The sequence below is a fragment of the Streptomyces sp. NPDC027672 genome (assembly GCF_055566335.1).
The window spans coordinates 225,292-337,493 of sequence record NZ_JBVHSO010000008.1; the positions used below are offsets into that span (position 1 = coordinate 225,292).

Consider the following 112,202-nt stretch of genomic DNA (forward strand, 5'->3'; position numbering starts at 1 on the left):
GTCAACCTGATGAGCGCCGCCGCCGTGAAGCTGGGGCTGAGCGAGGAGGGCGAGAAGTACAAGGACCTGGACGAGGCCCGCAAGCTGATCACCGCCCTCGCCGGTCTGCTGGACGCGAGCGCGACCGAGGTCAGCTCCTTCCACGCGGCGCCGCTGCGCGACGGCCTGAAGTCGCTCCAGCTCGCGTTCCGCGAGGCGTCGGTCGTCCCGGACGAGCCGGGCCAGGGACCGGGCGAGAAGTACACCGGCCCCATTTACGGCTGACCCCCGCCCCGCCGCTTCCCGTACGAGGCCCTCTTCCCTTACGGACGAGGGCCTCGTTCGTTTACGGAGGGAGGCCCGTTCCTTCACGGACGGGAGCCGCGTCCCTTCACGGACGGCGGCCCGTTCCTTCACGGACGGGGGCCGCGTCCCTTCACGGACGGCGGCCTGTTCCTTCACGGACGAGGGCCGCGTTCCTTTACGTACAGGGGCTCGCCCGGAGGCGTGGTCCCGGCCGGCAGCAGTGCCAGGTCGAGGCCGCGCACCAGGCGGGCCCGCAGCGTCTCGTCGGCGGCGAGCCGCTCGGCGACCGCGCGGGCGGACTCGGCGGGCGGCGCGGCCGGGTCGAGGACCAGGGCCAGGGTGCCGTCGGCCCGTCCGGGCCCGAGATGGGCGCGCAGGACGGCGGGCTCCGCCGCCACCGCGGCCCGGACGGCCTCCACCACGGCCGGGTCGGCGAGCGGATCGGTGCTGGTGCGGCCCTCGGCGAGGGCGAGCAGCGCCGGTCCGGTCAGCTCGAACGGCACCGGTCCGGCGAGGTCGAGCACGACCGTGTCGGCCTTCTCGTGCGCGGCGGCCTGGAGCGCCTGGTGCAGCGGTACGGCGACCGGGCGGGCCGCGGGGTCCCAGCGGGCCAGGGCGTCGGTGGAGGTGAAGGCGGGCAGCGCGGTGCGGTCGCCGGCCTTCAGGGTGGGCACGGCCATGTCGCTGGTCTTCTCGCGGCGCAGCCCCTTCTCGTCCTCCTCCACCTCGCCGAGCACGGCGACGACCGGCACGAGCAGACGGGCGCCCTTGAGCGCCTCCAGGACGGGCCCCAGCGCGCCGCGGTCCTCGGCCCAGGCGGCGAGCGCCGCGCTCAGCCGGGGGTCGGCGGAGCCGTCGTCGTCGGAGAAGCCGGAGTCGGGAATGTTCTTGTTCGCCACGGTCACCGACCCTATCGGGGGCGGACCGCCCGCCCGGTGCGGGGCCGGTCGCCCCGGCGTCCCGGCACCGGGACGCGTCGGGCGGGCCGGCGGGGCCGGGCTCAGCGCGGCTGTCTGCGGCCGCGCCAGAGGATCACCCCGGCCACCAGCAGGACGCCGCCCGCACCGCCGGCGAGCGGGGCCGCCCAGCCGGAGGTGCCGCCGGCCGGCCCTGCGGGGTCCGGGCCGGTGCCGAAGTACTTCCCGCCGTACGACGCGGCGCGCAGGCTCTGCGGTCTGAGGCGGGCGGCCGCCGTGAGGGCCGCCGCCGGGTCGATCATGCCGAAGCCCCGGGAGTCGTCCCGGCCGCCGACCGGGGCGTCCCGCGCGGTGTCCTCCAGCAGCTTCTTGATCTGGGCCGGGGCCAGTGCGGGGTAGGCCGACCTGATCAGGGCCGCGGCCCCGGAGACGAACGCGGAGGCGGCGCTCGTGCCCCAGCCCGCGTAGTACTTGTGGTCGGGGTCGGCGATGACGACGTCCACGCCGGGCGCGCTGACGGCGGCGTACCAGCGGCGGGTGGAGAAGGCCGCGCGGGTGCCGTACCTGTCCACGGCGGCGGCGGCGATGACGCCCGGATAGGCGGCCGGGTAGGAGACGTGGTCGCCCTTGTCGCCGCCGTTGCCCGCGGAGGCGACGACGACCACGCCCTTCTTCAGGGCGTACTGCACGGCCTCGTCCTCGCCGGGCTCCGGATGGGCGGAGTTCGAGTCGTCGCCGAGGGAGAGGTTGATGACGTCGGCGCCGTGGTCGGCGGCCCAGCGGATGCCGTCGGCGAGGGCGTTGCCGCGGGTGGTGCGGGCCTTGGCGCGGGCGGGGTCGCCGTCCTCCAGGATCACGCGCACCGGCAGGATCCTCGCCTGCGGGGCCACGCCCTCGACGCCATCGGCGCCGCCGGGTCCGTGACCGTGCCCGGCGATGATGCCGGCCATGGCGGTGCCGTGCCGGGCCCAGGCGCGGTCACCGGGTCCGGCACCGAAGCCGATCATGTCCTTGGCGGGCAGCACGTTGCCGGCCAGGTCCGGGTGGCCGGCCTCCACACCGGTGTCCAGGACGGCGACGGTGACGCCCTGCCCCTTGGTGGTGCGCCACGCCTCGTCCAGGTGGAGCGCGGACAGGGCCCACTGCTGGGCGCGGAGTTCGTCGGCGCGGGCGGCGGTGGCCGGCAGCACCGCGAGGGAGCCGGCGAGCAGCAGGCTCACCGCCGCGGACAGGGCGGCGCGGCGGTGGCGGCGCGGCGGTCGGGTCATGCGGGCTTCTCCGTGGCCCGGCCGATGCTTCTGCTCAGCCGGGTCCCGATGCGGTCGGCGAGGCCCATGGCCTCGTGGCCGAGGCCGGCCTGGGCCGGTGCGGTGGCGGCGCCGGAGCGGACGGCGTCCGCGGCGGGCTGGGGCGCGTCGACGGTGCGGGCGTCGGCCCAGCCGGAGACGGCGTAGGCGACGACGGGGGCGTCGGTGCGGACGGAGAGGGTCCAGGCGGCGCGCTGCCGGTCGCCGAAGCCGGCGGCGGCCGTGCCGGCGGCGGCGTACGGCCGGGGCATCAGGTCGGCGCGGCGGTCCAGGTGTTCGGCGCGGAAGCGGGCGGCGAGCGCGGACATGGCGGCGGGGTCGGCCTTGGTGAAGAGCAGGCCGACGGTGGTGACATGGCTCTGGGTGGCGTCGGTGTAGGTGGCGCGCAGCAGCCGCCGGCAGCCGACCGGGGCGAGGATCCGGCGCAGCAGCGGGTCGAAGCCCTGGGCGCAGCCGCTGTCGGGGGCCACGGCGATCCGGGTCCAGGTGCGGTCGGCACCGCCGGGGCCGGCGTCCTTGCCCTGGACGGTGGGCGGGAACAGGTCGTCCACGGGCAGGCTGTGCCAGAGCGTGCCGGCGGTGGTGTAGGCGGTCCGCACGCCGTCGTCGCCGCCGTCCCCGGTGAGCCAGCTCCCGGTGAGGGCACCGCCGACGAGCCCGAGACCGAGCACGAGGCAGGCCGCGGCGGCGACGGTGCGCGCTCCCACGTGGAGCCGCCGCGGCGCACCGGAGACGTCCGGTTCCGCGAACGACACGACGGGCCGGGCGGCCGGCGCGCTGCTCCAGGACCGCGCCGGATCGGGCGCGGCGGGCCGCTCGGGACGGGCGGACCCGGCCGGGCTCCAGGCCCACGCCCGCCCGGGCACCGGGCCGGTCCCGGAGGGAACGGGCCGCAGCCGGGTGGTCGTCTCGGACGGATCCTCGCCGGGCACCTCACGCCTTGGCGTCCCGCCCGGACCGCTCCCGGCCGCCGCCCCGAACGCACCCGCGCCGCCACCCGGCGAACCGGACGCGACCCCGGCCGCCGCCCCGAACGCGCCGCCAACGGGCAGACCCTCGCGGGCACTTGCGCCGGGCGGGGTGTCGGCCGGCGGGGTCCGGCGAGGCGGCTCGGTGCGGGGGCCGGGGTCCGCGGCCGGCCGCGCGGCGGTGTCCCCGGCCGCTGCGGCGACCGGCCGGGCCGGTGCCGCCGGCCGGCCGGGCAGGGTGCCGGGGCGCCCGCCGGTGCCCGCGCTCGGCGGGGCGTCGGGGAACCGGGCCGAGGCGGGCGGCGGTGGCGGGCTCACGGGTGCGGTGGCCTCGGGTACGGCCGAGGAGCGCGGGCCGTGGAGACGGGCGGCGCGCGGGGTGAAGACCGACGGCTCGTCGTCGAGGTCGGCGGCCGGGTGCGGGACCGTGCCGTGCGCCGGTTCGCCGGTGCCGGCGGGTGCGGGGGGCGGAGCCGGGGGGCGGGGCGGAACCGGGACGTGCCGCGCTTCCGTGCTCATGCACCCCCCGTTTCCTCGTGCCCGGGCCGTCTCCTCGTACGCGGGCCGTCCTGCCGTCCGGCGGTGCCCGGTGCGGATGCTCGTCCGGGCACGCATACCCGTACGGCCGGACGGGCATCCCGGTTCACCTCTCCCACCGGGTGCGGTCCGCCGCACGTGCGCGTCACTCTACGGCTTGCCGGGCACCGGAACGGAACCGGTCCACGGGGCCGGGGCATCTGCCCGGAACGTCCCCCTACCCTGCGGTAATCCTCTCTGGCAGGCTTCCGTCATGACTGCGCCTGCCGCCGCCCGGGCCCGTTACGACCGGGCCACCGCCCATCTCGACGCCCCTCTCGCGATCGTGGACCTGGACGCGTTCGACGCCAACGCGGACGATCTGGTCCGGCGCGCGGCGGGCAAGCCCGTGCGGGTCGCCAGCAAGTCGGTGCGCTGCCGGGCCCTGCTGGAACGCGTCCTGGCCAAGGAGGGCTTCCGGGGCGTCATGTCGTTCACGCTCGCCGAGTCGCTGTGGCTCGCCCGCTCCGGCTTCGAGGACGTCCTGCTGGCGTATCCGTCCGCCGACCGGTCCGGTTTCGCGGAGCTGGCCGCCGATCCCAAGCTGGCCGGTGCCGTCACCGTGACGGTGGACGATCCCGCGCAGCTCGATCTCATCGACGCCGCCCGCGACGGCGGACGCGAAGAGGTGCGGGTCTGCCTGGAGTTGGACACCTCGCTGAGGCTGCTGGGCGGCCGGGTGCGGGTCGGCGCCCGGCGCTCGCCCCTGCACTCCCCCGACCGGCTCGCCGGGCTGGCCCGGGCGGTGGACCGGCGGCCGGGTTTCCGGCTGGTGGGGATCATGGCGTACGAGGGGCATGTCGCCGGGGTCGGGGACGCGGTCGCGGGGCGGCCGGTGCGCTCCCGGGCGGTGCGGCTGATGCAGGCCGCCGCCCGGCGGGAGCTGGCCGGGCGGCGGGCCGAGGCCGTCCGCGCGGTGCGGGCCGTCGTGCCCGGCCTGGAGTTCGTGAACGGCGGCGGCACCGGCAGCGTGCAGCACACCGCCGCCGAGGACGCGGTGACCGAGATCGCCGCCGGCTCGGGGCTGTACGTGCCGCGTCTGTTCGACAACTACACCTCGTTCACCGGCCGTCCGGCCGCCCTGTTCGCCCAGCCGGTGGTCCGCCGGCCCGGCGTGGGCGTCGTCACCGTGCTGGGCGGCGGCTATCCGGCCTCCGGCGCCGCCGGCCCCGACCGGCTGCCCGTGCCGTACCTGCCCGAGGGGCTGGCGTACGACCCGCAGGAGGGCGCCGGGGAGGTGCAGACCCCGCTGCTCGGCTCGCCCGCCGACGATCTGCTCATCGGCGACAAGGTGTGGTTCCGGCACGCCAAGGCGGGCGAGCTGTGCGAGCGGTTCGACGCGCTGCACCTGGTCGAGGGGGAGACGGTCACCGCGACGGTGCCGACCTACCGCGGTGAGGGGCGCACGTACCTGTGAGGCTCCCTACAGGGGGGTGACGTAGGCGCCCGCGATGCCGCCGTCCACCAGGAAGTCGGTGGCGTTGACGAAGGAGGAGTCGTCGCTGGCCAGGAAGGCGACGGCGGCGGCGATCTCCTCGGCCTCGGCGAACCGGCCGGCCGGGATGTGCACCAGGCGGCGCGCGGCCCGCTCCGGGTCCTCGGCGAACAGCTCCCGCAGCAGCGGGGTGTTCACCGGTCCGGGGCACAGGGCGTTGACGCGGATGCCCTCCCGGGCGAACTGCACGCCCAGTTCGCGGGACATGGCGAGGACACCGCCCTTGGAGGCCGTGTAGGAGATCTGGGAGGTGGCCGCGCCCATCCGGGCCACGAAGGACGCGGTGTTGATGATGGAGCCCTTGCCCTGCCGGCGCATGTACGGGATGACGGCCTTGCAGCACAGGTAGACGGAGGTGAGGTTGACCTCCTGGACGCGTTTCCAGGCCTCCAGGCCGGTCTCCAGGATGGAGTCGTCGTCGGGCGGGGAGATACCGGCGTTGTTGAAGGCGACGTCGACGCTGCCGTAGGTGTCGTACGCCGCCTTGAACAGCGCCTCGACCTCCTCGGGGTCGGTGACGTCGGTCCTGACGAACAGTCCGCCGGTCTCGTCGGCGGCGGCCTTGCCGCGGATCTCGTCGACGTCCGCGCACACGACGCGGGCGCCCTCGGCGGCGAGCCGGCGGGCGGCGGCGAGCCCGATGCCGCTGCCGGCTCCGGTCACCACGGCGGTACGGCCGGCCAGGCGGCGGCAGACACTGGTGTCGGTCACTGTGCGAGGCCCTCCGTGCTGATGAAGACGTTCTTGGTCTCGGTGAAGGCGGTCAGGGCGTCGGGGCCGAGTTCGCGGCCGAGGCCGGACTGCTTGAAGCCGCCGAACGGCGTCCAGTAGCGGACGCTGGAGTGGGAGTTGACGGACAGGTTGCCCGCGCGGACCGCCTGGGAGACGCGCAGGGCGCGGCCCAGGTCCCGGGTCCAGACGGAGCCGGACAGGCCGTAAGGCGTGTCGTTGGCGAGGCGGATCGCGTCCTGCTCGTCGGTGAAGGGGAGCAGGACGGCGACGGGGCCGAAGATCTCCTCGGTGGCCGCGGGGCTGTCGTGCCGTTCCCCGGTGAGGACGGTGGGCGGGAACCAGAAGCCGGGCCCCTCGGGTGCGGTGCCGCGCAGGGCCGGGGCGCCGGCCGGGACATAGGACTGCACGCGGTCCCGCTGCCGTCCGGAGATCAGCGGGCCCATCTGCGTCTTCTCGTCGGCCGGGTCGCCCACCACCACGGCGGCCAGCGCGTCGGCGAGGACGGCGCGGGCCTCCTCCAGCACGGTGTCCTGGACCAGGATGCGGGTGCGGGCACAGCAGTCCTGTCCGCAGTTGTCCAGGAAGGAGAAGGGATCGAGGGCGGCGGTGAGGTCGGCGTCGGCGAAGACGACGTTGGGGCTCTTGCCGCCGAGTTCCAGGGTGACCGGTTTGACCAGGCGGGCGCAGCGTTCCATGATCTCGCGGCCGGTGCGGGTGGAGCCGGTGAACACGATCTTGGCGACGTCCGGGTGGTCCACGAGGGCGCGTCCGGCGGTGGGGCCGTAGCCGGGCACCACCTGGAGGACGTGTTCGGGCAGGCCCGCCTCCAGGGCGAGCCGGGCGAGGCGGAGCGCGGTGAGCGGGGTGGCCTCGGCGGGTTTGAGGACGACCGCGTTGCCCGCGGCGAGCGCCGGGAAGGCGCCCCAGGCGGCGACCGGCATCGGGAAGTTCCAGGGGGCGATCACCCCGACCACGCCCAGGGGTTCCTGGAAGGTGACGTTCCAGCCGCCGGGTGCCGGGATCTGCCGGCCGAGCAGGCGTTCGGCGCCGCCGGCCGCGTAGAGCAGCAGGTCGCGGGCGTTGCCCGCCTCCCAGCGGGCGTTGGCGAGGGTGTGCCCGGCCTCCTGGACCTCCAGCCGGGCGAGTTCCTCGCCGTGGGCGTCGACCGCGTCCGCGAAGCGGCGCAGCAGCCGGGCCCGGTCGGCGGCGGCGAGGGCGGCCCAGGTCCGCTGGGCCCGTACCGCCCGTACGACGGCGGCGGCGACGTCCTCCTCGCTCGCGGCGGGGACGGTGGCGACGGTCTCTTCCGTGGCGGGGTTGCGGACGGTCAGCTCGTTCGGGTCGGACACGTGGTGACCTCTCACAGGCGTTCGAAGGAGCGGCGCAGCTCCCAGTCGGTGACCGCGGCGTCGAAGGCGTCCAGTTCGACGCGGGCCATGGTGTGGTAGTGCGCGACGACCTCGTCGCCGAAGGCGTCGCGCGCGAGGGGGCTGTCCGCCCAGCGGGCGGCGGCCTCGCGGAGGGTGGCCGGGACGTGCGCGTACCCGGCTGTGTAGGCGTTGCCGGGGCACGGGTCGGGCGGTTCGAGCCGCCGCTCGATGCCGTGCAGACCGGCCGCGATCATGGCGGCGACGGCCAGGTACGGGTTGACGTCGCCGCCGGGGAGCCGGTTCTCGAAGCGCAGGGAGCGGCCGTGGCCGACCACCCGCAGGGCGCAGGTGCGGTTGTCGTGGCCCCAGGCGACGGCGGTGGGCGCGAAGGAGCCCGGCTGGAACCGCTTGTAGGAGTTGATGTTCGGGGCGTAGAGGAGGGCGAAGTCGCGCAGGGCGGCGAGCTGTCCGGCGAGGAAGTGCCGCATCACGTCCGACATGCCGCCGGGCCCGTCCCCGGCCATGACGTTGGTGCCGTCGGCGTCGGCGAGCGAGAGGTGGATGTGGCAGGAGTTGCCCTCGCGCTCGTTGTACTTGGCCATGAAGGTGAGCGAGACGCCTTCCTGGGCGGCGATCTCCTTGGCGCCGGTCTTGTACAGGGCGTGCTGGTCGCAGGTGACGAGGGCCTCGTCGTAGCGGAAGACGATCTCGTGCTGGCCGGGGTTGCACTCGCCCTTGGCGGACTCCACGGTGAGTCCGGCGCCGGCCATGTCGTTGCGCAGCCGGCGCAGCAGCGGTTCGATGCGGCCGGTGCCGAGGACGGAGTAGTCGATGTTGTACTGGTTGGCCGGGGTCAGGCCGCGGTAGCCCGCGTCCCAGGCCTGTTCGTAGGTGTCCTTGAAGACGATGAACTCCAGCTCGGTGCCGGCCTGGGCGGTGTAGCCGAGGCCGGCGAGCCGGTCGAGCTGGCGGCGCAGGATCTGGCGGGGCGCGGCGGTGACCGGGGTGCCGTCGTGCCAGGCGAGGTCGGCGAGGAGCAGGGCGGTGCCGGGGTGCCAGGGGACGCGGCGCAGGGTGGACACGTCGGGACGCATCGCGAAGTCGCCGTAGCCGCGGTCCCAGGAGGACATCGCGTAGCCGTCGACGGTGTTCATCTCGGTGTCGACGGCGAGCAGGTAGGCGCAGCCCTCGGTGCCGTGGTGCAGGACCTCGTCGAGGAAGAAGCGGGCGGCGAACCGCTTGCCCTGGAGCCGGCCTTGCATGTCGGGGAAGGCCAGGACGACAGTGTCGGTCTCGCCGCTCGCGACGAGGGCGTGCAGTTCCTCGACACCGAGCGGGGGCCTGCGGTCTGCCACGGGACGGTCTCCTTCGGCGTCAACGCGCTCGATCGGCCGGAGCCGGGAGCCATAAGGTATTGCGGAGGACCATTGCTTGGGAAGGGGGAACGGCGGATGTCGCGGGACGCGGGTCCGGACGGACCGGAGGACCGGCTCACCGCGGTGCTGCGGCCGGTGCGGGCGGGCAACGGCTTCGAGGAGGCGCTGGAGCAGATACTCCAGGTCGTCCGGCTGGGCCTGGTGCCGGACGGCGGGCGGCTGCCGGCCGAACGCGAGCTGGCGGAGCGGCTGGGGATCAGCCGGGTGACGCTGCGCGAGGTGCTGAAGGTGCTCCAGGACCAGGGCCTGGTGGAGGCGCGGCGCGGGCGGTACGGCGGAACGTTCGTGCGGCACCGCGCGGACCTGGGCGGCGAGGACGAGCTGCGGCGCCGGATCAGCGAGGTCGACATAGAGGACGTGCTGCGCTTCCGCGAGGTGCTGGAGGTGGGCGCGGCCGGGCTGTGCGCGGCGGACGGGCTGGACGAGGAGCGGGCCGAGCGGCTGCGGCGGGCGCTGGAGGGCACCCATGAGGCCCCGCTCGCCCAGTACCGGCGGGCCGACACGCTGCTGCACCTCACCCTGGCCGAGCTGTGCGGCTCGCCGTCGCTGACCGCGCGGTACGCGGCGGTCCGGGCCACGGTGAACGACCTGCTGGACTGCATCCCGCTGCTGGTGCGCAACCTGGAGCGGTCCCAGCGGCAGCACACCGCGCTGGTGGAGGCGGTGCTGGACGGGGACGCGGACGGAGCCCGGGAGATCGCGCGCGAGCACTGCGCGGGCACGGCGGCGCTGCTGCGCGGCTTCCTGGCCTGACCGGCGCCGCACGGGACACGCACGGGACACGCATGGGACGCACACTGGCCTCGAAAAGGTATGCGTGGGTACCTTTGCACGACTGTGGAGGGCAGCATGACCGCACGGCCGCTGATCGGCGTGAGCACGTACCTGGAGTCCGGCGCGCGCTGGGGAGTCTGGGAGCTGGAGGCGGCGCTGCTGCCGGCCGGCTATCCGCGGCTGGTGCAGCGGGCCGGCGGGCTCGCGGCGATGCTGCCGCCGGACGCGCCGGCGCACGCGGCCGCGGCCGTGGCCCGGCTCGACGGGCTGGTCGTCGCGGGCGGCCCGGACGTCGACCCGGCCCGCTACGGCGCCGAGCGCTCCCCGCGCACGGGACCGCCCGCGCCGCGGCGGGACGCCTGGGAGCTGGCGCTGATCGACGCGGCACTGGCCGCGGGCCTGCCCCTGCTCGGCATCTGCCGGGGCATGCAGCTGCTGAACGTGGCCCTGGGCGGCACGCTGGTCCAGCACCTGGACGGGCACGCGGAGGCGGTCGGCGTGTTCGGCGGGCACCCGGTGAAGCCGGTGCCGGGCACGCGGTACGGCGGCATCGTCCCGGAGGAGCTGACCGTGCCGACGTACCACCACCAGGCCGTGGAGCGGCTGGGCGAGGGACTGGTGCCGTCCGCCTACGCCGCGGACGGCACCGTGGAGGCCGTGGAGCTGCCGGCGGACCGGGGCTGGGCGCTGGGCGTCCAGTGGCATCCGGAGATGGGCGAGGACACGCGGGTCATGCGGGCCCTGGTCGCCGCGGCCGCTGCCTGAGCCGTCCCCGGGGACGGCCCCGCCCCGGGGACGCCGGAACGGGCGCGGGAGGGGCTTCCTGAGCTGTCACGACCGGCGCGGTGAATGTACGCCGTGGGGCCGGCCGGTGGGGGCGGTCGTCAGCCGCGTGTCAGGGACAGCAGTTCGCGGGCCGGGCCCGTCGGGCGGTGGCCCGTCGGCCAGACCGCGCGCAGGTCGCGGCGGAGCGAGACGCCGTCCACCGGGATGCTGACCAGGCGGCGCATCGCCAGCTCCTCCCCCACCGCCAGTTCGCTGAGGACCGAGGGGCCCGCGCCGCTGACCGCGGACGCCTTCACCGCCGTGGTCGAGGACAGCTCGATCAGCGGCCGGGCCAGGCCGCCGAGCGCCGCGTCCAGGACCTGGCGGGTGCCGGAGCCGCGCTCCCGGAGGATGAGCGGGGTCGCGGCCAGCTCCGCCGCCGTCAGGGGCCGCCGGCGGCGGGCCCAGGGATGGCCGGGCGCGGTGACGACGATCAGCCGGTCGCGCGCGATGACCGTGGAGTCCAGTCCCGTGGGCACGTTCAGCCCCTCCACGAAACCGAGGTCCGCCTCGCCGGCCAGCAGCAGTTCCGCGACCTTCGCCGAGTTGCCCGCGAGCAGCGACACGGCCGTGTCGGGGCGCGCGGCGTGCAGGGCGAGCAGCCAGCCGGGCAGCAGGTACTCGGCGATGGTCATGCTGGCCGCGACCCGGAGCCGCGAGTCCCGCCGGTCCCGCAGCGCCCGCGCGCCCGCGTCGAAGGCCGCCGCCGCCTCCACCACCCGGCGCGCCCAGTCCGTGACCAGGGCGCCCGCGTCGGTGAGCCGGGAGCCGCGCGGTGAGCGGTCGACCAGGGCGACGCCGAGCTGCCGTTCCATGGAGCGCAGCCGGCTGCTGGCGGCCGGCTGCGTGATGCCGACCTCGCGCGCCGCCGCGCCGAGACTGCCCAGCCGCGCCACCGCGAGCAGCAGTTCCAGCGCGGCGAGGTCCGGCACCCGGTGCGCCAGCGTTCCGTTGCGTCCCTGCTCTCCCTCGACCCCGGTCATAAGACCAGCTTATGCCCTCATAGACGCGAACTCCCTGGTCAGGGGTGCCCGGCCGGGAGACCGTGAGGGTCATGGTCACCGCAGTCCAGCCCCTGCCCCGCCGCCGCGCCGCCCGGCTGCGGCACCTCGGCCCGAACTGGTACGCCTCCGTGATGGGCACCGCCGTCCTCGGCTCGGCCGGCGTCGCGCTGCCCGCGCCGGCACACGCGCCGCGCGCCGTGTTCGCGGCCGTCTGGGCGCTGTCCCTGCTGCTGCTCGTGGCCCTGCTGGCGGCGCGGGCCGGGCACTGGATCCACCACCGCGACCAGGCCCGCGCCCATCTCCTGGACCCGGCGATGGCGCCCTTCCAGGGCTGTCTCGCGATGGCCCTGCTGGCGGTGGGCGGCGGCGCGCTGACGGCCGGCCGGGACCTGCTGGGCGTCCGGGCGGCCGTCGCCCTGGACACCGTGCTGTTCACCGTCGGTACGGCGGTGGGACTCGGGGCCGCCGTGGCCGTGCCGTACCTGATGGCCGTGCGGCATCGGGTCGAGCCCGGCCAGGCCACCCCGGTGTGGCTGCTGCCGCTGGTCGCGCCCATGGTGTCGGCCGCGCTCGGCCCGCTGCTGGTGCCGCACCTGCCGCCGGGCGAGTCCCGGGAGACCCTGCTGCTGGGGTGCCTGGCGCTGTTCGGGCTGAGCCTCGTGGCCGTGCTGCTGATGCTGCCGCTGGTGTTCGCCCGGCTGGTCACCACCGGGCCGCTGCCGCTCGCGCTCGCCCCGACCCTGTTCCTGGTGCTCGGCCCGCTCGGCCAGTCCGTCACCGCCGTCGGCCTGATCGCGGACGCCGCGCCCGGTGTCGTACCGGCCCCGTACGACCGCGGCCTGGCGGTCTTCGCCCTGCTGTACGGCGTGCCCGTGATGGGGTTCGCGCTGCTGTGGCTGGCGCTGGCGACGGCGCACGTGGTGCGGGCCCGGCGGCGGGGCATGGGGTTCACGCTGACCTGGTGGGCGTTCACCTTCCCGGTGGGCACCTGTGTCACCGGCGCCGCGGCCCTCGCCCGGCACACCGGTCTCGCCGTCTACGACGCGCTGACGGTGGCTCTGTACGGCGTCCTGGTGGCGGCCTGGCTCGCGGCGGCCCGCGGCACCGTGCGCGGCCTGCTCAGCGGCGAGCTGCCCGCAGGGCCGCGCCCAGCACGCGTGGCGCCTCGGCCAGCGACGGCCCGTACCACGTCAGGTGCCGGCCGCTGACCAGCGCGCAGGGCAGGCCCGGGAAGGCCTCGGGGCCGTCGTCGGCGGTGAACCGGTAGGGCTCGTCGGGCAGGACGACCAGGCCGGGGGCGCGGGCGCACAGCTCGGCCGGCGGGACGCGCGGATAGCGCTCGGGATGGCCGGCGTACACGTGGTGCACGCCGAGGCGGGCCAGGACGTCGCCGGCGAAGGTGTCCCGGCCGAGGACCATCCAGGGGCGACGCCAGACGGGCACGACCGCCGTCGTACGCTCCGCGGGCGCGGGCAGGGCCGCCCAGGCCGCCTCGGCCCCGGCCAGCCAGTCCGGCCGGTCCGGCGCGCCGCAGGCGGTGAGCACCCGGTCCAGCTCGGTCACGGCCTGCGGCACCGTCCGCACCTCGGTGACCAGCACCTCGACGCCCGCCGTCCGCAGGGCGCCCAGGTCGGCGGCGCGGTTCTCCTCCTCGTTGGCGATCACCAGATCGGGGCGGAGGGAGACGATCGAGCCGACCCGGGGGTTCTTCGTCCCGCCGATCCGGGTGACGTCCAGGTCCGCCGGGTGACTGCACCAGTCGGTGGCCCCGACCAGCACCCCGGGCAGGGTCGCGGCCACGGCTTCGGTGAGCGACGGGACGATCGAGACGACGCGCATGGCCCGGTCAGCGGGAGCGGTCCTGGACGGCCTCGATGTGCTCGGCGACCGCCACCACGATGACCCGGGTGTCCGGGACCGTGGCCCGCCAGCGGTGCCGGACGCCGCCGGTCAGATACAGGGTGTCGCCGCGGCCGAGGCGGTAGGCGCGGCCCTCCGCCTCGATCTCCACCGCGCCGTCGGCGACGTACATCAGCTCGTCGTTGCGGTGCTGGAACTCGCGGCCGGCGTCGTGGTCGCCGGTGTACTCGGACGCGTGGAGCTGGTGGTGGCCGCGCACCAGGGTGCGCGTGCGCGGGTCGAAGTCGTCCTCGGCGACCGCCTCCGCGCGGACCACGTCGACGCTGGCCGCCGGATCGGCGGCGGCGAGGAGTTCGACGGCGGTGGTGCGCAGCGCGTCGGCCACCTTCTCCAGGGAGGTGCGGCTGGGCCGGGCCCGGTCGTTCTCGACCTGGCTGAGGAAGGGCACCGACAGGCCGCTGCGCTCGGCCACGACGGCGAGGGTCAGCTCCAGCGCACGCCGGCGCCGCCGGACGGCCGCGCCCACCCGCACGGGCTGCTGCTCTTTGTGGTCGCCCATCGCTCCGGCTCCCTCCCTCGCTCGTCGTACCGCCGTACGGGTGCCCGCCCGGGGCCACCCCTCTTCTGATGACTTCTCTGCACCCTACGCATGTTCGGCAAACCGTTTCACGTGGGTGTCACATCCCTGACACTCCCGTGATCCTTCACCGTCACGGTTCTCGCCACCGTCCCGGGGACGGGACCGGTCGTACACCGGGTCCCCCGCGAGGAGGAAGATGTGCCCGGCCGGGTCCCGGGCCCGGGTGCGGGCCAGAAATCGTCACGCCGGGTGATTGGCCGGAAGTGTGCCGTGAACGGCCGGCCGGCCGCGTCGCTCCGGGTGCCGGTCCTGGGCCACGGGGTCCGGGAGCCCCGGCCGCGTGCCACCGGGCGGTGCGGCGGCGCGCGGGGCGCTGTCGGTGCCGTGCGGCATGATGCGGACGTGACCGGACGACTCATGCTTCTCGACACCGCCTCGCTGTACTTCCGCGCCTACTTCGGCGTCCCGGACTCGGTGAAGGCGCCCGACGGCACCCCCGTCAACGCGGTGCGCGGGCTGCTGGACTTCATCGACCGGCTGGTCAAGGACCACCGGCCGGACCACCTGGTGGCCTGCATGGACGCCGACTGGCGCCCGGCCTGGCGGGTGGACCTCATCCCGGGCTACAAGGCGCACCGGGTCGCCGAGGAGCACCCGGACGCGCCGGACGCCGAGGAGGTGCCGGACACGCTCGCCCCGCAGGTGCCGGTGATCGAACGGGTGCTGGACGCGGTCGGCATCGCGCGCGTCGGGGTCGCGGGGTACGAGGCGGACGACGTGATCGGCACGTTCACCGCGCGGGCCGGCGGCCCGGTCGACATCGTCACCGGCGACCGCGACCTGTACCAGCTCGTGGACGACGGCCGCGGCATCCGGGTGCTGTATCCGCTGAAGGGCGTGGGCACGCTCCAGCTCACCGACGAGGCGGTACTGCGCGAGAAGTATGGCGTCGACGGGCGCGGGTACGCGGACCTGGCGCTGCTGCGCGGCGACCCGAGCGACGGCCTGCCGGGCGTGCCCGGCATCGGCGAGAAGACGGCCGCGAAGCTGCTCGCCGAGTTCGGCGACCTGGCCGGGATCATGGCGGCGGTCGACGACCCGCGGGCGAAGCTCACCCCGTCGCAGCGCAAGCGGCTCACCGAGGCCCGGCCGTACGTGGCGGTCGCGCCGAAGGTGGTGCGGGTGGCCGACGACGTGCCGCTGCCGGACGTCGACACCGCCCTGCCGCGCGCTCCCCGCGATCCCGCGGCCCTGGAGGAGCTGGCGCGCCGCTGGGGACTGGGCGGCTCGCTGGAGCGTCTGCTGGCCACGCTGACGCGCTGACGCGGACGACCTTGCCCAAATAATCGGCAAAAGCTCTCAGGCCGGTACCGGGAGAGGGGTGTTGACCGGAAGGGAATGTTAACTTAGGTAATCCTAACCAACATGCAGGAGGCCGTCATGGCAGAGCGCCCGGGACGAAAGCCGCGCAAGCCCCACACCGCCCAGGTCGTGCGCACCGAACGGCTGACCCCGCACATGCGGCGCGTGGTGCTCGGCGGTCCGGGACTCGCCGGATTCGCCGCGGACACCTGCACCGACCACTACGTCAAGCTGCTGTTCGGCCCCGCCGGTGTCACCTACCCGGAACCCTTCGACCTGGAGCGGATCCGCGAGGAGTTCCCGCGCGAGCAGTGGCCGGTGACCCGGACGTACACCGTGCGCGGCTGGGACCCGGAGCGGGGCGAGCTGGCCCTGGACTTCGTGATCCACGGCGACGAGGGCCTGGCCGGGCCGTGGGCCGCCCGTGTGCAGCCCGGCGAGACCGTGCGCTTCCTGGGTCCCGGCGGCGCGTACACGCCCGACCCGGCGGCCGACTGGCATCTGCTCGCCGGTGACGAGAGCGCCCTGCCGGCGATCGCCCGCGCCCTGGAGACGCTGACCGCCGGCGCCCGCGCGCACGCCTTCGTCGAGGTGTCCGGCCCCGAGGAGGAGCAGAAGATCGACACCGGGGTGCCGGTCGTCTGGCTGCACCGCGGCGACCGCCCGGTCGGCGAGGCCCTGCTGGAGGCGGTACGCGGGCTGGACTTCCCGCAGGGTCGGGTGCAGGCGTTCGTCCACGGCGAGGCGGGCTTCGTGAAGGAACTGCGCCGCCTGCTGCGCGTCGAGCACCAGATCCCGCGCGAGGACCTGTCGGTCTCCGGCTACTGGCGCCTCGGCCACAACGAGGACGGCTGGCAGGCGTCCAAGCGGGAGTGGAACGCCCGCGTCGAGGCGGAGCAGGAGGGCGACGGGGCGGCCGTGGCGGCCTAGGGCCTCTCGTTTGGATCATGCCGGGCTCGCGGGCCCTGGCGCCCCGGCCCCGCCACCGCTGTCGCGCACCCACGAAAGCGGGGCCCTTCCACCGGGCCGAGGGGCGTCGTCGGGACGGGTCAGCCGGCTTGGAGGCCCGGTGGGTCAGTCGGCTTGCAGGCGGGCGTGCAGGTGCATGTCGTGCCAGCCGTCCGGGTGGAGGAGCGCGCTGCGCTTGGTGCCCTCCAGGGCGAAGCCGGCCTTTCCGGCGACCCGGCAGGACGCCTCGTTGGCGGTGGCGTGGAAGAGTTCCAGGCGGTGGAAGCCGATCTCCTCGAAGGCCCACCGGCTCAGCGTGCCGGCGGCCCGGGCCGCGACACCCTGGCCGCGCGCCCGCGCCACCGTCCAGTACGCGACCTCGGCGACCCCCTCGCCGAGCAGGATCTGGCGCAGCGCGACCCGGCCGCGCAGTGCGTCCGTCCGCTCGTCCACGACCGCCCACTGGGCCTCCCTCTCGCCCGCCCAGGACGCCTGCCACAGCGCGATCCAGCCGGCGGCCTCCTCCTCTGAGTCACAGGCCCTCAGGTGCCACTGGTGCATCGCCGGGTCCTGGAAGGCGGCGTACACGGCGGGCGCGTCCCCGGCCCGCCAGGGGCGCAGGACCAGGCCGTCGCCGGTGGGCAGGGCGGGCTGCGGGACTCGGGCGAGGGCACCGGGGGCGAGGACCGGGCGGGTGAGATACGGCATGATCCACATCCTGCCCGGTGCACGGCACGCCGGCCCACCTGTTTCCGGCCGTCACCGGGTGACCGCGCCGCCGCCCCGTTGACCGTCACCGGGTGACCGCGCCGCCGCCCCGTTGACCCCGCCGCCGTACCCTGGACGCCGATGAGACGCCGTACGCCGCCCCCGCCCGCCCCGCTCCCCCAACGCGACGGGGTCGATCCGGTACGGGTCCGGCTGCCCGTCGGCGGCACGTGGGCCACCGTGCGGGAGCATCTGGTGGAGCGGCTCACCGGGGCCGGTCCCGGGATGGTGGAGTCGATGTTCGCCGCGGGCCGGGTGGTCGGCGCCGACGGGCGGGCCGTGCCGCCGGACGCGCCCTACCGGCCGGGCATGTTCGTGTGGTTCCACCGCGAGCCGCCCGCCGAGGTGCCGGTGCCGTTCCCGGTGGAGGTGGTGTACCGGGACGAGCACATCGTGGTGGCCGACAAGCCGCACTTCCTGGCCACCACACCGCGCGGCAGCCATGTCGCCCAGACCGCGCTGGCCCGGCTCCGGCACGAGCTGGGCATCCCGGCGCTGACGGCGGCCCACCGCCTGGACCGGCTCACCGCGGGACTGGTGCTGTTCACGGTCCGGCCCGAGGAGCGCGGCGCCTACCAGACGCTGTTCCGGGACCGGCGGGTGCACAAGGAGTACGAGGCCGTCGCGCCGTACGATCCCGCGCTCGCCCTGCCCCGGACCGTCCGCAGCCGGATCGTGAAGGAACGCGGGGTGCCGGCCGCGCGGGAGGTGGCGGGCGAGCCGAACGCCGAGACCTACGTCGAGCTGGCCGGGCACCGGGCGGGACTGGGCCGGTACCGGCTGGTCCCGGCGACCGGCCAGACCCACCAGCTCCGGGTGCACCTGAGCGCGCTCGGTGTGCCCATCCTCGGCGACCCGCTGTATCCCGAGGTGACCGCCCCGGTGCCGGCCGGCGACTTCCGGCGACCGCTGCAACTGCTCGCGCGGCGGCTGGAGTTCACCGACCCGGTCACCGGAACGCACCACACCTTCACCAGCGGCCGCCGACTGCGCGCCTGGACCTCCCACACCGACTGGTCCGCGCCGGACCGCCCCCATAGCTGACCCCACCGGCACTCACTCCGCGCGCCACCAGCGCAGCAGCCGCCGCCACAGCCCACATCGGCACGTCGTCGTGGAGCAGGACGGGCGCCACCGGGCCGTACTGCTCGCGCAGCCGTTCGCACAGGGCGCCGAGGTCTTCGGCGTCGGGGCCGTGGAGCCGGTGCACTCCGCCGGGGCCGAGGCCGTGCGCCGGGCAGCCCGGTGGCGGGGTCAGGGGGTCTGTGCCGGTCAGGGAGGGGGTTTCGGACGTCACGGGGTCGCTCCGGAACGGATGGGTGGGCCGGTCGGCGGCGGGTCAGGTGAGGGCGCCGGACAGGGCGAGCGAGTGCAGGAAGCGGGTGAGGGTCATCAGCACGTCCTTGCCGGAGGCCCGGCGGCGCGCGTCGCACTCGACGATCGGGATCTCCGGGCCCAGGTCCAGGGCGGTGCGCAGCTCCTCGACCGGGTAGCGGGGCGCGTCCGGGAAGGAGTTGACGGCGACGACGAAGGGCACGCCGCGCTCCTCCAGCCGGCCCATCACGTCGAAGCCGGCCTCCAGGCGGCGGGTGTCGACCAGGACGACCGCGCCGAGGGCGCCTTCGAACAGGCCGTTCCACAGGAACCGGAACCGCTCCTGGCCGGGCGTGCCGAACAGGTGGAGCGCGAGTGTGTCGGTGATGCTGATGCGGCCGAAGTCCATGGCCACGGTGGTGGCCGTCTTGGTGTCGGAGCCGTAGCCGCCGTCCACGCCGATGCCGGCCTGGGTCATGGTCTCCTCGGTGGTCAGCGGTCTGATCTCGCTGACGGAGCCGACCAGGGTGGTCTTGCCGACACCGCAGCCGCCCACGATCACGATCTTCGCCGCCGCCTGGGCCGTGTGCGGCAGGTGATCCTCGGTGCGCGGGCCGGGAATCGTGTCAGAGCCGTTGAAGTCCATGCATCACCGCTTCGAGGAGTGATCGGTCGAAAGCCGCCTGGCGGACGATCGGCGCGCGCGCCTGCACCAGTTCCGCCGCGATCAGCTCGGTGATCAGGACGGTCATCGCGCTGAACGGGAGTCGGAGGCAGGCCGAGAGCTCGGCCATGGACAAGGGGGCGGCGCAGAGCCGGAGCACCGCCGCCGTCTCCGGCGAGGCGGCCGGCGGGGGCGTGGCACGGGCCACGATCAGCGTGACCAGGTCGAGTTCGGCGCGCGCGCCGTCCGCCGAGCCCGTGATCGCGTAGAGCCGCTCGGGGGCGGCGGCCGCGGCCGCCGCGGCCATCAGCGCGGTCGGCGGCAACAGCACCCGCGCAGAGGAATGTTCACGGCCGCGGGGAGGCTTCTGCACACTCACCATGGATGCCTTCTGGGACGAATCGGCTGGGTGTCGGGGGAGCTTGCGGGGGGAAGGTTCATGGAACTGTCGGGATCTACCGCATGTTCCGGAACAGACGCGCGAATTACCTCAACTCGGTGCGCCGCGGGCGAGCTTAGCCCGACCGGGCCAACCCCGTGTCACCTTCGGTAAGCACCTGAAATCGGTCCGGCGACCGCACTAGGCTCGATTCTTTTCGCACGCTGCGTCGCTGTTCGCACACATTCAGTATCGACGCATGGGCGTGCGAGTGTCACTCACCGTAACGAGTGACATAGGAAAACGAGGCCGCACCGGACAGGTGCGGCCTCGGTTCCCCGGCGCGGCTCAGCCCACGGACGAGTAGGCCACCACACCGCGCAGCAACTGGTCGACGGCCTTGCGCGCGCTCTTGGCCACGGTCGAGCCGTCCGCGGGAGCGGCCGCGGAGATCTGCCCGAGCACGTCGATGACCTGCTTGCACCACCGCACGAAGTCGCCGGCCGGCATCTCCGCCTCGCGCAGCACCTCGTCCAGACCCTTGCCGGAGGCCCACATATAGGCGGCCCAGGCGAAGCCGAGGTCGGGTTCGCGCTGGCCCACACCCTCCGCCTGCCGGATCCGGAACTCCTCCTCCAGGGCGTCCAGCCGGCCCCAGATCCGCACCATCTCGCCCAGCGCAGCCTTGGCCTTGCCGGACGGCAGCTTGGGCGCCATGGCGTCGTCGGCGGCCCGCGCCTCGTACACCAGCGCCGAGACACAGGCCGCCAGTTCGGCCGGGCCGAGTCCCTCCCAGACCCGCTCGCGCAGGCACTCGCTGGCCAGCAGGTCGAGTTCGCCGTAGAGCCGCGCGAGCCGCTTGCCGTGCTCGGTGACCTCGTCACCGCGCAGGTAGTCCAGTTCGGTCAGCAGCGCCACGATCCGGTCGAAGGTGCGCGCGATGGTGTTCGTCCGCCCCTCGATGCGCCGCTCCAACTGCGAGGTGTCCCGCATCAGCCGGTGGTAGCGCTCGGCCCAGCGGGCGTGGTCCTCACGGTCGTTGCAGCCGTGGCAGGGATGCGCCCGGATCGCCGTGCGCAGCCGCGCGATCTCCCGGTCGTCGGCGGCCTGCGACCGCTTCTTGCGCGCCCGCTCCGGCGGGATGTGCCCGGCCTTGGTGCGCAGCGCGGAGGCGAGGTCCCGGCGGGACTGCGGCGAGCGCGCGTTGAAGGTCTTGGGGATCCGCATCCGGTCCAGCGGCTCCACCGGCACCGGGAAGTCCATCGACGCCAGCCGCTTGACCTGCCGTTCGGCGGTCAGCACCAGCGGGCGCGGCCCGTCGTACTGGTCGAAGCCGCGGTGGCCGTTGGAACGGCCCGCGGGCAGCCCCGGGTCCAGGACCAGCGCGAGCCCCGCGTACTTGCCCGTGGGCACGTGGATGACATCGCCCGGCTTGAGCTTCTCCAGGGAGACGGCGGCCTCGGCCCGGCGCTGGCTGGCACCCTGCCGGGCCAGTTCGGTCTCCCGGTCCGTCAGCTCCCGGCGCAGCCGCGCGTACTCCTCGAAGTCGCCGAGGTGGCAGGTCATGGAGGCCTTGTAGCCGGCCAGGCCCTCCTCGTTGCGCTGCACCTGGCGGGAGATCCCGACGACCGACTTGTCGGCCTGGAACTGCGCGAAGGAGGTCTCCAGCAGCTCGCGCGAGCGGTGCCGGCCGAACTGCTCGACCAGGTTGACCGCCATGTTGTACGACGGCTTGAAGCTGGAGCGCAGCGGGTAGGTGCGGGTGCCCGCGAGACCGGCCAGGTGCTCGGGGCTCATGCCCCGCTGCCACAGCACCACGGCGTGGCCCTCGACGTCGATGCCCCGGCGGCCGGCACGGCCCGTCAGCTGGGTGTACTCGCCGGGCGTGATGTCGGCGTGCTGCTCGCCGTTCCACTTGACCAGCTTCTCCAGCACCACCGAGCGGGCGGGCATGTTGATGCCGAGCGCCAGGGTCTCGGTGGCGAAGACGGCCTTGACCAGACCGCGTACGAACAGCTCCTCGACGACCTCCTTGAAGGTCGGCAGCATGCCCGCGTGGTGGGCGGCGATGCCCCGCTCCAGGCCCTCCAGCCATTCGTAGTAGCCGAGGACGTGCAGGTCCTCCGAGGGGATGGCGGCGGTGCGCTCCTCGACCAGGGCGCGGACCTGCTCGCGCGCCTCCTCGTCGTTGAGCCGGAGGCCCGCGTACAGGCACTGCTGGACGGCGGCCTCACAGGCGGCGCGGCTGAAGATGAAGGTGATGGCCGGGAGCAGGCCCTCGGAGTCCAGCCGCTCGATGACCTCGGGGCGGCCCGGCGTCCAGATGCGCGAGCGCTGTCTGCGCTCGCGCTCCCGGTCGGCCTCGCGCATCGCCCGGCCGCGCCTGCGGTCCTGGTACGACGGGCGGCTGGCCTCCATACGGGCCAGCCGGGCCAGATCGGGGTTGACGGCCTTCTTGTGGCCCTCGCCCTCCTCGAACAGGTCGTACATCCGGCGCCCGGCGAGCACGTGCTGGAACAGCGGCACGGGCCGGTGCTCGGAGACGATCACCTCGGTGTCGCCGCGGACGGTGTCCAGCCAGTCACCGAACTCCTCGGCGTTGGACACGGTCGCGGAGAGCGAGACCAGGGTCACCGACTCGGGGAGGTGGATGATCACTTCCTCCCAGACGGCGCCGCGGAAGCGGTCGGAGAGGTAGTGCACCTCGTCCATGACCACGTAGCCGAGGCCGAGGAGGGTCTGCGAACCGGCGTAGAGCATGTTCCGCAGCACCTCGGTGGTCATCACGACCACCGGGGCGTCGGAGTTCACGCTGTTGTCGCCGGTGAGCAGGCCCACCTTCGCGGCGCCGTAGCGCCGGCACAGGTCGGCGTACTTCTGGTTCGACAGCGCCTTGATGGGTGTCGTGTAGAAGCACTTCCTGCCCTCCGCGAGGGCGAGGTGGACGGCGAACTCGCCCACGATCGTCTTGCCCGAGCCGGTGGGGGCGGCCACCAGCACGCCCTTCCCCGCCTCGAGTGCCTGGCAGGCCTCGATCTGGAAGGGGTCGAGGCCGAAGTCGTACATCTCGCGGAAGGAAGCGAGCGCGGTGGCCTGCTCGGCGGCCCGCCTGCGGGCTGCCGCATACCGCTCGGCCGGTGAGAGATCCTCTGTCATCGTACTTTCGAGCGTACCGGGCCGCGCTGACAACAGGACGATCATTATCCCGACGGCCGTCCCTGCGGCAGCGCGATGCCCCCGTCCAGGCAGGGGACGGGGGCATCGCGCACGGCGGCTCGGCGAGGGCCGGATCAGCCCCGGCCGGTCACGACGGTCCGGTCACGTCACGTCGTCGTAGCCGTTGACCCGCTCGGTGCTCGCCTGCTCGGGGAGCGCGCGGCTGGCCGGGACCGGCTCCACCTCGCCGATGTCCTCGGGGGTGAGATCCAGCTCGCTGGCCTCGTCGTCGCCGGGGCCTTCGGCCTCGCGGCGGGCCCGGCGCCGGTCGTTGAGCAGGGCGATGGCCACGGCCACGAAGTAGAGCGCCCAGATCGGCGCCGCCAGCGCCAGCATCGTCATCGGGTCGGGGCTGGGGGTGGCGACGGCCGCGAAGACCGTGATGCCGATGACCATGCCGCGCCACCAGCCCAGCATGCGCCGCCCCGACAGCACACCGGTGAGATTGAGCATGACCAGCAGCAACGGCATCTCGAAGGCGAGGCCGAAGACGACGATCATGCGGGTGACCAGGTCCAGCAGATCGTCCAGCGGCAGCAGGTTCTCGGCGCCGTCGGGCGTGAGGCCGATCATGACCTTGGCCGTGGTGGGCAGCACGTGGAACGCCAGGTAGCCGCCGCCGAGGAAGAGCGGGAAACCGAAGCCGACGAAGGCGTAGGCGTACTTCTTCTCGTTGCGGTGCAGGCCGGGGGCGACGAACGCCCACAGTTGGTAGAGCCAGACCGGCGCCGCGAGCACGACACCGGTCATCAGGGCCACCTTCAGGGCCAGGGTGAACGGCGCCAGCAGGCCGCTGACGGTGATGTGCGCGCAGTGGGCGCTCTCCGTCTTGGCCAGTTCCCCGAAGGACTGGCCGCAGCCGATCTCGTCGAGCATCGGCCGGGTGATGACATCGATGATGTCGCGGTAGAAGAAGGCCGCGATGATCGTGACGGCGAGGATCGCCAGGACACCCTTCGCGAGCCGGTTGCGCAGCTCACGCAAGTGATCCGCGAGCGGCATCCGCCCCTCGGGATCTCTCTCCTTTTTGCGGGCGGACTTGAGCAACCCACATCCTCATCTCGTGCAGCGGACCGGATGCCCCCGGTCCTCGCGTCAGCGCTGGGTCGTGTCCGTCGGCTCGGTGACCGGGCGGGAGCTGGTCACGTCACCGGGGGCGGCCTGGATCGTACGCTGAGCGGGTGCGGGCTCCTCGGCGGAGGGGGCGGTGTCGGCGGGCTGCTTGCCCTCCTCCTTCATCGCCTTCGCCTCGCTCTTCAGGATCCGGGCGGACTTGCCGAGCGAGCGCGCCATGTCCGGCAGCTTCTTGGAACCGAACACGAGGAGGATCACCACAACGAGGATCAGCAGGTGCCACGGCTCAAGTCCGTTGCGGAACATAAATCTTCACCTTCTCATCGAGGCGGGCATGTCCGACAGGCCGGACAGGTGTCCGAAGTCATGCTGGCTGCGATCGTAACGCCTGGGGGTGAACGCGGGACAATCCCCTGGCGTACTCCTGCTCTGCGGACCGTGCCTCGTTATCCGGGCCGCGACCAGCAGCGTACCTGGCCGCCTGGGGCGGGTGACAGAGCGAAGTGACGCAAACCGCTGATATCACCGGACACAGGGACACCGCCCGGCACGGCTCACAGGGTGTCGACGGCGCGGGCCGCGCTCACGGCCGCCCGCTCCAGGTCCTCGGCGGCCCGGTCGATGCGGCGCGCGGAGTCCGCCACCTGCTGTCCGAGGCGCCGGGCCTCCAGGAACACCCGGACGGCGAGCACCCCCAGGACGGCGAGACCCACGAAACCCATGGCTACCGCGAACATCGGCCAGAACATGACGACGAGACTAGACGGTCCGCCGGCGCCCGCCGAAATCCAGCCCGGCCCGGGGGCGGGCGGCTACACCGTGGAGTGCAGCCGCAGGGTCCGCACGCCGCCGCCGGTGAGCAGTTCCACGATCCGTTCGCCGGCCGGCTTGCGGACCGCGGCGCCGCAGTCGGGACAGGTGAAGGAGTAGAACGTCGTCCGGCTGCTGGCGCCGATGGCGAGGCGCAGCGCGCTGGCGGCGAGTTCGAAGCGGCCCCGGCAGTCCGGGCAGCCGGCCCGGAACACCACGGGGGCCACTCTCCTCATCCCCGCGAAGGCGGTGGCCGCCGTCATCTCACCCGCGCCCGGCTCCGGAGACTCGCTCACAGCCCTCGCTCCTCTTCCTCTGGTCGCAGCAGGTCGTCCGCCGCCCGGGCGGCACGGCACCGGCGCCGGCCGGCCTCACGCGGACCCCTCACCCCGGTCGCCCGGGACTGCGGGCACCGCGCCGGCCGGGGCGCCGGGGCCCTCGCCGTACGCCGCGAGGGCCGCGCGGGCCGCGCGGCGGGCGCTGTCGGCCAGCTCGGGCGGCGAGACGATCCGGCCGTCGCCGCCGAGCCGCAGCGCCAGCCGGCGCAGCGAAGTCGGGTCGGGCGTGCGCAGCGTGATGCGCAGCCCGCCGTCGGCAAGCTCCTCGGCGCTGTCGTGCGGGTAGTACTCGGCGACCCAGCGGCCGCCGGGGCCGACCTCGACCACGACCTCCGGGTCCTCCGCGGCCGGCTGCACCAGGGCCTCGGAGAGGTCGCGCAGTTCCAGCTCGGGCGGTGCGGAGGGCGCGTCGAGGACCTTGATCTCGGCGACCCGGTCGAGCCGGAAGGTGCGCCGGGCCTCGGAGCGGCGGCACCACGCCTCCACATAGGTGTGGCCCACGCTGACCAGGCGGATGGGGTCGATCTCGCGCTCGGTGACCTCGTCGCGGGCCGGGGAGTAGTACCGGATCCACAGCCGGCGGCGCTCGGAGATGGCCCGGTCGACGTCGGCGAAGACACCGCCCTCGGACTCGAAGGTCACCGACAGCCGGGCGCTGGCGCCGGCGGCCTCGCCGGCCGCGGTCTCCACCTTGGCGGTGGCCCGCAGCAGGGCCTGGCGGTCGCTCTCCCGCAGGCCGGGCAGCGTGGCCACCGCGCGGGCGGCGACCAGCAGGGCGGTGGCCTCGTCGGCGGCGAGCCGCAGCGGTTCGGCCGCCTCCTCGCCGAGCGCGGCCGGGTTGTGCCACCAGATGCGCTCGCCGTCGGTGTCGATGTCGAGCAGGTCGCCGCCGCGGAAGCTGGTGCCGCACATGGGCAGCAGATCGAGGTCGGCGACGAGTTCGTCCTCGCTGATGCCGAAGGCGCGCGCGACGTCGGCGATCCGGGCGCCGGGGCGCTCGCGGAGATAGGTCACCAGGGAGAGCATCCGCCGGGTCTGGTCGATCGCGTTGACGGTCCTGGCCGGTTTGCCTGCCACAGTCCGCTCCCCCTCAGCCCTTGGCCACGGCGCGCAGCCGGTCCACCACGTCGGCCCGCAGCTCGGCCGGCTCCACGACCACCACGTCCGGTCCGAACTCCACCAGCCAGGCGTCCAGGCCGTGCCCGTACGGGATCTCCAACTCGTCCCAGCCGTCGCCGAGTTCCCGGACCTTGGCGGCCTTCGCCCGAAGGGGGTAACCGGAGCCGGACCGCAGCCGGATCAGCGCCGAGCGGTCGGCGATCTCTCCGGCCCAGCCCGCGACGGTCTCGCGCACGGTGACGACGTCGGGCACGGGCGCGGTGAAGCCGGTGCCCCGGGAGCGGACCTTGCCGGTGATCCGGGACAGCCGGAAGACGCGTTCGGCACCCCGGTCGCGGTCGAAGCCGGCCAGGTACCAGTGGCCGCGCCAGCACTCCAGCGCCCACGGCTCGACGTGCCGGGGCTCGGGGCGGGCGGCGTTGGCCTTGCGGTAGTCGAAGAGGACCGGGCGGCGGTCGCGGCAGGCCAGCATCAGCGGTTCGAAGGCGGCCTCGTGCACCGGGATGCGCGGCTCCAGGGCGCCGTGCGCCTCGTACGGGTCGACGTCCTCGGGCAGGCCGGCGGCGCGCAGCTTCTGCAGGGCGCCGCTGGCGGCCCCGGCCAGCCTGGCCTGCTGCCAGACCTTGGCGGCGAGGCCGAGGGCGGCGGCCTCCTCGGCGTCCAGGGTGATGGGGGGCAGCCGGTTGCTGTCGCGGCGGGCGAGGTAGCCGATCTCGCCGTCGAGGTTCTCCACGGTCGCGATGACCAGGCCCAGCTCGCGCAGGTCGTCCTTGTCCCGCTCGAACATGCGGTTGAAGGAGTCGTCGGAGCCCGCTTCCAGGTAGGCCTCGATGGACTCGCGCAGCTCGCGCTTGCTGAGCGGCCGGCGCGCGCCGAGCAGACACAGCGCGAGGTTCATCAGCCGCTCGGCCTTGGCAATGGCCATCGACGCCCTTCGCCTTCCCTATGGTGCTTCCGACCGATGACCGTACCGCTCCGCGGGCCGGTGGCAAAAGCCGAGGGCCCATGCCCGCACGGGCATGGGCCCCGGATGACCGGGTCCGGCCGGACCCGGCGGGTGGCCGGGTGCGGCCGGACCGCGGCTCGGGCGGATCAGACGCCGAGGAGGTCCACCACGAAGATGAGGGTCTCGCCGGGCTTGATCGCCGGGGTCGGGCTCTGGTCGCCGTAGGCGAGGTGGGCGGGGATGGTCAGCTGGCGGCGGCCGCCGACCTTCATGCCCTGCACGCCCCGGTCCCAGCCCTGGATGACCCGGCCCTCGCCCAGCGGGAAGCGGAACGGGGTGCCGCGGTTCCAGCTGGCGTCGAACTCCTCGCCGGTGCTGAAGGCGACGCCCACGTAGTGGACGGTGACCGTCTGGCCCGCCTGCGCGACCGGTCCGTCGCCCTCCCAGATGTCCTTGATCTCAAGGTCCGCCGGGGGGTTGCCCTCAGGGAAGTCGATCTCGGGCTTCTCGATGCTCACGTCAAAAGCTCCTGCTTGTGTACGACACGAATCGCGGACAGTCTTTCATCTCCGCGGCGCTCCCACCCGCCGGGTGCGGGACTACATCGCCGCGAGGATGTCCACCGTGAACACCAGTGTGGAGCCCTTCTTGACGGCGCCGCCGCTCGGCGGGCGGTCGCCGTAGCCCAGCTCCGGCGGGATGACGAGCAGGACCCTGCTGCCCACCTTCTTGCCGGTCAGGCCCTGGGCGAGGCCCTTGACGGCCTGCTGCATCTGCTCCAGCGAGAACTGGCTGAGCCGGCCGGAGCCGTAGGTGCGCTGGAAGGTCTTGCCGCCGTCCCAGACCAGGCCCTGGAACTGGCACAGGATGGTCTGGTCGGACTTCAGCTCGGGGCCGTCACCCTCCAGGACGTACTGCGCCACCAGCTTCTTCGGCGGGTCCGTCTTGGGCACGGTGACCTCGGGCACCTCGCCGTCGGTGTTGGTGCCGACCGTCGGCAGGGCCGCGTCGCTCTGCGGGACCTTGGTGCCCTTGGCGGAGCTCTTGGAGTTGTAGGACTCGATGAGGTCGATGACGAAGACCAGGGTGTCGGTGCCCTTGATGCCCGCCTGCGGGTTGCCGCCCTTGCCGTACCCCCAGGTGGGCGGGACGGCGATCTCGATGCGGCTGCCGGTCTTCTTGCCCTGGAGGGCGTAGCGCCAGCCGTCGATGATGCTGCCCTGGGCGAGCTGCATGACCAGCGGGCGCCCGCGGTCGAAGGAGTTGTCGAAGACCTTGCCGGTGTCCCAGATCTGGCCGAGGTAGTCGGCCCGGATGAAGTCGTTCTCCGCGACCGTCCGGCCGCCGCCCGCGATCAGCGTCTTGACGGCGAGGTTCTTCGACGGATCGCCCTGCCCCTTGGCGACGGTCGGTTTCTGGCCGAACTTCGTGCCCGCCGTGACCGCCGGCAGCGGTCCGTCCACGATCTTGGGCGGGGGCGGGGAGGACGCCGAGGCCGACGGCGAGGCGCCGGAGGTGCGGGCGTCGGACGAGTCGTCACCGCATCCGGCGAGCGTGACCAGTCCTGCGGGTACGGCGGCGAGGAGGAGTGAGCGTCGGCGCACGGGAAAAGCCTCGTAATCGGTCGGTCCTGCGGGTGGCGTGCGCGCAACTCTACGACCTGATACGGGCGCCGTACGGAAAACGTACGGCGCCCGTGTGGCGTTCCGGTTCTGCCGGTGACCGGGCTCGCGGGCCGCCCGGTTCCGGTCACATTCCGGCGATCAGCTTCTCCACCCGGTCGTCCACCGAACGGAACGGGTCCTTGCACAGGACGGTGCGCTGGGCCTGGTCGTTGAGCTTGAGGTGCACCCAGTCGACCGTGAAGTCCCGGCGCTGTTCCTGGGCCCGCCGGATGAAGTCGCCGCGCAGCCGGGCCCGAGTGGTCTGCGGCGGGACCGACTTGCCCTCGAAGATCTTCAAGTCGTTGCAGATCCGGGCGGCTTGGCCCTTCTTCTCCAGCAGGTAGTACAGCCCACGGCGGCGGTGGATGTCGTGGTAGGCGAGGTCTATCTGGGCGACCCGCGGGTGCGACATCGTCATGTTGTGCTTGGCCCGGTACCGCTCGATGAGCTTGTACTTCATGACCCAGTCGATCTCGGTCTCGATGCGGTCCAGTTCCTCGTTCTCGATCGCTTCGAGCGTACGGCCCCACAGCTCCAGGACCTGCGCGACCGTGCCGGTGCGGATGCCCCGGCGGTCGCAGAAGTCCACGGCCTTGTCGAAGTACTCGCGCTGCACCTCCAGCGCGGAGGCCTCCCGGCCGCTGGCCAGGCGCACCTTGCGCCGGCCGGTGATGTCGTGGCTGACCTCGCGGATCGCCCGGATCGGGTTCTCCAGGGTGAGGTCGCGCATCACGGTGCCGGCCTCGATCATGCGCAGCACCAGGTCGGTGGCGCCGACCTTGAGCAGCATCGTCGTCTCGGACATGTTCGAATCGCCGACGATGACGTGCAGCCGGCGGTAGCGCTCGGCGTCCGCGTGGGGTTCGTCGCGGGTGTTGATGATGGGCCGGGAACGGGTCGTCGCCGAGGAGACGCCCTCCCAGATGTGCTCCGCGCGCTGGCTGACGCAGTAGACGGCGCCGCGCGGGGTCTGCAGTACCTTGCCGGCGCCGCACAGCAGCTGCCGGGTGACCAGGAAGGGGATGAGGATGTCCGCGAGCCGGGAGAACTCCCCGTGCCGCGCCACCAGGTAGTTCTCGTGGCAGCCGTAGGAGTTGCCCGCCGAGTCGGTGTTGTTCTTGAAGAGGTAGACGTCGCCCGCGATTCCCTCCTCGTGCAGGCGTCGTTCCGCGTCCACCAGGAGTCCTTCGAGAATGCGCTCGCCGGCCTTGTCGTGGGTGACCAGTTCGGTCACGTTGTCACATTCGGGGGTCGCGTATTCCGGATGTGAGCCCACGTCGAGATAGAGCCGGGCGCCGTTTCGCAGAAAGACGTTGCTGCTGCGGCCCCATGACACGACACGGCGGAAGAGGTACCGCGCCACCTCGTCAGGAGACAGGCGGCGCTGTCCCCTGAACGTGCACGTGACGCCGTACTCGTTCTCCAGCCCGAAAATGCGGCGGTCCATGAGGGAACATTACGCCCGATCCCCCGAGCTGAAACGGGGTTCGACGGCACGATTTGGATCATTTTCCGATGAAGCCGCAACGACCCCGCCGTGCGCGGGAGCTGCGAGGACCCCTCCGGTGGCCAGCAGGACCAGCAACGACACGGCTCCGGCCACGCTCGGCAGGGCGAAGCCCCACAGCGTGCCGCCGGTCTGGACCACCGGTCCGGCCAGGCCCGTTCCGACCGAGGCGCCCACGGTGAACGTGGTCACGAGCCAGGAGAACGCCTCGGTGACCGTGCCCCTCGGCGCGTGCCGGTCCACGATGATGAAGGCGCACGCGATGCAGGGCGCCAGGAAGACCCCGGAGACCACGCTGAGCAGCACCATGGGGACGGTGCCCGGCATCAGCGTGAGCGGCAGGTAGCACACCGCCAGCAGGGCCACGAGGACCCTCAGCCGCCGCTCGGGCGCACCGGCCCACCGGCGGGCGCCGTAGACGGAGCCGCCGGCCAGGGCGCCCAGGCCGAGGCCGGCCATCAGCCAGCCGTAGACCGCGTCGCCGCCGTGGGCGTCGGCGTACGACACCGCGGCGACCGTGATGGAGCCCAACGCGATGCCGACGAACAGGAAGGCGGCGAGCAGGACGAGCAGGCCGGGCGAGCGCAGGGCGCCCAGCCAGTGGGCCTCGCGGGGAGCCGAGCGCCAGGCGCGCGAGGGCGGCGAGAGGACCACGGAGAGGGCGCCGAGCACGCCCAGGACGTTCAGCACGAGCAGGGCGGCGCGCTCGTCCCACAGGGTGACGCAGAGGGTCACCAGCAGCGGGCCGGCGGTGAACATGACCTCCTGCGCGATGGCGTCCATGGCGTACGCGGTGTGCACCTGCTCCTCGCGGCGCAGCACGGAGGGCCACAGCGCGCGCAGGCCGCCCTCCAGGGGCGGGGTGAACAGGCCGGCCGCCGCGACCGCAGCGTAGGCGAGCGGCAGCGGATCGGTGCCGCGGAACGCGAACAGGGTCATGGCGAGGGCGGCGAGGACCGCGGCGGGCAACTGGACGCGCGGCTGCCCGTACAGGTCCACGAGCCGGCCCAGGACCGGCTGGCCGATGGCATTGGCGACGCCGTACACGGCCGCGAGCGCGCCGGCGAGGCTGTACGTGCCGCCCTCGGCGCGGACGAAGAGCACCAGGGCGATGGCCGCGGTCGCGTTCGGCAGCCGGCCCACCAGGGTGCCGGCGAGCAGCCGTAGCGCATGCCTCGCCTTCAGGATCTCCAGGTATCCCGTGGCCATGCCCAGCCTCCAAGTTTTACGTATAACGTCGCGCTCCATACGTACCATGTGCGCTGTTCACCCGTCCACATGAAGGAGCAGGCCCACGGTGGCACGCAGCAGCACGCGCCCGACCAGCCGGGACGTCGCCCACGCGGCCGGGGTCTCCCAGGCCGCCGTCTCCCTCGTGCTGGGCGACAAGTGGCGCGGCCGGGTGTCGCAGGCCACCGCCGAGCGGGTGCGCGAGGCCGCGCGCGAGCTGGGCTACCGGCCGAACCTCGCCGCCCGCAACCTCCGGCTGGGCCGCACCCGCACGGTGCTGCTCGTGGTGCCCGCGCTGACCACGGAGTTCTTCGCCGGCGTCTACACCGGCGCCGCCCGTGTGGCCGCCGAGCACGGCTTCGGCATGGTGCTCTACCCCTCACCCGAGGGCGTCGGCCCGGCCCGGGACCCCTTCGCCTCCGCGCAGGCCGCCCTGGACGGCGTCATCGCCTCCTCCATGGCCGCCGACGCCCTCACCGCGATCCGCGGCGAGGCGCTGCCGCTGGTCATGCTCGACAGCGACCCGGCCGGCAGCCTGGGCGCCGCGACCGTGAACCTGGACATCGCCGACGGCGTCCGCCAGGTCGCCGGGCACCTGCTGGGCCTCGGCCACCGCCGGATCCTGCATCTGGCCGCGGACGTGCCGTCCTGGACCTTCGAGATCCGCGCGGCCGAGCTGGCCGCGCGGCTGGCCGCCGTGCCCGGCACGGAGATCCGCACGGCCCGGGCCCCGATCTCCATCGAGGGGGCGCTGGCCGCCACCGAGGCCGCGCTGACCGCGCCCGGCCCCCGGCCGACGGCGGTGGTCTGCGACGACGACAAGCTGGCCGCCGGCGCCTACAAGGCGCTGCGCCGGCTCGGCCTGCGCGTGCCGGACGACGTCTCGGTCACCGGCCTGGACGACCTGGCCCTGGCCACGGCGCTCGACCCCGAGCTGACGACCGTGCGGCTGGACGCCGAGCTGTTCGGCGAGCGCGGTATGCGGGCCCTGCTGGCGGTCCTGGAGGGCCGGGAGCCGGAGAGCGGGGACATCCCGGTCCACCTCGTCGTCCGGGGCTCCACGGCCCCGCCGCGCGTGAGCGGATAAGCCGGTGCCCCGGCCGGGAACCGGCCGGGGCACCGCTGGGCCCGGTGAGCGCGGGCGGGTCACTCCTGCTCGGAGTTCTCCTCCGCGGAACTCTCCGCCTCCGTGCTCGCGCCGCCCGTCTCCAGCAGACGGTCGAGCTGGCGGCCGACGATGCGCTTGAACTTGCGCTTCTGCGGGCGCGTGCGGTCGAGTACGGCCACCTCCAGGCGCTCGGCGGGGATCTCCCGCTCGCTGCCGTTGGTGTCCCGGGACAGCGCCTGCACGGCCAGCTTCAGGGCTTCGGCGAGGCTCATCCCGTCGCGGTGGCGCTGGTCCAGGAAGCTGCTGATCTGCTCGGCGTTGCCGCCCACCGCGACCGAGCCGTGCTCGTCCACGATGGAGCCGTCGTGCGGCAGCCGGTAGATCTGGTCGCCCTCGGGGGTCTCCCCGACCTCGGCGACCACCAGTTCCACCTCGTACGGCTTCTCGGCCGCCGAGGAGAAGATCGTGCCCAGCGTCTGGGCGTAGACGTTGGCCAGGCCGCGGGCGGTGACGTCGTCCCGGTCGTAGGTGTAGCCGCGCAGGTCGGCGTAGCGGACGCCGCCGATGCGCAGGTTCTCGTACTCGTTGTACTTCCCGGCCGCCGCGAAGCCGATCCGGTCGTAGATCTCGCTGAACTTGTGCAGCGCGCGGGACGGGTTCTCGCCGACGAACACGATGCCGTCGGCGTACTGCAGCACGACCAGGCTGCGGCCGCGGGCGATGCCCTTGCGGGCGTACTCCGCGCGGTCGGCCATGGCCTGCTGGGGTGAGACATAGAACGGCGTCGACACCGGTTATCCGTCCCTTTCTGTCATGGTCACTGGATCACCTTGGATAAAAGAACCGGGCCCGCGCTCAGAGCAGGGCGGCCTTGGGGCCGTCCGGCTCCTCCAGGCGCCGCTGGAGCACCGCGCGGGCGAGTTCGGCTCCCTCGTCCTCGGTGAGCCGGCGGAAGCCGTCCTCGGTGATCACGGTGATGATCGGGTAGATCCGGCGGGCGACATCGGGACCACCGGTCGCCGAGTCGTCGTCAGCCGCGTCGTACAGGGCCTGCACCACCAGCGTGGTGGCCTGCTCCTCGGTCAGGTCGCCGCGGAACAGCTTCTTCAGCGCGCCGCGCGCGAAGATCGAGCCGGAGCCGGTCGCCGCGAAGTGGTGCTCCTCGGAGCGGCCGCCCGTGACGTCGTAGGAGAAGATGCGTCCCCGCCCGCGGTCCAGGTCGTACCCGGCGAAGAGGGGCACCACGGCCAGGCCCTGCATGGCCATGCCGAGGTTGGAACGGATCATGGTCGACAGGCGGTTCGCCTTGCCCTCCAGGGAAAGCTGGGCGCCCTCGACCTTCTCGAAGTGCTCCAGCTCGAGCTGGAACAGCTTGACCATCTCGACGGCCAGGCCGGCCGTGCCGGCGATGCCGACGGCCGAGTACTCGTCGGCGGGGAAGACCTTCTCGATGTCCCGCTGGGCGATCACGTTGCCCATCGTGGCCCGGCGGTCACCCGCGAGCACGACCCCTCCGGCGAACGTCACGGCCACGATGGTCGTGCCGTGCGGCGCCTCGAGCACGCCCTGGACGGGCGGCAGCTGCCGGCTGCCGGGCAGCAGCTCGGGCTGGTGCTCGGCGAGGAAATCCATGAACGAAGAGGATCCTGGCGTCAGGAAGGCAGCTGGTAGACGCCCGGTGCCACGGGTATTGGCTCCCACGAGTTTCCTTCCACATAGCGGCAGTCCGGCCGGCAAGTCCAGGGCGTCTCTCCCCGCTTGCCGATGGCCGAATTGCGGTTGAAGCACGGTATGCCACGGACCTTACCCGGCTGGTGGCGGTGATCCACATGCCCTGTGGGAGCCGTCCCGGGCGGCAAAGACCGCCCGCGGCCCGGACTCCTCCGGCCGCGAGCAGTGCTTCGTCGTCCGCTCACCGGCCCCTCACGGCGCGCCCGCCCTCGAACCCCCGATCCGAAGGCGCGGGCGGCCTACTGCCCGCCCTTCTGCACGAAGGAACGCACGAAGTCCTCCGCGTTCTCCTCCAGGACGTCGTCGATCTCGTCCAGGACGGAGTCCACGTCGTCGGACAGCTTCTCCTGCCGCTCCTTGAGGTCCTCCGACGCCTGCGCGTCCTGCGCCTGCTCCTCGACCTCCTCGGTGGAGCGCGTGGCCTTCTGCTGGCCGCCGCCCGTGTCCTTGGTCGCCATAACCCTCACCCCGCTCAGTTCGCCTGCCGATCGGTGATGATCAGACCCTACAAGCCGGGTCCGACATCGGCCCCGCACTTTCCACAACGTGCGGGGGCCACCTCGATGATTCCCGGGCGGTGGGGTTTCCACCCCGCCCGCCCGGGGCGGTACGGGTACCCGCGGGCCGCGCTCAGTTGCCCGACAGGACCCTGACCAGGTCTTCCGCCGTGCGACAGCGGTCCAGCAGCTCCTTGACGTGATTTCGCGTTCCGCGTAGCGGTTCCAGGGTTGGGACCCGCTGGAGGGAGTCGCGGCCCGGCAGGTCGAAGATGACCGAGTCCCAGGAGGCCGCGGCGACGTCGTCGGCGTACTGCTCCAGACACCGGCCGCGGAAGTACGCCCGGGTGTCCTCCGGCGGCTTCGTACGGGCCCGGTCGACCTCGGACTCGTCCAGCAGCCGTTTCATGCGCCCACGGGCCGCCAGACGGTTGTAGAGGCCCTTCTCGGCCCGTACGTCGGCGTACTGGAGGTCGACCAGGTGCAGCCGGGGGGCGTCCCAGTCGAGGCCGTCGCGGCGGCGGTAGCCCTCCATCAGCTCCCGCTTGGCGACCCAGTCCAGCTCGCCGGCCAGGCTCATGGGGTCGTTCTCCAGCCGGGTGAGGGTGTCCTCCCAGCGGCTGAGGACGTCCTTGGTCTGGTCGTCGGCGTCGGCGCCGAAGCGCTCCTCGACGTACTTGCGGGCCAGCTCGAAGTACTCCATCTGCAACTGGACCGCGGTGAGGGTGCGCCCGCTGCGCAGCGTGACCAGGCGCTTAAGGGACGGGTCGTGCGAGACCTGGTGCAGGGTGCGCACCGGCTGCTCGACGGCCAGGTCCACGGCGATGAAGCCGTCCTCGATCATGGACAGGACCAGGGCGGTCGTGCCCAGTTTGAGGTAGGTGGAGATCTCCGAGAGGTTGGCGTCGCCGATGATCACGTGCAGCCGGCGGTACTTCTCGGCGTCCGCGTGCGGTTCGTCGCGGGTGTTGATGATGGGCCGCTTGAGCGTGGTCTCCAGGCCGACCTCGACCTCGAAGTAGTCGGCGCGCTGGCTGAGCTGGAAGCCGTGCTCGTGCCCGTCCTGGCCGACGCCGACCCGGCCGGCGCCGGCGAAGACCTGCCGGGAGACGAAGAAGGGCGTCAGATGGCGCACGATGTCCGAGAAGGGCGTCTCCCGCTTCATCAGGTAGTTCTCGTGCGTGCCGTAGGAGGCGCCCTTGTTGTCGGTGTTGTTCTTGTACAGGTGGATCGGCTGAGCGCCGGGCAACTGCGCGGCCCGCTCGGCGGCCTCGGCCATGATCCGCTCGCCGGCCTTGTCCCACAGGACGGCGTCGCGGGGGTTGGTGACCTCCGGAGCGCTGTATTCGGGATGGGCGTGGTCGACGTACAGGCGCGCGCCGTTGGTGAGGATCACATTGGCCAGGCCGATGTCCTCGTCGGTGAGCTGGCTGGAGTCGGCGGCTTCCCGGGCGAGGTCGAAGCCTCGCGCGTCCCGCAGCGGATTCTCCTCCTCGAAGTCCCAGCGGGCCCGGCGGGCCCGGTGCATCGCCGCCGCGTAGGCGTTGACGATCTGGGACGAGGTGAGCATGGCATTGGCGTTCGGGTGGCCGGGGACGGAGATCCCGTACTCCGTCTCGATGCCCATTACTCGCCGTACGGTCATGCGGCCCTCCTTGCCCGGCGGCGCCCTCGGTCGTGGGCGCCGCTCAAGTACCGCCGGCGCTCCGGTGCCTGTGCGGTGCCCGTCCCCGCACGGCGCGACTCGGCGGCAGAAACGAGCCTAGAACGCCTTTGCGCTGGTGGGGAGATCATTTGCGTCATTGGCTGCTCCGGTCGTGGCCCGGAAAACAGTCGGCTGCGGGTACCCGCCGAGGGCACCCGCAGCCGCCCTGCCGTTACAGGTACTGACCGGTGTTCGCCACCGTGTCGATGGAGCGTCCGGTGTCCGCGCCCTGCTTTCCGGTGATGAGCGTACGGATGTACACGATCCGCTCGCCCTTCTTTCCGGAGATCCGGGCCCAGTCGTCCGGGTTGGTGGTGTTGGGCAGGTCCTCGTTCTCCTTGAACTCGTCCACACAGGCCTGGAGCAGGTGGGAGACGCGGAGGCCCTTCTGGGTCTTCTCCAGGAAGTCCTTGATCGCCATCTTCTTGGCGCGGCCCACGATGTTCTCGATCATGGCGCCGGAGTTGAAGTCCTTGAAGTACAGGACTTCCTTGTCGCCGTTGGCGTAGGTGACCTCCAGGAAGCGGTTCTCCTCGGATTCGGCGTACATGTGCTCGACCGCGGTCTGGATCATGCCCTGGACCGTGGCGCCCCGGTCGCCGCCGTGCTCCGTGAGGTCGTCCGCGTGCAGCGGCAGACGCTCGGTGAGGTACTTGCCGAAGATGTCCTTCGCCGCCTCGGCGTCCGGACGCTCGATCTTGATCTTCACGTCGAGCCGGCCGGGCCGCAGGATGGCGGGGTCGATCATGTCCTCGCGGTTGGAGGCGCCGATCACGACCACGTTCTGCAGGCCCTCCACACCGTCGATCTCGGCGAGGAGCTGCGGGACGATGGTGTTCTCCACGTCCGAGCTGACACCGGAGCCGCGGGTGCGGAAGAGGGACTCCATCTCGTCGAAGAAGACGATGACGGGGGTGCCCTCGCTGGCCTTCTCCCGCGCACGCTGGAAGACCAGGCGGATCTGCCGCTCGGTCTCGCCGACGTACTTGTTGAGCAGCTCGGGACCCTTGATGTTCAGGAAGAAGCTCTTGCCGGCGGCCTGGCCGGTGACCTCGGCGACCTTCTTGGCCAGCGAGTTCGCGACGGCCTTGGCGATGAGCGTCTTGCCGCAGCCGGGCGGGCCGTAGAGCAGGACGCCCTTGGGCGGGCGCAGCTCGTGCTCCTTGAACAGGTCCGGGTAGAGGTACGGCAGCTCCACCGCGTCGCGGATGGCCTCGATCTGGTTGCCGAGGCCGCCGATCTGCTCGTACCCGATGTCGGGGACCTCTTCGAGGACCAGTTCCTCGACCTCGCTCTTGGGCACGACCTCGTAGACGTAGCCGGAGCGGGGTTCGAGCAGGAGGGCGTCACCGGCGCGGATCGTGATGCCGCGCAGCGGCTCGGCGAGCCGCACCACCCTCTCCTCGTCGGTGTGCCCCAGTACGAGGGCGCGCTCGCCGTCCTCCAGGATCTCCTTGAGGGTGACGATGTCACCGACGCTCTCGAACTCCATGGCCTCGACCACGTTGAGCGCCTCGTTGAGCATGACCTCCTGGCCGCGCCGCAGGTCGTCGAGTTCGACGCTGGGGCTGACGTTCACCCGGAGCTTGCGGCCGCCGGTGAAGATGTCGGCGGTGCCGTCCTCGTTCGCCTGCAGGAAGACACCGAAGCCGGCCGGCGGCTGGGCGAGCCGGTCGACCTCCTCCTTGAGGGCCACGATCTGGTCGCGGGCCTCGCGCAGGGTGTTGGCCAGCCGCTCGTTCTGGGCGGACACGCCGGCCAGGTTGGTCTGCAGCTCGACGATCCGCTCTTCGAGAATCCTCGTGTGGCGCGGAGAGTCGGCGAGCTTGCGGCGCAGGACGGCGATCTCCTGCTCAAGATAGGCAATCTGCCCGTCCGGGTCCTCGGACCCGCGTCCCGGGCGGATGCCGCGGTTCATGTCGTCGTCGTGGGCTGCCACGGTCCTCACCTCCTCCAAGGGGAGCTGGACGCTTCCAGACCCTACCTGGGTGGGTGTCGATTGAAACCCCTAGATCACAAAGACTGTCAAGGTGTGTCGTCGGTCACCCGCTGCACACTCCCTCGCACGGAGGGGATACCCACTCAACGTGAGGGGAAAGCAGCTTGTTCCTTGCATGGCGTGCTCGAATCCCTCCGTGGCTGACCGGAGTTGTCCGCCGGGGACCGATCGGCCCGGTTGCGGGCAGCCCTCATGGCGCTCGCGCGTTCCTCACGCAGAGCGACGGTACGAACGGACGGTGTCACCGTGTGGCGGCCGGAAACGATCGGCCCCGGCCGCCGGGCCTCCCTCTCCCGGTCCGGCGCTGGTACCCGACCGGGCGGTGCCGGAAACCCTCTGCCCGGTGCCCCGCGGGCGCGCGCCGGGCGGAGGTAGGGTCGGGGGTGTTCCCCCACCGCTGGAGCGGACCCGGCCGGCCCCCGTGGCGTCCGGCCCGCCCGGCGCACCGACGGCAGGAGAGATGACCGTGCAGCAGGAGGCCCCGGGCGGCGAGGCACTGGAGGTCTGGATCGACCAGGACCTGTGTACCGGCGACGGGATCTGCGCCCAGTACGCCCCGGAGGTGTTCGAGCTGGACATCGACGGGCTGGCCTATGTGAAGGGCGCGGACGAGGAGCTGCTCACGCAGCCGGGCGCCACCACGCCGGTGCCGTTGCCGCTGCTGACGGACGTGGTGGACTCGGTGAAGGAGTGTCCCGGCGAGTGCATCCACGTCCGCCGGGTCTCGGACAAGGCCGAGGTGTACGGCCCCGACGCGGGGTGAGTCCGGTTCAGACGCGGTGGGCCCCGGCCGGCGTGGAGCGGAGGAAGGCCTTGCCGTTCCACCGCCAGCCCGCCGGGGTCCGCGTGTCGGGACAGCAACTGGGCACGGCGTCCGAGGAGTAGCCGAGCAGCGTGGCGGAGACCGTGCCCGCGCGGATGCCGAAGCCGGTGACCGTGAGCCGTTCCCGCGGCGCGACCAGGGTGGCCACCAGACGCGGCTTGCCGTCGGCGGCGCGGGTGAGGACGTAGAGCCCGTCGGGCGGGGTGCCCATGGGGGCGTCGCAGTGGACCACCGCGACGGTTTCCGGCCTGCCGTCGCCGTCCAGGTCCCCGGTGGCCTTCTTGACGACCACCGCCTTCACCGGTCCGCACTCCAGCGGGAAGTCCACACCGGCCGGGTCCGGCGGGGCGACGGCCGCGGGGAGGGGCTTCGCCCCGGAGCCGGGGGCGGGCTGGGCGGCCGTGGCCGAGCCGGGCCGGATTACGGCGGAGAGGGCCACGACGCCCGCGAGGGCCGTGGCGGTGGCGACCCAGTGGATGGGCCGGGTCCGGGTGTGCGCCAGCTCCGGAACGGCGGATTGCTGCACGAGGAGCGTCTCCTGTGAGGGCTGTGCCGGTGGGATGGCCTGCATGGTGCCACACGTCACAGTGCGGCGGAACGGCGGGTCCGGGATTTGCCCTGGCCGGCGGGTCCGTGCGCGGGAGCGGGCGCCGGGTCAACGTGAGGGCGCCGTGGCCGAGTTCCCGTCGTCCGTGGGGAAACCTGTCACGGGGACCCCCCGGTGTGGTCAAGGGGGGGACGGGCGGAGGGCGGCAGGAGGGGGGGTGGGTTTCTGTGGGGGGGTGGGCGTGGTGCGAGATTGCACGTTGGGGCAGAGTGGGGGGGCCGGGGTTGGTTCCTGTTCGTCGGCGGGAAACTCGGCCACGGCGCCCTCACGTTGTGCGCGCGGGGCGGCCGGTCGGCGGCCGCCGCGCGGGCGGGTGGCTGGGGCGCGCGGACCGGTCGGCGGTCGCGCGCGCATGGCGGTCAGCGGCCGGAGCCGCCGTCGGCGTTCGGTCCGGCGTAGTCCTCGCCGTACGCGCCCTTGGCGGGGCGGCGGCGGCGCATGGGCGGCTCGACGCCGTCCGCGAGGCGGCGGGCGGTGAGCAGGAAGCCGGTGTGGCCGATCATCCGGTGGTCCGGGCGGACGGCCAGGCCCTCGATGTGCCAGTTGCGGATCATGCTCTCCCAGGCGGTCGGCTCGTTGAAGCAGCCGATCTCCCGGATGGACTCCACGGTCCGGGCGAGCTGGGTGGTGGTGGCCACGTAGCAGCACAGGATGCCGCCCGGGACGAGCGCCTTGGAGACGGCCTCCAGGCACTCCCAGGGAGCGAGCATGTCCAGGATGACGCGGTCCACGTCGGCGTCGGACAGGTTGTCCTGGAGGTCGCCCACGGTGAGCTGCCAGGCGGGGTGCGGGCCGCCGAAGTAGCGCTCGACGTTCTGCCGGGCGATCTCGGCGAAGTCCTCGCGGCGCTCGTAGGAGTGGAGCATGCCCTGGTCGCCGATGGCCCGCAGCAGGAAGCTGCTGAGCGAGCCGGAGCCCACACCGGCCTCCACGACGCGGGCGCCGGGGAAGATGTCGGCGAAGGCGAGGATCTGCCCCGCGTCCTTCGGGTAGACGACGGCTGCCCCGCGGGGCATGGACAGGACGTAGTCGGGGAGCAGGGGGCGCAGCGCGAGGTAGGCCACGTTGCCGGTGGTCCGGACAACGCTGCCCTCGGGAGCGCCGATCAGTTCGTCGTGCGGGAAGGAACCCTTGTGGGTGTGGAAGTTCTTCCCGGCTTCGAGCGTGAACGTGTAGTGGCGACCCTTGGGGTCGGTCAGCTGTACCTGGTCCCCGACCTTGAAGGGCCCGCGCCTGCGGGCGGCACCGGTCGGTTCGGACATGTGACCAGCCTACCGGTTCCCCACGGGGGTCCCGGCCCGCGGCGGGCGTCCGGGCCGGCGCCGCGGGCGTGCGACCGGTGTACGGCGGGTCAGGCGGGCCGCGCCATCGCCCGGACGAAGGCGCGTTCCACGTCGGCGGCGGAGAGGACGCCATAGATCTCGCCGGTCTCCTCGACCACCAGGTACTCGGTGGCCGGGGTGGCGCGCAGCACGTCCAGCAGCTCCTCGCCGGCCAGCTCGGCGGAGACCCGCATGCCGTCGGTGAGGTCCTGGGCGAGCCCGCCGACCGCCACCCAGGGACGGCGGTGTTCGGGTACGCCGACGATGGCGGCCTCGCGGACCAGGGACAGCGGGGTGCCGTCGCCGTCGACCACGACCAGGGCGCGGGCCCCGGCGGCGTTGGCGCGGCGCAGCGCCTCGGAGAGCGGGGTGTCGCTCTCGACCGGCACGGCCCGCCGGGTGAGGGTGCGGGCGCGCAGCTCGGGGAGGTGTTCGCGCAGCCGGGCCATGCGCAGGCTGTTGCCGGCGCCGGTCCAGATGATCGCGGCGAGGATGGCGGCGAGCAGGGCGTCGGTGACGGTGTCCATGCCGCCCGCGTCCTCTCCGCCGCCGCCGAGGGCACCGGAGGAGTTGAGCAGCGGCAGGCCGATCAGGACGGCGACGGCGAGGGCGCGGCCCACCCAGGCGGCGGCGACGGTCCCGCTCATCGGCTTGCCGGTGATCTTCCAGACGACGGCGCGGAGCATGCGGCCGCCGTCGAGGGGCAGGCCCGGGAGGAAGTTGAAGATCGCCACGATGAGGTTGGAGACCATCAGTCCGGCCAGCAGGACTCCCGGTACGGTGCCGGGCTCCACGGGCTTCAGGGCGAGGTAGAACAGGCCGGCCAGGACCAGGGAGAGCAGCGGGCCGACGAAGGCCAGCACGAACTCGCGGCCCGGGGTCTCCGCCTCCTTCTCGATCTCCGAGACACCGCCGAAGAACTGGAGCTGGATGCGGCGGACCGGCAGCTTGAAGCGGATCGCGGCGACCGTGTGGGCCAGCTCGTGGACCAGGACGGAGGCGTAGAAGGCGACCGCGAAGAACAGGGAGACCAGATAGCGGGCGGCGCCCAGCTCGGGCAGCACGCGGTCGAGCTGGCCGCCGAAGACCCAGGTGATCAGGGCGGCGACGAGGAACCAGCTCGGCGCGACGTAGACGGGCACGCCGAAGGGACGGCCCATGAGGATGCCGCCGCCGGGGCCGGGCTCCTTCGGCCGCGGTCCGGGCGGCCGGCCCTTGGCGATGCCGGAGTGGGCGAGGGAACGGTGGTCGGGGGCGGGGTCCGGGCCGGGGCCGGCGGGCGTCCGCGCGCCGTCGTCCGCCGGGGCCGGGGTGGTGGTGCCGTCGTCTTCGCGCTTGCCCGCGGGAGCGCTCCCGGTGTCGTCCGCGCTCGTGCCGGGTCCGTCCTCGCCGCCTTCCGGGGACGACGGGTCGTCTTCCGGGGACGACGCGTCCGGCCGGTTACGTGCCGTGGGCTCGGGGCGGGAGGGGTCGGTGGGTCCGGTCGCCGGGGCCGTAGGCTCCGCGGAGTGTCCGGCCGGCTCGTCGTTGCCGGACCGCGGCTGCCCGCTCCCGCCGCTCACGTCCACGGTGTCCCCTCGTTCGAAGCGTCTTCCGCGCCTGCCGGACGGAAGGTCTCTGGTCGATGGTATGCGGCCTTGGTGGCGTGTTCCGCCCCGGCACCCTTTGTGTTTGCCCCGAGGACGCCGGGGTGAACGCGGCCGGCGAATGGGTCACTGTCAGTGGCGGGCCGTAAGGTCGGGGGCATGGAAAGCAGCATCGACGAGGCAGCGGCCCCGCCGGGCGGCGCCGCCCAGACGCCACCGGCCACACCGCCCCGGACGCCGGGCCCCGCGATGCCCACGGCGACGGAACGGACCGCCGAGGCGGAGTCGTCCGCGGCCACGGCAGCGGCCACCGAGGCGGAACCAGCGGCGCCGGCAGCGGAGGCGCAGCCGGCCGCGCCCACGGGGCCGACTGCCGAAGCGCGACCAGTGACCGGAGCGGGACCGGTCGGTGCCGGCCCCGGACCGGCCGGCGCGTCCGGACCGGCCGCCGACGCGGAGCCGGTCGCGGCCACGGAACCGGCCGCCGAGGCGAACCCGGCCGCGTCCGTGGGTACGGCCGCCGACGCACGACCAGTAACCGGAGCGGAACCGGTCGTTCCCGAACCGGGGCCCGCTGACGCGTCCGGGGCCGCCGGCGCCACCGGACCGGCCGGCGCGTCCGGACCGGTCGGCGCGTCCGGACCGGTCGGCGAAGCCGAGACGGACGCCGGGGCCACGGCGCACGCCGAGCCCGGTGCGAGTGCCGTGCCCGGCGGCGATACGCCCGCCGCCGGTGACGAAGCCACCGCCAGCGCGGGACCCGACGCGGCTGCCGCATCCGGCGGTAAGGCCGGTGTCACCGTCGAGGCTGCCTCACCCGGTGACCACGGACCCGCCGCCGGCGGGGAACCGCCCGCCGGTGAGGAACCCCCCGCCAGTGCGGGACTCGACGCGGCTGCCGCATCCAGCGATGGGCCCGGTGCCACCGCCAGCGCTGCCTCCCCCGGCGGCCACGGAGCCGCCGCCGCTCAGAATCCGCCCGCCGGTGAGGAACTCCTTGCCAGTGCGGGACCCGACGCGCGTGCCGTATCCGGCGATGAGGCCGGTGCCGCCAGCGTTGCCTCCCCCGGCGGCCACGAAGCCGCCGCCGGTGAGGGACCCGGCGCGGGCGCCGTATCCGGTGGTGGGGCCGGTGCCATTGCCAGCGCTGCTTCCCCCGGTGGCCACGGACCCGTCGCCGGTGAGGGACCCGGCGCGGGCGCCGTATCCGGTGGTGGGGCCGGTGCCGCCAGCGCTGCCTCCCCCGGCGGCCAAGGAGTCGTCACCGGGAGGGAACCGCTCGCCGGTGAGGAACCCGCCGCCAGCGAGGGACCCGGCTCGCGTGCCGTATCCGGCGATGCGGCCGGTGCCACCGCCAGCGCTGCCTCCTCCAGCGGCCGCGGAGCCGTTGCCGGTGGGGAATCCGGTGTCGGTGGTGGCCCTCGGGGAGTTGGTGGAGGGCGTGGTGCGCTCGCGCCGCGTTCGTTGTCGCCCTCTCGGGCCAGTGACTTCATGCAGTGCCCGTTGCTGTACCGGTTCCGGGTGATCGACCGGCTGCCGGAGAAGCCCAGCGCGGCGGCGACGCGGGGCACGCTGGTGCACGCGGTGCTGGAGCGGCTGTTCGACGCGCCGGCCGGGGAGCGGACGGCACCCCGGGCGAAGGCGCTGATCCCGGGCCAGTGGGACCGGCTGCGGGAGAGCCGCCCGGAGGTGACCGAGCTGTTCGCCGACGATCCGGAGGGCGAGCGGCTGGCCGGATGGCTCGCCGAGGCGGAGCGGCTCGTGGAGCGCTGGTTCACGCTGGAGGACCCCACTCGGCTGGAGCCGGCCGAGCGGGAGCTGTTCGTGGAGGCCGAGCTGGAGTCGGGGCTGCGGCTGCGCGGGATCATCGACCGGGTGGACGTGGCGCCGACCGGCGAGGTCAGGATCGTCGACTACAAGACGGGCAAGGCCCCGCGCCCGGAGTACGCCGAGGGCGCGCTGTTCCAGATGAAGTTCTACGCCCTGGTCGTCTGGCGGCTGAAGCGGGTCGTGCCGCGCCGGCTCCAGCTCGTCTACCTCGGCAGCGGGGACGTGCTGACGTACGACCCGGTCCTCGCCGACCTGGAGCGGGTGGAGCGCAAGCTGCACGCGCTGTGGGAGGCCATCAGGCAGGCCACGGAGACCGGGAACTGGCGGCCCCGGCCGACCAAGCTGTGCGGCTGGTGCGACCACCAGGCGCACTGCCCGGAGTTCGGCGGCACTCCCCCGCCCTACCCGCTGCCGGTCGGGGCGCCCGGGACCGGGTGAGGCGGTGGACGGGGGCAGGGCAGAATGGGGCCGGACTAGCGAAGGAGTGTCACGTGGCCATCCGCGTCCTACTGGTCGACGACCAGCCCCTGCTGCGTACCGGTTTCCGGATGATCCTGGAGGCCGAGCAGGACATCGCCGTCGTCGGCGAGGCCGGTGACGGTCTGCAGGCCCTCGACCAGGTGCGCGCCCTGCAACCGGATGTGGTGCTCATGGACATCCGGATGCCGCGGATGGACGGGGTGGAGGCCACCCGGCAGATCACCGGTCCGGAGCGGGACGGCCCGGCCAAGGTGCTGGTGCTGACCACCTTCGACCTGGACGAGTACGTGGTGGAGGCGCTGCGGGCCGGCGCGAGCGGCTTCCTGCTGAAGGACGCGCCCGCCAACGAACTGGTGCAGGCGATCCGGGTGGTGGCGGCCGGCGAGGCCATGCTGGCGCCGAGCATCACCCGGCGGCTGCTGGACAAGTACGCCACGCATCTGCCGTCCGGCGAGGATCCGGTGCCGGACACCCTGCACACCCTCACCGACCGTGAGGTGGAGGTGCTGAAGCTGGTGGCGCGCGGGCTGTCCAACGCGGAGATCGCGGCCGATCTGTTCGTCAGCGAGACGACGGTGAAGACGCACGTGGGTCATGTGCTGACGAAGCTGCGGCTCAGGGACCGGGTGCAGGCGGCGGTGTACGCCTACGAGAGCGGTCTGGTGCGCCCCGGCGCCCAGTAAGCAGACGGCGAAGGGCGCCCGCTCCCCGTGGGGAGCGGGCGCCCTTCGCCGTGTCCGGTGTCAGCCGCTCTTGCTGAGTTCCCAGAACCGGAACACCGTGGAGGCGTCCAGGCAGTACTCCAGGCCGTACACGCCGTCGCGGACGACCGCGTACTGCTTGGCCTGCCAGACCGGCAGGACGGGCAGTTCGTCGGCGACTATGTCCTGCAGCTTGCCGAAGTCCTTGTCGGTCGCCGCGCGGTCGCTCTGCGCGGCGGTGCCGGGCAGGAGCGTCCCGGTGATCGTGCGGTTGCTGTAGTTGCTGTCCAGCACGTTGCCCTTGCCGAAGAACGGGGCGGTGAAGTTGTCGGCGTCCGGGTAGTCCGGCACCCAGCCCTTCACGTACACGCCGTACTTGCCGGCGGCGATGTCCTTCTCGTACTGGTCGAAGGCGACGGACTGGACGTCGGCGTCGAACAGCCCGCTGGCGTTGAGCTGGCCGGCGATGGCCTTCAGCTCCTCGTCGGTGGCGGGGCCGTAGCGGGACGGCGTGGACCACAGGGTGAGCTTGACCTTGCCGGTGATGCCGTCGGCGCGCAGCGCGTCGGCGGCCTTGGCCTGGGAGGGCCGGGCGCCGTAGGTGTCGAAGAAGGCGGTGTTGTGGCCCACGATGCCCGCCGGGATGATCGAGTACAGCGGGGTGGCGGTGTCCTGGTACACGTCCTTGATCAGGGCGTCCCGGTCCAGGAGGTAGGCGATGGCCTTGCGGACGCCCAGCTTGCCGGCCACCGGGTCCTTCATGTTGAAGACCAGATGCTGCACCTCGGCGCTGGTGCCCTCGATGACGTCGACGCCCTTGCTGTCGTTCTGCTCGTCCAGCTGGGCGATGTCGGAGGCGGTCAGACCGCGGTAGGCGAGGTCGATGCCGCCGTCGAGGAGGGCCTTCTTCAGGGCGGTGCGGTCGCCGTGGAAGAACTTCACGGTGACGCCCGAGTTGTTGACCTCGGCGGTGCCCCGGTAGTTGCCGTTGACGGAGAAGACGGCCTGGTCCTTGTCGAAGGAGTCCAGCTTGTACGGGCCGGAGCCGACCGCCTGGTGGTCGGTGCGCAGACCGTTCGCGTCGTACTGGCGGTGGTCCACGATGGAGCCGGCACCGGAGGCGATCTTGCTGGGGAAGGTGGCGTCGGGCACCTTCAGGTGGAAGACGGCCGTGCTGGCGTCCGGTGTCTCGACCTTGTCGAGCATCGGGAACATGATCGCGGGACCTGCGGGGTCGGCGATCTTCAGCATGCGGTCGAAGGAGAACTTCACGTCCTCGGAGGTGAGGGCGTCACCGTTGCTGAACTTCAGGCCGTCCTTCAGCTTGCACTGGTAGACCATGGCCCGGGCGTCGGTGAAGCCGCACCGCTCCGCCAGTTCGGGCTGGGGTTCGGTCGCGCCCTTGGGGAAGCCGAGCAGCGACTGGAAGACGTTGTTGAACAACAGCCAGGAGCCGGGGTCGTAGCCGGATGCCGGGTCCGTGGTGAGGATGTCGTCGGACATCCCCATCACCACGGAGGAGCCGGTGTCCCCGGAGTCACCGGTCTCGGTCCCGCAGCCGGTCAGCAGGCCGGAGGCCAGCCCCGCCACGAGGGGCAGGACCGGCCACTGGTTGCGCATGTTCACTCGGAATGCCTTGTCGTCGGTTCGTCAGCCCGGCTCCGGCCGTCCCTGGAACCGGGCGCCGGGGCCACACCGTGCCGGGCCCCGGCTGCAAGGAGCCGTCAGCCGCTCACACCGCGGCCCAGCTCCCAGAGCTGAAGCGTCGAGGAGGAGTTGAGGGTGTAGGCCACGCCCGTGATGTCGTCCCGCGCGGCGACGTACTGCTTGCCCTGCCACAGCGGCAGCACCGGGACGTCCTCGGCGACGGTGTTCTGGATCTCGGTCAGGCTCTTGGTGGCGCCGAGGCGGTCGGCCTCGCGGCGGGACTGCGGGATCAGCGAGCGCTGGATGGTGGTGTTGTCGTACGGCGAGCCGAGGAAGTTGTCCTTGTCCAGGAAGGGCGCGAGGAAGTTGTCGGCGTCCGGGAAGTCGGGGAACCAGCCCATGCCGTAGACGTCGTACTGGCCCTTCTGCTCGGCGGGCCGGAAGGACGACCACGGGTGGCCCTCGATGGAGACGTCGAACAGCCCGCTGTCGTCGAGCTGCTTCTTCAGGACCTCGAACTCCTGCCGGGTGGCCGAGCCGTAGTGGTCGGTGGTGTAGTGCAGGGTCAGCTTCACCGGAGTGGTGATGCCGGCCTTGGACAGCAGCAGCTTGGCCTTGTCGACGCTGGGGTTGCCGTACCTGTTGAAGAACGCGTTGGAGTGGCCGGTGACGGTGGCCGGGACCAGCGAGTACAGCGGCTCGGCCTGGGTGCCGTAGACCTTGGAGACCAGTTCGCCGCGGTTGATGACCTGGGCCATGGCCTGGCGTACGGCCTTGGACTTGACGCTGGGGGCGTCGGTGTTGAAGGCCAGGTAACGGATCTCCAGGCCCGACATGTCCACCAGGTCGACGTTCGCGTCGTCGCCGGCGTCCAGCTTCTGGATCTGCGCCGGCGACATGGTGCGGGTCATCACGTCGATGTCGCCCTTGTCGATCGCCGCGCCCATGGCGTCGGCGTCGGCGAAGGAGCGCAGCTGGACCTTGTCGTTCTTCACCGTGACGTTGCCCTGGTAGGAGGCGTTCTTGGTGAAGGTGATGGTGGTGATCGCGTCGTTCTTGACGTCGGCCGAGAAGGTGTACGGGCCGGATCCGTCGACCGCGAACCCGTCGCGCAGCTTGTCCTTCGGGTAGTCCTTCGGGTTGATGATGCCCGCGACCGGCGTGGACAGCTTGTACGGGAAGGTGGCGTCGGCCGTCTTCAGGTGGAAGACGACGTCGCGGTCGCCCTGCGTCTCGATGGTGTCGATGGTGTTCAGCAGGGCGGAGACACCGCTGTCCGCGTTGATGCGCAGCACCCGCTCGATGGAGTACTTGACGTCCTCGGCGGTCACCGCGTCGCCATCGGCGAACTTCAGCCCCTCGCGCAGCTTGCAGGCGTAGCGCTCGCTGCCGCTGTCGGTGAAGGAGCAGCTCTCGGCGGCGTCCGGGACGGGCTCGCCCTCGCCCTTGGGCTGCGCCATCAGGGTCTGCACGGACTGGCGCAAGATGTTCCAGGTGCCGACGTCGTAGGCGAAGGCCGGGTCGAGGGGCGCCGGGGCGTCCTTGGTGGCCGTGAACTGGTCCGTCGTACCGACGACGATGGCGTCACCGCTCTTGCCCCCGCTGCCGGATCCGCCGCACGCGGCGAGAACCGGGGTGAGCAGGCCGGCCACCGCCGGCAGCACCAAAGTCTTGCGGTTCATGCGGGAGTTTCTCCAGAGCTGTTCGGGTCCGTGTATCCGGCATGCAGGGGTGGTGCGGCGGATCACAGGGGTTCTCGGCGATGTTCTCGGCGATGAGATTAGTCCGCGCCCGCAGCGGGGTTCACGGCCGCGTGAGCTGACCCCTCATCACGCAGTGGAACCGGTCGCGGACACACCGAAAACCCGACAGCGGCATGATTAGTGCAGCATCCCACCAATCGGGACACAAGGACCCGTCCGCACCATCCGATCGGTGCCGTTCTGCACACTCGGCCAACGTTGTCGAGGCCACCGGGCGTGGGGAACGTCACACTCCCAACTGTGCCACCGGTCAGTGGAATTCGGCCGGTCGAACGCCGGTGAATTACCTCCGGGTGTACGTCCTCGTAAATATGTCCGGCGCGGTCAATGGGCTTCCGCGGCGCGCTTCGGAAGCCGGGGCACCGGGTGGGAACGGCTAGTGCGTGGGCGTCATCAGACCCCGCAGGAATGTGAGGTCGACCTGTTCCAGCGAGCCGACGACCGTGCGTCCCGCGGCCGGGCCGATGGGCGCGACGGACGGGACGGCGACCACCCGGCAGCCGGCGGCCTCGGCCGCGGCGACCCCGGTCGCGGTGTCCTCGACCACGGCGCACCGGGCCGGCTCGGCGCCGAGGCCCGCCGCGGCGAGCAGATACGGGTCCGGGAAGGGCTTGGTGCGGGAGACCTCGTCACCGGCCACGGACAGGGCGAAGTGGTGCGGGCCGAGCACGGACAGCACGCGGTCGATGATGCGCCGGTGGGAGGCGGAGACCAGGGCGGTGGGGATCTGCTGCTCGGACAGCTCGGCGAGCAGCCGGGCGGCGCCCGGCATCAGCGGCAGCGACCGGCCGATCCGGCTCTCGAAGCCCTCGTTGAGCAGCACGGTGAGTTCGTCGAGGCCGATGTCGGCGCCGGTCGCCTCGATGAGGAAGCCGGCGCTGCGGGTCATCGGGCCGCCGACCACGACATGGCGCCAGGTCTCGTCCAGGGTGTGGCCGAGCGCGGCGAAGACCTCCACCTCGACGTCCCACCAGAAGCCTTCGGTGTCCACCAGGGTGCCGTCCATGTCCAGGAGGACCGCTTGCAGGGCGGAGCCTTCGGCCGTACGGGTTCCTAGCGCGGGGACCGTGCTGGTCATCCGGGGCACCTCCTTGACGGGACGGCCAGGCCGGCTCCCCGGTGGGGAACCGGCCTGCGGTGGACCGACCAGTGTACGGCCTGTCCGATCAATGTGCCCAGTGAGACGCGCGTCACCGTGCGTTGAAGTACTTGGCTTCCGGGTGGTGGATCACGATGGCGTCGGTGGACTGTTCGGGGTGGAGCTGGAACTCCTCGGACAGGTGGACGCCGATCCGCTCGGGCCGCAGCAGTTCCGCGATCTTGGCGCGGTCCTCCAGGTCCGGGCAGGCGCCGTAACCGAGCGAGAAGCGCGCGCCGCGGTACTTCAGCGCGAACATGTCCTCGATGCCGGCCGGGTCCTCGCCGTCGAAGCCGAGTTCGGCGCGCACGCGCGCGTGCCAGTACTCGGCGAGCGCCTCGGCCAACTGCACCGACAGGCCGTGCAGTTCGAGGTAGTCGCGGTAGGCGTTGGCCTCGAACAGCTTCGCGGTCTCCTCGCCGATGCGCGAGCCGACGGTGACGACCTGGAACCCGACGACATCGGTCTCGCCGGACTCCTGGGGGCGGAAGAAGTCCGCCAGGCACAGCCGCCGGCCGCGGCGCTGGCGCGGGAAGGTGAAGCGGGTGCGCTCGTTGCCGTGTTCGTCCAGGAGGATCAGGTCGTCGTCCTTGGACACGCACGGGAAGTAGCCGTAGACCACGGCCGCTTCGAGGAGGTTGTCGGTCTGGAGCCGGTCCAGCAGGCCGCGCAGCCGGGGCCGGCCCTCGCTCTCCACCAGCTCCTCGTACGACGGGCCCTCGCCGGTGCGGGCCTGCTTCAGTCCCCACTGGCCCTTGAACAGCGCGCCCTCGTCCAGCCAGCTCGCGTACTCCTTGAGCTGGATGCCCTTGACGACCCGGGTCCCCCAGAACGGCGGGGCGGGCACCGGATTGTCCGTGGCCACGTCGGAGCGGCCCGGCTGCGGCTGCTCCTCCGCCTCGACCGTGGCCGTGGCGCGGACCCGGCGCTGGCGCAGCTCGGGCAGCTTCGCGCCGGGCACGCCCCGCTTGACGCCGATCAGGGCGTCCATCAGGCGCAGGCCCTCGAAGGCGTCCCGGGCGTAGCGGACCTCGCCGTCGTAGACCTCGTGCAGGTCCTGTTCGACGTAGGCGCGGGTGAGGGCGGCACCGCCGAGGATGACCGGGAAGCGGGCGGCCAGGCCGCGCTGGTTCAGCTCCTCCAGGTTCTCCTTCATGATCACGGTGGACTTCACCAGCAGTCCGGACATGCCGATCACATCGGCCCGGTGTTCCTCGGCGGCCTCCAGGATCGCGGAGACCGGCTGCTTGATGCCGAGGTTGACCACGGTGTAGCCGTTGTTGGACAGGATGATGTCGACCAGGTTCTTGCCGATGTCGTGCACGTCGCCGCGGACCGTGGCCAGCACGATCGTGCCCTTGCCCTCGGTGTCCGTCTTCTCCATGTGCGGTTCCAGGTACGCCACCGCGGCCTTCATGACCTCGGCGGACTGGAGCACGAACGGTAGCTGCATCTGCCCGGAGCCGAACAGCTCGCCGACGACCTTCATCCCGTCCAGCAGCGTCTCGTTGACGATGTCGAGGGCGGGCCGGTCGGCGAGGGCGGTCTCCAGGTCGGCTTCCAGGCCGTTGCGCTCGCCGTCGATGATCCGCCGCTTCAGCCGCTCCTCCAGCGGCAGCGCGGCCAGCTCCTCGGCCTTGCCCGCCTTCAGCGACTTCGCCGTGGCGCCCTCGAACAGCTGCATGAGCTTCTGGAGGGGGTCGTAGCCCTCGCGCCGCCGGTCGTAGATCAGGTCCAGGGCGGTGCCGACCTGTTCCTCGTCGAAGCGGGCGATCGGCAGGATCTTCGAGGCGTGCACGATCGCGGAGTCCAGGCCCGCCTTGACGCACTCGTCCAGGAAGACCGAGTTCAGCAGGATGCGCGCGGCCGGGTTCAGGCCGAAGGAGATGTTCGACAGGCCCAGCGTTGTCTGCACCGCCGGGTGGCGGCGCTTGAGTTCGCGGATGGCCTCGATGGTGGCGACGCCGTCCTTGCGGGACTCCTCCTGGCCGGTGCAGATGGTGAAGGTCAGGGTGTCGATGAGGATGTCCTCCTCACGGATGCCCCAGTTCCCCGTCAGGTCCGTGATCAGCCGCTCGGCGATCTCGACCTTCTTCTCCGGGGTACGGGCCTGGCCCTCCTCGTCGATCGTGAGCGCGATCAGCGCCGCTCCGTGCTCCCGGGCGAGCCGGGTGACCTTCGCGAACCGGGAGTCGGGGCCGTCGCCGTCCTCGTAGTTCACCGAGTTGATCACCGCGCGGCCGCCCAGCTTCTCCAGGCCCGCCCGGATCACCTCCACCTCGGTGGAGTCCAGCACGACCGGCAGGGTGGAGGCGGTCGCGAAGCGGCCCGCCAGCTCCTTCATGTCCGCCACGCCGTCGCGGCCGACGTAGTCCACGCACAGGTCCAGCAGGTGCGCGCCCTCGCGGATCTGCTCCCGGGCGATCTCCACACAGTCGTCCCAGCGGCCTTCGAGCATCGCCTCCCGGAACTTCTTCGACCCGTTGGCGTTGGTCCGCTCGCCGATCGCCAGGTAGGCGGTGTCCTGCCGGAACGGCACCGACTGGTACAGCGAGGCCGCGCCCGGCTCGGGGCGCGGATCGCGCACCGGCGGCGTCACGCCCCGTACCCGTTCCACGACCTGCCGCAGGTGCTCCGGCGTCGTGCCGCAGCAGCCGCCGACCAGCGACAGTCCGTACTCGCGGACGAAGGTCTCCTGGGCGTCGGCCAGCTCGGGCGCGCCCAGCGGGTAGTGCGCGCCGTCCTTGCCCAGGACGGGCAGTCCCGCGTTGGGCATGCAGGACAGCGGGACCCGGGCGTGCCGGGCCAGGTAGCGCAGGTGTTCGCTCATCTCGGCCGGACCGGTGGCGCAGTTCAGGCCGATCATGTCGATGCCGAGGGGCTCCAGCGCGGTCAGCGCCGCGCCGATCTCCGAGCCCAGCAGCATCGTCCCGGTCGTCTCCACCGTCACCGACACGATCACCGGGACGTCGTACCCGGCCGTCCGCATCGCGCGCCGGGCGCCCAGGACGGCCGCCTTGGTCTGGAGCAGGTCCTGCGTGGTCTCCACCAGCAGCGCGTCCGCGCCGCCCGCGAGGAGTCCCTCGGCGTTGGCCTCGTAGGCGTCCCGGATCACCCCGAAGGTGGTGTGGCCGAGGGTGGGCAGTTTGGTGCCCGGGCCCATCGAGCCCAGCACCCAGCGCGGCCGGCCGTCGCGCGCGGTGAACTCCTGCGCGCTCTCCCTGGCCACCCGCGCGCCCGCCTCGGACAGCTCGTAGACCCGGTCGGAGATGTCGTACTCACCCAGCGCGGAGTGGTTCGCCCCGAACGTGTTGGTCTCCACGCAGTCCACGCCGGCGTCGAAGTACGCCTGGTGGACGGAGCGGACGATGTCCGGGCGGGTGACGTTCAGGACCTCGTTGCAGCCTTCCAGCTGCTGGAAGTCCTCGAGAGTGGGCTCCTGGGCCTGGAGCATCGTGCCCATGGCTCCGTCGGCGACCACCACTCGGGTGGCGAGCGCCTCGCGGAGCGCGGACACACGGGCCCGGCTGTCGGCGGAAGGGGACGTTGGCGACGAGGCCATGTAAGGGCTCCCTGAGATGCGACGGCTGTCGGCTATGCGGCTTCCCCGGCGGGGCGGGGCTTGCCGCACGGCGTCAGAGTAGCCGGGAGTCGGCTTGGATGGGCACCTGCGTCCACGAGACGGACGCGGGTGACCCCGAAGTCACGCGGAAGCCACCCGTGATGTAACAGGTGCTGTCCGACCATTAGCGGGAGGTCGGCATGGACCGGTAGTGTTCGGCATTGCCGAACGGTGACAGCACCATTGGGCAGTCGAAGGGGACGGAGGCAGGACGGCGATGGCACGGAACATCCAGTCGCTCGAACGGGCGGCGGCGATGCTGCGGCTGCTCGCGGGCGGCGAGCGGCGGCTGGGCCTGTCGGACATCGCCTCGTCGCTGGGACTCGCCAAGGGCACCGCGCACGGCATCCTGCGCACCCTCCAGCAGGAGGGGTTCGTGGAGCAGGACGACGCCTCCGGCCGCTACCAGCTGGGCGCGGAGCTGCTGCGGCTCGGCACCACCTACCTGGACGTGCACGAACTGCGCGCGCGGGCGCTGGTGTGGACCGACGACCTGGCCCGGTCCAGCGGGGAGAGCGTGCACCTCGGCGTCCTGCACCAGCAGGGCGTGCTGATCGTGCACCACGTCTTCCGGCCCGACGACAGCCGGCAGGTGCTGGAGATCGGCGCCATGCAGCCGCTGCACTCCACGGCGCTCGGCAAGGTGCTCTCGGCGTACGACCCGGTGGCGCACAGCGAGGCGCTGGAGGCGGACCGCAAGCCCTTCACCGACCGCACCGTGTGCGACGCCCGCGACTTCGAGCACCTCCTCGACATCACACGCGCGCGGGGATACGCGGCGGACGTGGAGGAGACCTGGGAGGGCGTCGCGTCGATCGCGGCGCCGATCCACGACCGGCGCCGGATGCCCGTGGGCGCGGTCGGCATCACCGGGGCCGTGGAGCGGCTGTGCCGGGAGGGCGAGCTGCGCCCGGAGCTGATCGCGGCGGTACGGGACTGCGCCCGCGCGGTCTCCCGCGACCTGGGCGCCGGCCGCTTCTGACCGAGCGCCGGCCGGGTACGGCGGGGCGCCGGTCGGCTACAGCCGGGCGCCGGACGGGTACGGCCTGGCGCCGGACGGGTACGGCCTGGCGCCGGTCGACTACGACCGCGGCCGAACACTCCTGACCGGAGCGCCGTGGCAGCTTCGGTCAGGCGCCGGTCGGCTACGGCCGGGCGCCGAACGCTTCTGACCGGGACGCCGGACGGCTGCGGGCCGGTGCCGGAGAGGCCCCCGCACGGGCGCCGGTCGACCGCACCTGGGCGCCGAACACTCCTGACCAGGGCGCCGTAGCGGCTATAGACGAGCGCCGTAGCGGCTCCGGATGGGCACCGAGCGCTTCTGGCCGGGACGCCGAACGGCTGCGGCCCAGCACCGTAATGGCTCCGGACGGACGCCGGCCGACTGCGACCGGGCACCGAACGCTTCCGACCGGACGCCGGACGGCTGCGGGCCAGCGCCGTAGCAGCCCCGGACCGGCGCCGGTCAACCGTGCCCGGGCGCCGAGCGCTCCCGACCGGGACGCCCGACGGCTGCGGCGCAGCGCCGTAGCCCCTGCGGACGGGCGCCGAACGCTGACGACCAGGACGCCGGACAGCTGCGGGTCGGGGCCGGAGAGGCCCCGGACGGACGCCGGACGGCTCAGGACGGGCGCCGTAGCGGCTGCGGCCCGCGGAGGTCGCGACACGGGTGGCGAACGGCCGGGGTGCCGGGCGGTGTTCCGGCTGTCGATCTACCCTGATATGGACAAAACGCGCTAAACCGCACGTCCGCCCCCGAAGGCCGATAACCCGCAGCGATCAATAACGATCCTGTTTCCGATAACAGAACTCTTGACGCACGCGTAGCGCCGAACAAGACTCCCGTCCATCGGTCGGCATTGTCGAACACCTACCGGCAATACGCGCTAGAGTGTGACAACGCCAAGGGCCGGTATCGCTCTCATCCCCGAGGGCGCCAGAACCCCCGGAGGGACCCGGGGTTCGGCTATCCCTGGACGAAGGACAAAGGAGTCGCGGGTGTCCAGCTCCGACATCTTCATCGGCGAGACCATCGGTACCGCCATACTCATCCTGCTCGGCGGCGGCGTCTGCGCCGCCGTCACGTTGAAGGCCTCCAAGGCCCGCAACGCCGGTTGGCTCGCCATCGCCTTCGGGTGGGGCTTCGCCGTCATGACGGCCGCGTACATCTCCGGACCGCTGTCCGGTGCGCACCTCAACCCGGCCCTCACCGTCGCCCTGGCCATCAAGGACGGCGCCTGGAGCAACGTCCCGACCTACCTCGCCGGCCAGCTGCTCGGCGCGATGATCGGCGCGACCCTGGTGTGGGTCGTCTACTACGGCCAGTTCCAGGCCCACCTGACCGACAAGGAGATCGTCGGCGGCCCGGGCGCGCAGGCCACCTCGGCCAAGGCCGTCGAGGCGCAGGAACAGGGCGCCGGCCCGGTCCTCGGCATCTTCTCCACCGGCCCGGAGATCCGGAACGTGGCGCAGAACCTCGCCACCGAGATCGTCGGCACCGCCGTGCTGATCCTCGCCGTCCTCACCCAGGGCCTGAACGACCAGGGCAACGGCCTCGGTGTCCTCGGCGGTCTGATCACGGCGCTCGTGGTGGTGTCGATCGGTCTGTCGCTGGGCGGTCCGACGGGTTACGCGATCAACCCGGCCCGCGACCTGGGCCCGCGCATCGTGCACGCCCTGCTGCCCCTGCCCAACAAGGGCGGTTCCGACTGGAGCTACGCCTGGGTCCCGGTGGTCGGTCCGCTGGTCGGCGGCGCGATCGCGGCGGGCATCTACAACGTCGCCTTCGCGTAGGAAGCCGCGGACCACCGCGAGTCTTCGCGCACGCGCCGTACGCACCCCCTCACCACGGACTTTCAGGAGCACACAGTGACCGACGCCCACACCGCAGGCCCCTTCATCGCGGCGATCGACCAGGGCACGACCTCCTCGCGCTGCATCGTCTTCGACCGGGACGGCCGGATCGTCTCCGTCGACCAGAAGGAACACGAGCAGATCTTCCCCAAGCCGGGCTGGGTCGAACACGACGCCGACGAGATCTGGACCAACGTCCAGGAGGTCGTCGCCGGTGCCATCGCCAAGGCCGGCATCACCCGGGACGACATCAAGGCCATCGGCATCACCAACCAGCGCGAGACCACCGTGCTGTGGGACAAGAACACCGGTGAGCCCGTCCACAACGCCATCGTCTGGCAGGACACCCGCACCGACGCCCTCTGCCGGGAGCTGGGCCGCAACGTCGGCCAGGACCGCTTCCGCCGGGAGACCGGTCTGCCGCTCGCGTCGTACTTCGCCGGCCCCAAGGCCCGCTGGCTGCTCGACAACGTCGAGGGCCTGCGCGAGCGCGCCGAGGCGGGCGACATCCTCTTCGGCACCATGGACACCTGGGTCATCTGGAACCTGACCGGCGGTGTCGACGGCGGCCGGCACGTCACCGACGTCACCAACGCCTCCCGCACCATGCTGATGAACCTGCACACGATGCGGTGGGACGAGCGGATCGCCGAGTCGATCGGCGTGCCGCTGCAGATCCTGCCCGAGATCCGCTCCTCCGCCGAGGTCTACGGCGAGGTCACCGGCGGCCGGCTCGGCGAGCTGCTCGGCGGCATCCCGGTCGCCTCCGCGCTCGGCGACCAGCAGGCGGCCCTGTTCGGCCAGACCTGTTTCTCCGAGGGCGAGACCAAGTCGACCTACGGCACCGGCACCTTCATGGTGATGAACACCGGTGACAAGATCATCAACTCCTACGCCGGTCTGCTGACCACCGTCGGCTACAAGATCGGCGAGCAGCCGACGGTGTACGCCCTGGAGGGCTCGATCGCCGTCACCGGCTCGCTGGTGCAGTGGATGCGCGACCAGATGGGCCTGATCTCCACCGCCGCCGAGATCGAGACGCTGGCGCTCTCGGTCGAGGACAACGGCGGCGCCTACTTCGTGCCGGCCTTCTCCGGCCTGTTCGCCCCGCACTGGCGCTCCGACGCCCGCGGTGTGATCGCCGGTCTGACCCGGTACGTCACCAAGGCGCACCTCGCGCGCGCCGTCCTGGAGGCCACCGCCTGGCAGACCCGGGAGATCGCCGACGCCATGGTCAAGGACTCCGGCGACGAGCTGGTGACCCTCAAGGTCGACGGCGGCATGACCGCCAACAACCTGCTGATGCAGACCCTGGCCGACGTCCTGGACGCGCCCGTGGTGCGCCCGATGGTCGCCGAGACCACCTGCCTCGGCGCCGCCTACGCCGCCGGCCTCGCCGTCGGCTTCTGGTCCAGCACCGACGAGCTGCGCGCCAACTGGCGCCGGGCCGCCGAGTGGACCCCCCGCATGGACGCGGAGACCCGCGACCGTGAGTACAAGAACTGGCTCAAGGCCGTCGAGCGGACCATGGGCTGGATCGAGGACGAGAGCTGAGCGGGCCAAGACGGCTCAGACATCTCTGACGAGGAGTAAGTACCCGACATGACCAGTCAGTCCACCCTGCAGTCCGTGCCCGCCCTGGGGACGCACCCGGCCTCCGGCTCCAACCCGAGCCGCGCCGAGACCAGGGAGCAGCTCGCCAAGGCGTCGTACGACCTTCTTGTGATCGGCGGCGGCATCCTGGGCATCTCCACCGCCTGGCACGCCGCCCAGTCCGGTCTCAGGGTGGCGCTGGTCGACGCCGGCGACTTCGCCGGTGCCACCTCCTCCGCCTCCTCCAAGCTGCTCCACGGCGGTCTGCGCTACCTGCAGACCGGCGCGGTGAAGCTGGTGGCGGAGAACCACTTCGAGCGCCGTGCGGTCTCCCGCCAGGTGGCCCCCCACCTGGCGAACCCGCTCACCTTCTACCTCCCCGTGTACAAGGGCGGCCCGCACGGCGCGGCGAAGCTGGGCGCGGGCGTCTTCGCCTACTCGGCGCTCTCCGCGTTCGGCGACGGCGTCGGCCACCTGCTCTCCCCCGCCAAGGCGGCGCAGGACGTGCCCGAGCTGCGCACGGAGAACCTCAAGGCCGTGGCCGTGTACGGCGACGACCAGATGAACGACGCGCGCATGGCGCTGATGACGGTCCGCGCGGCCGTCGAGGCGGGCGCGGTCGTGCTCAACCACGCCGAGGTCGCCGGGCTGCGCTTCACCCGGGGCCGGGTCACCGGCGCCGACCTCAGGGACCGGCTGTCCGGCGAGGAGTTCGGCGTCAACGCCCGCCTGGTGCTGAACGCGACCGGCCCCTGGGTCGACCACCTGCGCAGGATGGAGGACCCGGACGCGGCGCCGTCCATCCGGCTGTCCAAGGGCGCGCACCTGGTCCTGAAGCGCACCTCGCCCTGGAAGGCCGCGCTCGCCACGCCCATCGACAAGTACCGCATCACCTTCGCCCTCCCGTGGGAGGACATGCTGCTGCTCGGCACCACCGACGAGGAGTACGAGGGCGACCCGGCGGAGGTGTCCGTCACCGAGCAGGACATAGCCCAGATCCTGGACGAGGCCGCGTTCTCCGTGCGGGACCAGCAGCTCCAGCGGGATCTGATCACCTACGCGTTCGCCGGCCTGCGGGTGCTGCCGGGCGGCCCCGGCGACACCGCCAAGGCCAAGCGCGAGACCGTGGTGACCGAGGGCAGGGGCGGGATGCTGTCCGTCGCGGGCGGCAAGTGGACGACGTTCCGGCACATCGGCCGGACGATCATGAAGAAGCTGGAGGCGCTGCCGGGCCACCCGCTCGGCGACGACTTCGAGCCGGTCTCCTCGCTGCCGAAGAAGATGCCGCTGCCCGGTGTCGCCAACCCGCGCGCGGTCGCCCACCGGCTGCTGGTGGACCACCCGGCGCCCGGCCCGCGCATGGCCGCCGACACCGCCAGGCACCTGGCCACCCACTACGGCTCGCTGGCGTTCGACATCGCCCGCCTGGCGAACGAGAACCCGGAGCTGGCCGAGCGCGTCCACCCCGAGGCCCCCGAGATCTGGGCGCAGGTGGTCTGGGCCCGCGACCACGAGTGGGCCGAGACGCCGGACGACGTGCTGCGCCGCCGGACCACGCTGACCATCCGCGGCCTGGCCACGGACGAGATCCGCGCCAAGGTCCGGGACGTGCTGGACAAGAAGTAGCCGGCAGGCGCGAGGGCGGCCCCCACCGCGAGCGGGGAGGCCGCCCTCGCGCGTGCCCGGGGCCCGGCGCCCGTGCGCGGTGCTGTGCCGACGTCCGTGCGCGGTGCCGGTGCCGGTGGCGGTGCCGGTGCCGGTGGTGGTGCCGGTGCCGTGCCGGCCGCGCGACGGGCCGTCCGGGGCCGCCGGCCGGTCCCGGGCGGGAGCGGGCCCGGAGAGGACGCGGCGCGGCACGCTGGGAGTCGGTGATCGCGGGGTGTTCCGTGCCGGGGAACGGGGCAGTGATCCGTTCACACCCCCGTGCAAGGGGACTGCGGGCGCCCCCGCCGGACGCCGTAAGGTTGGTGAGTCAGGCGAGGGCACGTCGGAAGGAGGCACTGGGTGATCGAGCTGGAGGGGGTTCCCGAGCTGATCGACCCAGTCATGGTGGCCGCGTTCGAGGGCTGGAACGATGCCGGCGACGCCGCCTCCACGGCGGTCGCGCACCTGGACCGCGAATGGAAGGGCGAGGTGTTCGCGGCGCTGGACGCCGAGGACTACTACGACTTCCAGGTGAACCGCCCCACGGTGTTCATGGACGGCGGTGTGCGCAAGATCACGTGGCCGACGACCCGGTTGTCGGTGGTGCGGGTCGGCGGCGACAAGCCGCGCGACCTGGTGCTGGTCCGCGGTATCGAGCCGTCCATGCGGTGGCGCTCGTTCTGCAACGAGCTGCTCGGTTTCGCGCACGAACTCGGCGTGGAGCTGGTGGTGATCCTGGGCGCCCTGCTCGGGGACACCCCGCACACGCGTCCGGTGCCGGTCAGCGGCGTCACGTCCGACCCGGACCTGGCTCGCCGCATGGACCTGGAGGAGACCAAGTACGAGGGCCCGACGGGCATCGTCGGCGTCCTCCAGGAGGCGTGCACGCACGCGGGCGTCCCGGCGGTCTCGCTGTGGGCGGCCGTACCGCACTACGTCTCCCAGCCGCCGAACCCGAAGGCCACGCTGGCGCTGCTCAACCGGCTGGAGGACCTGCTGGACCTGCGGATCCCGCAGGGCGAGCTGCCCGAGGACGCGCGGGCCTGGCAGGTGGGCGTGGACCAGCTCGCGGCCGAGGACAGCGAGGTCGCCGAGTACGTGCAGACGCTGGAGGAGGCCCGGGACACCGCCGAGCTGCCGGAGGCGTCGGGTGAGGCCATCGCCCGCGAGTTCGAGCGGTATCTGCGGCGGCGGGACGTCAGCCCGCCGGGCGGCAAGCCCCGGCCGTCCTCGGGCGGTGCCAAGGACGACGAGGACACCTCGGAGGACTGAGGACACGTGAGAAGGGGCGGTTCCCGTGCGGGAACCGCCCCTTCTCGTGTGTCCGCGACCGTGGCTAGAGGGCCACGCCCAGCAGTGCGTCCACCGCCCTGGTCACCAGGCCCGGGGCCGCGGGGTCGGAACCGCCCCCGGCTTCCTGGCCGGCCGCCCAGCGGTCGACCGCGGCGAGGGCGGACGGGGCGTCCAGGTCGTGGGCCAGGGCCTCGCGGATCTCCTCCACCAGGGCGTCGGCGGACGGGCCGTCGGGCCGGGAGACGGCCGCGCGCCAGCGGCCGAGGCGGGCCACGGCGTCCTGGAGGACCTGGTCGGTCCACTCCCAGTCGGCCCGGTAGTGGTGGGCCAGCAGGGCCAGCCGGATGGCGGCGGGGTCGACGCCGTCGCGGCGCAGCCGGGAGACGAAGACGAGGTTGCCCTTGGACTTGGACATCTTCTCGCCGTCCAGGGCGACCATGCCGGCGTGGACGTACGCCTTGGCCATCGGGAACTCGCCGGTGAGCACCTGAGCGTGCGAGGCGCCCATCTCGTGGTGCGGGAAGGCGAGGTCCGAGCCGCCGCCCTGGACGTCGAAGCCCATGCCCAGGTGGTCCAGGGCGATGGCCACGCACTCGATGTGCCAGCCGGGGCGGCCCCGGCCGAGCGAGCCGCCGTCCCAGCTCGGCTCGCCCTCGCGGGCCGCCATCCACAGCATCGGGTCCAGCGGGTTCTTCTTGCCCGGGCGGTCCGGGTCGCCGCCGCGCTCGGCGGACAGCAGCCGCATCGCGGCGGCGTCCAGGTGTGACACCGTCCCGAAGTGCGGGTCGGACTCGACGGAGAAGTAGACGTCGCCTTCCAGCTCGTAAGCCGCGCCGAGGTCGCGCAGCCGCTCCACGAGCGGGACGATGCCCGGTATCGCCTCGACGGCACCGATGTAGTGCCGCGGCGGGAGCATCCGCAGGGCGGTCATGTCCTCGCGGAAGAGGGCCGTCTCCTTCTCGGCGAGGCCGGTCCAGTCGACGCCGTCCCGCTCGGCCCGCTCCAGCAGCGGATCGTCGACGTCGGTGACGTTCTGGACGTAGTGAACCTGCCGCTTGGTGTCGAGCCACACGCGCTGCACCAGGTCGAACGCGTTGTAGGTCGCCGCGTGACCCATGTGGGTCGCGTCGTACGGCGTGATGCCGCAGACGTAGATGCGGGCGACGGGACCGGGGTCGAGGGAGACCAGGCCGCCGGTCGCGGTGTCGTGGATCCTCAGGTCGCGGCCCTGACCAGGCAGGGCGGGGACCTCGGAAGCGGGCCAGGCATGCATGTACATGAGCCTAACCGGCGCCGAGCTGCGGATACGAACGGGATCGGGCCTGATGGCCGGTTTCGCGGTCTTGTACCTCGGCGCCGGGTGTGCTCACACGGGCGGCCAGGGGATGGCGGGCCACTCTCCGCTGGGTTCCGGGTGCAGGCCCGAGGCGAGCAGCGCCTCGACCCGCGCGCGTGTGGCGTCGGTCTCGGCCGCCGTGATCAGCCCCGTCAGCCGCTCGCCGAGCGGGCCGTCCAGGGCGTCCCGGAGCCGCTTGAGCACGTCGACGGCTTCCGGGGTGAGCGGTTCCCCGGCCCAGCCCCACAGCAGGGTGCGCAGCTTGTTGTCGACGTTGAAGGTGACGCCGTGGTCGATGCCGTAGAGCCGGCCGTCGGCGGTGGGCAGCAGGTGGCCGCCCTTGCGGTCGGCGTTGTTGATCACCGCGTCCAGGACGGCGAGCCGGCGCAGCCGCTCGTCGTCGGCGTGCACCAGCAGCGCGGTGCGGCCCTCGCCGACCTCGGCGAGGCCGATCGCCTTCCAGCCCGGCTCCGGTTCCCCGGCGTCGACCAGGGCGAGCAGTTCCGCCTCGGCGTGCACGTCGATCCATAGCTGGCACATGCCCTCGCCGTACGGCCCGTCGCGCAGCACGGTCGGCGGCACCAGGCCCCAGCCGGTGGCCTCGGAGACCTCGTAGGCGGCCACCTCGCGGCCCGCCAGGGTGCCGTCGGGGAAATCCCACAGCGGGCGCTCCCCGGCCACCGGCTTGTACACGCAGGAGGCGGTGTGGCCGTCCAGGGCGACCGTGCACAGCAGCGCCGCGTTGGACGCCTCGCGGATCCGTCCGCGCACGGTCAGTTCACCCCGCGCGAGCAGTCCGGCGGGGTCGGGACCGGCCGTCACGCTCCCCGGCGGTATCCGTTCTGGCGCGGACATACGTGTCCTTCCGGGTCGAGCGGGAGGCTGCACAGCGGGCACGGCGGCCGCCCGGCGTTGACGACGTCGAGGGCGCGCTTGGCGAAGGCCCGGGCCTGCGCGCCGGTCAGCCGGACCCGCAGCATCGGGGGCCCGTTCTCCTCGTCCTGGAGCAGGCGCTCCTCGGCCTCGGCGAGGTCCTCGTCCGTGTCGGCGTCCAGCTCGACCAGGGCCTGCGCCTCGACGATCATGCGCTGGTCCTCGCCGTCCCAGGCCAGGGCCATGGTGCCGACGCGGAACTCCTCCTCGATGGGAGTGTCGAGCGGGGCGCTGTCGGCAACCTCGGTGGGCACCACGGCGGGGACGGCGGCGCTGCCGCCACTACGCCGTACGACCTCGTCCAGCAGTTCGTCCATGCGCTCGGCGAGCGCGGCGACCTGGGTCTTCTCCAGGGCCACGCTGGTCACCCGGGAGCCTGCGGTGGCCTGGAGGAAGAACGTACGGCGCCCGGGCAGTCCGACCGTGCCGGCCACGAAGCGGTCCGGCTGGTCGTAGAGGAACACCTGACGGGACACGTCCTGTCTCCATTGATGTCGTGGTTTCGTAAGGTTCGGCGGTGCTGGCCGTGCGGGTAAGCGACGGGGTGGATCGCTTCACCCTACTGCGACCGACGATCACGGTGCGCCCGCACCGCCCCCGACCGGTGCGTCGCCCTCGCCGGGTTCCTCGCGCGGGACCAGGGAGGCGAAGTCGCCGGTGTCGCCGAGGCGCACCAGGAACGGCCGGAGCCGGGTGTAGCGGATCACGGTGACGGAGCACGGCTCCACGGAGATCCGCTGGAAGAGGTCGAGGTGCAGACCGAGGGCGTCGGCGACGAGGGACTTGATGATGTCGCCGTGGGAGCACATCAGGTAGACGGCGTCGGCGCCGTGGTCGCGCTCCACGCGGGCGTTCCACTCGCGGACGGCCTCGGCGGCGCGGGTCTGCATGGCCCGCATGGACTCGCCGCCCGGGAAGGCGGCGGCGGACGGATGGGCCTGCACGACCTGCATCAGCGGCTCGTCGTTCAGCTCGGCCAGCTTGCGGCCGGACCAGTCGCCGTAGTCGCACTCCGAGATGCGCTCCTCGGCGTGGGCGCTCAGGCCGGGGCGCGCCTCCAGCAGCGGCTGCACGGTCTCCCGGCAGCGCTGGAGCGGGCTGGTGACCACCTCGTGGACCGGCAGGCCGGCCAGCCGCGCGGGCAGCGCGGCCGCCTGGGCGGCGCCGCGCTCGTCCAGTGCGACGCCGGGTGTCCGCCCGGCGAGCAGGCCCGAGGTGTTGGCGGTGGAACGTCCGTGCCTTACGAGGATCAGCGTGGGCATGCGGCAAGGGTAGGCGCATCGGGAAGTGCGCCGTTGACCGGGCGAAGGGAGAATGCGCTCCGTGATCATGGACTGCGCCGTGTACCGGCACGGGCACCGCACCGAGGGTTCCGGGGACCTGTCCGACGCGCTGGACGCGGCGCGGGCGGCGGGCGGCTTCGTGTGGATCGGCCTGCACGAGCCCTCGGAGAGGGAGTTCGACCTGGTCACCCAGGAGTTCGGACTGCACCCGCTGGCCGTGGAGGACGCGCTCAAGGCACATCAGCGGCCCAAACTGGAGGTGTACGACGACTCGTTGTTCATGGTGCTGAAACCGGTCGTCTACGAGCCCGAGAGCGACACGGTCTCGGCCGGCGAGGTGATGGTCTTCGTCGGCGAGAACTTCGTGGTCACGGTCCGCCACGGCGACGGTGCGCCGCTGGCGGCCGTGCGGCACCGGCTGGAGAAGGAGCCGGACATGCTCGACAAGGGGCCGACCGCCGTGCTGTACGCGATCGCCGACGCCACCGTCGACCACTATCTGGAGGTGGCGACGGAGCTGCAGACCGACCTCGACGAGCTGGAGGCGGAGGTGTTCCGGCCGGAAGTCGGCGGTTCCCGCAACACCGCGTCCCGGATCTACACCTTCAAGCGGCAGGTCCTGGAGTTCCGCCGGGCGACCGGGCCGCTCGCGCTGCCGCTGGCCCGGCTGGCCGGCAGCGGTCCGCTCGGCACGTCGGTGCCGTTCGTGCACGACGAGTCGCGGCCCTTCTTCCGGGACGTGAACGACCACCTCACACGCGTGTCGGAGAGCGTGGAGGCCCTGGACCGGCTGGTTTCGGACATCCTGTCGGCGCATCTGGCGCAGATGAGCGTCCGGCAGAACGACGACATGCGCAAGATCTCCGCGTGGGCGGCGATGGCCGCGGTCCCCACCATGATCGCGGGCATCTACGGCATGAACTTCGACCACATGCCCGAGCTGCACTGGGTGTGGTCGTACCCGGCGGTGATCGTGGTGATGGCCGCGCTGGAGGTGCTGCTGTACGGGCTGTTCAAGCGGCGCGGCTGGCTGTGAGCGGAGCCGGCCGGCCGAGCGCGCGGTCCGGGGCGGGGGCGCCACGGTCACCTGGGGCGGGGCGGTGGTGACGCGTGACGGAGGCGGCACGGGGCGGTGGTGACCCGGGGCGGGGCGGGCCGGTGGTGATCGTGGCGGGAAAGAAGGGGCCGGAGGTCGTAACCGGGCGGTGCCGGGCGCGTTGTTCTCCGTGACGGCCGTGGCGGGGAAGCCCCCCGAGCCCCCACCACGGCCGGGGAAGACTCCGTCAGGCCAGCCCGGCGCGCTCCAGGGCCTCACTGCCGGCCCGCAGCGAGGCGATCCGCTCCTCCAGCGTGAAGCCGGCCGGGGAGAGGCTGAGGGTGGTGACGCCGGCGGCGGCGTAGGCCTGCATCCGGTCGGCGATCCGGTCGACGGAGCCCAGCAGCGTGGTCTGGTCGATGAGGTCCTGCGGGACCGCGGCGGCGGCACCGTCCTTGTCCCCCGACAGGTAGGCGCGCTGGATCTCGGCGGCCGCCTCCTCGTAGCCCATGCGCTGGGCGAGCCGGTTGTAGAAGTTCTGCTTGGCGCTGCCCATGCCGCCCACGTACAGCGCGGTGTACGGGCGGAAGGCGTCCGCGAGCCGGGCCACGTCCCGGTCCTCGCCGACGGCGATCGGCAGGGTCGGGCACACGTCGAACCCGTCCAGCGTCAGGCCCGCCTTCTCCCGGCCCGCGCGCAGGTACCCGATCGTGGTCTCCTCCAGGTGCTCGGCGGAGGGGAAGATGAGCAGCGCGCCGTCGGCGATCTCGCCGGTCTGCTCCAGGTTCTTCGGACCGATCGCGGCGATGTAGAGCGGGATGTGCTCGCGCTGCGGGTGCACGGTCAGCTTGAGCGGCTTGCCCGGGCCGCCGGGCAGCGGCAGCGTCCAGTGCTCGCCGTCGTAGGACAGCCGCTCCCGGGTCAGCGCCCTGCGGACGATCTCCACGTACTCGCGGGTGCGGGCGAGCGGCTTGTCGAACGTGACGCCGTACCAGCCCTCGGAGACCTGCGGCCCGGAGACGCCGAGGCCGAGCCGGAACCGGCCGCCGGAGAGCGAGTCGAGCGTGGCGGCGGTCATCGCGGTCATCGCGGGCTGGCGGGCCGGGATCTGGAAGATGGCCGAGCCGACGTCGATGCGTTCGGTGCGCGCGGCGACCCAGCTGAGCACGGTGGCCGCGTCGGAGCCGTAGGCCTCGGCGGCCCAGCACACCGCGTAGCCCAGCCGGTCGGCCTCCTGCGCGACGGCCAGGTTGTCGCCGTCCATTCCGGCACCCCAATACCCCAGGTTGATCCCGAGCTGCATACGCGCTTCCCCTTACCGGTGAGTAACGTCCCTTGACCGTGACCTTAGCGCGCGGTGGGCGGCGGTTGTCCACAGGCCACCACGCGGTGCGGAGCGCGGCCGGACCGGTTGTCCACAGGCCACCCACCGCACCGGTTCCGGCCAGTAATCTCGCCCGCATGGAGCAGAGGCATCTGGGCCGTACCGGCCTGCGCGTGTCCCGGATCGGGCTCGGCACCCTCACCTGGGGACGGGACACCGACGAGCACGACGCCGCGGACATGCTGAAAGCGTTCTGGGAGGCCGGCGGGAGCCTCGTCGACACCGCGGACGTGTACGGCGACGGAGAGGCGGAGTACCTGCTCGGACGGCTCATGGACGGCCTGGTGCCGCGCCGGGACCTGGTCGTCTCCACCAAGGCCGGCAGCGTGCCCGACCCCGACCGCCGCTTCGACGGCTCCCGCGGCCACCTGCTCGCCGCCCTCGACGCCTCGCTGGCCCGGCTCGGCACGGAGTACGTCGACGTGTGGCACATCCACGCCTACGACCCGGACACCCCGCTGGAGGAGACGCTCCAGGCCCTCGACCTCGCGGTGAGCAGCGGCCGGGCGCGGTACGCGGGCGTGTCCAACTTCTGCGGCTGGCAACTGGCCAAGGCGGCCACCTGGCAGCTCGCGGCGCCGGGCACCCGCACCCGGCTGGCCAGCACGCAGATGGAGTACTCGCTGCTCCAGCGCGGTGTGGAGCGCGAGGTGCTGCCGGCCGCGCGCGACCTCGGGATCGGCCTGCTGCCCTCCTCCCCGCTCGGCCGGGGCGTGCTCACCGGCAAGTACCGGCACACCACTCCCGCGGACTCGCGCGGCGCCTCCGAGCACCTGGCGCCGTTCGTCGAGCCGTACCTGGACGACACGGCGACCCGCATCGTGGACGCGGTGACGACGGCGGCGGACGGGCTCGCGGTCAGCCCGCTCCAGGTGGCCCTGGCCTGGGTGCGGGACCGGCCCGGGGTGACCGCGCCGATCGTCGGCGCGCGCACCGCGCAGCAGCTCACGGCGGCGTTGTCAGTGGAGGCCCTTAGTCTTCCTGACGAGATCTGCCGGGCGCTGGACGATGTGTCGGCGCCCGTGCACCGCTACCCCGATCACGACTGGAGCACGCTGTGAGCACGGAGCCGGAGACCACGGAGGAAGCCGGGCCGGGGACGCCGGACACCCGTGAGACCCCGGACCAGGGCACGGACGGAGGCGTCGCGGCCGAGAGCGCGGAGGCGGCCGAGGACGCGCCCGAGGGTCCCGGGGGTACGGAGGGTACGGAGGCGGCCGACGGCGCGTCCGAGGGTTCCTCCGGGGCGCAGGACAGCGGCGTCCTGGAGGACACCGGCGCTGTGGACGACACCGGCGCCGTGGGGGCCGGGGAAGGCGGGCAGGAGGCGCAGGCCGCCGCCGAGGGCACGGGAGGTGCCGCTGAGGGCGAGGGAGACACCGCCGAGGGCACGGAAGGTGCCGCCGAGGGCACGGAAGGTGCCGCCGAGGGCACGGGAGGTGCCGCCGAGGGCGGGGCCGGCGCGGCCGGGCTGTCCGAGGCTGCGGCCGAGCTGGCCGCGCAGCGGATCGAGCGCGAGCGGATCGAGCGGCGCAAGGCCGAGCGGGACCGGATCGCCAGCGGTGCCAAGCTCAGCGGCACGGCGGCCGACCTGCTCGCGGCGGTCCGGGCCGTGGAGAGCGGCGAGAAGCCGGTGGCCACGGCGTTCGCCGGGCCCGCGCCGGCACCGCGCCGCCCCGCCCCGGAACCGGCGCGCAGGCCCCAGCCGGTCCCGGTCCCGGCCGCGCCCGCCGGACCCGCGCCGGAGACCGTCGACGCCGTGCGCGCCGTGCTGACCGAGGGCGGCGCGCCCGACAGCCTGGCTCCCCAGGTCGCGGCGGTCCTCGGCGAGGGCGCCGGCACCGTGCTCCGCGAGGACCCCTGGCAGTTGCTCCGGGTCGGCGGGGTGCGGCCGGAACAGGCCGACGGCTTCGCCCGGGCGCTGCTGGGTGCCGCGTGCGGTCCGGGCGACGAGCGGCGGGGCCGGGCGCTGACCGTCTGGCTGCTGGAGCAGGCGGCCGTGGCCGGGCACACCGCCCTGGAACTGCCCGCGCTCACCGCGGCGCTGGGCCGGCAGAGCGTGCCCGACCCGGACGGGGCGCTGCAGGACGCCCTCGCCGAGGGTGAGGCGCTGGCGTTCCAGGACGCCCTGGAGGAGCCCGGCGCCCCCGCACCCCAGCACACCGGCGCCGACGAGGAGCCGGACGACGAGGAGGAGGAGCGGCCGGTCCGGGTGCTGGTCGGTCTGGAGCGGTACGCGCTGGCCGAGGAGAGCCTCGCGGACGGTCTGGCCCGGCTGGTCAACTCCCTGGCCGCGGAGGCCGGTCAGGCCTGGGAGGAGATCGCGGCCGGGCTGTCCGGCGGTGCCGCCGAGCTGGCCCGCGCGGTCGCCGGGCACGGTCTGGTGCTGCACACCGGCGGGGAGGCGGCCCGCGCGGAACCGGCCGCGCTGCTCGGCGCCGCCCGCGCCGCGGGTCTGCGGGCCTTCGCCGCCTGCCACACCCCGGACGGACACCGGCGGCTGGCCGCGCACCCGGGCGGAGCACCCGCGCCGCGCGGCGGTGACCGTGCCGAACCGGGCGGGAACCGTCCCGAGCTGGGCGGCGACCGTGACGAGCCGGGCAGGGGCCCGGGTGTGTCCGGCGGCGGTCCCGACGAGCCGGGCGTGGGCACGGTGGCCGGGCTGCTGTCCGGTGCCGAGGGTCCGGGCCGGGACGCGGACGGTGCCCTGGCACTCGATCTGTTGATCGTGCTGGACGCGCCCCAGCTCGACGTGGAGGGCGCGGCCATGCTGGTGGAGTCGCTGCCGGACGGGGCCCGGCTGGTGCTCAGCGGCGACCCCGCGGTGCTGTGGTCGGCCGGTCCGGGCCGGGTCTTCGCCGACCTGCTCGCGGCCCGGACCTGCCCGCAGATCGCCTCCCGTGTCCCCGACCCCGGTCCGCTCGGCGAGCTGGTCTCCGGCATCGGCGCGGGCGAGCTGAACCAGGTCGCCGCGCCCGGCAAGGAGATCGTCATCGTGCCGGTGCGGGACGCGGGCGAGGCGGTGCACCGGACGGTGCAGCTAGTCGCGGACTCGGTGCCACGGGCCATCGGCGTCCCGGCCGACCAGACCGTGGTGATCACCCCGGGCCACGGCGGCGCCGCGGGCACCCGTGCCCTGAACTCCGCGCTGAAGGAGCGCCTCAACCCGGGCCCGGGCCGGTTCGGCGGCTTCGATCCCGGGGACCGGATCGCCTACTCCCCCGCGCCGGGCCGCACGCTGCCGGGCGTGGTGGCGAAGGCGGACGCCGACGGGCTGCACCTGACGTGCGCCGGCGGCCCCGTCGTCGTACCCCCGGAGCGGGTGGAGGGCAGTGTCCGGCACGGCTGGGCGCTGACCGCGCACCAGGCGGCCGGCACCCGCTGGCCGGCGGCGGTGGTGGTGCTGCCCGGCGACGCCGCGCAGGCGCTCAGCCGTCCCTGGGTGTACACGGCGTTCGGCCGGGCCGAGCGGCATCTGTCCGTGGTCCACGGCGTGGAGCAGGCCCTGCCGAGAGCGGTCGCGGAGGTGCCGGCCAAGCCTCGTACGACCCGGCTGCAGACCCTGCTGCGGGCGCAGGCCGTCTGAGGTCCCGCGGGACTCGCGCGCCGCAGAGCGGCGGGCGGCGGTGCCGTGGCCGTACCAGGCCCTACGGCACCGCCGCCCGCTCACTTGCCGGTGTCGAGCGGCTCCAGCTCCTCGCCGTCCTCGCCGTCCTCATCCTCGTCGGCGTCCTCGTCGACGAAGTCGATGTCGTCCTCGTCGTGGGAGACCTCGTCGTCGAACACCGCGCTCACGTCGAACCGGCACACGACCGCCTGTGCGTCGATGTGGTCGAACGGCGCCGCCAGCCACTCGCCGGCCTCGGGTGGTTCCTCCGCCGCCGTGACCCAGAGCGTGGAGTCGCCCTCCTCCAGACCGAACTCCTTGTGCCGGGAGGCGATCTCGTCGGGTTCGAACTCGCCGAACAGGATGCCCAGCGCCCCGGGGACGGACCCGGCGGCCTCGTCGTCCGGTCCCTCGTCGTACTCCGCCGCCTCGACCCGCTGGGCCTGGGCGAGCAGCCGCTGGGGTTCCGCCACGGTGTAGTCGCGGCGGATCAGCACGCTGATCGCGTTCGGTTCGCCGGGCCCGGCGTACGGCGGCAGCGTCTCCTCGGCGCCGGGGATCTCGAAGGGCGTGACCTCGTCGTAACGGTCGTAGAGCAGTTCGTCGTACGCCTCGGCGGCAGCGGCCAGCTGGTTGAACGCCTCCGAGACGGCCGGATCGTCCTCCCCCGACCTGCGTTCGACCGCGGCGAGATGACGGTCGAGCGCGGTCTTGACCGCCTCGGCGGCGGCGCGTACCTCGGCAGCGGTGGGCTGGGCAGCATCAGACATAGTGCAGACGCTATCCGTACTGGGCACCACCCCGCACAATAGATGCGATGCCGGAATACGAATTTGTCGACGTGTACGTGCCGCGCGGGGTGTCCCGCAAGGAGGCGACGCGTCTGCTGACGGATCATGCCGAGTACGGACACTGGGAGTTGGACCGACTGAGTCTGTTGCGCGACGGGAGTCGCAAGGTGCGGTTGCGCCGGCGGATCATCCGCCAGGTGCGTGCCACCTGGTGACTCCGGGAACGTCACCGCGGAGGTGACCGGACACTACGGAAAGCGGGCCCCGCCGGCATGGCAGGGCCCGCTCCGTCGTCCGGTCACGGTTGTCGGATCACGGTTCTCGCGGCCCAGTGCCCCGGATCACGGCTCCGGGCCGGATTCCTCCGGTCACACCGCGGCCCGGGCCTTGCGGTAGAGGACCGCGCCCGCGAGCACCGCGCCCGCGCCGGCCGGCAGCGCGATGCCGAGCGGGATCTCGCTGCCCGTGTGCGCGAGCCAGCCGCCGGCCTCGGGCCGGGCGGGGCGAGCCGTCCGCGCCGTGACCTGCGTGGCGCCGTGGACCGTGGAACCTCCGGTGCCCGGGTGGGCACCCTGCGTGCCCGGGTGGGCGCCCGTACCGGACCCGCCGGGCCTGCCCGGGTGAGCGGGCGTACCGGGCTTGTCCGGGTGTCCGGGGTGGCCCGGCTTCCCGGGGTGCCCCGGCCGGCCGGGGTGGTCCGGGTGTCCCGGCTGGCCCGGGGTGCCGTGTCCGCCGTCGTCGGCGCAGTCGTTGCCCGCCGTGGTGTTCCCGGCGCCGATCACGTCGACGCTGTTGCCGCACACGTTCACCGGGATGTCGACCGGCACCTGCACGGTGTTGCCGGAGCCGACGCCCGGCGAGCCGCCGGTGTCGCCGTCCGCGTGCGAGCCGCCGGAGCCGGCGTGCGGGCCGGCCGGGGCGCCGCCGTGCTGGACGCATGTGTTGCCCACCGCCGGGTTGAGCAGCCCGACGACGTTCACGGTGTTGCCGCAGATGTTCACCGGCGCGTGCACCGGCACCTGCACCGTGTTGCCGGACAGTACGCCCGGTGAGCCGCCGGCGGCGCCCGCGGCACCCGAGTCGGCGTGTGCGTACCCGCTCGCGGCGGCGATCACGCCGGTCGCGGCGGCCATGGTCATCAGGCCCTTGCGCGTGCTCTGTCGCATGCTGGTTTCCCCCCTGCCTTCCTTGCTTTCCGTTCCGGAAAGACCAGTGCCTCGTTCTCGGAAAGCCGGTCGGCCCCGGAGCGCGCGGCGCGCGCTCCGGGGCCGACGGCTCGTCAAAGAAACGCCCCTCAGGGAGCCGGTGTCAGTCGTTGACGCAAGTGTTGCCGAAGGCGGGGTTCAGGAGCCCGATCACGTTGATCGTGTTGCCGCACACGTTCACCGGGACGTGCACGGGCACCTGGATGACATTGCCGGACACGACACCCGGGGAACCCACGGCGGCACCCTGGGCACCGGAGTCGGCGACGGCGAGACCCGCGCCCGCGAGAACGAGACCACCGGTGGCGACCGCGGCAGCGACGACCTTCTTGATCATTCTTCCTCCTAGTTGACAGTGCGACCCCAAGGCGCGGGGTCACATCAGATGCAACGAGGAGGAACTAATGAAGCTACGAACTGATCGTCGCATTCACCCTTCTCAGTGCGGCTCGTACGGCTGCCCGAATCCCCCGGTGCGACGGCCGGGGGCGGTCTCAGGACGCGTCGATGAAGCGGTCGAGCACCCGCACGCCGAACTGGAGCCCGTCGACCGGCACCCGCTCGTCCACGCCGTGGAACATGCCGGCGAAGTCCAGCTCCGGCGGCAGCTTCAGCGGGGCGAAGCCGAAGCCGCGGATGCCGAGGTCGTCGAAGGACTTGGCGTCGGTGCCGCCGGAGAGCATGTACGGGATCGCCTTGGCGGTCGGGTCCTCGGCGAGCAGCGCGGACTGCATGGCCGCCACCAGGTCGCCGTCGAAGTCGGTCTCCAGCGCCTTGTCGGTGTGCACGTCCTCGCGGCGCACGTGCGGGCCGAGCAGCCGGTCGAGGTCGGCGAGGAACTCCTCCTCGTGGCCGGGCAGGAACCGTCCGTCGATGTGGGCGGTGGCCTCGCCCGGGATGACGTTGACCTTGTAGCCGGCGTTGAGCTGGGTGGGGTTGGCGGTGTTGGAGAGGGTCGCGCCGATCAGCTTGGCGATGCCGCCCAGCTTGGCGATGGTGGCCTCCATGTCCTCCGGGTCCAGCTCGGTGCCGAGCGCGTCGCCCAGCTCGTCGAGGAAGGCCCGGGTGGTCTTGGTCACGCGCACCGGGAACTTGTGCCGGCCGACCCGGGCGACCGCCTCCGACAGCTCGGTGATGGCGTTGTCGCGGTGGATCATCGACCCGTGTCCGGCGGTGCCGGCCACCGTCAGCTTCATCCAGTGCATGCCCTTCTCGGCCGTCTGGATGAGGTAGAGCCGCCGCTGGTCGTTCACGGTGAAGGAGAAGCCGCCGACCTCGCTGATCGCCTCGGTGACGCCCTCGAACAGCTCGGGGTGGTGGTCGACCAGGTGGCGGGCGCCGTAGGTGCCGCCCGCCTCCTCGTCGGCGAGGAAGGCGACCACGATGTCCCGCGGCGGCCGGCGTCCGCTGCGCAGCCGGTCCCGGACGACCGCGAGCGTCATGGCGTCCATGTCCTTCATGTCGACGGCCCCGCGCCCCCACACGCACCCGTCGGCGACCTCACCGGAGAACGGGTCGTGGGTCCAGTCGACGGCGTTGGCCGGTACGACGTCCAGGTGGCCGTGGATGAGCAGCGCGGGCCGGGACGGGTCCTCGCCCTCGATGCGGGCCACCGTGGAGGCGCGGCCGGGGTGCGACTCGTAGACCTTCGGCTCCAGTCCGACCTCGGCCAGCTTCTCGGCGACCCATTCGGCGGCCTTGCGCTCGCCCGGTCCGGAGTGGTCGCCGTAGTTGCTGGTGTCGAACCGGATCAGCTCGCGGCAGAGGTCCACGACCTCGTCCTCGCCGGTGACGTTCCTGGCCGTGTCCGTCTCGCTCACGCTGCTTCCTCCCGCTGTCACTGCTGGTGGTTCCCCCATCCTCTCCCCGGTCCCGCTCCGGGCCCAAGACGGGGCCCGGCCTGTGACACCCCGTTCACGTGCGGCCGGCGACGGGGCCGGGGGGTGATCGGCCACCCTCGAAAGCCTGGTAATGTTTCCTTCGTCGCCGCGAGGGAAACCCCCGCCGAAGGGGAAGCCCCGCAGCGGCAGGCACCTTGTCCGGGTGGCGGAATGGCAGACGCGCTAGCTTGAGGTGCTAGTGCCCTTTATCGGGCGTGGGGGTTCAAGTCCCCCCTCGGACACCAGAGAAAAACCCCAGGTCACCTGGGGTTTTTCTGTTTCCCGGGGCACAGGCGGGCGGCCGGAGTGCCGGTCCCGAAGTCCTCCCCGGGCCGGGACCGTGCGTGTCACCATGGGTGTATGAGCGATGACCGGCGGAGCTTGCTCGCGGAGAAGACGCCCTTTCCCGACGATCTCGACCAGAGACTGCGCGCCCAGCTGACGTTCCTCGTGGAGGTGGACCAGCTCAAGACCGTGCTGCGTCAGTCGCCCCTCGCCGCGGCGGACCGCCGGGAGAACGACGCCGAGCACTCGTGGCATCTGGCGATGATGGTCGCGGTCCTCGCCGAGCACTCCGACGAGCCCATCGACGTGGGGCACACGATCCAGCTCGTCCTGGTGCACGATCTCGTGGAGATCTACGCCGGTGACACCCCTCTCTACGACGGTGCGGCGGGGATCGGTCAGCGGGAGCGGGAAGTCGCCGCGGCCGACGAACTCTTCGGCCTGCTTCCGGCGGACCAGGCAGAGCGCATGCGGGCGCTGTGGGACGAGTTCGAGGAACGCCGCACTCCCGAGGCCCGCTTCGCCAAGGCCATGGACCGGCTGCAGCCGCTTGTCCTCAACTGGATGGCCCGGGGCGGTACGTGGCGCACGCCGGGCGTCACCGCCGACGATGTCCGGGCCCGGAAGGCGGTGATCGGGGAGGCGTCCTCCTCCCTGTGGAAGGCCGGGCGGCGCCTCATCGACGAGGGTGAGGCGCGGGGCTGGTCGAGGAGTGCCGCACCCGGGGTGTGAGGGGTGATGCCGGCCGGTTTCCGGGTGGGCGGGTGCGGGGTCAGTTCCCGGGGCGGGCCGTGAGTCGGTTCCCGGGGCGGGCTGTGAGGGTGTGGTCCGGGGTGGGGTCGACTCGGGTGCCGAGGGCGCGGGCGTGGGTGTCCAGGGTGGTGCGCAGCCAGGCGGTGTCGGCGGGCGTGGCGTGTTCCAGGCGCATGCGGCGGGAGCGCAGCGGGACCATCCGCACGGCGGTCAGCCGGCCGGTGCCGGGGTCGAGCGAGGCCAGGTACAGCAGGCGCAGGTCGTCGCGGTAGCGCTCGTAGCCGCCGATGCCCTCGTAGTCGTCGACGAGGTCGCCGCAGCCGTACAGGACGAGCCGGTCGCGGTAGATCTCCGGCGGGCGCGGGTGGTGCGAGGAGTGGCCGTGGACGACGTCGGTGCCCGCGTCGACGAGCGCGTGGGCGAAGCGGATCTCGTCGCGCGGGACGGCGTAGCCCCAGTTGGGGCCCCAGTGGACGGAGGCGACGACGAGGTCGCCGGGCCGTCCGGTGCGCCGCAGCCGGGCGGCGAAGTCGGCCGCGGCGGCCGGGGTCGGCGCGGCGGCGAAGGCGACGCCGGGCCGGTCGGCGGTGGCGGCCCAGCCGCGCGGGATGCCGCTGGAGGGCATGCCGAAGGAGAAGACCAGGACGCGTCCGCCGGTGCGCAGCGGGACGGCCGCGGGCCGCCACGCGGCGTCCGCGTCCCGGCCCGCCCCGGCGGTGCGCAGCCCGGCCGCGGCGAGGCGGTCCAGCGTCTCGGCGAGGCCGGCCGGACCGAAGTCGAGCACGTGGTTGTTGGCGAGGGCGCAGACGTCGGGGCGGGCGGCGGCGAGGCAGGGCAGGTTGGCCGGGTGCATGCGGTAGTGCACGCCCTTGCCCGGTGCGAAGGCGCCGCTCGTGGTGACGGCGGTCTCCAGGTTGACGATCCGGGCGTCCGGCGCGGCCCGTTCCAGCACGGCCAGCGCCTCGCCCCAGGGCCAGGCGGGGTCCGCGGGCCGGGGCACCGGGCCGTTCGCGGCCTCCGCGAGGGCGACGTAGTCCCGGGCGTCGTGGACGTACTCCTCCCGCAGGGCCGGGTCGCCCGGGTGCGGGAGGATCTGGTCGACGCCCCGGCCGAGCATGACGTCCCCGCCGAGGAACAGGGTGACGGGCCCGCCGGGCATGATCGCGGCCTACACGTGCGCCGGCGCCATGTGGCCGGTGAACCAGGCGCACGCCAGAGCGGTCACCTGCTCCAGGGCGCCGGGCTCCGCGAAGAGGTGGGTGGCGTGCGGGACGACCTCCAGCCGGTTCTCGCAGCGCAGCCGTGCCCGGGCGTCCCGGTTGAGGTCGAGCACCTGCGGGTCGGCGCCGCCGACGACGAGCAGGGTGGGTGCCGTCACCTGGGGCAGCCGGGGCCCGGCGAGGTCGGGGCGGCCGCCGCGGGAGACGACGGCGGCGGGCCGGGCGGCGGGCTCGGCGGCGGCCCACAGGGCGGCGGCCGCGCCGGTGCTGGCGCCGAAGTAGCCGAGGGCGAGTCCTTCGGTGCCGGGTTCGGCGCGCAGCCAGCGGGTGGCGTCCAGCAGCCGGCCGGCCAGCAGCCCGATGTCGAACACGTTGTCCCGGTCGGCCTCTTCCGCGTCCGTGAGCAGGTCGAACAGCAGGGTGCCGAGTCCGGCCCGGTGCAGTCCCTGGGCCACGAACCGGTTGCGCGGGCTGTGCCGGCTGCTGCCGCTGCCGTGGGCGAAGAGCACGACACCGCCCGCGCCGTCCGGCAGGGTGAGCCGTCCGCCCAGCCGTACGCTGCCGGCCGGCACCGTCACCTCCCGGTCGGTGCCGGCGGCGCCCGGGCGGCGCGGGTGGCGGCCCGCGGCCTGCCGCAGGCAGGCGGTGACCTCCTCGTCCTCGGTCTGGGTGAAGTCGTCGTAGAACTGGCCGACGGCGGTGAAGTCCCCGGGCGTGTGCAGGCAGACCAGTTCGTCGGCGTCGTCGCCGAACCGCCGGGCGACGTCGCGCGGGGCGACCGGGACGGCCAGTACGACGCGGGCCGCGCCCCGGGCCCGGGCGATGCGGCAGGCGGCCCGCGCGGTGGAGCCGGTGGCCACGCCGTCGTCCACCACGACGGCGGTCCGGCCGGCGACGGGGACCGGAGGGCTCGCACCGCGGTAGCGGGCGCCGCGCTCGGCGAGGACCCGGCGTTCGCGTTCCTCGACCGCGGCGAGGCCGGCCGCCGAGACGCCGGTGGCGCGCAGCACCTCCTGGTTGATCACGCGTACGCCGTCCTCGCCGATCGCTCCCATGCCCAGCTCGGGCTGGTAGGGCACGCCCAGTTTCCGTACCAGGCAGACGTCCAGGGGCGCGTCGAGTGCCTCGGCGACCGCCGCGGCGACCGGCACTCCGCCGCGCGGCAGCCCGAGCACCACCACGTCCCGGTCCTTGAGGAACTCCAGGCGGGCGCCCAGCCGCCGGCCCGCTTCCGCGCGGTCGCCGAAGTGCACGGCGGGCTCCTTCACTCGCGGGGCAGCCAGAGCGGCGCCGGGCCGTCCGTGCCGGCCGCTCCGGTCGCCTTCATGTCGCCGTCGGCGGCGCGCAGCAGCCGGCGCCCCATGGCGATGAGCGCGCGCCCGGCGGCGAGTTCGTCGCCGATCTCCGGCATCGCCGGGTCGTAGGGGTTGCGGCGGGCCTCCGCGTGGCTCTCCAGGACGTTGTCCCCGGTGTCCAGGATGATCCGGGCCGTGGTGTCCGGATCGTGCTCGGACAGGTACAGGTTCAGCCGCCACTCCTTGACGGCGGGAGGCCGGCTGCTCGCGGGTCCGGTCATCCTCGCCCTCTCCTCCCTGTGCCGGTGGTGCGGTCCAGCCCTTCCACTGTGCACCCGGCCGTCGGCGGGCGCCTCCGCTGCCCCGGGGGCACTGTGCACCCGGCCCGCGGCGGGCGCCTTGGCTGCCCCGGGCAGAATGGGGTCATGACCTCGCGTGCCTGCCCCTGCGGACTCCCCGAGCCCTACGACGCCTGCTGCGGCCGTTTCCACACGGGCGCGGCGGCCGCGCCCACCGCGGAGCTGCTGATGCGGTCCCGGTACAGCGCGTTCGCCAAGGGGGACGCGGGGTATCTGCTGCGCACCTGGCACCCGCGGACCCGGCCGGAGCGGCTGGACCTCGACCCGCGGACGCGGTGGACGGGGCTGGAGATCCTCGCCACCACGGACGGGTCGGCGTTCCACGGCACGGGGACGGTGACGTTCCGCGCGTCCTACCGGGGCGGTGCGCTGCACGAGCGGAGCCGGTTCGAGCGGGTGGCCGGGGCGTGGGTGTACGTGGACGGCGACTTCCTGGACGGCTAGCCCGGCTCAGGGCGCGAGGATGTCGAGTTCCTGGAGCGCGCCCACGGTGATCTGCCGGGTCAGTTCCTCGGCGCGGACGGCGTCGCGCGCGCGGACGGCCTCGGCCACCCGGACGTGCAGGGTGACGGCGGCCGGGTCGGGGTCCTCGAACATGACCTCGTGCTGGGTGCGGCCGGTCAGCACCTCGGCGACGACGTCCCCGAGGCGGGCGAACATCTCGTTGCCGGAGGCGTTGAGGACGGCCCGGTGGAAGGCGACGTCGTGGACGAGGTACCGGTCCAGCCGGTGGCCGCGGGAGTTGGCCACCATGCCGAGCGCGCACTCGGTGAGTTCGGCGCACTGCTCGGCCGTGGCGTGCTGCGCGGCCAGGCCCGCCGCGACGGGTTCGACCGCGGAGCGCAGCACGGTGAGCGAGCGGAGCTGGTGCGGGCGGTCGGCGCCGGCCAGCCGCCAGCGGATGACCTGCGGGTCGTAGACGTTCCACTCGGCTCTGGGGCGGACGGTGACGCCCACCCGGCGGCGGGACTCGACCAGGTGCATGGACTCGAGCACGCGGACCGCCTCGCGCATCACGGAGCGGGAGACCTCGAAGTGCTGGGCCAGTTCGTCGGTGCGCAGCACACTGCCCGGCGGGTACTCGCCCGCCGTGATCGCGGGACCGAGGGTGTCCAGTACATGGCCGTGCAGCCCTCGGCCCCGTGTGCTCATGCACTCAGCGTACGACCTGGATCACAGAGATAAAAAGTCAGACTTATACATCACACTCTCTTGAATTCGTCCTACCTAATGGGTTTCAGTGTGGCGACGCCGCAGTGGCGTCGGATGTCGAGGAAGACAGCGAGGCAGTCATGCGAACCCCCCAGGTCGTCGTCGTAATGGGCGTCGCGGGGACGGGCAAGACCACGATCGGTCCCCTGCTCGCCGCGCGGCTTGGCGTCCCGTACGCCGAGGGCGACGACTTCCACCCGCAGGCCAACATCGACAAGATGTCGGCCGGGATCCCGCTCGAGGACGCCGACCGGTGGCCGTGGCTGGACGCCATCGGGCACTGGGCGCACGGCCGGGCCGGGCTGGGCGGGGTGGTCAGCAGCTCGGCGCTGAAGCGGTCGTACCGCGACCGGCTCCGCGGCGTGGCGCCCGGGATCGTGTTCCTGCACCTCACGGGCGACCGGCAGTTGATCGAGGAGCGGATGACGCAGCGGCAGGGGCACTTCATGCCGACCGCGCTGCTGGACTCCCAGTTCGCCACGCTCCAGCCGCTGGAGCCGGACGAGGCCGGAGTCGGCGTGGACGTCGGCGGCAGCCCGCAGGAGATCACCGAGCGCGCCGTACAGGCCCTCGCGGCGCTTCCCCGCACCACGGGCAGCTCCCGCTAGCTCCCGGCACCACGGGCGGGCCCCCGGCTCCCCGACCACGGGCAGCCGACGCCGGCTCCCCGACAGAATCCCCCGTAACCGCAAGGAACCCCCGTGACCAGACTCAGCGTCGAGATGCTGGCAGCGGACGCCCCTCCGCCGATCACCTCCGCCGGACACACCCAGCTGGGCATCGCCGTCCTGGTGGGCATCGCCGTCATCGTCCTGCTCATCACCAAGTTCAAGCTCCATGCCTTCCTGGCGCTGACCATCGGGTCGCTGGCGCTCGGGGCGGTCGCCGGGGCGCCGCTCGACAAGGCCATCACCAGCTTCACCACCGGGCTCGGCAGCACGGTGGCGGGCGTCGGCGTCCTGATCGCGCTCGGGGCGGTCCTGGGCAAGCTGCTCGCCGACTCCGGCGGTGCCGACCAGATCGTCGACACGATCCTCGCCAAGGCCGGCGGGCGGGCCATGCCGTGGGCGATGGTGCTGATCGCCTCCGTGATCGGCCTGCCGCTGTTCTTCGAGGTCGGCATCGTGCTGCTGATCCCGGTCGTGCTGATGGTCGCCAAGCGCGGCAACTACTCCCTGATGCGCATCGGCATCCCGGCGCTGGCCGGTCTGTCCGTGATGCACGGCCTGATCCCGCCGCACCCCGGCCCGCTGGTCGCCATCGACGCGGTCAAGGCCAACCTGGGCGTGACCCTGGCGCTGGGCATCCTGGTCGCCATCCCGACGGTGATCATCGCCGGCCCGCTGTTCTCCAAGGTCGCGGCCCGCTGGGTGGACGTGCCGGCGCCCGACCGGATGCTGCCGCAGCGCGCCTCCGAGCAGCTCGAACGCCGTCCGGGCTTCGGCGCGACGCTCGCCACCATGCTGCTGCCGGTGGTGCTGATGCTGGCCAAGGCGCTGGTGGACATCGTCGTCGACGATCCCGCGGACCGGACCCAGCGCGTCTTCGACGTCGCCGGCTCCCCGCTGATCGCCCTGCTCGCCGCCGTGATCGTCGGTTTCTTCACGCTGGGCCGGGCCGCCGGGTTCACCCGGGACCGGCTCCAGCAGACCGTCGAGAAGGGCCTGATGCCCATCGCCGGCATCCTGCTGATCGTCGGCGCGGGCGGCGGCTTCAAGCAGACGCTGATCGACTCCGGTGTGGGCCAGATGATCCTGGACGTCTCCAAGGACTGGTCGATCCCGGCGCTGCTGCTGGCCTGGCTGATCGCGGTGGCGATCCGGCTGGCGACCGGCTCGGCGACGGTGGCCACGGTCTCGGCGGCCGGCCTGGTCGCCCCGCTGGCGGCCGACATGTCGACCACGCACACGGCCCTGCTGGTCCTGGCCATCGGCGCGGGCTCGCTCTTCTTCAGCCATGTCAACGACGCCGGTTTCTGGCTGGTGAAGGAGTACTTCGGGCTGAGCGTCGGGCAGACCGTCAAGACCTGGTCGCTGATGGAGACGATCATCTCGGTGGTGGCGGGCGGCCTGGTCCTGCTGCTGTCCCTCCTCATCTAGCGGCGCTACGGAGTCCTCCGGGGGCACTCATGTCCTCCGGCGGCGCTGCGACGGCCGCCCCGCCCGCTCCCCGCACGGGCCCCTTCGTCCTGGTCACCCGGGTCGTCGAGGCCCCGGGGGGCGGGCGGGTCCGTCAGGGGCGCCACAGCGGGTGTTCCCGGCGGGCCCACTCCTCGCTCACCGTGCCCGTCCGCAGCCCCCTGCGCGCCTCCGGGTCCCCGAGCGCCATGCCGATGTGGCCCGCCAGGACCACACCGGCCGTCAGCGCGAGCCAGTCGTGCACGAAGGTGGCCGAGGTGCGCCAGCGCAGCGGGGTGAGGTGGGTGAACCACATCATCAGGCCCGTGCCGAGCATGACCAGGGTGGCGCCGGCGATCCAGGCGGCGTACACCTTCTGGCCGGCGTTGAACTTGCCGGCGGGCCGGGAGCCGGGGCGGCGGTCGCGGCGCAGGGCGGCGCGCAGCCAGACCCGGTCGTGCGGGCCGAAGCGGTCGAGCAGGCGCAGGTCGCCGCGGACGGCGCGGGAGGCCAGGCCCAGCAGGAGCGGCACCGGCAGCAGGAGTCCCGCCCACTCGTGGACCCGGACCACCAGCTCGCGCCGGCCCGCCAGGACCGCGAGCTGCGGGACGTACAGGACGGCGGCGCTCACCACGCACACGCCCATCAGCGCGGCCGTGCCGCGGTGCACCAGGCGTCCGGCGCGGGTGAAGCGCCGGACGCGGGCGCCGGGCGCGGGTGGGCCGTCAGCCGGTGGGCGCATCGCCGCGTCCGTTCGAGCGGCCGACCCAGGCGTCGACGTCGTAGCCGAGCTCCTCCCAGTAGCCCGGCCGCACCCGGTCGGTGACCGTGATGCCGGAGAGCCACTTCGCCGACTTGTAGAAGTACATCGGGGCGACGTAGAGGCGGGCCGGGCCGCCGTGGTCGTGGCCGATGTCCTCGTCCCGCATGCGCAGCGCGACCAGGACGTCCGGGCGGCGGGCCTGGTCCAGGGTGAGGCTCTCGGAGTAGGTGCCGTCGAAGCAGGTGAAGCGGACGGCCTTGGCCGAGGGGCTTACGCCCGCCGCGTCCAGCAGGCGGGACAGGCGTACGCCTTCGAAGGACGTGCCCGGCACCCGCCAGCCGGTGACGCACTGGACGTCCCTGACCAGCCGGGTCTGGGGCAGGGCGCGCAGCTCGGCGAGGGTGTAGCGGCGCGGGTGGCGGACCAGGCCGTCGACGGCGAGGCGGTAGTCGGCGGCGGTCCGGTGCGGGACGGAGGCGGCGACGGAGTAGTAGCGGAAGCCGCCGCCGTTGGGCAGCAGACCGGTCAGGCCGGTGGGGTCCTGGCCGGCGACGCCGCCGAGGAAGCCTTCCAGGCCGCGCTGGAGCGCGGGCGCCGCGACCACGCCGAGGGCGCCCAGGCCGAGGGTGCCGAGGAAGACCCGGCGGCCTAGGGGCCGGCCGTCCCGTTCGGGGTCCGGTTCCCGGGATCGTTCAGGGTTCACACAGCCATTCGAGCACTCGGGACCGCGCGGGGCCAGGTGCTCGGGGCAGGCGTCAGACTTCCGTCACCAGTTGCGGGCGAGTGTCAGCTCCGGCCGCGTGTCAGTTCCGGCCACACGTTTACGACCGGCCGTTCCTCAGCCCCGGCCACGCGTTAGGACCGGCCGAGTGTCAGTTCCGGCCGCGCGTTACGACCGCCGCGCGTCAGCCCCGGCCACGCGTCCGTTCCGGCCGTGCGTCACCCCCGGCCGAGCGTCACGTCCGGCCACGCCTCACGTCCGGCCCAGCGTCAGCCCCGGCCACGCCTCACGTCCGGCCCAGCGTCACGTCCGGTCAGGCGCCGCTCCCGGCCGCGCGTCGCTCCCCGCCGTGTCCCGGGGGCCGGACGGTCCGAGCGCGCGGGCGCGTGCCGCGCGGAAGGCGGCGCGGGGGTCGCGGTGGGCGTAGGACCAGGGCGCCGGGGTGGCGTGGTCGCCGATGCGCTGGAAGAGGGCCGCGGCCTCGGCCGGGCGGCCGGCGCAGGACAGGGCGAACGCCAGGTGGTTGAGGTCGACGAGGCGGCGCGGGTGTTCGTCGTGCTCCCACTCCAGCCACCAGTCGAAGGAGGCGCGCAGCAGGCGCCGGGCCCGGGGGCCGGACCAGTGCCGGGAGGCGGCCGGGTCGGCGGGGGCCAGGCCGGCCGCGGCCAGGACCCGGTACCGCTCGGCGTACGCGACCACCGGCAGGACGGCCAGCGGCGAGTCGGCGGGCGCCCGGGCGGCGGCCAGCTCGGCGACGTCGTACGCCTCGTGGCACTCGGCCCGGCCGCCCCCGGGCCGTTCGGCGAGGCACGCGATCAGCACGTGGTGGCCCTGGTGGTGCTCGGGATGGCGGCGGCGCAGCTCGGCGAAGGTGTCGAACAGCACGCTCCGCGGGCCGAAGGCACGGGCCAGCAGGAGCAGGCCGAGCCAGGGCGTGGGGTCGGCCGGGGCCAGCGCCGCGGCCGTGGCGCAGGCGGCGCGGGCCGGACCGGCCTCCTCCTTGCCGCGCAGCGCCCGGTGGACCAGGGCCAGCGCGAAGAGCGTGGCGGCGTCCGCGGAGCCGGGCTCGGCGGCCAGCCAGTCGCTCGCCCAGGCCGCGGCGTACGGGTCCCGGGCGAGCACGGTCAGCCGGTGGCCGCGGCGGTCCCAGTCGTCGCCGGTGCGCGCCAGCAGGGCACGGGCGGCCTGGCGGCGGCCCTGGGCCAGGGCGGCGCGGGCGGCGCGCAGCGGGATGTCGCCGAGGGTGGCGTCGAAGGCACCGGAGTCGTCGTGGGCGGTCTCGCCGGACGGGTCCGTTGCGGCCCGGCGAACGCCGAGCAGAGGCGGGGAAGGGGGCACCGCGGAGCTTCCTGTTTCTCGGGCTGCCATCGACCGATCACGCACAGCAAACCCCCAGCCAAGGATCACGTCAAGCGGGACATCGCAGGTACTGCCTTCAACTACCGCGCCACCAGCGGGCCATGCGCCTTCCGGCGCAGGTGGGCCGGATGACGTTCGGGTGACATCCGGGGAATTTCCTGTGGCGTATGCCATGCCGTACCGGGCCGGACGCCCCGGCTTTCTGTGGCGTACGCCATGGCGCCCCGCCCGCCGGTCGCGGACCATGGCGAGTCAACCGCCCGGTTCCGGGTACTTCCGGGGAAATTGCCGTCCCTGTGGCGCTACAGTCGGCCCCCTGCACGTGGGTGGTCCGGCCGGATGATCGAGGTACACAGCGTGTCCGTTCTGGTTCTCCTTCTCGGCGTGAGCGCGGCCTGCTGTCTCGGCCTCGGCTTCGTCCTCCAGCAGAACGCGGCGCAGAAGGCGCCGCTCGGCGACTTCCTCTCCTTCCGGCTGCTGCTCGACCTGATGCGGATGCCACGCTGGCTCGGCGGCCTCGGGCTGATGGTGGCCGGGATGGTGCTGGGCGCGGTCGCCCTCGGCAAGGGCGAGATCTCGCTGGTGGAACCCCTGCTCGCGACCAACCTGCTGTTCGCCCTCGCCCTCTCCCGGTACCAGACCGGACAGCCGCTGGGCCGGCAGGGCTGGGCCGGTCTGCTGGCGCTCGCGGGCGGGGTCAGCGCGTTCATCATGGCGGGCGAGCCGCGCGGCGGCACGGCCGTCGCCGACCCGCTGCGGCACTGGCTGATCATCGGCCTGGTGGTGGGCGCGGCCCTGGTCCTCACGGCGTGCGCCAAACGCTCCCGGCTGAGCTGGGGCCCGGTGCTGCTGGCCCTGGCGGCCGGGCTGCTGTACGGCGTGCAGGACGCGCTGACCCGGGTCAGCGGCACCCTGTTCGCCGCCGGCGGCTTCTCCGGACTGCTCACCGGCTGGCAGCCGTACGGCGTGGTGGCCTGCGGCGTCACCGGTCTGGTGCTGGTGCAGAGCGCGTTCGAGACGGCCCCGCTGCGCATGTCGCTGCCCGCGCTCACCGCGGCCGAACCGCTCGCCGGGATCCTGTGCGGGGTGGGCTTCCTCGGCGACCGGCTGCGCACCGGCGCCGGGGAGCTGGCCTGGGAGGCGGCCGGGCTCGCTGCCGTGGTGGGCGGCATCGTGCTGCTCGGGCTGCATCCGGCGATGCCGTGCGGCCCGCAGGAGGTGGGGCGGCCGGTCCGCAACCTCCAGCGCCGGTAGCCGCGCGCGCCCTGCTTGGATACCGGTCATGAACCCTGCTGACGAGATCATCGACATCGTCGACGAGCACGACCGGGTCGTCGACCGGTGCCCGCGCGGCGAGGCGTACGCGCGCGGACTGCGCCACCGCTGTGTGTTCGTCCAGGCCCGGGACGCGGCCGGCCGGCTGTTCGTCCACCGGCGCACGGCGACCAAGCTGGTCTTCCCCTCCCGGTACGACATGTTCGTCGGCGGGGTCGTCGGCGCGGGCGAGTCCTACGACGAGGCGGCGCTGCGGGAGGCCGAGGAGGAACTGGGCGTCACCGGGCTGCCCCGGCCGGACCACCTGTTCACGTTCCTGTACGACGACGGCGCCGGGCACAGCTGGTGGTCGGCGGTGTACGAGGTGCGCTGCGACCTGCCCGTGCGCCCGCAGCCGGAGGAGGTCGAGTGGCACGCCTTCCTGCCCGAGGAGGAGGTCGCGGGGCGGCTCGGCGCGTGGCAGTGGGTGCCGGACGGGCTGGCGGCGTACGAGCGGCTGCGGGCGTTCCGGGCGGGCCGGTGACCGCCGGGTAGGGTCGGCCCGGTGAGCGCATTCGTACGGAACCTCCGGTTGTGGTTCGCGCCGGAACGGGTGCGGCAGGAGGGCCGCACGCCCGACTACCGGTTCTCCCTGGCGAACGAACGCACCTTCCTCGCCTGGCTGCGCACCGCGCTGGCGCTGATCGGCGGCGGCTTCGCGGTGGACCAGTTCCTGCCCGACCTGCGCTGGGCGTGGCGGGCCGGGCTCGCGCTCGCGCTGCTCGCCGCCGGTGTGCTGTGCTCCCTGCGCGCGGTGAACCACTGGGTGCGCTGCGAGCGGGCGATGCGGCGCGGCGAGGACCTGCCCGCGTCCCGGTTCCCGGCGGTGCTGAGTCTGGTGGTGGCGGTGGTGGCGGTCGCGATGATCGTGGTGGTGCTGGTCGGGTGGGAGGGGTGACGCCCGGGTCGGCGCGCCGGGACCCGGGGCTCCAGCCGGAGCGCACCCGGCTGGCCTGGCGGCGTACGACGCTGTCGGCCGCCGTGGCCGCCGTGCTGGCGGTGCGGACGGCGCTGCGCGGCGGGCCGACGGCCGCCGGGGTGCTGGCGTGCGCGGTGACGTGCGCGCTGTGGCTGGGCTTCCTGCGGGTGGCCCACCACCGCGTCCGCGCCCTGGCCGCGTCGCCCCGGCCGCCCGCGCTCGCGCCCCGCCAGGCGACGGCCGCGGTGCTGTACGCGGTGGCGCTGGCGGTGTGCGCGGCGGTGCTGGTGACCGGCTAGGAGGTCTCCTCGCCGACGGTGATCACGATCTTGCCGCGGGTGTGGCCCTCCTGGTTCAGCCGGTGCGCGTCCGCGGTGCGCTCCAGCGGGAACGTCCGCTGGACGTGGACGGAGACGACGCCCCGCTCCGCCAGGTCCGCCAGGTGCGCGAGGTCCTCGGCGTCCGGGCGGACGAAGGCGTACCGGCCGCCGTGCTCCAGCACCTCCGGGTCGGCGATCGACGCCAGCCGGCCCCGGGGGGCGAGGAGACCGGCGGAGACCTTCAGCGTGTCGCCGCCGACGGTGTCGAAGACCGCGTCCACGCCCTCGGGGGCGAGCCCGCGCACCCGTCCGGTCAGACCGTCGCCGTAGGCCACCGGCTCGCCGCCCAGGGCCCGGATGTAGTCGTGGTGGGACTCGCCGGCCGTGCCGATGACCCGGGCGCCGAGGTGGGTGGCGAGCTGGACGGCGAGCGAGCCGACCCCGCCGGCCGCCGCGTGCACCAGGACGGTCTCGCCCCGCTGGACCTCCAGGGCCTTGACCAGCACCTGGTAGGCGGTGAGTCCGGCCAGCGGGAGTCCGGCGGCCTCCTCGAAGGACAGGTTGCGCGGCTTGCGGGCCAGCGTGCGCACGGGCGCGGCGACGTACTCGGCGCAGGTGCCCCGGGAGAGGAAGTCCTCGCGGACGTAGCCGATGACCTCGTCGCCGGCGGAGAACTCGGTGACCGCGGCGCCGGGCCGGACGACCACCCCGCTGACGTCCCAGCCGGGGACCACCGGGAAGACGGCGTCCAGGACGGGGTCGAGGTAGCCCTCGCGGCACTTCCAGTCGACCGGGTTGACGGCCGTCGCGCGCACCTGGACCAGCACCTGGTCCGGGCCCACCTTGGGGTCGCGCAGTTCGCCGTACTCCAGCACCTCGGGTCCGCCGTAGCAGCGGTAGCTGATGCCCTTCACGTCCTCGACCTCCGGGGTACTCGTACGCCGCGCGACCGGGCCGCCCCGGCGTGCGGGGCCGGCCCGACGGCCTGTCTTCCGTCACCACCCGGTACCCGTGGAGACGCACCCCATGGCCACCGCGGACCCCCGACCGGATGCACGGGGTCCCGCGACGCGACCCGGTGAACTACTTTCGCGACGCGCCGGGGTTTCGGGTGGGGTGTTGCGGACCGGGTGTTCCTGGTGGGGTGTTGCGGGCCGGGCGTTTCCGGTGGGGCGTGACGGGCCGGGCGTTTCGGGTGGGGCGGGCGGCCGGGTGCCGGGTGGGGTGTTTCGGGTCGGGGCGGCGGGTCCGGGTGGCGCGCGGACGGCGGAGGGGGCGGCGGGGCGTGCCGGGACGGCGGATCTGGGCGGCGCGCGCGGAGTGGAGCGCGCGGAGCGGTGGCCCGGCGCGGCGCGAGCGGTGCGGCAGCACGGAGTGGAGCGATCGGGGAGGGCGGGCCGGGAGCGGCGCGCACGTGCGGCGCGGAGCGGGCGGCTCGGCGGCAGGGAGTGGAGCGGTCGAGGACGGCGGGCGTGGAGCGGCGGCACGGAGTCGAGCGGTCGGGGACGGCGGGTACGGCGCGGCGCGCACGCACGGCGCGGCGGTGCGACGGCGCGACGGTCGACGGCGCGGAGCGGGCGGCTCGCACGGGCAGCGGCGCGGAGCGCGCGGACGGCGGCGCGGAGTCCAGCGGTCGGGGGCGGCGGCCCCGGAGCGGGCGGCACGCGCGGACGGCCGCACGGCGCGGCGGAGCGGCGGCGCGGCGGAGCGGTCGAGGGCGGCGGCGCGGAGCGGTCGAGGGCGGCGGCCACGGCGCGGTGGCGCGGTGGCGCGGTAAGGGAGGGACAGCGGGCACGGCGCGCACGGACGGCGCGGGCGGCGCGTAGCGGGTGGCGGCACGCCGGCGAGGAGCGCGCGGCCCGCACGGCTGGTGCGACGGCGCGGGCGGCGGCGTGGAGCGGGCGACCCGCACGGCGCGGCGGCACGGAGTCGAGCGGGCGGGGACGGTGGGCCCGGAGCGGCGCGTACGGACGGCACGCGCGGCAGCGCGGGCGGCGCGGGCCGCCCGCGTGGGCGGTGTGACGGTGCCGGCGGCGGCGTGCCCAGCGTGGCGGCGCGAAGTGGCGCCGGCGGGCGGCCCGGGTCGGCGGCGGGCGTGGTGCCGGTCACGTCCGGGGGGATCTTCGCTCTTCGCACTGGACGGCATACCGACCGGTCGGCATCATGAGTCGGGATGTGTCCACCCGCCCCTAGGAGTGATGTATGAGCGCCGACCACCCGCCCGGGCTCGACCTGGACCGGCTGCGCGTCCTGCTCGACCGCGAGCGCCCCGGTCTGGTGAACGGCCCCCTCACCGGACGGCTGATCGAGGGCGGGCGGTCGAACCTCACCTACGCGCTCTCCGACGGCACCTCGAAGTGGGTCGTCCGCCGCCCGCCGCTCGGCCATGTGCTGGCCACCGCGCACGACATGAAGCGCGAGCACCGGGTCATCAGCGCCCTGCACCCGACCCGGGTGCCGGTCCCGCGCCCGGTGCTCCTGTGCGAGGACGAGGAGGTGCTCGGGGCGCCGTTCTACGTGATGGAGTTCGTCGAGGGCACCCCGTACCGCACCGCCGGGCAGATCGCCCCGCTCGGTCCGGAGCGCACCCGCAACGCGGTGCTGGCGCTGGTGGACACGCTGGTCGAGCTGCACGCCGTGGACCCCGCCGAGGTGGGGCTCGCCGGCTTCGGCCGGCCGGACGGCTTCCTGGACCGGCAGTTGCGCCGCTGGGGCAAGCAGCTGGACGCCTCCCGCAACCGCGACCTGCCGGGCATCGACGAGCTGCACGCGGCGCTCGGCCGGGCCCTGCCCGCCTCGCCGGCCCCGGCCGTCGTCCACGGCGACTACCGCCTGGACAACGTCCTGATCGGCGACGACGACCGGATCACGGCCATCCTCGACTGGGAGATGTCCACGCTCGGCGACCCGCTGACCGACCTCGGCCTGCTGGTCATGTACAGCCGGCCGCTCGGCATGCCCGACTCGCCCGTCTCCACCACCGCCGAGGCGCCGGGGCACCCCGACCCGCGCGAGCTGATCGAACGGTACGCCGCGCGCTCGGGGCGGGACGTGTCGGCCGTCTCCTGGTACACGGCGTTCGCCTGGTTCAAGCTGGCCGTGATCCTGGAGGGCATCCACTACCGCTACACGCTCGGCCAGACCGTCGGCCGCGGCTTCGACCGCATCGGCGACCTCGTCCCCGTCTTCATCCGCCACGGACTGACCACTCTCCAGGAAGGCTGACCGCACATGGACTTCGCGTTCGACGCGCGCACGGAGGAACTGCGCGCCCGGCTGCTCGCCTTCATGGACGAGCACGTCTACCCGGCCGAGACGGTCGCCGAGGAGCAGCGGGCCGCGCTCGCCTCGCCCTGGGACACCCCGGCCGTGGTCGGGGAGCTGAAGGCCGAGGCACGCCGCCGGGGCCTGTGGAACCTCTTCCTGCCGGACACCGCCTACGGCGCCGGGCTGACCAACCTCCAGTACGCGCCGCTCGCCGAGATCACCGGCCGCTCCCCGCACCTCGCGCCCACCGCGACCAACTGCGCGGCGCCCGACACCGGGAACATGGAGGTGCTGGCCCAGTTCGGCACCGAGGAGCAGAAGAAGCGCTGGCTGGAACCGCTGCTGGCCGGCGAGATCCGCTCGGCGTTCGCGATGACCGAGCCCGAGGTGGCCTCCTCGGACGCCACGAACATCACCACGCGCATCGAGCGGGACGGCGACGAGTACGTCGTCACCGGCCGCAAGTGGTACATCTCCGGCGCGATGAACCCGGACTGCGAGATCTTCATCGTGATGGGCAAGACGGACCCGGACGGCGCCGACATCCGCCGCCAGCAGTCCATGGTGCTGGTCCCGCGGGACACCCCGGGCGTCACGGTCACGCGGGCGATGCAGGTCTTCGGGTACGAGGACCACGCGCACGGCGGCCACGCCGAGGTCGTCTTCGACCACGCGCGCGTGCCGGTGACCCACCTCGTCGGCGAGGAGGGCGGCGGCTTCGCCATCGCCCAGGCCCGGCTCGGTCCCGGCCGCATCCACCACTGCATGCGGCTGATCGGCATGGCCGAGCGCGCGATCGAGCTGATGTGCCGGCGGGCGGTGTCCCGTACGGCGTTCGGCAAGGAGCTGGCCCGGCAGGGCGTCGTCCAGAACTGGATCGCCGACGCCCGGGTCACCGTCGAGCAGTTGCGGCTGCTGGTGCTGAAGACGGCCTGGCTGATGGACACCGTCGGCAACAAGGGCGCCCACACGGAGATCCAGGCCATCAAGATCGCCACTCCGCGCGCGGTGGTCGGCATCCTGGACCGCGCGATCCAGTTGCACGGCGCGGGCGGGGTCAGCCAGGACTTCCCGCTGGCCGAGCTGTACGCGAGCGCCCGCACGCTGATGCTGGCCGACGGCCCGGACGAGGTGCACCAGCGGTCGCTGGCCCGCCGGGAGCTGAAGAAGTACATGTGACGTCATCACACCGGTTCCGGTGACCTCATGGCACCTGTCCCCGTGGGGCCTTGGCACCCGGACCGGTGACTCCTCCGTACCCGGGCGTCCGGCCGCCCGGGTACGTGTCCGCGGAACCCATTGAGCGCACGCCCGGTGTGTGGTGTCGTACCCCTGCCGGAAGCGGCCGGGGGGCGGCCGCCGGGGGGCGAGGGGGAAGCGTGTCCGAGCTGCGGGACCACGCGGAGTGGAACACGGCGTCCGGGTCCGGGGTGAGCCTGGAGCGGCTGCTGTCGGTGGTGGGCCCGGGCGCCCTGGAACCGGACACGGCGCCCGGCGGTCTGGCCGTGGCCGTCGGCGGCGTCACCGTGCTGGACGTGCTGGCCCCGGAGATCCGGCCGCGGGAGCTGGTGCTCGCGGTCGGGGTCGCGGCCGGGTCGGCGCAGGCGGTGGACGTGGTGCGCCGGGCCGGGGCCGCCGGGGCCGCCGGTGTGGTCTTCGGCCCGGACCGCCCCGAGGGTGCCGCCGGCGCGCTGCGGGCCGCCGCCCGGGAGGCCGGTACGGCAGTGCTCTTCCGCACCTGGTACCGGTGGGAGGAACTGGTCGCGGTGCTGCGGGCCGGGCTCGCCGCGGCGGGCCTGCCGCCGTTACCCGAGGCCCGGGGCCTGGTCCTGGGCGACCTCGACGGGCTGGCCGACGCGGTGGCCGCCCTGGTCGGCGGCTCGGTCACCATCGAGGACACCGAGTCGCGGGTGCTGGCGTACTCCTCCACCGAGGAGAACGTGGACGAGATGCGCCGGCTGACCATCCTCGGCCGGCGGGTGCCCGCCTGGCGGGTGGCCGCCATGCGCGACGCCGGGTTCTTCCGCGCCCTGTGGATGACGGACGACGTGCTGCACCGGCGCGCCCAGGGCGAGGATCCCGAGCGCCTGGTGTGCGCCGTCCGCGCGGGCGGTGAGGTGCTCGGGTCGGTCTGGGTGGCCGCGGTCGCGGGCCGCCCGCTGGCGCCGAACGCGGCGGAGGCCCTGCGCGCGGCCTCCCGGGCCGCCGCACCGCACCTGCTGCACCACCGCACGCGCGGCGCGGACAGCCGGCTGGTGGAGGACGCGGCGCGCGCCCTGCTGGAGGAGCGCGGCTCCGCCGAGGTGCTGGCCGAACGGGCCGCGCTGCCGGCGCGCGAGCCGTGCGCCGTCCTGGCGGTGGGCACCGGCGGCCCCGGGCCGGACGCGTCCGGCGACCCGTCCCGGCTGTACGCCCTGCTCGCCCTGCACTGCGCGGCCCTCGCTCACCGGATCGTGGTGGTGCCGGCGGGCGGCCGGGCCCTGCTGCTGGTCAGCGCGCTGGAGCGGGACCCCGACCGGGCCCGCGAGCAGGTCACGGCGCTCGGCACCTCGCTGACCGTCCGGCTGTCGGCGGCCACCGGCACACCGGTACGGGCCGGGCTGGGCGAGGTGGTCCCGGCGCTGGCGGCGGCCGCGCGGTCGCGCCGCAGCGCCGAGCAGGCGCTGAAGGCCCTCGTCCGGACCGGCGGCGCGCGCACGGTCGCGCGGGTCGAGGACGTGGCCGACACGATCGGCGTGCTCCAGGTGCTGGAGGCGCTGCGGAACGTGGAGCTGCCGCCGGGGACCTCGGTGGCGCGGCTGGCCGCGTTCGACGCCGCGCACTCCGGCAGCCGGCTCGTGGAGTCGCTGCGGGCCTATCTGGACCACTTCGGCGATGTGCCGGCCGCCGCGCGCAGCCTCTCGCTGCACCCCAACAGCCTGCGGTACCGGCTGGGCCGGATCACCGCGGTCTCGGACCTGGACCTCGACAGCCCGGACTCCCGGCTGCTGGCCCACCTGCAACTGCGCCTCGCTCCGGAGGAACCGGCACGGGAACCGGGCAGCGGGGCGTGAGCCGAGGCCCGGGACGCGAGCCGGGGCACGGAGCGCGAGCCGAGGCCCGGCGCGTGGGCCGAGCGCCGGGGCACGGGGCGTGAGCCGGGCACAGGGCGTGAGCCGCGTGCCGAGGCACGGGGTGTAAGCCGGACACAGGGCGTGAGCCGGACGCCAGGGCACGGGGTCTGCACCGGGCGTACCCGGTCGCCGTTCGTGCGTCCGCACCAACGCGGGGCCCCGGCTTCGTCGCCGCGGCCGAAGGCGTGGCCCCGGACCCCGCGGATACCCGGTCCGGGCCCCGCCGCGGGGCGGGTGTCTCTGCCGAACCGACGAAGACGGCCCGCCGGCGCGGCGCGCAGTCTGGGAACGCGCCCCGGGAATCGGTCCCGGGCCGCCGCCCCGACCCACCGGAAGGTGCACCATGACCGCTGTGCCCCACGCCGCCGCCCGCCGCGAGCACATTCTGAAGGAAGCCGTGCGGCAGGGCCTGCTGGACCCGGAACAGTCCCCGCTGGCCGCCTTCGTGGACTTCGACGGCGTCGCCGCCACGGTCCGGGCGCTGCACGACGCCTTTCCCGGCGCCCCCGAACTGCCCGGCGTCACCCACACGTTCGCCGCGAAGGCCAACTGCCTCGGACCCGTGCTGCGGGAGCTGGAGCGCCGGGGCATGGGCTGCGAGGTCGCCACGGCGGGCGAGCTGGCCCGGGCGCTGGCGGCCGGTTTCCCGGCCGGCCGGATCGTCTTCGACTCCCCGGCCAAGACCCGCGCCGAGCTGGAGCGGGCGCTGTCCCTGGGCGTGACCGTCAACGCGGACAGCTTCCAGGAACTGGAGCGGATCGCCGCGCTGCTGGCCGTGCGCCCCTCCGCGTCACGGATCGGCGTACGGCTCAACTGCCAGGTCGGCGGCGGCTCCATCGCCGCGATGAGCACCGCCACGAACACCTCGAAGTTCGGTGTGCCGCTGGCGGACCCCGGCAACCGGGAGCGGCTGCTGCGGGCGTTCGCCGCCTACCCGTGGCTGACCTGGGTGCACACGCACACCGGGTCGCAGGGCTGCCCGCTCGACCTCATGGCCCGCGGGGTGGCGCAGGCGGTGGAGTTCGCCGGCCAGGTGACGGCGGCGTTCGGCGAGGGCCGGGTCGAGGGCATCGACATCGGCGGCGGACTGCCCGTCAACTTCGCCGACGACGAGGTGACTCCGACGTTCGCCGACTACGTCGGGCAGTTGCGGGCCCACGCCCCGGAGCTGTTCGCGGGCCGGTACCGGGTGGTGACCGAGTTCGGCCGCTCGGTGCTCGCCAAGAACGGCTTCATGGCCGCCTACGTCGAGTACACCAAGAGCGCCGGGGGCAGGCCGATCGCCGTGACCCACGCCGGTGCGCAGGTCGCCACCCGGACCGTGTTCAGCCCGGACGCCTGGCCGCTGCGGATCGAGGCGTACGGCCCGCACGGCACGGCCAAGGAGGGCCGGACCGTCCGGCAGGACATCGCCGGCCCGGCCTGCTTCGCCGGCGACCTGCTGGCCCGCGACCGCGCGCTGCCGCCGCTCGCGCCGGGCGACCTCGTGGTGGTCCCGGACACCGGCGCGTACTACTTCTCCACGCCGTTCCACTACAACAGCCTGCCCGAGCCCGCCGTGCACGGGGTGCGGACGGACGCGGCCGGCCGGGTGGAGTTCACGCTCGTCCGGGCCGCCCAGGACCCGTGGCTGCTGACGGACCGGGACGGCGTGGGCGAGCCGCTCCCGGCGCCGGCGGGTGCCCCGGCCGGCCGGGCCCGGTGAGGGGTGGCACGGTGTCCCGGGCCGATCCCGGGCGGCCCGGCGGGGACGGGCCGCTCCTGACCCAGCGCGCCGCCATCGTGTTCCTGCTGGCCGCGCTGGCCGGCGCCGGGGCCGCGGTCCTGGCGGCACTGGCCGGCAACGCGTGGCCGGTCGCGGTGAGCGCGGGGGCCGCGAGCGGCGCCTCCGCGGTCCTGTTCTTCAAGGAGATCATCGACTAGACGCCGACCCCGGCCTCTCACCTCGGACCCGTCGGGCGCGCGGGCCCGTCGCTCAGGGTCGCAGGGCGCGCAGCAGCAGGTCGGCGAGGTGGTCGGCGACCTGCTGCGGGGTGAGCGGGCCGTCGGGCCGGTACCACGTCGACAGATGGTGGACGGAGCCGAAGTGGTAGTCCACCACCAGGTCGGCCGGGGTCGCCGTGGAGAAGACGCCCTCCTTCTGGCCCTCCTCGACCAGCGCGCGGAACTGCTCGTGGTAGCGCCGGCGCTCGGCGCGTACCTGCTTGTTCTTCTCCGGGCCGAGGTGGTGCATGGAGCGGAAGAAGATCATCGCGTCGTCGAGGTTCTCGATCGTCGTGACGACCACGTCGGCCGCCGCGTCCCTGAGCCGCTTCTCCACCGGCTCGTCGGCGTGCGCGAAGGTGTCCAGCCGCTCCTGCTGGAGGCGCAGCACCCGGGCGTACACCTCGTGCAGCAGGTCGTCCTTGGAGCCGAAGTAGTGGTACAGCGCTCCCTTGGTGACGCCGGCCGCCTCCACGATCTCCTGCACGGAGGTGCGGTCGTAGCCCTGCTCGGCGAAGAGCCGGGTGGCGGCGGCCAGCAGCCGCTGCGGGACGGGCGTCCCGTCTCCGTCCGTCGTCCTGGGCACTTCCGCCACCCGCCTTTCCGTTCTGCTGCTAGTCCTGGTCGGTGCGGGAACGCAGTTCCCGACGGAGGATCTTGCCACTCGCCGTCTTGGGCAGCTCGGGCAGGATCTCCACCTGACGCGGATACTTGTAGGCGGCCAGTCTCTCCTTGCAGTACGCCGCGAGTTCCCCGGGGGCCGTCCCGGCGCCCGGCCGGAGGCTGATGTAGGCCTTGACGGTCTCGCCACGGTACCCGTCGGGCACCCCGACGACGGCCGCCTCCCGCACCGCCGGGTGGGTGTAGAGCACGTCCTCGACCTCGCGCGGCCACACCTTGAAGCCGGAGGCGTTGATCATGTCCTTCTTGCGGTCCACGACGTAGAGCCAGCCCTGCCGGTCCATGAACCCGATGTCGCCGGTCAGCAGCTCGCCGTCCGGGAAGGTCTCGGCGGTGGCGTCGGGGCGCCGCCAGTAGCCGGGCACGACCTGCGGGCCGCGTACGGCGATCTCGCCCTGCTCCCCGAGGGGCACCTCGGCGCCCTGCTCGTCCAGGATGCGCACGACCGTGTCGGCGCCGGGCAGGCCCACGGACAGGGTGCCGGAGACCGGGTCCACCGGCGCCTCCAGGTGCGGCGGCACGGAGGCGCAGGGGGCGGTGCACTCGGTGAGGCCGTAGCCGACGCGGAGGTACGGCCCGAAGCGCTCCCGGAACCGCTCCACCAGGGCGGGCGGCACCGGGGCGCCGCCCGACGACATGTAGGCGAAGGAGGCGAAGTGCTCCCGGGTGACGTCCGGGTGGGCGGCGAGCGCCATGTAGGCGGTGGCGGGGCCGACGGTGTAGTGCGGGCGGTGCTCGGTGAAGGCGTCCAGGACGACGCCGGGTTCGAAGCGGTAGGTGAGCACCAGGGTGCCCGCGCCGGCCAGGCAGGCGCCGAACTGGCACACCATGCCGGTGATGTGGAACAGGGGCGCGAGCGCGTGGTAGACGGGCGCCTCGGGCAGGCCGAGTCCGGTGGCCTGCCGCTCGGCGTTGTACATGATGTTGGCGTGGGTGTTGGTGGCGCCCTTGGGGGTGCCGCTGGTGCCCGAGGTGTAGCTGATCAGCGCGGTGTCGCCGGGGCGCGGCAGGCGGTCCGCGGGGGCCCGGCCGCCCTGCCGGGCGACGGCCAGCAGGTCGTCGGCGTCCGGGGCCGCCGGGAGCCGTTCGAAGGCCAGCACACGCGGGTCGTCGCGGGTCTGGAGGTCGCGCTCGCAGGCGGTGAGCACGATCCGCACCGGCGAGCCGGCGGCCGTCTGCCGCAGATAGGTCTCCCAGGCCCGGTCGGCGCAGACCAGCGCGACCGCCTCGGCGTCGCGCAGGACGTGCGCGACCTCGCCCGACTTGTACATGGGGTTGACCGGGACGACGGTCGCGCCCGCCTTCCAGGCGCCGAGGACGGCCAGCGCGAAGTGCGGCGAGTTCTGGAGCAGGACGGCCACCCGGTCGCCGCGCTCCAGGCCGCGCGCGACGAGGTGGGCGGCGACGGCGTCGCTCAGCTCGTCCGTCTCGCGGTAGCTCAGCCGGGCGTCGAAGTAGGTCAGGAAGGTCCGGTCGGGGGCCGCGGCGACGGCGTCGCGGAGGGCGTGCACCAGGGAGTCGGCCGGGTCGACGGGGGCGCGCTGGGCGCTGTGGAGGAGCGCGAGCCAGGGGCGGGCGGCGTACGGGGAGGCGGTCACCGGGCGGCCTCCCACTTCTGCTGGATGCGGTTCATGCCGGCGAGCCAGCGTTCGGGCTCAGCGGCCCGCCCCTGGTAGAAACCGGCGACTTCGGGGTGCGGCAGGATCAGGAAGCGGTCCTGCGCGATGCCCTCGAAGAGCGCGTCGACCACGGCCTCCGGGGTGACCGCGTCGGCCTGGAGCACCAGGTGGCCCGCGCTGCCGGTGGCGGCGAGCATGTCGGTGCGGACGCCCTGCGGACAGATGGCGTGGACCTTGACGCCCCGGTGGCGATAGGTGAGGGACAGCCACTCGGCGAAGGCGTAGGCGCCGTGCTTGGTCACGCTGTAGGAGGGCGCCCCGACCATCGTCAGCAGTCCGGCGGCGGAGACGGTGGCGACGAACCGCCCGCCGCCCCGCTCCAGCCAGTCGGGCAGCAGGGTGTGGGCGGCGCGGACGTGGGCCATCAGGTTGACGTCCCAGGAGGTCGCCCAGGTGCGCTCGTCCAGGGCCGCGCCGAGGTCGCCGTCCTCGAAGGCGACGCCCGCGTTGGCGCAGTAGACGTCCACCGTGCCGCCGAGCGCGTCGCGGGCGTCGGCGACGATCGCGGAGGCGTCGCCGGGCACGGCGGTCGCGCCGATCTCCGCGGCCACCGCCTCCGCCTTCCCGGCATCGAGGTCGTTCACCACGACCCGGGCGCCCGCGGCGGCGAACCGGCGGGCCAGCGCGGCCCCGATTCCTCCGCCCGCTCCCGTGACGATCACTCCCGCATCCCGCAGGGCTTCCACCATCGGTCTCCTTCGACACGCGCGACTCGAGCCACGCCAGACTAACCAGTCGGTATGTGTAAAGGAAAGGGCGACTGCCACACCCTCAGAGGGAGGCGCGCGCCGGCAGCCGCCCACGGACCGGGAGGAACCCATGCACCTGTCCCGACGTACTCTGCTCGCCTCGGCGACGACGACGGCCCTGCCGGCGCGCGCCCCGCGCCCGGCGCGGCTGCGCACCGGCTTCGAGCGGCTGGCGGCCGACGGCTACGCGGTCCTGGCCGGCCGCAGGACGGGTGTCGTCACCAACCCGACCGGCGTCACCCGCGACACCGCGCACATCGTCGACGTGATGCACGCGGACCCGCGGGCCGGGCTGACGGCGGTCTTCGGCCCCGAACACGGCTTCCGGGGCACCGCGCAGGCGGGCGGCTCCGAGGGCCGCTACGACGACCCGGCGACCGGGCTGCCGGTGTACGACACGTACCTCAAGAGCGGCCGGGCGCTCGCCGACGTCTTCACCGCCTCCGGCGTGGACACGGTCGTCTTCGACATCCAGGACGTGGGCGCCCGCTTCTACACGTACATCTGGACGCTGTACGACTGCATGGAGGCGGCCGCGCTCGCCGGGAAGCGGTTCGTCGTCCTGGACCGCCCGAACCCGGTGACCGGACGCGACGCCCGGGGGCCGGTGCTGCACCGGGAGTTCGCCACGTTCGTCGGCCGGCAGCCGATCGCGCAGGCGCACGGGATGACCGTCGCGGAGCTGGCGCTGCTGTTCAACGGCGAGTTCCTGACCACGCCGGTGTCCTTGGAGACCGTCCGCATGTCGGGCTGGCGACGCGGCGCGTTCTACGACGCCTGGGGCCTGCCCTGGGTGCCGCCGAGCCCCAACATGCCGACGCCGGACACGGCGCTGGTGTACTCCGGCACCTGTCTGTTCGAGGGAACCAACCTCTCCGAGGGACGCGGCACGACCCGGCCGTTCGAACTCCTGGGCGCCGAGGGCCTGGACGGGCGCTGGGCCGCCGCCGTGAACGGCCTGGAGCTGCCGGGCGTCCGGTTCCGGGAGGCGTACTTCACGCCGACGTTCTCCAAGTTCCAGGGCAGGACCGTCGGCGGGGTGCAGATCCACGTGACCGACCGGGCCGCCTACGACCCGGTGCGCACCGGGATCGCGCTGCTGGTGACGGCCCGGAAGGTGTGGGACGGCTTCGCCTGGCGGTCCGACGGCTGGATCGACAAGCTGACCGGTTCCGCCCGGGTGCGCACGATGATCGACGCGGGAGCGGACACCGACGAGGTGACGGGCGCCTGGCAGGAGGAGCTGGCCGCGTTCCGGCGGGTGCGGAAGGAGTATCTCCTCTACAAGTAGCCCGCGGGAGCTGGCCAACTCCGCTTTCCGGCAGGACGATGACGCGCGGGGGGGACCTGGTGCGGGACGGCGAGGGAGCCCGGCGTGGCGGATCCTGGGATGAGCGTGACTCCCTACTGGGAGCTGACCTTCGACGCGGACGGGGACGTGGACGGCGCGGAACGCGACCGGCTGCTGGCCCAGGTCGCCGATCACGGCGTCCGCGACCTGATCGTCTTCTCGCACGGCTGGAACAGCGACCGCTCGGGCGCCACCGCGCTGTACCGGCGATTCTTCGCGCCGCTGCCGAAGCTGGCGCCGAGGGCCCGGCTCGGGTACGTCGGCGTGCTCTGGCCGTCGATGCGGTTCAGCGACGAGCCGATCCCGGACTTCCCGGCGGCCGTGGCGGCCGTGGCGGCCCAGGCCGGGCCGCGCCCGGCGCTGGACGAGGAGACCCGGCGCGCGCTGCTGGAGACCTTCCCGGGCCAGGCGGCCGTACTGGACCGGCTGGCCCGGCTGCTGGACGAACGGCCGGCCGGCAGCGCGGGGCTCGCCGAGTTCGGGCGGCTGGTGCGGATGCTGCCGGACGCGGACGGACGGCAGGCGGTGGCCGACACCGACGAGGACGGTGAACCGGTCCTGTTCGGCGGGGATCCGGTCGCCGCCTGCGACCAGCTCGCCGGGGCGCTGGCCGCGCTCGGCCCGCCCGGCGCCCCGTTCGCCCTCCCCAACCCGTGGGACGGCGCGAAGGAGTTGCTGCGGCAGGCGGCGTACTACCGGATGAAGCGGCGGGCCGGGACGGTCGGCGAGCGGGGCCTGGGGCCGCTGCTCGGGCGGCTGGCGGGCGCGGCGCCCGGCGTGCGGGTGCATCTGGTCGGGCACAGCTTCGGCGGCCGGCTGGTGGCATTCGCGCTGCGCGCGCTGCCCGCGGACGTGCGCGTGGTGGCCTCGGTGACCCTGCTGCAAGGCGCCTTCTCGCACTACGCGTTCGCGGCCCGGCTGCCGCACGCGCCGGACCGGTCGGGCGCGCTCCGGGACCTCCAGCGGCGCGTCGACGGGCCGGTGGTGTGCTGCCACTCGCGGTACGACGCGGCCCTCGGCACGTTCTATCCGCTGGCCGCGCGGCTCGCCGGCGACGACCGCGCCTGCGCGGGCGGCGAGATCGCGGCCGTGCTGGGCCCGCGCTGGGGCGCCCTCGGGCACGACGGGGTGCAGGCGGTGCCGGGCACCGCCCGCCTGGACCTGGCGGCGGCGCTCGGCGGCCGGCTGCCGGCGTCGGGCTGTGTCAACGTGGACGCGGCGGCCGTGGTCCGGCGCGGCGGCGCGCCGGCCGGCGCGCACTGCGACATCGTCCACCCCGAACTGGCCCGCCTGGTACTGGCGGCGGGCCGCATCACCTGACCCACGGCACACGACGCAGCGGACCGGCACGGGCCGTGGTCGTGCGGGTCCCCGGTGTCCCGGGCGGCGGGGTGGGCCGGTCCGCCGCCCGGGGTGTGCCGGCCGGGGTTCAGCGGTGCGAGGTGTACTCCACGACCTGCTGGTAGGTGGGCCGGTTCTGCCAGCCGATCCGGCCGTGCTTGATGCCGCCCAGGGTGCGCTGGACGATCGAGTCGGCGCACCACTGGTCGCCCGCCGAGCACTGGTCGTCGCCCGGGTAGACCTGGGCGGCGGTCATCGCGGCCGCCTGCTTCAGCGTGCCGGTCAGCAGGTCCCGGCAGGCGCCGAGGCTGCCGTCGCCGCAGTACGTCCGGCCCAGTCCGCCCCGCACCGGCTCGCCGAGCACGGCCCGGATGTCCTTGTCGACATAGGACCACCAGCCGTACTGGAAGGCGCTGCCGGCGTGCGCGCCGGTCGGGCCGTGGCCGGCGGACGGGGCCTCGTCGACCGGCAGGCTGCCGGTGATCGCGCTGTACAGGTCGCTGCCGAGTCCCGGCTCGAACTCCGCCTTGACCAGCAGCGGCCACCAGGCGTCCAGGATCCGGATCGCGTCGGCGTCGGCGTACTTCTTCGCACCGGCCGACGTCTCGGTGCGCCGGGCGCCGGCGCTCACCCACGCCCGGAGCCTGTCGACCGCCGCGGCGGCCGTGGGGTCGGTGACCGGCGCGGAGGTGACCACCTTGAGCAGCCTGGGCAGCACGTCCTCGGCGCGCAGGTCGGCGAGGCCCGCGTCGGCCATGGCGGCCACCAGTTGGCCTCGGGTCACTCCGCCGGCCGCGACCAGCTTCTTCACCCGGTCGTCCAGCAGGTTGCCGCGGTGCACCGAGCCGTCGCCCCAGGAGGCCGCCGCGTACTGGTCGGCCTGCTTGTTGTTCCAGGAGATGTAGTAGTCCTGGTCGACGGAGTGGGGGTGGGCGGAGGCCGGGGTGTAGTCGGCGGTGTTGGCGGCCGCGTCCCAGTTCCGCCACTCGTAGGCGGGCCGGGCCCACACCGGGAACTCGCCGTCGACGCCGCTCGCCCGGACCGGGTTGTCACCGCTGTTGTAGTAGGCGGTGTGCCGGGAGTCGGCGTAGAACCAGTTGAACGTGTAGTTGATGTGCTGGGCCGCGCTCTGGAAGCCCTCCGGGCCCTTGACGTAGTCGGGGTCGTTGAGCATCTGGAAGCCGATGATGGAGTCGGCCTCGTGCAGGTAGGAGGAGCGCAGCGTGGTGTAGGCGACCTTCTTGCCGCCGACGGTGGCCCGGTACGCCACGGGGCCGTACTCGGTCCGCCACACGCGCATGGTGTACGACCCGGCGGCGGTGCCGTCGGCCACGGTCGGCTTCCAGGCGTTCTTCTGCTCGGCCTTCTCCATGGCCGTGCAGGTGCCGTGGTAGAGGTAGTGGTAGTCGTCCTGGCACAGCTCGACCGCGTAGGTGTCGATGATGTCCTGGCCGGAGGTGGTGGCGCTCCAGGAGTAGTCCTGGCCGCGGCCGAGTTCGACGTACATGCTCAGGCCCGCGAAGGAGGCGCCGCGGGCGCTGATGCCGGGGCCCTGGATCTCCTGGAGCAGGAGCAGCTGCGGGGCGAAGTAGCCGGTCTGCGGGCCGAAGACGGCGACCGGGTGGCCGCTCGCGGTGTGTTCGCCGCTCACCACGAGGGCGTTGGACATACCGCGCCGGGCGGAGCCGAGGGCGGTCCGGGCGGCGGTCGCGGAGGTGTTCTTCGCGGCCGCGGCCGAGGCGCTGCCCGTACGGTCGTACACGAGCGGTTCCTGGGTGACCGTGCCGGTGTCGGGCAGGGCCTGGCCCTGCGGGTCGGCGGGCTTGACGCCGTAGGGGAAGGTCTTGCCGTCGTGGACGGTGAGGACGGCCTCGGGGTCGTCGCGTTCCCGGAAGGACTCCCAGATCCGGGTGCCCTCCGCCACGCCGTACTTGGCCTGGGCGGCGAGCAGGGACAGGGCGTTGTTCACCTCCCCGCCGCCGCCGGAGCCGAACAGCGAGCCGACCACGGAGGCCAGTGCGACCAGGTCGGTGAGTTTGAAGTGCTCTATGGTGCCGGCGTTGGTGATCGAGTCCTTGTGGCCGGTCAGGACGTACTCGCCGGGGAAGTAGCGGCCGCTGTCGGAGGCGTCGATGTAGGCGTTGATGCCGTCGAGGTACGCCTTGACGTCGGCGAGGGCCTGCTGGCCGCGGGCGCCGTTCTGCGTGGTCGCGTGGTCGATCTGCGCCTGGAGGTCGGCCTCGGTGTAGGGCGCGTTGCGGTAGAACTGCTGCTCCAGGCCCTGGTTGGCGGGTGCTCCGCCGGCGAAGGAGGTCAACTGGCCGCGGCCGACGTGCCGGAACACGTCCATCAGCCACAGCCGGTCCTCGCCCGCCGCGTACCCGGCGCCGAACTCGGTGCCGTACCGGGTGGTGCCCGTGATGTGCGGCACCCCGGTCTTCTTGTCCCGGACGATCGTCACGTCGCCGCGGCCGGCCGGCTTCTCGGTGGAGGCGACCTGGTCGGCGGGGACGCCGAAGGAGGCGTCGTTGAAGAAGCTGTTGATCTTGGCGTCGGTGACGGCGGGATAGCCGGTGGCCAGGGCGGCGTACGGGCCGAGCTGGTCCTCGGCGTGCGCCGGCTGGGTGCCGAACGCCTGGTTGAGCAGGATCTGCGCGAGGGTCGCGGTGCCGTTCTCGCCGGGCGGCAGGATGTCCGAACACCGGCCGCCGCAGTAGTCGTTGGCGGCCGTGACGCCGGGCGCCGCCGCCGCGGTGTGTGTGAAGGGGACGAGGAGACCGGCGACGAGGACGCATACGGACGCGGTCTTCAGGAACCCGGGGAGTCGACGGGACGTTCTCAGTCTGTCAGGGGCGTTCCGTGGGATTCGCCGTGGCATGGCAGCTCCTAGCGACTGGGGTGGCCGAACGTTACCGCCGGTATCCCCACGATTAAAGGTGAACATGCGTCACTTTCCGGAGTCCGCAAGGAGAACGGGAGCAGAGATGGAGCCGAATCGCCTGTCGATACGTCTATTCGGCGACGTCCGTGCGACGACGCCGAAGTGACCGAAGTACAGGTGCAGGTGTGACGGAGGTGCAGGGCGATGGCCGGTTTCCGGAGTCTGGCAAGACAGGTACGCGACCCACGCTGTGATCTGGCGCTGCGGCGGTATTCACTGCGCAAGTGCCTGGAGAAGTTCGCCCCTTACGGGCATCGGGCGACCTGGGACCATCTGTGCTCCCGGGCGGGTTTCGGCCCCGAGGACCGCTCCCCCGATCCGGCGCGGCTGGTGGCCGCGCTGGAGGAGCTGGAGGAGGCACGTGACGTCTGGCTCCGCTACGAGACGGACTTCACCGAGCGGCGCAGGAAGGAGAAGCACGACGGGCTGCGCCGGCCGGGCAGCGTGGACGACTGGCACCGCAGGACCTGGGGCGGCTTCGGGGTCGCATGGTGCGACGACCCGCGGGTGCACCCCGAGGCGCCGCTCGCCCAGGTGCTGCGCCGGCTGATCGCCGCCCTGGAGCGGGAGCCGGGTTCGACGTGCCCGGTCTGCGCCGGCGAGCGGCTGGTGTGGCGGCGCGGCCTGGACCACGAGCCGTCGTCCGGTCCGGTCTGTGTGGACTGCGGCATCCTGGTGCCGCTGCCGGTGCTCAGCTCCCGGGCCCTTCAGGACGCCAAGCTGGGACAGCTACTGATGTCGGCCTGACACCGCGAGCGGGCGGGCGCGGGGGCGCGCCGGGGATGCCGTGCCCCTTGCGCGGGGAGCCCGGCGGGGGCCGCTGAGCGGGTCCGGCCGTCGGTGGTGTCCGGCACGATGGGGGTCATGGTGCAGGTGTGTCTCAACGGGAGCCGGTCGGCGGCCGACGGCGCGAGGATTCCGGTGTCCCCGGAGGAGCTGGCGCTTTCGGCGGCCGAGGCGGTGGCGGCCGGCGCCACCTCGGTGCACGTCCATCCGAAGACGCCGTGCGGGCGGGACAGCCTCGCGCCGGACGTCCTCGGCCCGGCGCTGGAGGCGATACGCGCGCGGGTGCCGGTGCCGGTCGGGGTGACCACCGGTGCCTGGGCGGAGCCGGACCCGGCGGCCCGGCTCGCCCGGGTGCGCTCCTGGCCGGTGCTGCCCGACTTCGCCTCGGTCAACTGGCACGAGTCCGGGGCCGAGGAGGTCGCCGGGGAACTGCTCGGCAGGGGCGTGGCCGTGGAGGCGGGCATCTGGTCCGGCACCGCAGGAGCGCGCCGGTTCGCGGCCTCCGCGCTCGCGCCGGAGGTGCTGCGGGTGCTGGCCGAGGTGACGGACCCGGACCCGGCGACCGCCGAGGCGTCGGCGCGGGCGCTGCTGGCGGAGCTGCCCCCGGGACACGGCCGTCCGGTGCTGCTGCACGGCGAGGAGGGCGGCGCCTGGCCGGTGCTGCGGCTGGCGGGCCGCCTGGGTCTGGCCGCCCGGATCGGCCTGGAGGACACCCTGCTGCTGCCCGACGGCCGCCCGGCCGGGTCCAACGCCCACCTGGTGACCGAGGCCCTGACCCACCTGCCCCCGCCCCCGTCCGTCCCCTAGGGGCGCGGGGAACGGCGCGCACAACCACCCCGGACCCGCACCCGGAAAACGACACCCGGCACCCGGCACGAGATGCCCGGCCTACCCCGGCGGGGCCGCTCAGCGGCCCTCGGACAGCAGCCGCGATCCCGTCAGCCGCTCGCCGAACACGTCGTCCGGGTTGGACAGCACACAGGTCTCCAGGGACAGGCACCCGCACCCGATGCAGTCGGCGAGATGGTCGCGCAGCCGGTTCAGCTGCCGGATCCGCTCCTCCAGTTCCGAGCGCCACTTCTCCGACAGCCGCGCCCAGTCCTGCCTGGTCGGTGTGCGCTCCTCGGGGAGTTCGGCCAGGGCCTCCCGGATCGTGGCCAGCGGGATGCCGACCCGCTGGGCCGCGCGGACGAAGGCGACCCGGCGCAGCGTGTCGCGGCTGTACCGGCGCTGGTTGCCGGAGGTGCGCCGGCTGGAGATGAGGCCCTTGGACTCGTAGAAGTGCAGGGCGGACACCGCGGCTCCGCTGCGCGCGGACAACTGGCCCACGGTCAGTTCGTGGATCTTCTCGGGAATCTGGGGCACTCCTCAGAGCCTACAGAGAGCGCCTGGTCCGGCGGCCTCGCGTCCGTTGACATCCTCCCGCGACCCGACCATGCTAAGCAGTTGCTTAGAGACGCGAGCGAGAGGCCGGGAACATGGCAGAACCGAGGACCTTCACCTCCCCCGACGAGCTGAAGGCGGCGGTGGGCGAGCAGCTGGGATACACCGACTGGGTGGAGATCGACCAGCAGCGGATCGACCTGTTCGCCGAGGCGACCGGGGACCACCAGTGGATCCACGTGGACCCGGAGAAGGCCGCCGCCGGGCCGTTCAAGACCACGATCGCCCACGGCTACCTCACCCTGTCGCTGCTCCCGCTCTTCGGGCCGCAGCTCCTGCGGGTGGAGGGCGTGAAGATGGGCGTCAACTACGGCACGAACAAGGTCCGCTTCCCCTCGCCCGTCCCCGTCGGGTCCCGGCTGCGCGCGACGGCGACGGTCACCGGCGTGGAGGACGTCACCGGCGGGGTGCAGGTGACGGTCGCGTTCACCGTGGAGCGCGAGGGCGGCGACAAGCCGGTGTGCGTCGCGGAGTCGGTGGCCCGGTACTACCTGTAGCCCGCGGGACCGGGGCCCGCGAGCCCGGCATGATCCAGACGAGCGGGTCTAGCGGGCCCCGACCATGCGCAGCACGAGGTCGGCGTAGAGCGCGCCGACCTCCTCGGGGGTGCGCGGACCGGCCACGTTGAACCAGCGGGCCACGTCGATGCACAGCGAGAGCACGGCGAGCGTGGTGCCCTGGACGTCCGGGACGTCGAACTCCCCCGCGGCCACGCCGTCCTCGATGATGCCGCGCACCTCCGCGTCCACCTGGCGGCGCAGCGCGACGATCTCCGCGCGGGCCTCGGGGCCGAGGGCGTCCAGTTCGTACTGCACGACGCGCGCGGTGGTGCGCCGGCCCGCGTGCCAGCGGACGAAGGAGCCGACCGCGTCGGCCAGGCGCTCCGCTGCGCCGCCCTCGCGGCGGGCCGCGGTGCGCAGGATGTCGAGGGCCTTGTCGTGGCCGATCCGGCTGATCCGGTGGAGCAGCTCTTCCTTCGTCTTGTAGTGGATGTAGAGCGCGGCCGGGCTCATGCCGGCGCGGCCCGCGATGTCCCGGGTCGTCGTCGCGTGGTAGCCGCGCTCGGCGAAGGCCTCCACGGCGGCGACGAGCAGCCGCCGGGCCGCGTCAGGGGTGACCTCTTCCCACGGCTCCACTTCGCCGCCGGTCGTCTCCCGCGCCGTACTCATCGCTCGCTCGCCCCTCTCGGTGACAGGAGCACCACCATACCGCCGACGGTGAGCGGGCGCTTAGAGCGGCCGGTCAGAGCTTTTCGAAGGGGTCGTGCTCGGCGAGCAGCTTCTCCAGGCGGGCCTGGTCGACGCGGCTGACGATCTGCCCGGCCTCCTGCCGGTCCCGGACCACCTTGGCGAGGGTGAACGCGGAGGTGACGAGGTACAGGACCGCGACGGCCAGGAAGCCGCGCACCCAGGCACTCGCGTCCAGCCGGAGGATGCCGATGCCGGTGGCCGCCATGGCGACGGCGAAGGAGGCCACGGCCTGGCCGTAGAAGGCGGCCGTGTTCTGCTGCTTGACCGGTGTGTCGCTCATGGCCCCAGCATCGGCGGCCGGGGCCCGCGGCACATCCGCCGGGATACTCAGGCGCGTACTCAGAACGCCGAGACCCCGGTCAGGGCGCGTCCGATGAGCAGCTTCTGGATCTGGCTGGTGCCTTCGTAGAGGGTCATCACGCGGGCGTCACGCAGGAGTTTGCCGGCCGGGTACTCGTCGATGTAGCCGTAGCCGCCGAAGACCTGGAGGGCGTTGCTTGCGGCGCGGACGGCGGCCTCCGAGGCGAACAGCTTGGCCTTGGAGGACTCGACGGCGAACGGCTCGCCGCGGTCGATCAGGTCGGCGACCCGCCAGGTCAGCAGCCGGGCCGCGTCCACGTCCACCGCGATGTCGCTGATCAGCTCCTGCACCAGTTGGTGGCGGGCGATGGGCTTGCCGAACTGCTCGCGCTCACCGGCGTACCGGACGGCCGCGTCCAGCGCGGCCTGGGCTATCCCGACGCAGCCGGCGGCCACGGACATCCGCCCCTTGGCCAGCGCGGACATGGCGACGGAGAAGCCCTTGCCCTCGGGGCCGAGCAGGGCCGAGGCGGGCACGCGCACGTCCTCCAGCACCAGTTCGGCGGTGGCCTGGCCGCGCAGGCCCAGCTTGCCGTGGACGGTGCGGCGGGTCAGGCCGGGCGTGTCCGCGGGGACCAGGAAGGCGGACACGCCCTTGTGGCCGGGCGCGTCGGTGGAACGGGCGAAGAGCAGGACGACGTCGGCCCAGGTGCCGTTGGTGATGAACATCTTGGTGCCGTTGAGGACGTACGCGTCGCCGTCGCGCACGGCGCGGGTGGTGAGGCTGCCCGCGTCGGAGCCGGTGCCGGGCTCGGTGAGGCCGAAGCAGCCGATGTACCGGCCCGCGGTGAGTCCGGGCAGCCAGCGCCGCTTCTGCTCCTCGTCCCCCCAGGCGGCGATCGTCTTGGCGACCAGGCCGAGGGAGACGGAGACGATGCCGCGGACGGAGGAATCACCGCGGCCCAGCTCCTCGGTGACCAGGCAGTACGCGAGGTGGTCGCCGCCCGAGCCGCCGTACTCCTCGTCGATGGTCAGCCCCAGGAAGCCGATGTCGCCCAGCTTCCCGACGATGGCCCGGTCGACCTCCTCGGCGCGGTCCCAGGCGACCACGTGCGGGGCGATCTCGCGCTCCACGAAGTCCCGGGCGAGCCGCCGTACGGCCGCCTGCTCCTCGCTGAGCCCCAGGTTCACCACGAGATCACCCCACACCAGACCGACACCGATGGATCTTGAAAGCCGTACATTTAAATTAGCACTGCTAGTTTACGGCCGCAGCCCTACTATGTGCGCCATGGCCCGACCGCGCAAGCCCCTCCTCAGCACCGACCGGATCGTCGCGACGGCCCGGGACCTCGTGGACCGCGAGGGGCTGGCGGCCGTCTCCACCCGCCGGCTCGCGGCCGAACTGGGCGTGAGCGGGCCCTCGCTCTACAACCACTTCCGCACCAAGGACGAGATCCTGGAGGCCGTCGCGGACTCGGTCAGCGCGCTGGTCGACCTGTCGATGTTCGAGGACGGCCGGCCCTGGCGGACCGCGCTGCACGACTGGGCCGTCTCCTACCGGGCCGCCCTGCGCGACCACCCGAACATCGTCCCGGTCCTCGCCCGCGGCCCCGGCCGCCGTCCCGCCGCGCTGCGCCTGGCCGACGCGGTCTACGGCGCGATGGTCGACGCGGGCTGGCCGCCCGCGCAGGCCACCTCCATCGGCGCGCTGATGCGGTACTTCATCATGGGCTCGGCGCTCGGTTCGTTCGCCGGCGGCTTCGTGGACGACGCGAGCGCCTACGACCCGGCCGACTACCCCCACCTCGGCCAGGCCCACCTGCTCGCCGAGCAGCAGGAGAAGATCGACGAGCGGGCGTTCGAAACGGGACTCGGCGCACTGCTGGACGGACTGGCGCAACAGTACGAGCAGGTACGGCTCTGACACTCCACCGCCCCTTGCCGGGGGCCCCGGTCCGGGGACCCCGGCCACACCGTGCGGCCCACTCGCCGCCCGCACCCGGGCAGTCCGTCCGGATCACCACCTCGGGAAAACGGGCACCGCCCGGCCCACCGCGGCACGCTGAGCGCGGCGGCCGAGGGGCTGGGCGGGCGGGCCGCCCGGCGCAGCGCGGTAAGCACGGCGGCCCGAGGACGGGCGGGGCGGGTCCGTCCGCACAGTGCGGCGCGGTGAGCACGGCGGGCGCGGGGGCCGGGCGGGCGGGTCCGCACGGTGCGGCGCGGTAAACACGGCGGCCGGGGGGACGCCGGGACCAGCCGGGCAGACGCGTCCGGCGCAGCGCGGTGAGCGCGGCGGACCGGGGACGGGGGCGGGGCCGGGCGGACGGGTTCGCCGTGACCGGCCGCGCAAGTGCGCCCGGCGCGGCGCGCTCAGCGCGGCGCCGAGGGGCGGGACGCCGTGACGGCCGAACGGGTCCGCCCGGCGCGGCGCGGTGAGCGAGGCGGGCGAGGGGGCGCAGTGACCGGCCGGGCAGGTCCACCCGGTGCGGCGCGGCGGGCGAGGGGGCACGGTAACCAGGCGGGCGGGTCCGCCCGACGCAGCGCGGTAAGCAGGGCGGCCCGGGGACGGGGCGCCGCGACCAGCCGAGTGGACCCGCCCGGCGCAGCGCGGTAAGCCCGGCGGCCAAGGGGGCGGGACGCCGTGACCAGCCGGGCAGGCGCGCCCGGCGCGGCGCGCTGAGCGCAGCGGCCGAGGGGCGGGGCCGGTGACCGGCGGGCGGGGCCGCCGTGACCGGGCGGGCGGGTTCGCCGTGGTCGGCCGGGCGGTTTCCCGCCCGGCTCTCGCCGGGCGTCTCCGAATCGCTCAGAAGACCACCAGTGCCCGGCCGCCCTTGCCTGCCAGCATGTTGTCGAAGGCTGCCGGGATGCCCTCCAGGCCGATGCGTTCCGTGACCAGGACGGACAGGTCAAGGCGGCCCTCGCGGACGTGTTCGGCGAGGATCGGCAGGTCCCGGGCCGGGTCCGAGTTGCCGTAGACGCAGCCCGCCAGGGTGCGGCCCCAGTGGAAGAGTTCCAGGGCGTTGAAGGTGACCTGCTGGTCCTTGCCGCCGATGCCGACGACCGTCGTCCGGCCGCCCCGGCGGGTGGACTCCCAGGCGGCGCGGATGGAGACCGCGCGGCCCGCGCACTCCACGGCGACGTCGACGCCCTGCCCGCCGGTCAGGGCGCGGATCCCGCGGGGCGTGGTGTCGGAGGCGAGGACGTAGTCCGTGGCGCCGGCCGCCCGCGCGAGTTCCTCCTTCGCGGGCGAGACGTCGACGGCGATGATCCGCGACGCGCCCGCGATCCGGGCCGCCTGGACGGCGGCGAGGCCCACCCCGCCGGCGCCGAACACGGCGACGCTCTCCCCGGCGCGGACCCGCGCCGAGTAGTGGACGGCGCCGTAGCCGGTGAGCACCGCGCAGCCCAGGAGGGCGGCGTCCACCGGCTCCACCCCGTCCGGCACCGGCAGCACGCAGGACACGGGGACCACCGTCTCCTCGGCGAACGCGGCCACGTTCAGGCCGGGGTGCAGCCGTGTGCCGCCGGTGGTGCGGGCGTACACCTCGGCGGCGCCGTTCAGCGCGTTGGCGCACAGCCAGACCTCGCCGAGCCCGCAGGCGTGGCAGGTGCCGCAGGAGGGCGCCCAGTTGAGCACGACGGCGGCGCCCGGCGCGACCTGGGTGACGCCCTCCCCCACGGCGACGACCGTGCCGGCGCCCTCGTGGCCGAGGACGGCCGGGACCGGCACCCGCATGGTGCCGTTGGCCAGGGACAGGTCGGAGTGGCAGACGCCGGCGGCGGCGAGGCGGACCCGGACCTGTCCGGGGCCCG

The 112,202-nt window shown here is 73.5% G+C and carries 101 protein-coding genes, 1 tRNA gene and 2 pseudogenes (2 of these 104 only partly in view); 41 read left to right on the forward strand and 63 right to left on the reverse strand.

Annotation, left to right across the window (positions count from 1 at the left end; translation table 11 throughout):
• Positions 1-264 carry the 3' portion of a DUF1844 domain-containing protein gene (locus ACZ4SV_RS20985; protein WP_365872559.1) on the forward strand. 93 nt of this gene lie to the left of the window's left edge, so 264 of the gene's 357 nt are visible here — the last part of the coding sequence; its start codon lies beyond the left edge, outside the window; its stop codon occupies positions 262-264.
• Positions 265-437: 173 nt separating this feature from the next.
• On the opposite strand, the gene ACZ4SV_RS20990 is transcribed toward ACZ4SV_RS20985, so the two are convergent.
• The 3 genes from ACZ4SV_RS20990 to ACZ4SV_RS21000 form a co-directional block, all read right to left on the reverse strand.
• On the reverse strand, positions 438-1,184 hold the full coding sequence (locus ACZ4SV_RS20990; RefSeq protein ID WP_468005960.1) for an SseB family protein: 747 nt from the start codon (positions 1,182-1,184) through the stop codon (positions 438-440).
• A 101-nt stretch (positions 1,185-1,285) separates the two neighbouring features.
• Positions 1,286-2,470 (reverse strand): type VII secretion-associated serine protease mycosin, encoded by a 1,185-nt coding sequence (gene mycP / locus ACZ4SV_RS20995; RefSeq protein ID WP_468005961.1) that lies wholly within the window; start codon positions 2,468-2,470, stop codon positions 1,286-1,288.
• The gene (locus ACZ4SV_RS21000) at positions 2,467-3,996 is read right to left on the reverse strand and encodes a hypothetical protein (RefSeq protein WP_468005962.1); all 1,530 of its coding nucleotides are present in this window, start codon (positions 3,994-3,996) and stop codon (positions 2,467-2,469) included. The genes mycP and ACZ4SV_RS21000 overlap by 4 nt, the downstream gene beginning before the upstream one ends.
• A 271-nt stretch (positions 3,997-4,267) precedes the next feature.
• Here ACZ4SV_RS21000 and ACZ4SV_RS21005 point away from each other — a divergent pair, with 271 nt between their 5' ends.
• Entirely contained in the window at positions 4,268-5,470 is a 1,203-nt protein-coding gene (locus ACZ4SV_RS21005) for an amino acid deaminase/aldolase (protein ID WP_468005963.1), read from the forward strand.
• 6 nt (positions 5,471-5,476) lie between these two features.
• On the opposite strand, the gene ACZ4SV_RS21010 is transcribed toward ACZ4SV_RS21005, so the two are convergent.
• The 3 genes from ACZ4SV_RS21010 to ACZ4SV_RS21020 are packed head-to-tail and all read right to left on the reverse strand — an operon-like array spanning position 5,477 to position 9,005.
• Positions 5,477-6,259 (reverse strand): 3-oxoacyl-ACP reductase, encoded by a 783-nt coding sequence (locus tag ACZ4SV_RS21010; protein WP_365872570.1) that lies wholly within the window; start codon positions 6,257-6,259, stop codon positions 5,477-5,479.
• Positions 6,256-7,629 (reverse strand): aldehyde dehydrogenase family protein, encoded by a 1,374-nt coding sequence (locus tag ACZ4SV_RS21015; RefSeq protein ID WP_468005964.1) that lies wholly within the window; start codon positions 7,627-7,629, stop codon positions 6,256-6,258. Before ACZ4SV_RS21015 ends, ACZ4SV_RS21010 begins: the two co-directional genes overlap by 4 nt.
• An 11-nt stretch (positions 7,630-7,640) precedes the next feature.
• A complete protein-coding gene (locus tag ACZ4SV_RS21020; protein WP_468005965.1) occupies positions 7,641-9,005 on the reverse strand; it encodes a glutamine synthetase family protein in 1,365 nt (454 codons plus the stop codon).
• Between the two features lie 96 nt (positions 9,006-9,101).
• Here ACZ4SV_RS21020 and ACZ4SV_RS21025 point away from each other — a divergent pair, with 96 nt between their 5' ends.
• On the forward strand, positions 9,102-9,839 hold the full coding sequence (locus ACZ4SV_RS21025; protein WP_365872576.1) for a FadR/GntR family transcriptional regulator: 738 nt from the start codon (positions 9,102-9,104) through the stop codon (positions 9,837-9,839).
• Between the two features lie 96 nt (positions 9,840-9,935).
• Entirely contained in the window at positions 9,936-10,625 is a 690-nt protein-coding gene (locus tag ACZ4SV_RS21030) for a gamma-glutamyl-gamma-aminobutyrate hydrolase family protein (RefSeq protein ID WP_397969481.1), read from the forward strand.
• A gap of 119 nt (positions 10,626-10,744) precedes the next feature.
• Here ACZ4SV_RS21030 and ACZ4SV_RS21035 read toward each other — a convergent pair whose 3' ends face one another.
• The gene (locus ACZ4SV_RS21035) at positions 10,745-11,668 is read right to left on the reverse strand and encodes a LysR family transcriptional regulator (RefSeq protein ID WP_468005966.1); all 924 of its coding nucleotides are present in this window, start codon (positions 11,666-11,668) and stop codon (positions 10,745-10,747) included.
• A 71-nt stretch (positions 11,669-11,739) separates the two neighbouring features.
• Between ACZ4SV_RS21035 and ACZ4SV_RS21040 the strand changes: the two genes are divergently transcribed.
• Positions 11,740-12,897: a TDT family transporter gene (locus ACZ4SV_RS21040; RefSeq protein WP_468005967.1), complete on the forward strand. Its 1,158-nt coding sequence runs from the start codon at positions 11,740-11,742 to the stop codon at positions 12,895-12,897.
• On the opposite strand, the gene ACZ4SV_RS21045 is transcribed toward ACZ4SV_RS21040, so the two are convergent.
• Positions 12,809-13,528, reverse strand: a complete 720-nt coding sequence (locus tag ACZ4SV_RS21045) for a helical backbone metal receptor (protein WP_468005968.1) — start codon at positions 13,526-13,528, stop codon at positions 12,809-12,811. The two genes, ACZ4SV_RS21040 and ACZ4SV_RS21045, sit on opposite strands and share 89 nt — an antisense overlap.
• Positions 13,529-13,535: 7 nt before the next feature.
• Positions 13,536-14,108, reverse strand: coding sequence for a helix-turn-helix domain-containing protein (locus tag ACZ4SV_RS21050; RefSeq protein WP_365872586.1), 573 nt, complete (start codon positions 14,106-14,108; stop codon positions 13,536-13,538).
• Positions 14,109-14,531: 423 nt separating this feature from the next.
• On the opposite strand from ACZ4SV_RS21050, the gene ACZ4SV_RS21055 reads away from it, so the two are divergent.
• Together ACZ4SV_RS21055 and ACZ4SV_RS21060 are read left to right on the forward strand one after the other, a co-directional pair.
• On the forward strand, positions 14,532-15,452 hold the full coding sequence (locus ACZ4SV_RS21055) for a 5'-3' exonuclease (protein ID WP_468005969.1): 921 nt from the start codon (positions 14,532-14,534) through the stop codon (positions 15,450-15,452).
• Positions 15,453-15,569: 117 nt separating this feature from the next.
• Entirely contained in the window at positions 15,570-16,421 is an 852-nt protein-coding gene (locus ACZ4SV_RS21060; RefSeq protein ID WP_468005970.1) for a siderophore-interacting protein, read from the forward strand.
• Between the two features lie 144 nt (positions 16,422-16,565).
• Here the strand turns inward: ACZ4SV_RS21060 and ACZ4SV_RS21065 are convergent, their stop codons facing one another.
• The gene (locus ACZ4SV_RS21065) at positions 16,566-17,147 is read right to left on the reverse strand and encodes a GNAT family N-acetyltransferase (protein WP_468005971.1); all 582 of its coding nucleotides are present in this window, start codon (positions 17,145-17,147) and stop codon (positions 16,566-16,568) included.
• Positions 17,148-17,288: 141 nt separating this feature from the next.
• Here ACZ4SV_RS21065 and ACZ4SV_RS21070 point away from each other — a divergent pair, with 141 nt between their 5' ends.
• The gene (locus tag ACZ4SV_RS21070) at positions 17,289-18,251 is read left to right on the forward strand and encodes an RluA family pseudouridine synthase (protein WP_468005972.1); all 963 of its coding nucleotides are present in this window, start codon (positions 17,289-17,291) and stop codon (positions 18,249-18,251) included.
• Between the two features lie 34 nt (positions 18,252-18,285).
• Here ACZ4SV_RS21070 and ACZ4SV_RS21075 read toward each other — a convergent pair.
• The 14 genes and pseudogenes from ACZ4SV_RS21075 to ACZ4SV_RS21140 form a co-directional block, all read right to left on the reverse strand.
• Positions 18,286-18,504, reverse strand: a pseudogene (locus ACZ4SV_RS21075) (cytochrome P450); the annotation flags it as partial.
• A 42-nt stretch (positions 18,505-18,546) separates the two neighbouring features.
• Positions 18,547-19,167 carry a GTP-binding protein gene (locus tag ACZ4SV_RS21080; RefSeq protein WP_468005973.1) on the reverse strand — a complete coding sequence of 207 codons (621 nt, stop codon included), beginning with the start codon at positions 19,165-19,167 and terminating at the stop codon, positions 18,547-18,549.
• Positions 19,148-19,492, reverse strand: a complete 345-nt coding sequence (locus ACZ4SV_RS21085) for a DUF742 domain-containing protein (protein ID WP_397980775.1) — start codon at positions 19,490-19,492, stop codon at positions 19,148-19,150. Before ACZ4SV_RS21085 ends, ACZ4SV_RS21080 begins: the two co-directional genes overlap by 20 nt.
• Before the next feature lie 420 nt (positions 19,493-19,912).
• On the reverse strand, positions 19,913-22,765 hold the full coding sequence (locus tag ACZ4SV_RS21090) for a DEAD/DEAH box helicase (protein WP_398215260.1): 2,853 nt from the start codon (positions 22,763-22,765) through the stop codon (positions 19,913-19,915).
• 117 nt (positions 22,766-22,882) lie between these two features.
• Positions 22,883-23,827 carry a twin-arginine translocase subunit TatC gene (gene tatC, locus ACZ4SV_RS21095; protein WP_397937022.1) on the reverse strand — a complete coding sequence of 315 codons (945 nt, stop codon included), beginning with the start codon at positions 23,825-23,827 and terminating at the stop codon, positions 22,883-22,885.
• Between the two features lie 48 nt (positions 23,828-23,875).
• Positions 23,876-24,160, reverse strand: a complete 285-nt coding sequence (gene tatA, locus ACZ4SV_RS21100; protein ID WP_468005974.1) for a Sec-independent protein translocase subunit TatA — start codon at positions 24,158-24,160, stop codon at positions 23,876-23,878.
• Between the two features lie 248 nt (positions 24,161-24,408).
• Entirely contained in the window at positions 24,409-24,603 is a 195-nt protein-coding gene (locus tag ACZ4SV_RS21105) for a hypothetical protein (RefSeq protein ID WP_365872604.1), read from the reverse strand.
• Positions 24,604-24,666: 63 nt separating this feature from the next.
• Positions 24,667-24,927 (reverse strand): hypothetical protein, encoded by a 261-nt coding sequence (locus ACZ4SV_RS21110; protein WP_361468000.1) that lies wholly within the window; start codon positions 24,925-24,927, stop codon positions 24,667-24,669.
• Positions 24,928-25,035: 108 nt separating this feature from the next.
• Complete coding sequence (locus ACZ4SV_RS21115) at positions 25,036-26,079, reverse strand: helix-turn-helix transcriptional regulator (protein WP_468005975.1); 1,044 nt, start codon at positions 26,077-26,079, stop codon at positions 25,036-25,038.
• 13 nt (positions 26,080-26,092) lie between these two features.
• Positions 26,093-27,046, reverse strand: coding sequence for a helix-turn-helix transcriptional regulator (locus ACZ4SV_RS21120; RefSeq protein WP_365872608.1), 954 nt, complete (start codon positions 27,044-27,046; stop codon positions 26,093-26,095).
• 167 nt (positions 27,047-27,213) lie between these two features.
• Positions 27,214-27,585, reverse strand: coding sequence for an FKBP-type peptidyl-prolyl cis-trans isomerase (locus tag ACZ4SV_RS21125; protein WP_397937027.1), 372 nt, complete (start codon positions 27,583-27,585; stop codon positions 27,214-27,216).
• Between the two features lie 81 nt (positions 27,586-27,666).
• Positions 27,667-28,671 (reverse strand): FKBP-type peptidyl-prolyl cis-trans isomerase, encoded by a 1,005-nt coding sequence (locus tag ACZ4SV_RS21130; protein WP_468005976.1) that lies wholly within the window; start codon positions 28,669-28,671, stop codon positions 27,667-27,669.
• Positions 28,672-28,816: 145 nt separating this feature from the next.
• Positions 28,817-30,178, reverse strand: coding sequence for a Pup--protein ligase (gene pafA, locus ACZ4SV_RS21135; RefSeq protein WP_030344102.1), 1,362 nt, complete (start codon positions 30,176-30,178; stop codon positions 28,817-28,819).
• Positions 30,179-30,187: 9 nt separating this feature from the next.
• Positions 30,188-31,447 carry an MFS transporter gene (locus tag ACZ4SV_RS21140; RefSeq protein ID WP_468005977.1) on the reverse strand — a complete coding sequence of 420 codons (1,260 nt, stop codon included), beginning with the start codon at positions 31,445-31,447 and terminating at the stop codon, positions 30,188-30,190.
• An 88-nt stretch (positions 31,448-31,535) separates the two neighbouring features.
• Here ACZ4SV_RS21140 and ACZ4SV_RS21145 point away from each other — a divergent pair, with 88 nt between their 5' ends.
• Complete coding sequence (locus ACZ4SV_RS21145) at positions 31,536-32,555, forward strand: LacI family DNA-binding transcriptional regulator (RefSeq protein ID WP_397969465.1); 1,020 nt, start codon at positions 31,536-31,538, stop codon at positions 32,553-32,555.
• A gap of 59 nt (positions 32,556-32,614) precedes the next feature.
• Here ACZ4SV_RS21145 and prcA read toward each other — a convergent pair whose 3' ends face one another.
• The 6 genes from prcA to arc all read right to left on the reverse strand — a co-directional run bounded on the left by prcA (position 32,615) and on the right by arc (position 38,448).
• Entirely contained in the window at positions 32,615-33,367 is a 753-nt protein-coding gene (gene prcA, locus ACZ4SV_RS21150; protein WP_468005978.1) for a proteasome subunit alpha, read from the reverse strand.
• Between the two features lie 64 nt (positions 33,368-33,431).
• On the reverse strand, positions 33,432-34,277 hold the full coding sequence (prcB, locus tag ACZ4SV_RS21155) for a proteasome subunit beta (protein ID WP_365882928.1): 846 nt from the start codon (positions 34,275-34,277) through the stop codon (positions 33,432-33,434).
• On the reverse strand, positions 34,229-34,492 hold the full coding sequence (locus ACZ4SV_RS21160) for an endonuclease domain-containing protein (RefSeq protein WP_365882929.1): 264 nt from the start codon (positions 34,490-34,492) through the stop codon (positions 34,229-34,231). Before ACZ4SV_RS21160 ends, prcB begins: the two co-directional genes overlap by 49 nt.
• A gap of 54 nt (positions 34,493-34,546) precedes the next feature.
• On the reverse strand, positions 34,547-34,765 hold the full coding sequence (locus ACZ4SV_RS21165) for a ubiquitin-like protein Pup (protein ID WP_016325855.1): 219 nt from the start codon (positions 34,763-34,765) through the stop codon (positions 34,547-34,549).
• Between the two features lie 172 nt (positions 34,766-34,937).
• Entirely contained in the window at positions 34,938-36,449 is a 1,512-nt protein-coding gene (gene dop, locus ACZ4SV_RS21170) for a depupylase/deamidase Dop (protein ID WP_365882930.1), read from the reverse strand.
• A gap of 232 nt (positions 36,450-36,681) precedes the next feature.
• Complete coding sequence (gene arc, locus ACZ4SV_RS21175) at positions 36,682-38,448, reverse strand: proteasome ATPase (protein WP_365882931.1); 1,767 nt, start codon at positions 38,446-38,448, stop codon at positions 36,682-36,684.
• 520 nt (positions 38,449-38,968) lie between these two features.
• Between arc and ACZ4SV_RS21180 the strand changes: the two genes are divergently transcribed.
• Positions 38,969-39,271, forward strand: a complete 303-nt coding sequence (locus tag ACZ4SV_RS21180; protein ID WP_468005979.1) for a ferredoxin — start codon at positions 38,969-38,971, stop codon at positions 39,269-39,271.
• 7 nt (positions 39,272-39,278) lie between these two features.
• On the opposite strand, the gene ACZ4SV_RS21185 is transcribed toward ACZ4SV_RS21180, so the two are convergent.
• From ACZ4SV_RS21185 to ACZ4SV_RS21195, 3 genes are all read right to left on the reverse strand, one after another.
• Positions 39,279-39,857, reverse strand: a complete 579-nt coding sequence (locus ACZ4SV_RS21185; RefSeq protein WP_468005980.1) for a hypothetical protein — start codon at positions 39,855-39,857, stop codon at positions 39,279-39,281.
• A gap of 440 nt (positions 39,858-40,297) precedes the next feature.
• Positions 40,298-41,200: a tRNA (adenine-N1)-methyltransferase gene (locus ACZ4SV_RS21190; protein WP_365883579.1), complete on the reverse strand. Its 903-nt coding sequence runs from the start codon at positions 41,198-41,200 to the stop codon at positions 40,298-40,300.
• An 89-nt stretch (positions 41,201-41,289) separates the two neighbouring features.
• On the reverse strand, positions 41,290-42,828 hold the full coding sequence (locus ACZ4SV_RS21195) for a site-2 protease family protein (protein ID WP_468005981.1): 1,539 nt from the start codon (positions 42,826-42,828) through the stop codon (positions 41,290-41,292).
• A 1,464-nt stretch (positions 42,829-44,292) separates the two neighbouring features.
• Here ACZ4SV_RS21195 and ACZ4SV_RS21200 point away from each other — a divergent pair.
• Together ACZ4SV_RS21200 and ACZ4SV_RS21205 are read left to right on the forward strand one after the other, a co-directional pair.
• Positions 44,293-45,114: pseudogene (locus tag ACZ4SV_RS21200) on the forward strand (RecB family exonuclease); the annotation flags it as partial.
• A gap of 53 nt (positions 45,115-45,167) precedes the next feature.
• The gene (locus ACZ4SV_RS21205; protein ID WP_365941581.1) at positions 45,168-45,839 is read left to right on the forward strand and encodes a response regulator transcription factor; all 672 of its coding nucleotides are present in this window, start codon (positions 45,168-45,170) and stop codon (positions 45,837-45,839) included.
• Between the two features lie 60 nt (positions 45,840-45,899).
• Here ACZ4SV_RS21205 and ACZ4SV_RS21210 read toward each other — a convergent pair whose 3' ends face one another.
• From ACZ4SV_RS21210 to metH, 4 genes are all read right to left on the reverse strand, one after another.
• A complete protein-coding gene (locus ACZ4SV_RS21210) occupies positions 45,900-47,483 on the reverse strand; it encodes an ABC transporter substrate-binding protein (protein WP_468005982.1) in 1,584 nt (527 codons plus the stop codon).
• 98 nt (positions 47,484-47,581) lie between these two features.
• Entirely contained in the window at positions 47,582-49,186 is a 1,605-nt protein-coding gene (locus ACZ4SV_RS21215; protein ID WP_365879740.1) for an ABC transporter substrate-binding protein, read from the reverse strand.
• Between the two features lie 457 nt (positions 49,187-49,643).
• A complete protein-coding gene (locus ACZ4SV_RS21220) occupies positions 49,644-50,345 on the reverse strand; it encodes an HAD family hydrolase (protein WP_468005983.1) in 702 nt (233 codons plus the stop codon).
• 112 nt (positions 50,346-50,457) lie between these two features.
• Positions 50,458-53,967, reverse strand: coding sequence for a methionine synthase (gene metH / locus ACZ4SV_RS21225; RefSeq protein WP_468005984.1), 3,510 nt, complete (start codon positions 53,965-53,967; stop codon positions 50,458-50,460).
• 277 nt (positions 53,968-54,244) lie between these two features.
• Here metH and ACZ4SV_RS21230 point away from each other — a divergent pair, with 277 nt between their 5' ends.
• The 5 genes from ACZ4SV_RS21230 to ACZ4SV_RS21250 all read left to right on the forward strand — a co-directional run bounded on the left by ACZ4SV_RS21230 (position 54,245) and on the right by ACZ4SV_RS21250 (position 61,389).
• The gene (locus ACZ4SV_RS21230) at positions 54,245-55,009 is read left to right on the forward strand and encodes an IclR family transcriptional regulator (RefSeq protein WP_365879747.1); all 765 of its coding nucleotides are present in this window, start codon (positions 54,245-54,247) and stop codon (positions 55,007-55,009) included.
• A 1,016-nt stretch (positions 55,010-56,025) separates the two neighbouring features.
• Positions 56,026-56,820, forward strand: coding sequence for an MIP/aquaporin family protein (locus ACZ4SV_RS21235; protein ID WP_468005985.1), 795 nt, complete (start codon positions 56,026-56,028; stop codon positions 56,818-56,820).
• Between the two features lie 75 nt (positions 56,821-56,895).
• The gene (gene glpK / locus ACZ4SV_RS21240) at positions 56,896-58,434 is read left to right on the forward strand and encodes a glycerol kinase GlpK (RefSeq protein WP_365879751.1); all 1,539 of its coding nucleotides are present in this window, start codon (positions 56,896-56,898) and stop codon (positions 58,432-58,434) included.
• Between the two features lie 48 nt (positions 58,435-58,482).
• Entirely contained in the window at positions 58,483-60,099 is a 1,617-nt protein-coding gene (locus ACZ4SV_RS21245) for a glycerol-3-phosphate dehydrogenase/oxidase (RefSeq protein WP_468005986.1), read from the forward strand.
• Positions 60,100-60,477: 378 nt separating this feature from the next.
• A complete protein-coding gene (locus ACZ4SV_RS21250) occupies positions 60,478-61,389 on the forward strand; it encodes a PAC2 family protein (protein WP_365884418.1) in 912 nt (303 codons plus the stop codon).
• Between the two features lie 64 nt (positions 61,390-61,453).
• On the opposite strand, the gene mshC is transcribed toward ACZ4SV_RS21250, so the two are convergent.
• The 4 genes from mshC to ACZ4SV_RS21270 all read right to left on the reverse strand — a co-directional run bounded on the left by mshC (position 61,454) and on the right by ACZ4SV_RS21270 (position 64,941).
• Positions 61,454-62,683: a cysteine--1-D-myo-inosityl 2-amino-2-deoxy-alpha-D-glucopyranoside ligase gene (gene mshC, locus ACZ4SV_RS21255; protein WP_468005987.1), complete on the reverse strand. Its 1,230-nt coding sequence runs from the start codon at positions 62,681-62,683 to the stop codon at positions 61,454-61,456.
• A 93-nt stretch (positions 62,684-62,776) separates the two neighbouring features.
• Positions 62,777-63,601: an SCO1664 family protein gene (locus tag ACZ4SV_RS21260; protein WP_365882237.1), complete on the reverse strand. Its 825-nt coding sequence runs from the start codon at positions 63,599-63,601 to the stop codon at positions 62,777-62,779.
• Entirely contained in the window at positions 63,565-64,155 is a 591-nt protein-coding gene (locus ACZ4SV_RS21265; protein ID WP_365882235.1) for a DUF3090 domain-containing protein, read from the reverse strand. Before ACZ4SV_RS21265 ends, ACZ4SV_RS21260 begins: the two co-directional genes overlap by 37 nt.
• A gap of 99 nt (positions 64,156-64,254) precedes the next feature.
• On the reverse strand, positions 64,255-64,941 hold the full coding sequence (locus ACZ4SV_RS21270) for a histidine phosphatase family protein (RefSeq protein WP_468005988.1): 687 nt from the start codon (positions 64,939-64,941) through the stop codon (positions 64,255-64,257).
• Positions 64,942-65,002: 61 nt separating this feature from the next.
• Here ACZ4SV_RS21270 and corA point away from each other — a divergent pair, with 61 nt between their 5' ends.
• Entirely contained in the window at positions 65,003-65,998 is a 996-nt protein-coding gene (gene corA, locus ACZ4SV_RS21275; protein WP_365882231.1) for a magnesium/cobalt transporter CorA, read from the forward strand.
• Between the two features lie 247 nt (positions 65,999-66,245).
• Here the strand turns inward: corA and ACZ4SV_RS21280 are convergent, their stop codons facing one another.
• A complete protein-coding gene (locus ACZ4SV_RS21280) occupies positions 66,246-67,301 on the reverse strand; it encodes an LLM class F420-dependent oxidoreductase (RefSeq protein WP_468005989.1) in 1,056 nt (351 codons plus the stop codon).
• 158 nt (positions 67,302-67,459) lie between these two features.
• On the opposite strand from ACZ4SV_RS21280, the gene ACZ4SV_RS21285 reads away from it, so the two are divergent.
• Both ACZ4SV_RS21285 and ACZ4SV_RS21290 read left to right on the forward strand, forming a co-directional pair.
• On the forward strand, positions 67,460-68,443 hold the full coding sequence (locus ACZ4SV_RS21285) for an aldo/keto reductase (RefSeq protein ID WP_365882227.1): 984 nt from the start codon (positions 67,460-67,462) through the stop codon (positions 68,441-68,443).
• Entirely contained in the window at positions 68,440-70,968 is a 2,529-nt protein-coding gene (locus ACZ4SV_RS21290; RefSeq protein WP_468005990.1) for a helix-hairpin-helix domain-containing protein, read from the forward strand. The genes ACZ4SV_RS21285 and ACZ4SV_RS21290 overlap by 4 nt, the downstream gene beginning before the upstream one ends.
• 80 nt (positions 70,969-71,048) lie before the next feature.
• On the opposite strand, the gene ACZ4SV_RS21295 is transcribed toward ACZ4SV_RS21290, so the two are convergent.
• A complete protein-coding gene (locus ACZ4SV_RS21295; RefSeq protein ID WP_468005991.1) occupies positions 71,049-71,759 on the reverse strand; it encodes a hypothetical protein in 711 nt (236 codons plus the stop codon).
• Between the two features lie 47 nt (positions 71,760-71,806).
• On the opposite strand from ACZ4SV_RS21295, the gene ACZ4SV_RS21300 reads away from it, so the two are divergent.
• Positions 71,807-71,995, forward strand: a complete 189-nt coding sequence (locus tag ACZ4SV_RS21300) for a DUF5703 family protein (protein WP_043407302.1) — start codon at positions 71,807-71,809, stop codon at positions 71,993-71,995.
• 153 nt (positions 71,996-72,148) lie between these two features.
• On the opposite strand, the gene ACZ4SV_RS21305 is transcribed toward ACZ4SV_RS21300, so the two are convergent.
• The 3 genes from ACZ4SV_RS21305 to ACZ4SV_RS21315 all read right to left on the reverse strand — a co-directional run bounded on the left by ACZ4SV_RS21305 (position 72,149) and on the right by ACZ4SV_RS21315 (position 74,805).
• The gene (locus tag ACZ4SV_RS21305) at positions 72,149-72,946 is read right to left on the reverse strand and encodes a chaplin (RefSeq protein WP_468005992.1); all 798 of its coding nucleotides are present in this window, start codon (positions 72,944-72,946) and stop codon (positions 72,149-72,151) included.
• Positions 72,947-73,088: 142 nt separating this feature from the next.
• Positions 73,089-73,322, reverse strand: a complete 234-nt coding sequence (chpH, locus tag ACZ4SV_RS21310; RefSeq protein WP_365941585.1) for a chaplin ChpH — start codon at positions 73,320-73,322, stop codon at positions 73,089-73,091.
• Positions 73,323-73,479: 157 nt separating this feature from the next.
• Positions 73,480-74,805 (reverse strand): M20/M25/M40 family metallo-hydrolase, encoded by a 1,326-nt coding sequence (locus tag ACZ4SV_RS21315; protein ID WP_365941586.1) that lies wholly within the window; start codon positions 74,803-74,805, stop codon positions 73,480-73,482.
• A 217-nt stretch (positions 74,806-75,022) separates the two neighbouring features.
• Between ACZ4SV_RS21315 and ACZ4SV_RS21320 the strand changes: the two genes are divergently transcribed.
• A tRNA-Leu gene (locus ACZ4SV_RS21320) sits at positions 75,023-75,110 on the forward strand.
• A gap of 115 nt (positions 75,111-75,225) precedes the next feature.
• A complete protein-coding gene (locus ACZ4SV_RS21325) occupies positions 75,226-75,882 on the forward strand; it encodes an HD domain-containing protein (RefSeq protein WP_397937059.1) in 657 nt (218 codons plus the stop codon).
• Between the two features lie 40 nt (positions 75,883-75,922).
• Here the strand turns inward: ACZ4SV_RS21325 and ACZ4SV_RS21330 are convergent, their stop codons facing one another.
• The 3 genes from ACZ4SV_RS21330 to ACZ4SV_RS21340 are packed head-to-tail and all read right to left on the reverse strand — an operon-like array spanning position 75,923 to position 78,699.
• Entirely contained in the window at positions 75,923-77,062 is a 1,140-nt protein-coding gene (locus ACZ4SV_RS21330; protein ID WP_468005993.1) for a CapA family protein, read from the reverse strand.
• Positions 77,063-77,071: 9 nt separating this feature from the next.
• Positions 77,072-78,376, reverse strand: a complete 1,305-nt coding sequence (locus ACZ4SV_RS21335) for a phosphoribosyltransferase family protein (protein WP_468005994.1) — start codon at positions 78,374-78,376, stop codon at positions 77,072-77,074.
• A gap of 11 nt (positions 78,377-78,387) precedes the next feature.
• On the reverse strand, positions 78,388-78,699 hold the full coding sequence (locus ACZ4SV_RS21340; protein ID WP_365878641.1) for a dsRBD fold-containing protein: 312 nt from the start codon (positions 78,697-78,699) through the stop codon (positions 78,388-78,390).
• Positions 78,700-78,843: 144 nt separating this feature from the next.
• Between ACZ4SV_RS21340 and ACZ4SV_RS21345 the strand changes: the two genes are divergently transcribed.
• Positions 78,844-79,221: a YchJ family protein gene (locus ACZ4SV_RS21345; protein WP_468005995.1), complete on the forward strand. Its 378-nt coding sequence runs from the start codon at positions 78,844-78,846 to the stop codon at positions 79,219-79,221.
• Between the two features lie 6 nt (positions 79,222-79,227).
• Here the strand turns inward: ACZ4SV_RS21345 and ACZ4SV_RS21350 are convergent, their stop codons facing one another.
• Positions 79,228-79,929, reverse strand: coding sequence for a FadR/GntR family transcriptional regulator (locus tag ACZ4SV_RS21350; RefSeq protein ID WP_365878637.1), 702 nt, complete (start codon positions 79,927-79,929; stop codon positions 79,228-79,230).
• 140 nt (positions 79,930-80,069) lie between these two features.
• Here ACZ4SV_RS21350 and ACZ4SV_RS21355 point away from each other — a divergent pair, with 140 nt between their 5' ends.
• Both ACZ4SV_RS21355 and ACZ4SV_RS21360 read left to right on the forward strand, forming a co-directional pair.
• Positions 80,070-80,597 (forward strand): gluconokinase, encoded by a 528-nt coding sequence (locus ACZ4SV_RS21355; RefSeq protein WP_365878635.1) that lies wholly within the window; start codon positions 80,070-80,072, stop codon positions 80,595-80,597.
• Positions 80,598-80,690: 93 nt separating this feature from the next.
• The gene (locus tag ACZ4SV_RS21360; protein ID WP_468005996.1) at positions 80,691-82,088 is read left to right on the forward strand and encodes a GntP family permease; all 1,398 of its coding nucleotides are present in this window, start codon (positions 80,691-80,693) and stop codon (positions 82,086-82,088) included.
• A gap of 133 nt (positions 82,089-82,221) precedes the next feature.
• Here the strand turns inward: ACZ4SV_RS21360 and ACZ4SV_RS21365 are convergent, their stop codons facing one another.
• The 3 genes from ACZ4SV_RS21365 to ACZ4SV_RS21375 form a co-directional block, all read right to left on the reverse strand.
• Positions 82,222-82,848 (reverse strand): cytochrome b/b6 domain-containing protein, encoded by a 627-nt coding sequence (locus ACZ4SV_RS21365; protein ID WP_468005997.1) that lies wholly within the window; start codon positions 82,846-82,848, stop codon positions 82,222-82,224.
• Positions 82,832-83,572 carry a molybdopterin-dependent oxidoreductase gene (locus ACZ4SV_RS21370; protein ID WP_468005998.1) on the reverse strand — a complete coding sequence of 247 codons (741 nt, stop codon included), beginning with the start codon at positions 83,570-83,572 and terminating at the stop codon, positions 82,832-82,834. Before ACZ4SV_RS21370 ends, ACZ4SV_RS21365 begins: the two co-directional genes overlap by 17 nt.
• A gap of 321 nt (positions 83,573-83,893) precedes the next feature.
• Positions 83,894-84,928: a hypothetical protein gene (locus tag ACZ4SV_RS21375; RefSeq protein WP_468005999.1), complete on the reverse strand. Its 1,035-nt coding sequence runs from the start codon at positions 84,926-84,928 to the stop codon at positions 83,894-83,896.
• A 378-nt stretch (positions 84,929-85,306) separates the two neighbouring features.
• On the opposite strand from ACZ4SV_RS21375, the gene ACZ4SV_RS21380 reads away from it, so the two are divergent.
• Genes ACZ4SV_RS21380 through ACZ4SV_RS21395 form a run of 4 tightly spaced genes read left to right on the forward strand, consistent with a single transcriptional unit; the run spans position 85,307 to position 87,481 of the window.
• Positions 85,307-86,203, forward strand: coding sequence for a DMT family transporter (locus ACZ4SV_RS21380; RefSeq protein WP_468006000.1), 897 nt, complete (start codon positions 85,307-85,309; stop codon positions 86,201-86,203).
• 28 nt (positions 86,204-86,231) lie between these two features.
• Complete coding sequence (locus tag ACZ4SV_RS21385; RefSeq protein ID WP_468006001.1) at positions 86,232-86,747, forward strand: NUDIX hydrolase; 516 nt, start codon at positions 86,232-86,234, stop codon at positions 86,745-86,747.
• A gap of 21 nt (positions 86,748-86,768) precedes the next feature.
• Complete coding sequence (locus tag ACZ4SV_RS21390) at positions 86,769-87,161, forward strand: YidH family protein (RefSeq protein WP_397937073.1); 393 nt, start codon at positions 86,769-86,771, stop codon at positions 87,159-87,161.
• Positions 87,149-87,481, forward strand: coding sequence for a DUF202 domain-containing protein (locus ACZ4SV_RS21395; protein WP_468006002.1), 333 nt, complete (start codon positions 87,149-87,151; stop codon positions 87,479-87,481). Before ACZ4SV_RS21390 ends, ACZ4SV_RS21395 begins: the two co-directional genes overlap by 13 nt.
• On the opposite strand, the gene ACZ4SV_RS21400 is transcribed toward ACZ4SV_RS21395, so the two are convergent.
• Positions 87,478-88,416, reverse strand: coding sequence for an NADP-dependent oxidoreductase (locus ACZ4SV_RS21400; RefSeq protein WP_468006003.1), 939 nt, complete (start codon positions 88,414-88,416; stop codon positions 87,478-87,480). The genes ACZ4SV_RS21395 and ACZ4SV_RS21400 overlap by 4 nt on opposite strands.
• 1,288 nt (positions 88,417-89,704) lie before the next feature.
• On the opposite strand from ACZ4SV_RS21400, the gene ACZ4SV_RS21405 reads away from it, so the two are divergent.
• The 5 genes from ACZ4SV_RS21405 (at position 89,705) to ACZ4SV_RS21425 (ending at position 95,805) form a co-directional block, all read left to right on the forward strand.
• Complete coding sequence (locus ACZ4SV_RS21405) at positions 89,705-90,727, forward strand: phosphotransferase family protein (RefSeq protein ID WP_365876608.1); 1,023 nt, start codon at positions 89,705-89,707, stop codon at positions 90,725-90,727.
• A 6-nt stretch (positions 90,728-90,733) separates the two neighbouring features.
• On the forward strand, positions 90,734-91,948 hold the full coding sequence (locus ACZ4SV_RS21410; protein ID WP_468006004.1) for an acyl-CoA dehydrogenase family protein: 1,215 nt from the start codon (positions 90,734-90,736) through the stop codon (positions 91,946-91,948).
• 200 nt (positions 91,949-92,148) lie between these two features.
• Complete coding sequence (locus ACZ4SV_RS21415) at positions 92,149-93,822, forward strand: PucR family transcriptional regulator (protein ID WP_468006005.1); 1,674 nt, start codon at positions 92,149-92,151, stop codon at positions 93,820-93,822.
• A 403-nt stretch (positions 93,823-94,225) separates the two neighbouring features.
• Entirely contained in the window at positions 94,226-95,587 is a 1,362-nt protein-coding gene (locus ACZ4SV_RS21420) for a type III PLP-dependent enzyme domain-containing protein (RefSeq protein WP_468006006.1), read from the forward strand.
• Positions 95,588-95,598: 11 nt separating this feature from the next.
• Complete coding sequence (locus tag ACZ4SV_RS21425) at positions 95,599-95,805, forward strand: hypothetical protein (RefSeq protein WP_468006007.1); 207 nt, start codon at positions 95,599-95,601, stop codon at positions 95,803-95,805.
• Positions 95,806-95,857: 52 nt separating this feature from the next.
• On the opposite strand, the gene ACZ4SV_RS21430 is transcribed toward ACZ4SV_RS21425, so the two are convergent.
• The 3 genes from ACZ4SV_RS21430 to ACZ4SV_RS21440 are packed head-to-tail and all read right to left on the reverse strand — an operon-like array spanning position 95,858 to position 98,914.
• A complete protein-coding gene (locus ACZ4SV_RS21430) occupies positions 95,858-96,451 on the reverse strand; it encodes a TetR/AcrR family transcriptional regulator (RefSeq protein WP_365876598.1) in 594 nt (197 codons plus the stop codon).
• Positions 96,452-96,479: 28 nt separating this feature from the next.
• Positions 96,480-98,144, reverse strand: coding sequence for a class I adenylate-forming enzyme family protein (locus ACZ4SV_RS21435; RefSeq protein WP_468006008.1), 1,665 nt, complete (start codon positions 98,142-98,144; stop codon positions 96,480-96,482).
• Positions 98,141-98,914, reverse strand: a complete 774-nt coding sequence (locus ACZ4SV_RS21440) for an SDR family oxidoreductase (protein WP_468006009.1) — start codon at positions 98,912-98,914, stop codon at positions 98,141-98,143. Before ACZ4SV_RS21440 ends, ACZ4SV_RS21435 begins: the two co-directional genes overlap by 4 nt.
• A gap of 130 nt (positions 98,915-99,044) precedes the next feature.
• On the opposite strand from ACZ4SV_RS21440, the gene ACZ4SV_RS21445 reads away from it, so the two are divergent.
• The gene (locus tag ACZ4SV_RS21445; protein ID WP_468006010.1) at positions 99,045-100,265 is read left to right on the forward strand and encodes an exo-beta-N-acetylmuramidase NamZ family protein; all 1,221 of its coding nucleotides are present in this window, start codon (positions 99,045-99,047) and stop codon (positions 100,263-100,265) included.
• Positions 100,266-100,349: 84 nt separating this feature from the next.
• On the forward strand, positions 100,350-101,645 hold the full coding sequence (locus ACZ4SV_RS21450; RefSeq protein ID WP_468006011.1) for a serine-threonine protein kinase: 1,296 nt from the start codon (positions 100,350-100,352) through the stop codon (positions 101,643-101,645).
• Positions 101,646-101,754: 109 nt separating this feature from the next.
• On the opposite strand, the gene ACZ4SV_RS21455 is transcribed toward ACZ4SV_RS21450, so the two are convergent.
• Positions 101,755-104,544, reverse strand: a complete 2,790-nt coding sequence (locus ACZ4SV_RS21455) for a penicillin acylase family protein (RefSeq protein ID WP_468006012.1) — start codon at positions 104,542-104,544, stop codon at positions 101,755-101,757.
• A 207-nt stretch (positions 104,545-104,751) separates the two neighbouring features.
• Here ACZ4SV_RS21455 and ACZ4SV_RS21460 point away from each other — a divergent pair, with 207 nt between their 5' ends.
• Complete coding sequence (locus tag ACZ4SV_RS21460; protein WP_365876586.1) at positions 104,752-105,354, forward strand: hypothetical protein; 603 nt, start codon at positions 104,752-104,754, stop codon at positions 105,352-105,354.
• A 117-nt stretch (positions 105,355-105,471) separates the two neighbouring features.
• Positions 105,472-106,200 (forward strand): 3-keto-5-aminohexanoate cleavage protein, encoded by a 729-nt coding sequence (locus ACZ4SV_RS21465; protein ID WP_468006013.1) that lies wholly within the window; start codon positions 105,472-105,474, stop codon positions 106,198-106,200.
• Between the two features lie 99 nt (positions 106,201-106,299).
• Here the strand turns inward: ACZ4SV_RS21465 and soxR are convergent, their stop codons facing one another.
• Entirely contained in the window at positions 106,300-106,758 is a 459-nt protein-coding gene (gene soxR / locus ACZ4SV_RS21470) for a redox-sensitive transcriptional activator SoxR (RefSeq protein WP_365876581.1), read from the reverse strand.
• Between the two features lie 113 nt (positions 106,759-106,871).
• Between soxR and ACZ4SV_RS21475 the strand changes: the two genes are divergently transcribed.
• Positions 106,872-107,333, forward strand: coding sequence for a MaoC family dehydratase (locus tag ACZ4SV_RS21475; RefSeq protein WP_365876579.1), 462 nt, complete (start codon positions 106,872-106,874; stop codon positions 107,331-107,333).
• A gap of 48 nt (positions 107,334-107,381) precedes the next feature.
• On the opposite strand, the gene ACZ4SV_RS21480 is transcribed toward ACZ4SV_RS21475, so the two are convergent.
• The 3 genes from ACZ4SV_RS21480 to ACZ4SV_RS21490 form a co-directional block, all read right to left on the reverse strand.
• Complete coding sequence (locus ACZ4SV_RS21480) at positions 107,382-108,005, reverse strand: TetR/AcrR family transcriptional regulator (RefSeq protein WP_365876577.1); 624 nt, start codon at positions 108,003-108,005, stop codon at positions 107,382-107,384.
• A 73-nt stretch (positions 108,006-108,078) separates the two neighbouring features.
• Positions 108,079-108,366 carry a YiaA/YiaB family inner membrane protein gene (locus ACZ4SV_RS21485; RefSeq protein WP_365876575.1) on the reverse strand — a complete coding sequence of 96 codons (288 nt, stop codon included), beginning with the start codon at positions 108,364-108,366 and terminating at the stop codon, positions 108,079-108,081.
• Between the two features lie 59 nt (positions 108,367-108,425).
• A complete protein-coding gene (locus ACZ4SV_RS21490; protein WP_397937200.1) occupies positions 108,426-109,577 on the reverse strand; it encodes an acyl-CoA dehydrogenase family protein in 1,152 nt (383 codons plus the stop codon).
• Between the two features lie 100 nt (positions 109,578-109,677).
• Between ACZ4SV_RS21490 and ACZ4SV_RS21495 the strand changes: the two genes are divergently transcribed.
• Positions 109,678-110,313: a TetR/AcrR family transcriptional regulator gene (locus ACZ4SV_RS21495; RefSeq protein WP_365876573.1), complete on the forward strand. Its 636-nt coding sequence runs from the start codon at positions 109,678-109,680 to the stop codon at positions 110,311-110,313.
• Positions 110,314-111,192: 879 nt separating this feature from the next.
• On the opposite strand, the gene ACZ4SV_RS21500 is transcribed toward ACZ4SV_RS21495, so the two are convergent.
• Positions 111,193-112,202 carry the 3' portion of a Zn-dependent alcohol dehydrogenase gene (locus ACZ4SV_RS21500; protein ID WP_468006014.1) on the reverse strand. 73 nt of this gene lie beyond the right edge of the window, so 1,010 of the gene's 1,083 nt are visible here — the last part of the coding sequence; the start codon falls outside the window, past its right edge — the gene reads right to left on this strand; it ends in the stop codon at positions 111,193-111,195.

What these genes read in the sequence shown, in the direction of transcription:
- mycP (WP_468005961.1), bottom strand. Translation starts at nt 2,470, where the DNA reads ATGACCCGACCGCCGCGCCGCCACCGCCGCGCCGCCCTGTCCGCGGCG.
- ACZ4SV_RS21000 (WP_468005962.1), bottom strand. Translation starts at nt 3,996, where the DNA reads ATGAGCACGGAAGCGCGGCACGTCCCGGTTCCGCCCCGCCCCCCGGCT.
- ACZ4SV_RS21005 (WP_468005963.1), top strand. Translation starts at nt 4,268, where the DNA reads ATGACTGCGCCTGCCGCCGCCCGGGCCCGTTACGACCGGGCCACCGCC.
- ACZ4SV_RS21025 (WP_365872576.1), top strand. Translation starts at nt 9,102, where the DNA reads ATGTCGCGGGACGCGGGTCCGGACGGACCGGAGGACCGGCTCACCGCG.
- ACZ4SV_RS21030 (WP_397969481.1), top strand. Translation starts at nt 9,936, where the DNA reads ATGACCGCACGGCCGCTGATCGGCGTGAGCACGTACCTGGAGTCCGGC.
- ACZ4SV_RS21035 (WP_468005966.1), bottom strand. Translation starts at nt 11,668, where the DNA reads ATGACCGGGGTCGAGGGAGAGCAGGGACGCAACGGAACGCTGGCGCAC.
- ACZ4SV_RS21040 (WP_468005967.1), top strand. Translation starts at nt 11,740, where the DNA reads ATGGTCACCGCAGTCCAGCCCCTGCCCCGCCGCCGCGCCGCCCGGCTG.
- ACZ4SV_RS21045 (WP_468005968.1), bottom strand. Translation starts at nt 13,528, where the DNA reads ATGCGCGTCGTCTCGATCGTCCCGTCGCTCACCGAAGCCGTGGCCGCG.
- ACZ4SV_RS21050 (WP_365872586.1), bottom strand. Translation starts at nt 14,108, where the DNA reads ATGGGCGACCACAAAGAGCAGCAGCCCGTGCGGGTGGGCGCGGCCGTC.
- ACZ4SV_RS21060 (WP_468005970.1), top strand. Translation starts at nt 15,570, where the DNA reads ATGGCAGAGCGCCCGGGACGAAAGCCGCGCAAGCCCCACACCGCCCAG.
- ACZ4SV_RS21065 (WP_468005971.1), bottom strand. Translation starts at nt 17,147, where the DNA reads ATGCCGTATCTCACCCGCCCGGTCCTCGCCCCCGGTGCCCTCGCCCGA.
- ACZ4SV_RS21070 (WP_468005972.1), top strand. Translation starts at nt 17,289, where the DNA reads ATGAGACGCCGTACGCCGCCCCCGCCCGCCCCGCTCCCCCAACGCGAC.
- ACZ4SV_RS21080 (WP_468005973.1), bottom strand. Translation starts at nt 19,167, where the DNA reads ATGGACTTCAACGGCTCTGACACGATTCCCGGCCCGCGCACCGAGGAT.
- ACZ4SV_RS21085 (WP_397980775.1), bottom strand. Translation starts at nt 19,492, where the DNA reads ATGGCCGCGGCGGCCGCGGCCGCCGCCCCCGAGCGGCTCTACGCGATC.
- ACZ4SV_RS21090 (WP_398215260.1), bottom strand. Translation starts at nt 22,765, where the DNA reads ATGATCGTCCTGTTGTCAGCGCGGCCCGGTACGCTCGAAAGTACGATG.
- tatA (WP_468005974.1), bottom strand. Translation starts at nt 24,160, where the DNA reads ATGTTCCGCAACGGACTTGAGCCGTGGCACCTGCTGATCCTCGTTGTG.
- ACZ4SV_RS21105 (WP_365872604.1), bottom strand. Translation starts at nt 24,603, where the DNA reads ATGTTCTGGCCGATGTTCGCGGTAGCCATGGGTTTCGTGGGTCTCGCC.
- ACZ4SV_RS21110 (WP_361468000.1), bottom strand. Translation starts at nt 24,927, where the DNA reads ATGACGGCGGCCACCGCCTTCGCGGGGATGAGGAGAGTGGCCCCCGTG.
- ACZ4SV_RS21120 (WP_365872608.1), bottom strand. Translation starts at nt 27,046, where the DNA reads ATGGCCATTGCCAAGGCCGAGCGGCTGATGAACCTCGCGCTGTGTCTG.
- pafA (WP_030344102.1), bottom strand. Translation starts at nt 30,178, where the DNA reads ATGGACCGCCGCATTTTCGGGCTGGAGAACGAGTACGGCGTCACGTGC.
- ACZ4SV_RS21140 (WP_468005977.1), bottom strand. Translation starts at nt 31,447, where the DNA reads ATGGCCACGGGATACCTGGAGATCCTGAAGGCGAGGCATGCGCTACGG.
- ACZ4SV_RS21165 (WP_016325855.1), bottom strand. Translation starts at nt 34,765, where the DNA reads ATGGCGACCAAGGACACGGGCGGCGGCCAGCAGAAGGCCACGCGCTCC.
- dop (WP_365882930.1), bottom strand. Translation starts at nt 36,449, where the DNA reads ATGACCGTACGGCGAGTAATGGGCATCGAGACGGAGTACGGGATCTCC.
- ACZ4SV_RS21180 (WP_468005979.1), top strand. Translation starts at nt 38,969, where the DNA reads ATGACCGTGCAGCAGGAGGCCCCGGGCGGCGAGGCACTGGAGGTCTGG.
- ACZ4SV_RS21190 (WP_365883579.1), bottom strand. Translation starts at nt 41,200, where the DNA reads ATGTCCGAACCGACCGGTGCCGCCCGCAGGCGCGGGCCCTTCAAGGTC.
- ACZ4SV_RS21215 (WP_365879740.1), bottom strand. Translation starts at nt 49,186, where the DNA reads ATGAACCGCAAGACTTTGGTGCTGCCGGCGGTGGCCGGCCTGCTCACC.
- ACZ4SV_RS21220 (WP_468005983.1), bottom strand. Translation starts at nt 50,345, where the DNA reads ATGACCAGCACGGTCCCCGCGCTAGGAACCCGTACGGCCGAAGGCTCC.
- metH (WP_468005984.1), bottom strand. Translation starts at nt 53,967, where the DNA reads ATGGCCTCGTCGCCAACGTCCCCTTCCGCCGACAGCCGGGCCCGTGTG.
- ACZ4SV_RS21230 (WP_365879747.1), top strand. Translation starts at nt 54,245, where the DNA reads ATGGCACGGAACATCCAGTCGCTCGAACGGGCGGCGGCGATGCTGCGG.
- ACZ4SV_RS21245 (WP_468005986.1), top strand. Translation starts at nt 58,483, where the DNA reads ATGACCAGTCAGTCCACCCTGCAGTCCGTGCCCGCCCTGGGGACGCAC.
- mshC (WP_468005987.1), bottom strand. Translation starts at nt 62,683, where the DNA reads ATGCATGCCTGGCCCGCTTCCGAGGTCCCCGCCCTGCCTGGTCAGGGC.
- ACZ4SV_RS21260 (WP_365882237.1), bottom strand. Translation starts at nt 63,601, where the DNA reads ATGTCCGCGCCAGAACGGATACCGCCGGGGAGCGTGACGGCCGGTCCC.
- ACZ4SV_RS21270 (WP_468005988.1), bottom strand. Translation starts at nt 64,941, where the DNA reads ATGCCCACGCTGATCCTCGTAAGGCACGGACGTTCCACCGCCAACACC.
- ACZ4SV_RS21280 (WP_468005989.1), bottom strand. Translation starts at nt 67,301, where the DNA reads ATGCAGCTCGGGATCAACCTGGGGTATTGGGGTGCCGGAATGGACGGC.
- ACZ4SV_RS21285 (WP_365882227.1), top strand. Translation starts at nt 67,460, where the DNA reads ATGGAGCAGAGGCATCTGGGCCGTACCGGCCTGCGCGTGTCCCGGATC.
- ACZ4SV_RS21295 (WP_468005991.1), bottom strand. Translation starts at nt 71,759, where the DNA reads ATGTCTGATGCTGCCCAGCCCACCGCTGCCGAGGTACGCGCCGCCGCC.
- ACZ4SV_RS21300 (WP_043407302.1), top strand. Translation starts at nt 71,807, where the DNA reads ATGCCGGAATACGAATTTGTCGACGTGTACGTGCCGCGCGGGGTGTCC.
- ACZ4SV_RS21305 (WP_468005992.1), bottom strand. Translation starts at nt 72,946, where the DNA reads ATGCGACAGAGCACGCGCAAGGGCCTGATGACCATGGCCGCCGCGACC.
- chpH (WP_365941585.1), bottom strand. Translation starts at nt 73,322, where the DNA reads ATGATCAAGAAGGTCGTCGCTGCCGCGGTCGCCACCGGTGGTCTCGTT.
- ACZ4SV_RS21325 (WP_397937059.1), top strand. Translation starts at nt 75,226, where the DNA reads ATGAGCGATGACCGGCGGAGCTTGCTCGCGGAGAAGACGCCCTTTCCC.
- ACZ4SV_RS21330 (WP_468005993.1), bottom strand. Translation starts at nt 77,062, where the DNA reads ATGCCCGGCGGGCCCGTCACCCTGTTCCTCGGCGGGGACGTCATGCTC.
- ACZ4SV_RS21340 (WP_365878641.1), bottom strand. Translation starts at nt 78,699, where the DNA reads ATGACCGGACCCGCGAGCAGCCGGCCTCCCGCCGTCAAGGAGTGGCGG.
- ACZ4SV_RS21345 (WP_468005995.1), top strand. Translation starts at nt 78,844, where the DNA reads ATGACCTCGCGTGCCTGCCCCTGCGGACTCCCCGAGCCCTACGACGCC.
- ACZ4SV_RS21350 (WP_365878637.1), bottom strand. Translation starts at nt 79,929, where the DNA reads ATGAGCACACGGGGCCGAGGGCTGCACGGCCATGTACTGGACACCCTC.
- ACZ4SV_RS21355 (WP_365878635.1), top strand. Translation starts at nt 80,070, where the DNA reads ATGCGAACCCCCCAGGTCGTCGTCGTAATGGGCGTCGCGGGGACGGGC.
- ACZ4SV_RS21365 (WP_468005997.1), bottom strand. Translation starts at nt 82,848, where the DNA reads ATGCGCCCACCGGCTGACGGCCCACCCGCGCCCGGCGCCCGCGTCCGG.
- ACZ4SV_RS21385 (WP_468006001.1), top strand. Translation starts at nt 86,232, where the DNA reads ATGAACCCTGCTGACGAGATCATCGACATCGTCGACGAGCACGACCGG.
- ACZ4SV_RS21405 (WP_365876608.1), top strand. Translation starts at nt 89,705, where the DNA reads ATGAGCGCCGACCACCCGCCCGGGCTCGACCTGGACCGGCTGCGCGTC.
- ACZ4SV_RS21410 (WP_468006004.1), top strand. Translation starts at nt 90,734, where the DNA reads ATGGACTTCGCGTTCGACGCGCGCACGGAGGAACTGCGCGCCCGGCTG.
- ACZ4SV_RS21420 (WP_468006006.1), top strand. Translation starts at nt 94,226, where the DNA reads ATGACCGCTGTGCCCCACGCCGCCGCCCGCCGCGAGCACATTCTGAAG.
- ACZ4SV_RS21440 (WP_468006009.1), bottom strand. Translation starts at nt 98,914, where the DNA reads ATGGTGGAAGCCCTGCGGGATGCGGGAGTGATCGTCACGGGAGCGGGC.
- ACZ4SV_RS21445 (WP_468006010.1), top strand. Translation starts at nt 99,045, where the DNA reads ATGCACCTGTCCCGACGTACTCTGCTCGCCTCGGCGACGACGACGGCC.
- ACZ4SV_RS21455 (WP_468006012.1), bottom strand. Translation starts at nt 104,544, where the DNA reads ATGCCACGGCGAATCCCACGGAACGCCCCTGACAGACTGAGAACGTCC.
- ACZ4SV_RS21460 (WP_365876586.1), top strand. Translation starts at nt 104,752, where the DNA reads ATGGCCGGTTTCCGGAGTCTGGCAAGACAGGTACGCGACCCACGCTGT.
- ACZ4SV_RS21465 (WP_468006013.1), top strand. Translation starts at nt 105,472, where the DNA reads ATGGTGCAGGTGTGTCTCAACGGGAGCCGGTCGGCGGCCGACGGCGCG.
- ACZ4SV_RS21475 (WP_365876579.1), top strand. Translation starts at nt 106,872, where the DNA reads ATGGCAGAACCGAGGACCTTCACCTCCCCCGACGAGCTGAAGGCGGCG.
- ACZ4SV_RS21480 (WP_365876577.1), bottom strand. Translation starts at nt 108,005, where the DNA reads ATGAGTACGGCGCGGGAGACGACCGGCGGCGAAGTGGAGCCGTGGGAA.
- ACZ4SV_RS21485 (WP_365876575.1), bottom strand. Translation starts at nt 108,366, where the DNA reads ATGAGCGACACACCGGTCAAGCAGCAGAACACGGCCGCCTTCTACGGC.
- ACZ4SV_RS21495 (WP_365876573.1), top strand. Translation starts at nt 109,678, where the DNA reads ATGGCCCGACCGCGCAAGCCCCTCCTCAGCACCGACCGGATCGTCGCG.